The sequence below is a fragment of the Thalassoglobus sp. genome (assembly GCF_048270125.1).
Taxonomy (GTDB): Bacteria; Planctomycetota; Planctomycetia; order Planctomycetales; family Planctomycetaceae; genus Thalassoglobus.
Map to the genome: position 1 here is coordinate 1 of NZ_JBLWTN010000016.1, position 115,343 is coordinate 115,343.

The 115,343-nt window shown below is 49.8% G+C and carries 85 protein-coding genes and 1 tRNA gene (1 of these 86 running past the window's edge); 48 read left to right on the plus strand and 38 right to left on the minus strand.

Annotated elements, in window-relative coordinates; translation table 11 throughout:
* Nucleotides 1–134 precede the first annotated feature (134 nt).
* From ACN0YR_RS16480 to ACN0YR_RS16495, 4 genes are all read right to left on the minus strand, one after another.
* Nucleotides 135–2,486, minus strand: a complete 2,352-nt coding sequence (locus ACN0YR_RS16480) for a hypothetical protein (RefSeq protein WP_417850329.1) — start codon at nt 2,484–2,486, stop codon at nt 135–137.
* A gap of 72 nt (nt 2,487–2,558) precedes the next feature.
* Nucleotides 2,559–4,196 carry a hypothetical protein gene (locus ACN0YR_RS16485; protein WP_417850330.1) on the minus strand — a complete coding sequence of 546 codons (1,638 nt, stop codon included), beginning with the start codon at nt 4,194–4,196 and terminating at the stop codon, nt 2,559–2,561.
* Between the two features lie 83 nt (nt 4,197–4,279).
* Nucleotides 4,280–6,418, minus strand: coding sequence for a type IV pilus assembly protein PilM (gene pilM, locus ACN0YR_RS16490; RefSeq protein ID WP_417850331.1), 2,139 nt, complete (start codon nt 6,416–6,418; stop codon nt 4,280–4,282).
* 726 nt (nt 6,419–7,144) lie between these two features.
* Complete coding sequence (locus tag ACN0YR_RS16495; protein ID WP_417850332.1) at nt 7,145–7,597, minus strand: hypothetical protein; 453 nt, start codon at nt 7,595–7,597, stop codon at nt 7,145–7,147.
* Nucleotides 7,598–8,053: 456 nt separating this feature from the next.
* On the opposite strand from ACN0YR_RS16495, the gene glp reads away from it, so the two are divergent.
* The 7 genes from glp to ACN0YR_RS16530 all read left to right on the plus strand — a co-directional run bounded on the left by glp (nt 8,054) and on the right by ACN0YR_RS16530 (nt 24,445).
* Nucleotides 8,054–9,307 carry a gephyrin-like molybdotransferase Glp gene (glp, locus tag ACN0YR_RS16500; protein WP_417850333.1) on the plus strand — a complete coding sequence of 418 codons (1,254 nt, stop codon included), beginning with the start codon at nt 8,054–8,056 and terminating at the stop codon, nt 9,305–9,307.
* A 391-nt stretch (nt 9,308–9,698) separates the two neighbouring features.
* Nucleotides 9,699–10,445: a 30S ribosomal protein S2 gene (rpsB, locus tag ACN0YR_RS16505; RefSeq protein ID WP_417850334.1), complete on the plus strand. Its 747-nt coding sequence runs from the start codon at nt 9,699–9,701 to the stop codon at nt 10,443–10,445.
* Nucleotides 10,446–10,663: 218 nt separating this feature from the next.
* Entirely contained in the window at nt 10,664–13,915 is a 3,252-nt protein-coding gene (gene mfd / locus ACN0YR_RS16510) for a transcription-repair coupling factor (protein ID WP_417850335.1), read from the plus strand.
* Nucleotides 13,916–14,117: 202 nt separating this feature from the next.
* Entirely contained in the window at nt 14,118–15,245 is a 1,128-nt protein-coding gene (locus ACN0YR_RS16515; protein ID WP_417850336.1) for a peptidylprolyl isomerase, read from the plus strand.
* A gap of 576 nt (nt 15,246–15,821) precedes the next feature.
* Complete coding sequence (locus ACN0YR_RS16520; protein ID WP_417850337.1) at nt 15,822–20,390, plus strand: hypothetical protein; 4,569 nt, start codon at nt 15,822–15,824, stop codon at nt 20,388–20,390.
* A 471-nt stretch (nt 20,391–20,861) separates the two neighbouring features.
* Entirely contained in the window at nt 20,862–23,144 is a 2,283-nt protein-coding gene (locus ACN0YR_RS16525; protein WP_417850338.1) for a glutamine amidotransferase, read from the plus strand.
* A 272-nt stretch (nt 23,145–23,416) separates the two neighbouring features.
* Nucleotides 23,417–24,445 (plus strand): sugar phosphate isomerase/epimerase family protein, encoded by a 1,029-nt coding sequence (locus tag ACN0YR_RS16530; protein WP_417850339.1) that lies wholly within the window; start codon nt 23,417–23,419, stop codon nt 24,443–24,445.
* A 156-nt stretch (nt 24,446–24,601) separates the two neighbouring features.
* Here the strand turns inward: ACN0YR_RS16530 and ACN0YR_RS16535 are convergent, their stop codons facing one another.
* From ACN0YR_RS16535 to msrA, 4 genes are all read right to left on the minus strand, one after another.
* On the minus strand, nt 24,602–24,844 hold the full coding sequence (locus ACN0YR_RS16535; protein WP_417850340.1) for a DUF5989 family protein: 243 nt from the start codon (nt 24,842–24,844) through the stop codon (nt 24,602–24,604).
* Between the two features lie 129 nt (nt 24,845–24,973).
* A complete protein-coding gene (locus ACN0YR_RS16540; RefSeq protein ID WP_417850341.1) occupies nt 24,974–25,390 on the minus strand; it encodes an SxtJ family membrane protein in 417 nt (138 codons plus the stop codon).
* Nucleotides 25,374–27,167, minus strand: a complete 1,794-nt coding sequence (locus tag ACN0YR_RS16545) for a carbamoyltransferase (protein ID WP_417850342.1) — start codon at nt 27,165–27,167, stop codon at nt 25,374–25,376. Before ACN0YR_RS16545 ends, ACN0YR_RS16540 begins: the two co-directional genes overlap by 17 nt.
* Nucleotides 27,168–27,212: 45 nt before the next feature.
* The gene (msrA, locus tag ACN0YR_RS16550) at nt 27,213–27,737 is read right to left on the minus strand and encodes a peptide-methionine (S)-S-oxide reductase MsrA (RefSeq protein ID WP_417850343.1); all 525 of its coding nucleotides are present in this window, start codon (nt 27,735–27,737) and stop codon (nt 27,213–27,215) included.
* 157 nt (nt 27,738–27,894) lie between these two features.
* Between msrA and ACN0YR_RS16555 the strand changes: the two genes are divergently transcribed.
* Together ACN0YR_RS16555 and ACN0YR_RS16560 are read left to right on the plus strand one after the other, a co-directional pair.
* Entirely contained in the window at nt 27,895–29,436 is a 1,542-nt protein-coding gene (locus ACN0YR_RS16555; protein ID WP_417850344.1) for a GTPase, read from the plus strand.
* Between the two features lie 251 nt (nt 29,437–29,687).
* Nucleotides 29,688–31,778 carry a carboxy terminal-processing peptidase gene (locus ACN0YR_RS16560; protein ID WP_417850345.1) on the plus strand — a complete coding sequence of 697 codons (2,091 nt, stop codon included), beginning with the start codon at nt 29,688–29,690 and terminating at the stop codon, nt 31,776–31,778.
* 351 nt (nt 31,779–32,129) lie between these two features.
* On the opposite strand, the gene ACN0YR_RS16565 is transcribed toward ACN0YR_RS16560, so the two are convergent.
* Nucleotides 32,130–34,355, minus strand: a complete 2,226-nt coding sequence (locus ACN0YR_RS16565) for an alpha-amylase/4-alpha-glucanotransferase domain-containing protein (RefSeq protein WP_417850346.1) — start codon at nt 34,353–34,355, stop codon at nt 32,130–32,132.
* Between the two features lie 278 nt (nt 34,356–34,633).
* On the opposite strand from ACN0YR_RS16565, the gene ACN0YR_RS16570 reads away from it, so the two are divergent.
* Nucleotides 34,634–35,611, plus strand: coding sequence for a YqjF family protein (locus ACN0YR_RS16570; protein ID WP_417850347.1), 978 nt, complete (start codon nt 34,634–34,636; stop codon nt 35,609–35,611).
* A 30-nt stretch (nt 35,612–35,641) separates the two neighbouring features.
* Here the strand turns inward: ACN0YR_RS16570 and ACN0YR_RS16575 are convergent, their stop codons facing one another.
* The 4 genes from ACN0YR_RS16575 to ACN0YR_RS16590 form a co-directional block, all read right to left on the minus strand.
* Nucleotides 35,642–35,992 (minus strand): hypothetical protein, encoded by a 351-nt coding sequence (locus ACN0YR_RS16575; protein WP_417850348.1) that lies wholly within the window; start codon nt 35,990–35,992, stop codon nt 35,642–35,644.
* A 239-nt stretch (nt 35,993–36,231) separates the two neighbouring features.
* Nucleotides 36,232–36,612: an aspartate 1-decarboxylase gene (panD, locus tag ACN0YR_RS16580; RefSeq protein WP_417850349.1), complete on the minus strand. Its 381-nt coding sequence runs from the start codon at nt 36,610–36,612 to the stop codon at nt 36,232–36,234.
* Between the two features lie 271 nt (nt 36,613–36,883).
* A complete protein-coding gene (locus ACN0YR_RS16585) occupies nt 36,884–39,256 on the minus strand; it encodes a DNA gyrase/topoisomerase IV subunit A (RefSeq protein WP_417850350.1) in 2,373 nt (790 codons plus the stop codon).
* A 268-nt stretch (nt 39,257–39,524) separates the two neighbouring features.
* A complete protein-coding gene (locus tag ACN0YR_RS16590) occupies nt 39,525–40,268 on the minus strand; it encodes a hypothetical protein (RefSeq protein WP_417850351.1) in 744 nt (247 codons plus the stop codon).
* 126 nt (nt 40,269–40,394) lie between these two features.
* Here ACN0YR_RS16590 and ACN0YR_RS16595 point away from each other — a divergent pair, with 126 nt between their 5' ends.
* Nucleotides 40,395–40,988 carry a methylated-DNA--[protein]-cysteine S-methyltransferase gene (locus tag ACN0YR_RS16595; protein WP_417850352.1) on the plus strand — a complete coding sequence of 198 codons (594 nt, stop codon included), beginning with the start codon at nt 40,395–40,397 and terminating at the stop codon, nt 40,986–40,988.
* 12 nt (nt 40,989–41,000) lie between these two features.
* Here ACN0YR_RS16595 and ACN0YR_RS16600 read toward each other — a convergent pair whose 3' ends face one another.
* Nucleotides 41,001–41,354: a hypothetical protein gene (locus ACN0YR_RS16600; RefSeq protein WP_417850353.1), complete on the minus strand. Its 354-nt coding sequence runs from the start codon at nt 41,352–41,354 to the stop codon at nt 41,001–41,003.
* Entirely contained in the window at nt 41,351–41,527 is a 177-nt protein-coding gene (locus ACN0YR_RS16605; protein ID WP_417850354.1) for a hypothetical protein, read from the minus strand. Before ACN0YR_RS16605 ends, ACN0YR_RS16600 begins: the two co-directional genes overlap by 4 nt.
* Nucleotides 41,528–41,669: 142 nt before the next feature.
* Between ACN0YR_RS16605 and ACN0YR_RS16610 the strand changes: the two genes are divergently transcribed.
* The 3 genes from ACN0YR_RS16610 to ACN0YR_RS16620 all read left to right on the plus strand — a co-directional run bounded on the left by ACN0YR_RS16610 (nt 41,670) and on the right by ACN0YR_RS16620 (nt 46,200).
* Entirely contained in the window at nt 41,670–42,584 is a 915-nt protein-coding gene (locus ACN0YR_RS16610; RefSeq protein ID WP_417850355.1) for a tetratricopeptide repeat protein, read from the plus strand.
* Between the two features lie 709 nt (nt 42,585–43,293).
* A complete protein-coding gene (locus ACN0YR_RS16615; RefSeq protein ID WP_417850356.1) occupies nt 43,294–45,156 on the plus strand; it encodes a cation:proton antiporter in 1,863 nt (620 codons plus the stop codon).
* A gap of 144 nt (nt 45,157–45,300) precedes the next feature.
* A complete protein-coding gene (locus ACN0YR_RS16620) occupies nt 45,301–46,200 on the plus strand; it encodes a peptidylprolyl isomerase (protein ID WP_417850357.1) in 900 nt (299 codons plus the stop codon).
* 1 nt (nt 46,201) lies between these two features.
* Here the strand turns inward: ACN0YR_RS16620 and ACN0YR_RS16625 are convergent, their stop codons facing one another.
* The 7 genes from ACN0YR_RS16625 to ACN0YR_RS16655 all read right to left on the minus strand — a co-directional run bounded on the left by ACN0YR_RS16625 (nt 46,202) and on the right by ACN0YR_RS16655 (nt 54,938).
* A complete protein-coding gene (locus ACN0YR_RS16625; RefSeq protein WP_417850358.1) occupies nt 46,202–47,038 on the minus strand; it encodes a hypothetical protein in 837 nt (278 codons plus the stop codon).
* Between the two features lie 221 nt (nt 47,039–47,259).
* Entirely contained in the window at nt 47,260–50,937 is a 3,678-nt protein-coding gene (locus ACN0YR_RS16630; protein WP_417850359.1) for an FG-GAP-like repeat-containing protein, read from the minus strand.
* Nucleotides 50,938–51,009: 72 nt separating this feature from the next.
* Complete coding sequence (locus tag ACN0YR_RS16635; RefSeq protein WP_417850360.1) at nt 51,010–51,375, minus strand: hypothetical protein; 366 nt, start codon at nt 51,373–51,375, stop codon at nt 51,010–51,012.
* Entirely contained in the window at nt 51,372–52,829 is a 1,458-nt protein-coding gene (locus tag ACN0YR_RS16640) for a sulfatase (RefSeq protein ID WP_417850361.1), read from the minus strand. Before ACN0YR_RS16640 ends, ACN0YR_RS16635 begins: the two co-directional genes overlap by 4 nt.
* An 85-nt stretch (nt 52,830–52,914) precedes the next feature.
* The gene (locus ACN0YR_RS16645; RefSeq protein ID WP_417850362.1) at nt 52,915–53,595 is read right to left on the minus strand and encodes a metallophosphoesterase family protein; all 681 of its coding nucleotides are present in this window, start codon (nt 53,593–53,595) and stop codon (nt 52,915–52,917) included.
* An 18-nt stretch (nt 53,596–53,613) separates the two neighbouring features.
* Nucleotides 53,614–54,603, minus strand: a complete 990-nt coding sequence (locus ACN0YR_RS16650) for an adenosine kinase (protein ID WP_417850363.1) — start codon at nt 54,601–54,603, stop codon at nt 53,614–53,616.
* A gap of 65 nt (nt 54,604–54,668) precedes the next feature.
* On the minus strand, nt 54,669–54,938 hold the full coding sequence (locus tag ACN0YR_RS16655) for a hypothetical protein (protein WP_417850364.1): 270 nt from the start codon (nt 54,936–54,938) through the stop codon (nt 54,669–54,671).
* Between the two features lie 68 nt (nt 54,939–55,006).
* On the opposite strand from ACN0YR_RS16655, the gene ACN0YR_RS16660 reads away from it, so the two are divergent.
* A complete protein-coding gene (locus ACN0YR_RS16660; RefSeq protein ID WP_417850365.1) occupies nt 55,007–56,206 on the plus strand; it encodes an FHA domain-containing protein in 1,200 nt (399 codons plus the stop codon).
* A gap of 270 nt (nt 56,207–56,476) precedes the next feature.
* On the plus strand, nt 56,477–57,622 hold the full coding sequence (locus ACN0YR_RS16665; RefSeq protein ID WP_417850366.1) for a right-handed parallel beta-helix repeat-containing protein: 1,146 nt from the start codon (nt 56,477–56,479) through the stop codon (nt 57,620–57,622).
* A gap of 172 nt (nt 57,623–57,794) precedes the next feature.
* Here ACN0YR_RS16665 and ACN0YR_RS16670 read toward each other — a convergent pair whose 3' ends face one another.
* Genes ACN0YR_RS16670 through ACN0YR_RS16680 form a run of 3 tightly spaced genes read right to left on the minus strand, consistent with a single transcriptional unit; the run spans nt 57,795 to nt 60,942 of the window.
* Nucleotides 57,795–59,921, minus strand: a complete 2,127-nt coding sequence (locus tag ACN0YR_RS16670) for a pilus assembly protein TadG-related protein (RefSeq protein WP_417850367.1) — start codon at nt 59,919–59,921, stop codon at nt 57,795–57,797.
* Between the two features lie 38 nt (nt 59,922–59,959).
* Nucleotides 59,960–60,454 (minus strand): TadE family protein, encoded by a 495-nt coding sequence (locus ACN0YR_RS16675; protein WP_417850368.1) that lies wholly within the window; start codon nt 60,452–60,454, stop codon nt 59,960–59,962.
* Nucleotides 60,455–60,465: 11 nt separating this feature from the next.
* Complete coding sequence (locus tag ACN0YR_RS16680) at nt 60,466–60,942, minus strand: TadE/TadG family type IV pilus assembly protein (RefSeq protein WP_417850369.1); 477 nt, start codon at nt 60,940–60,942, stop codon at nt 60,466–60,468.
* 307 nt (nt 60,943–61,249) lie between these two features.
* On the opposite strand from ACN0YR_RS16680, the gene ACN0YR_RS16685 reads away from it, so the two are divergent.
* From ACN0YR_RS16685 to ACN0YR_RS16710, 6 genes are all read left to right on the plus strand, one after another.
* The gene (locus tag ACN0YR_RS16685; protein WP_417850370.1) at nt 61,250–61,912 is read left to right on the plus strand and encodes a MotA/TolQ/ExbB proton channel family protein; all 663 of its coding nucleotides are present in this window, start codon (nt 61,250–61,252) and stop codon (nt 61,910–61,912) included.
* On the plus strand, nt 61,909–62,658 hold the full coding sequence (locus ACN0YR_RS16690; RefSeq protein WP_417850371.1) for a hypothetical protein: 750 nt from the start codon (nt 61,909–61,911) through the stop codon (nt 62,656–62,658). The genes ACN0YR_RS16685 and ACN0YR_RS16690 overlap by 4 nt, the downstream gene beginning before the upstream one ends.
* 275 nt (nt 62,659–62,933) lie before the next feature.
* Entirely contained in the window at nt 62,934–63,440 is a 507-nt protein-coding gene (locus ACN0YR_RS16695) for a hypothetical protein (RefSeq protein ID WP_417850372.1), read from the plus strand.
* A gap of 386 nt (nt 63,441–63,826) precedes the next feature.
* A complete protein-coding gene (locus ACN0YR_RS16700) occupies nt 63,827–64,693 on the plus strand; it encodes a sensor histidine kinase (protein WP_417850373.1) in 867 nt (288 codons plus the stop codon).
* A gap of 40 nt (nt 64,694–64,733) precedes the next feature.
* Complete coding sequence (locus ACN0YR_RS16705; protein ID WP_417850374.1) at nt 64,734–66,020, plus strand: ArnT family glycosyltransferase; 1,287 nt, start codon at nt 64,734–64,736, stop codon at nt 66,018–66,020.
* Nucleotides 66,017–67,870, plus strand: coding sequence for an ExeA family protein (locus ACN0YR_RS16710; protein ID WP_417850375.1), 1,854 nt, complete (start codon nt 66,017–66,019; stop codon nt 67,868–67,870). Before ACN0YR_RS16705 ends, ACN0YR_RS16710 begins: the two co-directional genes overlap by 4 nt.
* Before the next feature lie 23 nt (nt 67,871–67,893).
* Here ACN0YR_RS16710 and ACN0YR_RS16715 read toward each other — a convergent pair whose 3' ends face one another.
* On the minus strand, nt 67,894–68,997 hold the full coding sequence (locus ACN0YR_RS16715) for a hypothetical protein (RefSeq protein ID WP_417850376.1): 1,104 nt from the start codon (nt 68,995–68,997) through the stop codon (nt 67,894–67,896).
* A gap of 328 nt (nt 68,998–69,325) precedes the next feature.
* On the opposite strand from ACN0YR_RS16715, the gene ACN0YR_RS16720 reads away from it, so the two are divergent.
* The gene (locus tag ACN0YR_RS16720; RefSeq protein WP_417850377.1) at nt 69,326–70,366 is read left to right on the plus strand and encodes a hypothetical protein; all 1,041 of its coding nucleotides are present in this window, start codon (nt 69,326–69,328) and stop codon (nt 70,364–70,366) included.
* A 276-nt stretch (nt 70,367–70,642) separates the two neighbouring features.
* Here the strand turns inward: ACN0YR_RS16720 and ACN0YR_RS16725 are convergent.
* Nucleotides 70,643–70,713: transfer RNA gene (locus tag ACN0YR_RS16725), tRNA-Gln, on the minus strand.
* Between the two features lie 641 nt (nt 70,714–71,354).
* Between ACN0YR_RS16725 and ACN0YR_RS16730 the strand changes: the two genes are divergently transcribed.
* Nucleotides 71,355–75,089: a family 16 glycoside hydrolase gene (locus tag ACN0YR_RS16730; RefSeq protein ID WP_417850378.1), complete on the plus strand. Its 3,735-nt coding sequence runs from the start codon at nt 71,355–71,357 to the stop codon at nt 75,087–75,089.
* A 413-nt stretch (nt 75,090–75,502) separates the two neighbouring features.
* Nucleotides 75,503–76,219: a zinc ribbon domain-containing protein gene (locus ACN0YR_RS16735; protein WP_417850379.1), complete on the plus strand. Its 717-nt coding sequence runs from the start codon at nt 75,503–75,505 to the stop codon at nt 76,217–76,219.
* Nucleotides 76,220–76,542: 323 nt separating this feature from the next.
* Here ACN0YR_RS16735 and ACN0YR_RS16740 read toward each other — a convergent pair whose 3' ends face one another.
* Nucleotides 76,543–77,325, minus strand: a complete 783-nt coding sequence (locus tag ACN0YR_RS16740; protein ID WP_417850380.1) for a hypothetical protein — start codon at nt 77,323–77,325, stop codon at nt 76,543–76,545.
* An 842-nt stretch (nt 77,326–78,167) separates the two neighbouring features.
* Here ACN0YR_RS16740 and ACN0YR_RS16745 point away from each other — a divergent pair.
* The 8 genes from ACN0YR_RS16745 to ACN0YR_RS16780 all read left to right on the plus strand — a co-directional run bounded on the left by ACN0YR_RS16745 (nt 78,168) and on the right by ACN0YR_RS16780 (nt 88,982).
* Complete coding sequence (locus tag ACN0YR_RS16745) at nt 78,168–79,667, plus strand: hypothetical protein (RefSeq protein ID WP_417850381.1); 1,500 nt, start codon at nt 78,168–78,170, stop codon at nt 79,665–79,667.
* Nucleotides 79,668–80,111: 444 nt separating this feature from the next.
* Complete coding sequence (locus tag ACN0YR_RS16750) at nt 80,112–80,471, plus strand: DNA polymerase ligase N-terminal domain-containing protein (RefSeq protein WP_417850382.1); 360 nt, start codon at nt 80,112–80,114, stop codon at nt 80,469–80,471.
* A gap of 290 nt (nt 80,472–80,761) precedes the next feature.
* Nucleotides 80,762–82,417 (plus strand): DUF1549 and DUF1553 domain-containing protein, encoded by a 1,656-nt coding sequence (locus ACN0YR_RS16755; RefSeq protein WP_417850383.1) that lies wholly within the window; start codon nt 80,762–80,764, stop codon nt 82,415–82,417.
* A 103-nt stretch (nt 82,418–82,520) separates the two neighbouring features.
* On the plus strand, nt 82,521–83,795 hold the full coding sequence (locus ACN0YR_RS16760) for a DUF1501 domain-containing protein (RefSeq protein WP_417850384.1): 1,275 nt from the start codon (nt 82,521–82,523) through the stop codon (nt 83,793–83,795).
* Nucleotides 83,796–84,067: 272 nt separating this feature from the next.
* Nucleotides 84,068–84,622 carry a sigma-70 family RNA polymerase sigma factor gene (locus ACN0YR_RS16765; RefSeq protein ID WP_417850385.1) on the plus strand — a complete coding sequence of 185 codons (555 nt, stop codon included), beginning with the start codon at nt 84,068–84,070 and terminating at the stop codon, nt 84,620–84,622.
* A 69-nt stretch (nt 84,623–84,691) separates the two neighbouring features.
* Nucleotides 84,692–86,815 (plus strand): DUF1549 domain-containing protein, encoded by a 2,124-nt coding sequence (locus ACN0YR_RS16770; protein ID WP_417850386.1) that lies wholly within the window; start codon nt 84,692–84,694, stop codon nt 86,813–86,815.
* A gap of 185 nt (nt 86,816–87,000) precedes the next feature.
* Nucleotides 87,001–87,645, plus strand: a complete 645-nt coding sequence (locus tag ACN0YR_RS16775; RefSeq protein WP_417850387.1) for a sigma-70 family RNA polymerase sigma factor — start codon at nt 87,001–87,003, stop codon at nt 87,643–87,645.
* An 83-nt stretch (nt 87,646–87,728) separates the two neighbouring features.
* Nucleotides 87,729–88,982 (plus strand): serine/threonine protein kinase, encoded by a 1,254-nt coding sequence (locus tag ACN0YR_RS16780; RefSeq protein WP_417850388.1) that lies wholly within the window; start codon nt 87,729–87,731, stop codon nt 88,980–88,982.
* Between the two features lie 151 nt (nt 88,983–89,133).
* On the opposite strand, the gene ACN0YR_RS16785 is transcribed toward ACN0YR_RS16780, so the two are convergent.
* Nucleotides 89,134–89,358: a hypothetical protein gene (locus ACN0YR_RS16785; protein WP_417850389.1), complete on the minus strand. Its 225-nt coding sequence runs from the start codon at nt 89,356–89,358 to the stop codon at nt 89,134–89,136.
* A 223-nt stretch (nt 89,359–89,581) separates the two neighbouring features.
* Nucleotides 89,582–90,079 (minus strand): hypothetical protein, encoded by a 498-nt coding sequence (locus ACN0YR_RS16790; protein WP_417850390.1) that lies wholly within the window; start codon nt 90,077–90,079, stop codon nt 89,582–89,584.
* A gap of 274 nt (nt 90,080–90,353) precedes the next feature.
* Between ACN0YR_RS16790 and ACN0YR_RS16795 the strand changes: the two genes are divergently transcribed.
* The 4 genes from ACN0YR_RS16795 (at nt 90,354) to ACN0YR_RS16810 (ending at nt 92,411) form a co-directional block, all read left to right on the plus strand.
* Entirely contained in the window at nt 90,354–90,938 is a 585-nt protein-coding gene (locus tag ACN0YR_RS16795) for a hypothetical protein (RefSeq protein WP_417850391.1), read from the plus strand.
* Nucleotides 90,935–91,330, plus strand: coding sequence for a holo-ACP synthase (gene acpS, locus ACN0YR_RS16800; protein WP_417850392.1), 396 nt, complete (start codon nt 90,935–90,937; stop codon nt 91,328–91,330). The genes ACN0YR_RS16795 and acpS overlap by 4 nt, the downstream gene beginning before the upstream one ends.
* Before the next feature lie 61 nt (nt 91,331–91,391).
* Nucleotides 91,392–91,859 (plus strand): universal stress protein, encoded by a 468-nt coding sequence (locus ACN0YR_RS16805; RefSeq protein ID WP_417850393.1) that lies wholly within the window; start codon nt 91,392–91,394, stop codon nt 91,857–91,859.
* 69 nt (nt 91,860–91,928) lie between these two features.
* Complete coding sequence (locus tag ACN0YR_RS16810) at nt 91,929–92,411, plus strand: hypothetical protein (protein WP_417850394.1); 483 nt, start codon at nt 91,929–91,931, stop codon at nt 92,409–92,411.
* 55 nt (nt 92,412–92,466) lie between these two features.
* On the opposite strand, the gene ilvC is transcribed toward ACN0YR_RS16810, so the two are convergent.
* Nucleotides 92,467–93,471, minus strand: a complete 1,005-nt coding sequence (gene ilvC / locus ACN0YR_RS16815) for a ketol-acid reductoisomerase (RefSeq protein WP_417850395.1) — start codon at nt 93,469–93,471, stop codon at nt 92,467–92,469.
* 166 nt (nt 93,472–93,637) lie between these two features.
* Nucleotides 93,638–94,183 (minus strand): acetolactate synthase small subunit, encoded by a 546-nt coding sequence (ilvN, locus tag ACN0YR_RS16820; protein WP_417850396.1) that lies wholly within the window; start codon nt 94,181–94,183, stop codon nt 93,638–93,640.
* Nucleotides 94,184–94,700: 517 nt separating this feature from the next.
* Here ilvN and recA point away from each other — a divergent pair.
* Both recA and glnA read left to right on the plus strand, forming a co-directional pair.
* Nucleotides 94,701–95,792 (plus strand): recombinase RecA, encoded by a 1,092-nt coding sequence (recA, locus tag ACN0YR_RS16825; RefSeq protein ID WP_417850397.1) that lies wholly within the window; start codon nt 94,701–94,703, stop codon nt 95,790–95,792.
* A gap of 243 nt (nt 95,793–96,035) precedes the next feature.
* The gene (gene glnA, locus ACN0YR_RS16830; RefSeq protein WP_417850398.1) at nt 96,036–97,448 is read left to right on the plus strand and encodes a type I glutamate--ammonia ligase; all 1,413 of its coding nucleotides are present in this window, start codon (nt 96,036–96,038) and stop codon (nt 97,446–97,448) included.
* Here glnA and ACN0YR_RS16835 read toward each other — a convergent pair.
* Together ACN0YR_RS16835 and ACN0YR_RS16840 are read right to left on the minus strand one after the other, a co-directional pair.
* Entirely contained in the window at nt 97,443–98,390 is a 948-nt protein-coding gene (locus ACN0YR_RS16835) for an acyl-CoA desaturase (RefSeq protein ID WP_417850399.1), read from the minus strand. The genes glnA and ACN0YR_RS16835 overlap by 6 nt on opposite strands.
* Before the next feature lie 264 nt (nt 98,391–98,654).
* Nucleotides 98,655–100,622, minus strand: coding sequence for a hypothetical protein (locus ACN0YR_RS16840; RefSeq protein ID WP_417850400.1), 1,968 nt, complete (start codon nt 100,620–100,622; stop codon nt 98,655–98,657).
* A gap of 361 nt (nt 100,623–100,983) precedes the next feature.
* Between ACN0YR_RS16840 and ACN0YR_RS16845 the strand changes: the two genes are divergently transcribed.
* Nucleotides 100,984–102,048, plus strand: a complete 1,065-nt coding sequence (locus ACN0YR_RS16845; RefSeq protein WP_417850401.1) for a tetratricopeptide repeat protein — start codon at nt 100,984–100,986, stop codon at nt 102,046–102,048.
* A gap of 97 nt (nt 102,049–102,145) precedes the next feature.
* Here ACN0YR_RS16845 and ACN0YR_RS16850 read toward each other — a convergent pair whose 3' ends face one another.
* From ACN0YR_RS16850 to ACN0YR_RS16860, 3 genes are all read right to left on the minus strand, one after another.
* Complete coding sequence (locus tag ACN0YR_RS16850; protein ID WP_417850402.1) at nt 102,146–102,835, minus strand: lysophospholipid acyltransferase family protein; 690 nt, start codon at nt 102,833–102,835, stop codon at nt 102,146–102,148.
* A complete protein-coding gene (locus ACN0YR_RS16855) occupies nt 102,832–103,605 on the minus strand; it encodes a hypothetical protein (RefSeq protein ID WP_417850403.1) in 774 nt (257 codons plus the stop codon). Before ACN0YR_RS16855 ends, ACN0YR_RS16850 begins: the two co-directional genes overlap by 4 nt.
* 202 nt (nt 103,606–103,807) lie before the next feature.
* Nucleotides 103,808–105,775 carry a prolyl oligopeptidase family serine peptidase gene (locus ACN0YR_RS16860; RefSeq protein WP_417850404.1) on the minus strand — a complete coding sequence of 656 codons (1,968 nt, stop codon included), beginning with the start codon at nt 105,773–105,775 and terminating at the stop codon, nt 103,808–103,810.
* Between the two features lie 434 nt (nt 105,776–106,209).
* Between ACN0YR_RS16860 and ACN0YR_RS16865 the strand changes: the two genes are divergently transcribed.
* The 8 genes from ACN0YR_RS16865 to ACN0YR_RS16900 all read left to right on the plus strand — a co-directional run bounded on the left by ACN0YR_RS16865 (nt 106,210) and on the right by ACN0YR_RS16900 (nt 114,837).
* A complete protein-coding gene (locus tag ACN0YR_RS16865; RefSeq protein WP_417850405.1) occupies nt 106,210–106,992 on the plus strand; it encodes an SDR family NAD(P)-dependent oxidoreductase in 783 nt (260 codons plus the stop codon).
* Nucleotides 106,993–107,124: 132 nt separating this feature from the next.
* The gene (locus ACN0YR_RS16870; protein WP_417850406.1) at nt 107,125–107,604 is read left to right on the plus strand and encodes a hypothetical protein; all 480 of its coding nucleotides are present in this window, start codon (nt 107,125–107,127) and stop codon (nt 107,602–107,604) included.
* Between the two features lie 605 nt (nt 107,605–108,209).
* Nucleotides 108,210–108,581, plus strand: coding sequence for a ribosome hibernation-promoting factor, HPF/YfiA family (gene hpf, locus ACN0YR_RS16875; protein WP_417850407.1), 372 nt, complete (start codon nt 108,210–108,212; stop codon nt 108,579–108,581).
* Nucleotides 108,582–108,761: 180 nt separating this feature from the next.
* Nucleotides 108,762–109,232, plus strand: a complete 471-nt coding sequence (locus ACN0YR_RS16880; protein WP_417850408.1) for a PTS sugar transporter subunit IIA — start codon at nt 108,762–108,764, stop codon at nt 109,230–109,232.
* A 440-nt stretch (nt 109,233–109,672) separates the two neighbouring features.
* Nucleotides 109,673–109,993 carry an HPr family phosphocarrier protein gene (locus tag ACN0YR_RS16885; protein ID WP_417850409.1) on the plus strand — a complete coding sequence of 107 codons (321 nt, stop codon included), beginning with the start codon at nt 109,673–109,675 and terminating at the stop codon, nt 109,991–109,993.
* A gap of 711 nt (nt 109,994–110,704) precedes the next feature.
* A complete protein-coding gene (gene ptsP, locus ACN0YR_RS16890) occupies nt 110,705–112,459 on the plus strand; it encodes a phosphoenolpyruvate--protein phosphotransferase (protein WP_417850410.1) in 1,755 nt (584 codons plus the stop codon).
* A 143-nt stretch (nt 112,460–112,602) separates the two neighbouring features.
* A complete protein-coding gene (locus tag ACN0YR_RS16895) occupies nt 112,603–114,204 on the plus strand; it encodes an inverse autotransporter beta domain-containing protein (protein ID WP_417850411.1) in 1,602 nt (533 codons plus the stop codon).
* A 192-nt stretch (nt 114,205–114,396) separates the two neighbouring features.
* Nucleotides 114,397–114,837, plus strand: coding sequence for a 3-hydroxyacyl-ACP dehydratase FabZ family protein (locus ACN0YR_RS16900; RefSeq protein ID WP_417850412.1), 441 nt, complete (start codon nt 114,397–114,399; stop codon nt 114,835–114,837).
* Nucleotides 114,838–114,864: 27 nt separating this feature from the next.
* On the opposite strand, the gene pheA is transcribed toward ACN0YR_RS16900, so the two are convergent.
* On the minus strand, nt 114,865–115,343 hold the 3' end of the coding sequence (pheA, locus tag ACN0YR_RS16905; RefSeq protein WP_417850413.1) for a prephenate dehydratase. It continues 670 nt past the right edge of the window; 479 of the gene's 1,149 nt are visible here — the last part of the coding sequence; its start codon lies off the right edge, out of view; it ends in the stop codon at nt 114,865–114,867.

Sequence of the window (115,343 nt, forward strand, 5' to 3'; positions counted from 1 at the left end):
GCAAACCGTAATTTGTGTTGTGTGAACGTCTAATCCAACGTAAAACATAGTCGTCTCCTGAGATCGGGGTGGTGAAAAATTACAGTTCCACAATACCCGATTGACGGAGACTTCCTACATAGTTTCAAACTGCTCTAGTAAGAGCCACCTCCACTACCAGATCCACCGGACCCACCACGACCTCGGCCAGTTGTTCTCTTACGGAGGGAGCTTCGTTTGCGACCTCCACCAGGAGCTCCCATCATCCCCATATCCATACCATCCGCTCCGCCGTATCCACTACCGGGCTCACCACCTAGTAAGTCTCCATATTCACCCATTCCCTGAGCATCGAAAGCAGCAGTTTTGGCTTTCAACAGTCTGTCATACTGTTCCTTCTGGAATTCGATGTACTTCTTACTTTGCTCGTGAGCACTGGCCATACTTGTTCCATCGTACTCGACCAACTCTTCTTCATCAGTTTTGATCAAGACCTGACTTTCATTCCGGAAGTGATCCCGGTGTCCCCGTACCAAGTCGAGCCTCAAGGAGGGGTCGATACGTTCATTGTTGTGGAACCCGCGATCGATACGGATGTCTTCGATGACATCAACGAGGAAGCTGTCTGAACTGAAGGTGTAATCCTCCTCTTTCACTTCCTGACCAGCTGCATCGATAACCTGAGTTGCCACCTTATCAGCGACCGCCTGTCCCATACGGACTTCAAACGCTTTGTTCACCATGGTTCCGTACTTGGAATCCCAGAAGTAAACATCCATTTGAGCGGAAGGCAGCAAGCGAGTGCTCCCTTTGGGCTCGTTCACACGCGTCAGGAAAAACTCCATGTCATCAACAACAGTCACAGGCTTGGTGATATTACTCCAGTCAGTTGTCCGTTCTTCTCCTGCGACAACATGAGCGAGTCCACCCGCGTCAGCAATACGTTTTCCAAAGTTTGGATTTTTGAGTGTAAAGCGGACTCGGTAGCGATACGTTTTTCCGGGCTCGACGCCAAAATCAAAATACCTGAACAGAAGCAACTCTCCGTCGACGGAAGCACGTTGCATGATCCATTCGCGAATAAGTTGTTCTTGCTCTTTTGGATTTTCAGCATTCTTTGCCAACCGTTCCACAAGCTGTTCAAGTGGACTGTTGGGGTTGGTTGCAGTTGTTCGTCGGCCGCCACGTCCTCCGCTGCCTCGACCGCCAGAAGCACCCGGTTCCATTCCATAACCGCCAGCAGCTCCGCCTGCCCCGCCGTAACTTCCGCCCCCGTACCCGCCAGCTCCTCCGTAAATGTTTTCGGTCCCCATCAAGTCACCCTGGACGCCTCGCGAATCAAACTGGACTTGATTGAATCCACCGAGAGTGGCCTGTGAACGACTCACAGACTTCTTGCTCTTAACGGCTTCGAGAAGCAGAGCGTTGTTCATTTCCATTTCGACGTTCACCTGCTCAGGTGTGAGAACGAAGTTCTTAATCCGTTCATGTGTCGCCTGATTACGCCACATCCCTGAGATCCGAGCGGGCAACGGCATCGTGATCACACTATTTGTCACAACGCTGTTGACGACATCTGCCTCAAAATCAGAGACAGAATTCAAAACGTCGAGAGCAACTTGAATATCGACTTTCTCCCAGCCTTCTTCTCCTTCTGGCCAGGGATTCGGGCCTTTTTGTGCCATTTGGCGTTGTAGCTCAAAGTCTTTGATTTCAAACAGTGCGGCAGCTTGATGGTACGACAAATTTGTCGCGTCAGCAATTTTTGAAATCTGATCACGTAGTGGGAAAACGGCTCTGATGGATGTGAAGAAATATCCCTGTCCGTTCAGACGAGGAGCAGCCACTCCTCCGATGCCTGCGCCTCCCTCACCAAATTCTCCCATTGCTCCACCTCCCGGAGCACCATAACTTCCAGAAGGATCCATGACGGCAACCGCCAAGTCTTCATAACCACCTTCAAGTTCGCCACCAACACTCCCTGGCCCCACCATGCCGCTGGTCGTTTGCCGCTGACGAAGTTCGTCCAACATGTTCTCGTTATCGTCTTCTTTTTTATCGTCCGTGGTCGCTGCGATTTCGGTCCCTTCAGATTCGACATCCTCAGCAGGGCCAGCGAGACTGAGAAAAGCACGACCGGAAGTCGCAATGGCATCTTCCGGAGTTTTCAGCACCAGTTCCGTGACAGGCTCGTTCCGTCCGCGCGGGTCGACGATAGGAGCGACAGAACCTTCCAGCGGACGCGGGTCAACGCGAGCGTAGAGCGCCTGGTCGACACGACGGTCCGTACTGACGACCGGATACAGCTCTTTCTCCTCTTCGGGCCACCCATGATTTTGCAGGTTCTTTTCACCTGCTGTGACCTTCTGATTGATTTCGCCAGGAGTCTTTTTGTACGGAGACCATTTCGCGCTCACGAGTCCTATGAGTACGACAAGAATTACAACTCCGAAAATCGCCTTTTCGACGTGTTTCACTGCTGCTTTTTTAATGTCCAACTTCGCCATAATTCACCTCAACCTGTCCGGTTGTTGTACTTGAATTTCTCGTTGAAATGATCGTTATCGCAATTGACGAAACTACAGTTTCTCAAGTTCCGAGGAATTGACGTTTTCGTCTGTTGTTGACTCGGCAGCTTCCGGAGTCGCGTCCGCTGCTGCGGAATCGCTGTCACCGGAAACTGGTTCTTCTGTCGCTGCCGGGGCCAATTCTTCTGACGCAGCAGGATTGCCACCTTGCTGGTCGAGACCTCCCGAACTTGCGGATGGGTTATCAATTGCGTCAATAATAATTTGTGGCTGCTTGTACATCGTAATCACACCACACAGATCCAACTGAACCAAATTTGGATTTTGCATCGCTGCGTCTGCAAATGGTGGAAGGTTTTGAATCAGGTTTCCGACACCAGGGATTCCGGTCTTTGCACCGACTCCACCGAGTGCTCTATCTCCACCCCCATAACCAGATCCGCCTCCAAAAGCATCTGAAGCTGCGGGCCCAAAAGTCATCTCTTCGCCACTTCCAAAGCCGGGAAGAAAGCCGCCAGTAGTTCGTTTTTCACTGTAGTGTGGGTTCTTTCCAACATTATATCGAACAACACGTATCGGCCATTCGGAATCGGCAAGAGCGACAAGGAAGTCCGGAATTTTATCTTGCATAATGATGACGCTCATGTAGAAGCCACGCTCCAGGAATGGAGCATCCTCAGATTCAGCGATGTAACGCAATCGTGTCTGATTCTGCGCTCCACCTCCTCCGCCACTTCCTGGCCCCCCATAGGCCATATCATCTGCCCCTCCTCCTCCGCCGCCGCCATCGCCGCTGGAGTCCAAATCAGATCCAAACTCCTGAGCTGGGCTGAAAGAAATCGGAGCGACTTTCGTCCCGCCGGTTTGAGCTCCTCCACCGTAGCCACCTCCTTGAGCACCCGGTTCAGGACCAGTCATTGCTTCACCGTATCCGCCGCTTCCATCGCCGCCACCACCTGAACTACCACCAGTCAGGACGGGCTCTCCATCTCCCCCAACAAGTTGCAGAGTGTCGATTCGACGAAGAATAGCTTCGGTCGCTGAGTCTTTGTCTTCATTCAAACGAGCAACAGAGTCGAAGAGCAGACGCAACAGCCAGATGTCAATTTGTGCATTCCAAATTTGTTCGGAAGTGGGTCGCATCCGCCCAAAGTGAGCTTGTGGAATCGAAGCTGCCAGAATGACTTTTTGTTGCCAGGGAACATCCGCGGGCTTTGGTTGGGCGCCACCTCCGATCATGGGGCCACCACCAAGTCCGCGTGAGCCTTCCATTGGCATGACCGGTTCGACTCGAGCCTGCAAATCCTTCATCAGTTGCGGATAGGCAGCCTGATACGCCACGACTCCCCGGTAATCAAAATCTCCCAGGAACTTCTTAGGGAGATGGTTTCGAACGACATTTGGCCACGTCATTCGTTCCTGTTGTTTGTTCCAGATCCCGACAATCGATTGATCAACATTTTTCGTGTACGCTTCATTGATCTTCTTCAGACCTTGTTCGTACTTTTCATTGGCATCGTTGGTTCCGCCTGGGATACCGGAGAGAACACCATCGAGCGCCGTCTCGCGAGATTCCGTCGCTGCTTTGAGCTTGGAATTGGCTGAGAAAAAACCATACATCGCCAGCGGCAGCAGAAGTCCGGCAAGAATCCAGAAACGATTCTTGATAATAGGTTGTAGCTTATCCATTTGATTTCCTCGTCCGCGTTGACGATTCCCTCGAGTGATCTATGAGTTCAATTTGAATTCGAAATCAGAGCTATTCCTCTGAGTTATTCGACTGTCACCGGTTGCACATCGGCTGTGGGCTGATCGCCACCTTCCTGTGGAGTTTCCGCTTCTGGAGTCTCCTCTTCAGGAATTTCTCGTTCTTCTCTCGGAGTCGGCTTCCAGACAAACTGAATGGTAAAGTCTGTCCGGTTCAATTTCTTAACCTTGCCGCCAGGAGTCCCCGTCATCGGGAGACCTGCACCTCCGGGCTCCGCTCCACTCGGCTCGGCTCCGTATCCCAGATTCGCACCGGGGCTCCCACCAAACTGCTGCCGAGGATTTGCTTTGTCCAACACTCTGGAAGCCTGGGCACTTGGAGCCCCTCCATCAATTTGGAAATCTTCGATGGTCTTGCTGAAGCTAATAATTGTTGGGTGAGTGATCCCCATCCTGCGAACGTGTCGCTCTGGGAAACCATCTCTTTGAATGGTCGGTTGCTTGAGGTTCTTCAGGAATGTGTGCACCACATACTGAATGTCCTGACCTTCAATGATGTCATTGGGGTCATGATGCCAGTGTTGCCCGACGAACGTAATCAAGTAGCCTTCGCCGGAAGGCCCGGACTCTTTGTCTTCGGCAGTCATGAACTCTTTTTGTTCAGAGTTGAGTCCTTCGTACCACGATGCCAAGTCGGCCATTTTGTCGCTGGTCAAAGCAGACATGGAAATTCGATTTCTCAGGTTGATTTCATCCTGAGAGAACTCTTTCCCATCCGGATCTCGTGGCAGACAATCGAGAACGGCATTGTACATTTCCGTCCAGGTGTGGACATCGCGGCGTTTATCAATCAGGCTTTCGAGCCGTTCGCCCGTGCCTTTATACGTGTTGACTTCGCTCTCGTAATTGCTCCTCAGCCCAGAAACTTTCTGGCCAAACCCTTCCGCTTTCTTCTGTGCTTCTTCGAATTCTTTTGTATGGACCGTGCTGTACGACATCGCGTTAAGCGCGGTTGCCATGGAAAAACCAAGCAGCATGGAAGCTGCCGTGGCAGCGACCCAAGGCTTCTTCTTCTTCACCATGCGAGCGGTAGAAATTTCCGGTGGCAACAGCGAAGTTTGAATTCGAGAAATGCCGAGTGTTTGCAATGCCAGCCCGTAAGGAACTGCAAAACTCAAAATGTTTTCGGCAAACATTGGTGAGTTCAAGACGGCATCGCCGGAGAGTTCATTAAAGGTGTCTGGACGCTCCACTTCATATTGCAAGTTCTGTTGCAGGAATTTCTGCAGACCGGCAAGCTTGAAGCCGTTCCCTAAGCCGATCACTTTCACGACTTTGGCGGAGCGATTCACACTGGAGAAATAGCCGATGGAACGCTGGATTTCCGAGACATAGTCATTAAAGACTGGACGCAGTGCCTGGAAAACGGCACGTGGATCGGGAGCTTTCGTGGCGTTGCACTTCAGGTGCTCTGCCTTGGCGAAGCTCAGCTTCATCTCTTTTGTCAGAGCCCGCGTAAAGTGGTTCCCGCCAATGGGGACGTTTCGAATCCAGACATTGTACCCATTGGTGACCATGAGTGTGGTGTTGTCGCACCCCATGTCCATGACAATGTAATGGTCTTCGCCCGCATCCCCTTCGGTCTCTTTGCGGATCTTCATTTCGTCAACGCTGACGACGTTGTACAACGCCAGCGGAGCAATCTGGATCAGCTCGACTTCAACCTTCGCGTTCGAATAAGGTCGCAACTGCTGATAGATCTGATCACGTTTCATCGCGAACAGGCCGACCTCTGCATCCAGCAGGAAACCACCTTCTTCAGCACCGGCACCAAGTGGCTGATAATCCCAAATCACGTCTTCCAGGGGAAATGGAATTTGCTGACGTGCTTCGTACTTCACAATTTCATGAAGTTTGCCAGCTTCGACAGGTGGAAGCTGAATAAAGCGGGCCAGGGCAGATTGTCCAGGAACGCTGATCGCCACCAAATCCCCTTTGAGATCATTCCGGGCCAGGAATGTTTCCATTGCCTGCGGAACAATTTCTTCCGGGATTGCATCCGGCTGCGAAAGGATTTTTGGAAAGGGGATATAATCGAAAGCTTCTGCGACAATTTGGTCGGCCGATTCTATGTACCGGACTTTCAGTGCTTTGAGCCCAGCCTGACCAATGTCAATTCCCCAGGCGGCTTTTGCTTCTGCCATCGATGAATTCTCCGACAAACAAACGAAATGATTGTATACGCTTCGCGAATCGCGAAACATGATCTAATGCATCAACAGAAAATTATTGCTGTACGAGTGAACAGAATCAACAAGGAAGATTCGGATGATGTGATGAAAATGTCTACTGGAACAATTGTTCTGAACCGAACTGAAGTGATTGTTTCTCTTTAATTTAGGGAAAACAAACAGAACTCGCAAAGGAGAATCCATCAAAATCGACAATTCTGAAGGGACCACCGAGACGAGTCTTCCATCATTCTCGGCTCGAAAATGACCAGAAAACGGATGCGCCTCTTAAATAGACGAGTTCAAACGAGAAAAGTTCCAGAGAATTCGCTCAAGATTGCTGATCGCTTTTCTACTTATAGTTCATGTAGACGGCAGAACTCGGCTGGAAGGCAGAGTTCATTCAACCGGCTTCGGGTTGTGCCGGTAAATCAGAGACAACCACCTGCCGCGGATGAAAAAGCATTCCTGACAGAAGAGGTAGCGGTGAAAGTGACACGGCCCGTACTCCTTCACAATCCGACGAATTTACATCCTGCCGAATCGAAGTTCTGGAGCTCGCTACGACTTGGCACCACAAAGAGATCCCGACTTGTGATCTGAAACCTCCAGCCCATTCAAGGAGATTTGTCGGAACTAATGATTGATTGCGAAACTGATTCGCCACGACGCAGAGCACAGACACCAGCCCGAAAAATGCTACAGCCCCTCGGCACTGGTTCCTTCATCAGCAGTTTCGGTTTGATCGACGCTTTGGCCGATCTCCTCCCCAGCTGCTCCATGAAATTCTGCCCACCGTTCCCAGGCGTAGGTCCATTCCATCCACATACGCATGACCGACCACAAACTTCGCATCTTCTCGAGTTGCTCTGCGTTGAGACGAGTTTGATTTACGACAGAATCTTGAGCTGCCGCCTGCAAGCCCCAACGTTGAGAGAGTGACTTACAAATTCCATCAGCGGAAATGTCCGGCTCAGCATCATCACCAACCAGCCCGGCTGCCTCAGCTTTCACGAACAATTGAAACAACTCGTTTCTTGCCGGGTCGATTTCCAACGGTTTGCGGTTTAATTCGCAATTGGCGATGATCGCATCGACCTGGTCGATGATCTGTTGACCAAGAGTGTTTGATTCGCTTTGAACTTCAGACATCAGTAGCTGTTCATTTGGAGTACATGTAAGAGGTATCACCCCCCTTTTACGCCGTTTTCTGTAGAAATCAAGCGCTCCTAGCGAAGCTGCGACGAAAAAAGGAAGACCGATTCGACACTGAATCAGCGGCGAGTCTCCTGGAGACCCTGAATTAAGCAACTCACCAACAACCCCGGAAGCTCTCGTACGGTGAATCCTCTTGCCACCAGCCCAGATTACCAGCCTTAAGTACAAACCGACTACGATATTGCTGGCCTGTTCTCATGAGGCAAAACCGATGCAAGACTTTTTCTCAACCTTATGAACCTGTGATTTTCCAGTCCCTGATTCTTTAAGAACTTCACAAAATCCCTTTGAAACGTGACTCAACATCAACACAATCCCATGAGTCATGGAGGCGAAATACCATCTCGCCTCCATAATCAGCGATCCAAAACCAGCTGAGAACGCAGCGATATGTCGCCACAAGATATTCGTATGTCCGGATTTGAGTCCAGGAGCACTGTCGATGAGGCACTCGCCTGGATTGATAGGGCAGTTCAGGAAATTCCGGAGCAGGTCGAAGAAGTCTCCCTCGAATTGTCTCACGGACGGACTCTTGCGGAGAGAGTCGTTTCGCAAATCGATGTTCCCGGATTTGATCGATCTGCCATGGACGGGTACGCAGTCATCGCGGACGAAACAACAGGGGCAAGCGACTACAACCCCATTCGATTACAAGTCGTTGGCGACTCAATGCCGGGCAATGGTTATTCAGGCGAAATTCGCTCGGGACAAGCTGTACGAACGATGACAGGAGCGCCAATTCCGAGTGGAGCCACCGCTGTGGTTCCGGCGGAGTACACGGAAGCCGTGGGCGACAACGTTCTTGTCTCGCTGACTGTCGGGCAGTTCAAACATATCGGAAGGACAGGCGAAGATATTCGAATCGGGGCAACAGTTGTTGATGCCGGTCGCATCCTCAGGCCTCAGGATGTCGCGGTGATTGCCTCAATTGGACAAGCCAAAGTCAGTGTTCGGAAACAACCATTGGTTCGGGTGATCATCACCGGAAACGAACTCGTCAGACCAGGTGAGCAGAAGCGACCTCATCAGATCTACGAAGCCAATTCCTCGCTGTTGAGCGGTACAATTCCTCGCGACGGCGGAATTCTGGAATCTGTCCGCTTCATCGAGGATAGCGAGAGTGCCATTCGAAATGCTTTACTCGAACCGGGTGCCGACGTGATTCTCGTTTCTGGCGGTTCCAGCGTTGGCGCAGAAGATTTTGCTCCCGGACTGGTTGCCCAACTCGGTGAACTTCCCATTCATGGCGTGGCGATGCGGCCTTCGAGCCCAACAGGTCTCGGACGTATCAGCAATGCGATGGTTGTTTTATTGCCCGGTAATCCGGTCTCATGCTTGTGTGCTTATGATTTTTTCGCAGGTCGAGCGATTCGACAACTGGCAGGCCGGTCAAAAAGCTGGCCTTTTCGCACTATTGTACTGCCATTAGGTAGAAAGATTGCATCAGCCATCGGCAGAACGGACTATTGCCGTGTCCGAGTCGAAGCCGGAAAAGCGATCCCGCTGGCGATCAGCGGAGCCTCAATTCTTTCATCGACTACCCGAGCGGATGGTTTTGTCATCGTTCCGGCAGACTCTGAGGGGTTGCCGGCGGAAACACCGGTTACGGTACTGCTTTATAGCGAATTGTTTATGGCAAATTGAGCGATCAAGATTCTCTTGAATTTCTCTCGACGAGCTTGTTTGACTCGGAACAGTTGAATCATTAGGATTCGCGATTCGTCTGTTGACCGGCTGCATGCATGTTTTGCATGTCGTTTTTATTGTGAGGTGAACAGTTTTGAAACCAGGTTGGTGAGAACACTTTTGTTCAACCCCTCCGCAGAAAACGTCCTTTCTTGAACTGACAGGTGATGTAACTTGTCTGACATTCAATCGTTTGGGTAAATGCCCAAGAACTGTCCGAAAGCAGACAATCAAAGTTTTCGGAGTAGTTTTCATGACTTATCTGGAAGCCGACTCATTGAAGAACTCTCTTATTCTGAGAGACTGAATGCGGTTTTGGATAAGTTCTCAATGTCTGGAGAACAAAAGCGTGGCTGAAATTATCGTTAAAGACATTCTTGATGCTGGTGTTCACTTTGGTCACAAGACCAGTAAGTGGAACCCGAAAATGCGTCCGTATATCTACGGAAAACGCAACAACATCCATATCATTGACCTCAAAGAGACCATTCGTGGACTCGTCCGAGCTCAAAAATACCTCTACAAAGTCTCAGCTCAGGGGAGTTTGATCCTCTTCGTGGGAACGAAACGACAAGCTGTCGATATCGTTCGCAACATCGCTGAACAGTGCGGAATGCCGTACTGTACAGAGCGATGGCTGGGTGGAACTCTCACCAACTTCCGTACAGTTCGCAGTCGCTTGAAAAGACTCGAAGAACTGGAAGTGCTGGAAAACAGTGGTGAACTGGCAACGTTCTCCAAAAAGCAACAGTCACGTTTGCGTCGCGAACTGAATAAAATTCAGCGCAACCTGGGCGGGATTCGTGACATGAATCGCTTGCCGGAAGCGATCGTGATTGTGGACCCGAACAAAGAACGCAACTGCATCCACGAATGCAAAATCCTCGGTATCAAGACAGTCGCTTTGATTGATACTGATTCCGATCCAGATACCGTCGACTTGCCGATTCCAGGTAACGACGACAGTATTCGCTCAATCCGAATCATCCTTGGCTACCTCGCAAACGCGATCAATCAAGGACGAGCGACACTCCCACAGAAGAAAGACCCACAAGCAAACTCAGATGATCCAAAGGCCGTTCCAAACGTCCATTAAAATGCTTGTTGAGAGTTCAAATCAAGCCCCGCAGTGTCAGCAGACACCGCGGGGCTTTTTGTTTTGGAGTGCCGTTCTTGATATGTCGATCACTCCCTATCTCTTTCATCATCGAGGACCGCTTTCCTCCACTGAAGCTATCAGGCGGCATTATCGAAACTGGTTCTTCTCCTCCGAAATAGACGCATCGTCGTTCCGTTGATACAGTTCTTCCCAATATGTCCGGGAAGACAAATGTCATCCGGGAATTACCGGAGTTGATCGAGACGCTGCGCGGCGTCGAGTCGTTTCAGGCAGTTATCGCTGCGATGCAGCGGGGAAACAGCGGAACAATTGATGGCGCGTGGGGATCATCTTGCGCGCTTGTGGCAGCCGCTATCTCTAAAGAAGCACCGGGGCCACTTCTGATCGTGCTGCCCAGAATCAGTGAGATTGAAGACTTCGCGGTTGATCTTGATTCGCTGATCGATGAACCACCTGTCATTTTCCCCGCCTGGGAAACGTTGCCGAAAGAACACTCTGTTTCAGACGCGATCTTCGGGGCCAGACTCAGAGTTTTGCAGCTCATGGAATCGGGAGCATGTCCCAAAATTCTGCTAACGACCCTTCCGGCATTGCTGCAGCCGGTCCCCACAAAAGAGGAACGAGAGTCAGGAACTCGACGCCTCAAGGTTGGTGAAGAAATTGACTCGGACGAGCTGCTCAACTGGCTCGTTTCACGCGGTTTTGAACGATCCCCGGCGATTGAAAGACCGGGTGAGTTTTCGGTTCACGGCGGAATCATTGACATCTATTCACCCGAAGCGCTCGACCCGATTCGGATGGAACTTTTCGGAGATGAAATCGATTCGCTCCGATTGTTCGATGTTGAAACGCAGAGAAAAGTCGAAGACCGCAAAGAAGTTGAACTTGTCGCCGTGGCGCCAAACAGTGAGGCTGCAAGCGCGCTCGGAAATGCTCACTTTCTTGATTCTCTTCCTCAAGCGAGTTGGGTCGCTCTTTCCGAGCTCTCTGATCTCGTCGACGAGGGAAAAAAGTATCTTCAGAGGCTCGAAAACCCCCGTGGCTTGTTCAGTGTGAATGCGACAATCGCGAAATGCACCGAGCATCCCAGTGTGAGCATCGCAGCTTTAGCAGAGGCGAGCTTCGAGACCACCTCGCATTTGCAAATTGAGTCGACAGAACGTTTTACCGGGCCGAAAAGCGAAGTGGTTCAAGAGTTAGGGACGATTGTCGGACAGGAAGAACAGGTTGTCATTGCTTGTCATAACGAAGGGGAAAGAGAACGGCTGACAGAGTTGATTCAAGAGGAAGACCCCGTCCTCGCAGAACGCATCACGCTTTGCATCGGAGCTGTCACACAAGGCTACCGTCTGGTCTTTGCGAATGTTGTCATCCTTTCTGACAACGAAATGTTTAACCGGGTGCATGTCCGGAAAGCCCCGAAATCGAAAGGCCGCCGGCTCGCGAGTCGAGCAATCGACAGCTTCCTCGAACTGAACGAAGGGGACCTTGTCGTTCATCTGTCGCATGGAATCGGCCGCTATCTGGGCATGGAGCTGATTGGGCCTGAAGATGAGCGTGAAGAGCACCTGATCATTGAGTTCCATGATGCAGTCAAAATCTATGTTCCAGTGACGTTAATTCATCTTGTACAGAAGTATGTCGGGGCAACAAAATCGAGTCCTCGACTGTCACGAATTGGCGGAAAAACCTGGGCCAAAAAGAAAGAACAAGTTGCCGAGGCCGTCGCGGATATGGCCTCTGACATGCTGAAATTGCAAGCGCAAAGAGCCATGCAGGTCGGGCTCTCCTGTCCACCCGATTCAAAGTGGCAAAAAGAATTTGGAGCCTCTTTCCCCTTTGTCGAAACTGACGACCAGTTGAGCGCCATCGAAGATGCAAAAGGCGACCTGATGGAGCAAAAACCGATGGACCGTCTGATTTGCGGCGATGTCGGGTTTGGAAAAACGGAAGTCGCCATGCGGGCAGCCTTCAAGGTGGTTGATGCCGGGCGGCAAGTCGCAGTGCTGGTTCCGACAACGGTGCTCGCTCAACAGCATTATCGCTCTTTCACTCAGCGAATGGCAGAATTTCCCATTCAAATCGAAGTGTTATCACGATTCAAAACCAAAGCCGAACAACGGAAAGTTCTCGAAAAACTTGAAGCTGGAACCGTTGATATTGCGATTGGGACGCATCGCATCGTGCAACAGGATGTGCGGTTTCGAAATTTGGGATTACTCATCGTTGATGAAGAACAGCGGTTCGGCGTCGCATCGAAAGAGATGCTCAAACAGCTGCGGTTGAACGTCGACGTGTTAACTCTCAGTGCAACGCCGATCCCGCGTACGCTGCACATGTCACTGCTGGGGATTCGTGATATCTCGAATCTTACGACACCTCCACAAGAGCGGTTGCCGGTCGAGACAAGAATCGCTCGCTGGGACGCAGACATGATTCGCTCAGCGGTGATGCGGGAGTTCAATCGTGGCGGGCAGGTTTACTTTGTTCACAATCGGGTCTTTGACATCAAGTCTGTGGCAGATCGATTGCAGCAGATTGTCCCGGAAGCGGAAATTGTGATCGCCCACGGGCAAATGACGCCGGAAGAACTCGAGGTGAACATGGGCAAATTCGTCAACGGGACCGCAGATATTCTCGTTGCGACAACCATCATCGAGAGTGGTCTCGACATCCCGACCGCAAATACGATGTTCATCGATCAGGCAGAAATCTACGGGCTCGCTGACCTGCATCAACTTCGAGGTCGGGTCGGGCGAGATAAGCATCGGGCGTATTGTTATTTGCTCGTCAGCGAGGGCAAAACCGTTTCGAGCGTGGCAGCCAAGCGGTTGAAAGCAATCGAAGAGTTCAGCGAACTTGGTGCAGGGTTCAAGATCTCAATGCGCGATCTTGAAATTCGCGGAGCGGGGAACATTTTGGGAACCGAGCAAAGTGGGCACATTTCGACGGTCGGTTATGAGTTGTATTGCCAATTGCTGGAAAATTCGGTGAGAAAGCTGAAAGAACTCCCCGAGAAAGTCAGTCCGCATGTAAACATGGACATCCCGGTTACCGCATACTTCCCAAACTCTTATATCCCCCCAGGTCGACACAAAATCGACGTCTACCGGAAACTTTCAGCGGTTGCGAATCTGAAAGGGTTGGAAGAAGTCGCCAACGAAATTCGCGATCGGTTCGGCCCCATTCCTGATCAGGCAACGCAATTCCTTTCTCTGAAAGAACTTGAGTTACTTGCTTTCCAGTGGAGCATCGAGAATATCCGGCTTGAGCAAGACCGTTTTGCGGTCCTGACTTACAGGGATGCTCAGCAAATTCAACGGCTGGCAAGTCGTTATGGGAAGAGGCTGAGAATCGTCGACCGGCAGAATGCGTACCTTGTCCTCCCTGAAAATGCCTCTGAAGGGGTGGAATTGGTCGAGTTTCTGAAATCCGTGTTGCGGTAATGCTGAAAATCGAGATATAAGCCAACTCCTCCCCTCTCCGCCCATCGGGATTTCCCGAGTTGACTGTCGATTCTCGAAACTCACACTGGCAGAAATACTGCCAGAGCGTGTGATCGAGATCGAACACGACGACCTTGTGCGCCTCGAGTGACAGCTTTATTCAAAGCCCACTCAATAGGCATATCAGAAATAAGTTTGATCCATGTCTCGAATCGTGATCCTCATGGCGGTTATTCTTTCCGTAGGATGCTCTCAGCATCGCTACGATATCGCTGATCCCGTCGTCGGCCCTCCTCCTCCTCGAAAGCAGGGAGGCCAGGCGGTTGCATACAATTCTGAAGCAGAGAGCGAGTTCCAACTCGCAAGCTATACGGAAGACGAAATCATCCCGATGACCGAAGTGGTCGCTCGTGTGAATGGAAACCCCATTCTCGCTGGGCAGGTTCTGGAACCGTACGCCGCCAAACTGGCCCAGGCACGCAAGCAAATGCCAGCCAGCGAAATCCGCAAAGCTCAAGAGATGCTGCTGAAGAAAAGCTTGCCCACACAAATCGAACAGACACTGATGGTCGATGCTGTCAAGTCGAAGATGACGACCGAACAATACACTCAAGTCGACGAACAGCTTGATGAGTTCTTCGCAGAGGAAGTTGTGCGATTGCAGGCTCAGTTTAATGTGGGCAACATCGCAGAACTCGAAACCTTGTTGCAGTCTCAAGGCATGTCACTGGCGACGATGCGAGACGCATTCGGAAATCGACAACTTGCTTCAGAATACGTCCGTGGCAAAATGGGCAGCGAAGCCCCGCTCACACGTCAAGACCTGCTGAAAGAATACAATCTTCGAAAAGAAGAGTTCGCTCATCCTGAGCAAATCAAATGGCAACAGATTCAGGTTTCAGTCACAAAACATGGTTCACGGAACAATGCAGCCCGTGAGATGAATAAAGCGATTGAAGAACTGCGTCAGGGAGCCGACTTCACTGACGTTGTCCAACGGTATTCCGACGGCCCTCTCAAAGATAAAGGGGGACATTGGGACTGGACGCAACCTTCGAGTATCGCCAACGCAGACGTTCGTACGGCCTTGTCTAAACTTCAAACCGGACAAATGAGCGAAGTGATCCAAAACGACAGCTCCCTGCATATCGTCAAGGTAACCGGCCGCAAAGCTGCGACCTACACTCCGTTCCCGGAAGTCCAGGAAAAGATTCGAACCGAACTCATCGCGAAACAGCGTGAAGCCAAAGCAGAAACAATTCTCGCCGAGTTAAGAAAGAACGCAGTCATTGAAACGATGTTCGATGACGGTGATTCGACCCTGAAATAGTACCAACAGTGCGAGACTGCCTCAGAACACCGCAGAACAGGTATCAGAGGCTCAGAGAGCCTGAGAAAGCTCGCCCCAATCAGATCAACAGCTTTCCCAGCGACTCAAAACAAACATCCTACGGTCTTGAAGATCGCGTCAAGAGAAACTTCAGACCTCCGAATTTCGCTGACTTCCCGGAAAATTGATTCAATGAATCACAGCGATCAATAAAACAAGAATGAGAAACGACAGACCTGTGCGATCGGCAACGTTCGCCGGTCAAAACCCTCAAAAAACCAATTCCCCCTCAGAAATACAAAATCCGCAAACTCCCCTATTGACCCTTCAAATCAACCTGCGGTATTAGCCTACTCCTCTCTTCTCTCAACGATCCCCTTTTCAAAATTGATTTCGTTTTCAACGTCCAAGAGTCCTGACACGGCTCATTGATCTTGCGGAAGGATCCGCTCGATTGGTGTATGCCACAGGATTTAAGGTCAGCTTCCAATCCTCAAAGTAGCGGCAAATAGAGTCATGGTGCGACATCGAAACAGGCAGGACGTCTTCTGTCAGAACTCCAAGGAGGGACCGACATTGTACAAGTTTATGGGACTACTGATTTGTGGTGGTTTACTGACTGCAAGCGCGTGGCTGAGCAGTCGTATTAACGCCCAAGACACATCTCAAGCGGTTCAAAATCCGTTTGAGAAGTACACACGTCCTGCCATCCAGGCTCCCCAGCCGAATGGACAGCAGGCGAGTGATTTGCCAGTCGTCACCGATGTCAATCGACGTCGCGTGAACGACCTCCTTCGCCAGGCTCAGCATCAGCTGCAGCAGGGACAACAGGCGGAAGCCCTCCGGTTGGCGGCGATGGCTTCTCGCACTGCAAGTGAATGGAATGTTTCGTTCACGCAGGGTGAGTTGACTCCCGACATGTTGATCTCGCAGATTCGTGGCAACGTCACGGCTCCTAAGAGCGATATTCAACTCACTGGATTCAACGGACAGCCGCAAGCGGCTCCGGCAACTCCAGAAGGTCGCAATCAACTTGCACAAAACCTGCTCTCCGCATCTCGTAAAGATATCGAGAACGGTGACTACCAGGCTGCACGTGACAAGGTTGTTCAAGCGAAGGATCTCAACGCAACATATACAGCGTTTGACATTCGTCCAGAACATATCCTTGTTGAACTTGCTCGCAAGCAACCGGCACTTCCCGGTGGACCTTCAGAAGTCTTCACAGCTGATGCCAACGACGTTGAAAGCTCTGCCAGAGCGTTTCAACAGGTCAATGGTCAAACCATGAAGGCTCATTCCAGCGACAACAACAAAGCCGCTGCCATTGAACTCCTGCACGATGCTCGTCAGGCCATTCTTAAAGGACACACCAAGGAAGCTCAAAGCCTGGCATTGAAAGCCAAGGAATTGAACGTCACCTGGGGACTGTTCGAAGAGACTCCAGAAATGGTTCTCGCAGACATTGGTCGGATTTCTGGTCAGGAGATTTTTGCCGCTTCTCCGCGCCAGCTCGATCAACCAGCTCAGCAGACCGCGAATCCTGAAGCTCGCATCGCTGCACTGAAACTTCTTGAGGAAGCTCGATCATTTATGCAAGCTGGACAGCTAGACGCTGCCCTGGCAAGTGCAAACAAAGCCGAACAACTCGATGCCAGCTATCAGATCTTTGATGATCGGCCTGACCTTGTTCAACAAGAAATCCGAGTCCTCAACGCTCAAAAGAGTGCCCCTGCTGCTCCGTCGGCTCCTGCATTCGCAAATGCACAACCGATCGGTGCCGCAGAGCAACAGAAACTCAAGCAGCAAGCGATGACACACTTGCAAGGTGCTCGAGAAGCCATGAAGAGCGGACAAATCGACGTCGCTCAAAAGCAAATCGAACAAGCTGAAAAATTCGATGTTGCCTTTGGACTCTTCGAAGATCGTCCTGAAGTTGCTCGCGAAGACCTCAATCGTTTGATTGCAGCTCGCGAAACCGAGAACAACGCTGCCAATATCGCAGCAACGACTCCTGCCGCACCTGCTGCAGCAATGCCACGAGCAAGCCAAAAGGATGAAGCTGTTAAACTGCTGGAAGAAGCACGCATGCTCCTTCAGGAAGGCAACTCGCAAGTCGCTTACCAGAAAGCTGTTCAAGCCAGCCAGTTTGATGTCACCTACGATTTGTTCGAAGACAGCCCAGAGCGAATCATGGCTGAAGTCCAACAAATGACTTCACCGAAACCAGGTGCGACTCCTGCTGGGAACGCACTCAACCTGACTGAAGCTCCAACTGCACGCGTTGCAAGTGCAGCCAAACCAAATTCTGGATTGGTTGTGACTGCTGATGCGTCAGCAATGGATCTGTACAACCAGGGTGTCGCTGCTCTTCGCCAGGGAGATCGTAACACTGCTTACGAAGCCTTCCTTCAAGCATACCACTCAGGTGAAGAACTCGACGCTTATCGTCAACAACAGTTGCAGGACAAACTGCGTGAACTCGCTCCTCGTCGAAACAACGGAGCAATCATGCAGGCCAGCAATGAAAGCTACAGCCCCGGAAGCGAAGACCAACTCGGTCGGACCGTTGCTGAACAGCAAGCAAAGTTTGATCGTCTGCGAAGCGATAGTTTGAACACAATCTTCAAAGCCGAAAAACTTCGTGACAAACAACCAGAACGAGCCGTTGAAGCGATCGATCAGCAAATCGCTGCCATCAACACTTCAGGTCTCAGCGAAGATCAAACTGGAGCACTGATTGCTTCACTGATGAACTCACGAAATGACATTGCGACATACATGAAGCAAAAAGCTCCGATCCTCGAGCTTGAGCGTCGCAACGGCGAGACCAAAGACCTGATTCAACGTGAAATCGATACGCGAGTTCGTGTTGAACAGGAACTGGCTGACATCGTCGACAAGTTCAACGATCTGATGGATCAACGACGGTATCCGGAAGCTTCCGCTTTGGCGAAACAAGCCAAGGAACTCGATCCTGAAAACCCTGTCACCGTGATGATGGACCTCAAGTCCACATTTGCCTGGCGAAACGATCGTAACCAGAAGTTGCGTTCAGACAAAGAAGTCAGTGTCTTCGAAACACTCGATGATGTTGAACGAAGTGCCGTGAACCCACTCGCAGATGGACGTCCGATCGCGTTCGGAAAAGATTGGGCAAGCATCAAAGCTCGCCGTCAACCAGGTCGTGCCGATGCACGATTCCACAGCGAACAGGAAATGCGAGTCTACAACAGCCTCAAAAACCCTGTTGCCCTCCACTTCGACAACACCCCACTCGCAGAAGTGATGCAGTTCATTGCGAACACTCAGGGCATCAACATTGTTGTTGATGATGCTGGACTCGCAGAAGAAGGTTTGGCTTCCAGTGCACCAGTGAGCATCGGAGTTGATGGAATTCAACTTCGCAGTGCACTGAACCTGCTGCTGGGACCACTCAACCTGGACTACACAATTGAAGACGAAGTGTTGAAAGTGACCAGCCGACTTCGCCAGCAAGGTGAAATGACTGTTGCCGTTTATCAGGTGGCAGACTTGATCGTGCCTGTCTCGATTCATCCTCCAACTTCACAGTTCCAGCCTGGAACAGGATTTGGTTCAGGACTGCAAAGCGTCCCTGCCTTCGGCGGATTGCCTGGCGGAAACGGACTGGCTCAAGTGCCGGCAAGTCCTATGGGTGGAGTGAATCCAACAGCTGGACTGGGTGGAAACCCACTCGCCAGCCAAGGCGGATTGAACGGACCGAGTGCGACGAACTTCGAATTTGATGCTCTCAGCCATCTCATCACCGCAACAATTGAACCACGCAGCTGGGACGAACTGGGTGGTGAAGGTGCTGTCACAAACCACGAAAGTACACTGAGCCTCGTCATTCGACAAACTCAATCAGTTCACCAGGAAATTGAAGGCTTGCTGGGTCAACTCCGACGTCTCCAGGACTTGCAAGTGACAATTGAAGTTCGCTTCATCACTGTCAGTGATCAGTTCTTCGAGCAAATCGGAATCGACTTCGACTTCAACATCCAAGACACCGTTGGCGGTCCATTCGTCACCGACGACTTCATTCCGATTCGACCATTCGGTTCAACTGATCCAGACAACGGAGCCACAGGTGGAACTCAGACTGGCGGCAACCAGGGTGGCAATCAGGGTGGCAATCAGGGTGGCCAACAAGGTCAGAACCAGAGTGGTGGCGGAGGAGGCTTGTTCTCACCATCACCAACACTCAACCTGACCAACGTCGACAACTGGGCTTCCAACACGATTGTTGGACTGAGTGCACAAGACTCATTCAGCGACAACCTGGACATCCCGTTCCGTCAAGGTTCATTCGACCTGGCTGCCCCATCATTCGGTGGATTTGATCCAACAGCTGGTCTCCAGTTCGGAATGGCCATTTTGAGCGACATTGAAGCCTTCATGTTTGTGCGAGCAGCACAGGGTGACCGACGATCGAACATCATGTTCGCTCCGAAACTGACACTGTTCAACGGACAGGTCGGTAACGTGACCAGTGCCTTGCAACGACCATTCGTGATTGCACTCCTCCCCGTGGCCAGTACATTCAACATCGGCTTCCAACCAATCATTCAGGTGATCCCCGATGGAACACAATTGACAGTTCGAGCCGTTGTCTCAGCTGACCGTCGATATGTTCGCCTGAGTGTGTTGCCGTTCTTCTCGAACGTGACTGACGTCTTCACCTTCTCCTTCCAATCAGGTGGTGGTGGCGGAGGTCAACAGGGTGGCCAAGGTGGCGGTAACTTTGGTGGCCAAGGTGGCCAAGGCGGCCAAGGTGGTCAAGGTGGCGGTAACTTCGGTGGTCAAGGTGGCCAGGGTGGTGGTGGTGGATTCGGTGGCGGTGCTGCCGGAAACGTGACTGTCCAGCAGCCTGTGGTCGATACCGTGACCGTCGACACTGTGGTCAGTGTTCCAGATGGTGGAACAGTCCTCCTCGGTGGAGTGAAAACTCTACGAGAAGGCCGAAACATGGCTGGCGTTCCGATCCTCAACAAAATCCCTTACATCAGTCGACTCTTCAAGAACACAGGTGTTGGTCGCGAGACTGAAAGCCTGATGCTGATGGTGACTCCTCGAATCATCATCCAGGAAGAAGAAGAAGAACTGTTGGGATTACCTAACTAAAGTCTGTCTGCTCTCCTCCGTCCCCCCCTTCGGAAGAGAGCAAACGTCTCAGGTAAAAGGCCGCTGAACTCGTTTCAGCGGCCTTTTTGTATTAACAGAAGCAAATTAACGACCGAATCAGAGAGACAGAGGTTCGAATGGAGAACTGACTCTTCAGTCGTTTTCTTTCCCTCTCTATTCCAGATCTATTCCCACCTCGTCAAAAGCAAGAATTTCCACCTGCAGCAACGAAACAGACTGAATTCTCTGTTCGCTCAACGAAGTCCGGTTTCTGGCGTAAATGAAGAGTTCTTGTCGGCACGGACAAAATCTGAAAACGGTTCCAATTGTTTCGTCTTTCCCGGCATAGTTGATGGCATAGTTGATATTGCCTAGTGAGACATCATACTGAAGCAACGAACATGCTCTACGACAGGGAAGAGAGGCAATTTTGAATTCAATACTTCAACACGAGAAGCATAGCTGTACGGAATGAGACTGGTAATTGAACCTGTTTGGAGTTGGCCGGTGATCGTTGTCACAGCTGTGACAATGATCGTCCTCGTATTATGGACGTACCCCAGTCGAGTCGAGCATCTCCCCCCATTCTCTCGGCGGCTGTTGATTTTTCTTCGCTGTTGCGCGGCAGCCATCCTGATTCTGACGATGCTCCGCCCATCGATTCAGGTCTCCGAAACCGACAAACAGATTCTACAACTCAACATTCTCACCGACCGCAGCAGAAGCATGTCTACTCCCGATGGCCCGGGAGACCTTTCTCGGCGCGAATACATTCTCAAAATTCTCTCTGACAATCAGGAGCAGTTTGAACTTCTGAAAAAAGATGTCGATGTGCAGTTCATCGATTTCGATTCTGAATTGAGCACTGCGAAAGAGCCCGAAAACCTCGCAGACGGAAAGACAACTGCAATCGGAAAGGTGATCGACAACATCCGCGAGGAAGCCGTTGGTGAACGATTGATCGGCATGATTATGATGAGCGACGGCGCTCAGCGAGCCGGTGGTGATGACGATATTGATCCCCTTTCCGCATCGCGAAGATTCGTCGAGCAACTCCGGGTTCCGATTCACACACTCGTTGTTGGAACTTCTGAAGTCTCAACCGCTGGAATCGATTTGGCTGTTGCTGATTTGCAACTCGATCAGTCTGTCACTTTCGAAAAGAAGACAGTCCCGGTTCGCTTTCAACTCAAGCTTGTCGGAGCAGCCGGGAAGAAAGTTCGTGTCCGTCTGCTGATCGAAGATCGAAACGGAAAACGTCAGGGTGAGTCGGGGGAGCTTGTCGAAATACCTCTATCGAGTGAATCGAGACCATTTCGCGATATCGAAACAAATAAGAACTCCGTCACAATCCCCGTCGAGCTCTCCTTTGTCGCGGAACAAGCGGGCGAATACAAAATTGCTGCTGAAGTGGTGCCCGATCCCGGTGAAGTGAAGCTGAACAATAATCGTCTGGAAACATTGATTACTGTTCGCAAAGGAGGATTGAAAGTCGCATATTTTGACGTCCCGCGACCTGAACAAAAATTCTTACGTCGACTCAACGAGACGGCCAAAATCCAGATCGACACCCAAGTCATCCTGCCCGGCAAATTTGCGAGCCAGTCGAAAATCGACCCTGATTTTTTCAAGAAAGACAAGTACGACGTCTACATTATTGGAGATGTCCCGGCATCCGTCTTCGAAAACTCCGGAGACGATCTCCTGCGTCAGCTCGCACTTCGCGTTCATGAGGGAGCCGGACTACTCATGACCGGCGGCCTGCACAACTTTGGAGCTGGAGGGTACGCATCAACTCCATTGGCGTTAATCCTCCCTGTCAAAATGAGCCCCGAAGATACGATCCCACTCGATCAAGATCGGCCGGAAGATCACATCAACACTCCAATCCAAATGGTTCCGACTGTCGATGGGGACCAGCGATATATCATGACTCTGGCAGCCTCGCAAAACATGGAACGATGGGAAGAGTTGCCGAAACTTGGTGGGGCAACTCGCATCTTGCCGAAATCCGGAGCGATTGAAATTCTCGCCGAAACGAAGAATGAAATGCCGCTCCTTCTCGCTTCTGAAACTGGACGGGGTCGCGTATTGGCCCTTGCTGTCGATGAAACCTGGAAATGGCATTTGCATGGATTCGAAGCGGAGCATCAACGTTTTTGGCAGCAGATGATTCTCTGGCTGGCCCATAAAGAATACGAATCGGATCAACCGTTGTGGGCTCGCGTTGAGCCGAGAAACTTCTCACCGCTCTCAAAAGTCCCCTTGGAATTTGGTGCTCAAACGGATAATGGTGTCCCGATTCCCGATGCGAATTTTCAAGTCGAAGTCCTCACACCGATTGGTGAGACTCTCAAAGTTCCACCTCAACGCTTTGGAGATCATGGCCTCGCCGACTTCACAGAGACATCTGAACCGGGAGACTATTGGGTCACAGTCAAAGGAACGCACGACGGAAAAACACTCGGCTTGCCCGCGTCAACTCGATTCGTCATCGATTCTCGCGACATCGAAATGGACAACCCGGCAGCCGATCCTGGCATGATGACCGAAATCGCTGAAACAACGAGTGGTCAGGTCATTCCTCCCGAAAAATTTGGAGAGTTTCTTGAGAGCTTACGCCAAGGGGGCATTCCTGAAGAACTCAAACGCTATCGCCGCATTAACCTTTGGGATGGCTGGCCTCCCTTACTGATTTTCATCGGATTGATGTCCCTTGAATGGACTATTCGCAAACTGCGGGGACTGGTCTAAGCATGATCAGCGATCCAGTGATCTTACGTACAACGAATTCATCAACGCACTCACCTCTCTCTGAACAACTTGTCCTCGGTCGACAAATCAAATTCAATTCGCCATGCTTTTGCTTCATCTTGAATCACCTCGAAAACATGAATTTGATCTCGCAATCATTGAGAAATCCTTCATCACAAACACCTCCAATGAGGGACAAAATCTCTCAGTGGGACCTTCGTTGAATTTTTTATTGATCTTTATTTTGACATCACTTAGCTGAGGAACTTTTCATGTCCCATGCATCCCCAAAGTTACATAACGCCATGTGGCCCGGACTGGTTGGAAAAGAAGATGGAACAGAAAACCCACCCATTTCGCTCGACCGGATGCTGGAACTGACCGCCGGAGCGGAAGTTAACGGAGTAAAGTTTGACGGGATCGATTACTTCCTGTTCCTGCCTCATACCGATCCGGAGGCGTCAGATGATGAACTCAAAGCGATTGCCGATAAAATCGCCAGCCACGGTTTTAGTGTCGGCTCGCTGGTCGCTCCAGTGTGGCCCGGGACTGTTGGGGATTCCTCAATGGGTGATGCCGAATCGCAGAAGAAGTTTTTGACCGCCGTCGAAAAAGCGTGCCGTATCGCGCGCATCTTCAATGAGCATGGTGTTCGAAACTACGGTGTCATCCGCATCGATTCTGCCGAATTCGGTGTCGAAAAATGGAAAGAAAACCCCATCGAAAACACAAAGAAAATCGCAGCCACGTTCAAAGAGGCTGCGAAGATCGCTGCCGATCATGGTGAACGACTGGCAGCTGAAGGCGAAATTTGCTGGGCTGGGATGCACTCCTGGCGAGACATGTTGAACCTGCTCGAAGAAGTCGGCATGCCCGAAACACTCGGCTTCCAGGCAGATCTTGCCCACACCTACTTATACCTGATGGGCTACAACGCTCCCGAGCATGCTCTCGTCCAAGAGGGTGACAGCGAAGAAAAATTCTACGCAGCTTACAAACAAATGACAGATGCCCTTCGGCCTTGGACAATCGATTTCCACGTCGCACAAAACGACGGAACAGTCCATGGATCAGGAAGCCACGACAAAACCGGAAAGCACTGTCCCGCCGATGATCCAAATGGCAAACTGGATATCGTAAAGTGTTCAGGCTACTGGCTGGAAGGGGCTCAGGACCGTGGCATTCAGCACATCTGCTGGGATGGTTGCATGTTCCCGAACTCAATGCTTGAAAAGCAGGAAACGTGGAACACAATCCTTGCCAAGATGATCGAAGTCCGCGACGCTCATGGCTGGGAATAATCGCTGGAGCTGACTTAGAATTGGCTTTCGCATTCTTCGTTATGGCGAGCAGTCTCTGAATTCATGATAGTGACTTTCACGGCAACGACATTTAGCCCCCGGTGAGTGATTCATCGGGGGCTAAATGGGTTACTGTAGACCTAAATGAAAGATGCTCTAAAAGAACGGGTAGACAAACGGGGCCAGAACTGATGTGCTGAAGTAGGCAGCAAGACAGATGACAGCTAACGAGAGCAAAATCGGAACGAGCCACCACGCTTTGTTTTCACGAAGAAACAGCACGAACTCCTGGATAAATCCGAGTTCCTTTTCTTCGGCAGCCTCCTCAAACGATTTCGGCTCATTTCCGGCTGAACTCGCTTGGTCATCGCTCTGCGGTGTTGTTTTCGATTCAGACATGATTCATTGCCTGGAGCAAGCTGCTCTCTAAAGCATCTTTCCAATTGGTTTGCAGGATCTGCCTCGTGGCGAACAGCATTTTTTCTAGAGAAATGCGTTCTTCACGGGCACACGGTAGAGCAATCTGCTCTAAAACTGCCGGAAGTAAGTTTCTGGCGCGGGGGCGGGTTTGCGTTTTTCCCAGTATGTCGATGCGTCGGGATTCAACTCTCTCTGTAAAGGATCTCCGGTTGAATGGACTCTCCATAACCCGATTGGCGTTATCACGAAATAGTAAACAAATGCCAGCAACAGGTGCGAGATCAGGAACCCGATCGGAAAGACGAGAAGCATCCAGAGTCGGTAGGCTGGTCTTATCGCAGTCGGTGCAACCAGTCCGAGACATCCCACAGCGAGCGAGCCGACGCAGATCGCAATCAACAGTTCCTTTGAGATTCCCCGCTGCCAGAGCACAAATGCGGCGACGACGAAAAAGAGAAATTGCACACAAGCAAAAGCCCGCAACTTCGGTCCAGTGGTGTGAAGACTCTCAGAGAATTTCTGCATGATGTTGCTGTTCCCTGAATAAAATGACGTTTCCCATCACAAGAATATCCATGCCCGTCGACAGAAAACAACGGTAAGCATCTTGAGGGGTGCAAACGATTGGTTCATCCCGCAAGTTGAAGCTGGTGTTCACCAGAACTGGGCAATTCGTTTGCTGATGAAATTCTGCGAGGAGTTTATGGAACAGCCGATTCTGTTCGGCAGAGACTGTCTGGATGCGCGCGGAGTGATCGACGTGAGTCACAGCTGGAATGACCGAACGGACTTGTTCCAACTTCTCCAGACCTGTCGCAGTGGAGTTGACTTCGATCCTTTTGGACTGTTGAACATTCGTGACGATGAGCATGTACGGACTCGATTGGCCCGGCTCCATTTCGAAATATTCATGCACATTCTCCAGACGAACAGCTGGAGCGAACGGTCTAAATGATTCTCGAAATTTAATTTTGAGATTTATTCGCTTTTGCATCTCCGGGTTCCGTGGGTCACCAAGAATGCTGCGATTCCCCAAAGCTCTGGGGCCGTACTCCATTCGACCCTGCATCCACCCAATGACTTTTCCTTCAGCGATGAACGCCGCGACTCGCCTGCAAAGTTCGTCTTCATCGTCTTCGATTTCGTAAACAGCCTGCTCCTGTTTAAGAAATTCAATGACCTCCGATTGCTGAGACTCCGGGCCAAATGCCGAGTTTTTTTGAGTTGAAATTGTTGGAGCTTCTCTCGTTTTTTTCAGCAACTGGTGCCAGATCAAAAGTGCGGTCCCCAAGGCTCCTCCGGCATCGCCCGCTGCCGGCTGAATCCAGATGTTTTCGAACGGACCTTCGCGATGAATTCGACCATTTGCCACGCAGTTCAGGGCCACTCCTCCCGCAAGGCAAAGGTTCCGCATCCCGGTGACTTGAGAGACATGCTCCACCATTCGCAGGATTAACTCTTCGGTGACGACTTGAATGGAAGCTGCGAGGTTCATCTCTCGCTGAGTCAATTCTGACTCCGGTCGACGCGGAGATCCGCCAAAAAGACGATGGAATTTCTTCGACGTCATTGTCAGCCCGTGACAGTATGCGAAGTAATCCATGTTCATTCGAAAAGAGCCGTCAGATTTCATGTCGAGCAAATTCGAACGAATCAAATCGGCATAGACCGGTTCTCCATATGGGGCCAAGCCCATCAATTTGTACTCTCCACCATTCACTTCAAATCCGCAGTAATAGGTCATTGCGGTATAAAGCAGCCCCAACGAATGCGGGAAACGGAGTTCATGAGTCAGTTCAATCCGATTCCCGTTTCCGGTCCCAAACGTGACAGTAGACCACTCGCCAACACCATCAATCGTAAGAATTGCTGCGGAGTCAAACGGTGAGGGAAAGAACGCACTCGCGGCATGGGATTCATGGTGCTCCGAGAAAACGAACCTCTTTCGATACTTCCCACCAAGCCCCTTGCGCAGTTCGCGGCGCAGGTGTGTTTTCTGTTTAAGCCATTGAGGGATTGTATGTGCAAAGGACCAGAAACCTCGCGGAGCAAACGCCAGATACGTTTGCAGCAATCGGTCGAACTTCAACAGTGGCTTGTCGTAAAAGCCAACATAGTCTAGTTCGTCGACAGAGATCCCAGCTTCGGAGAGGCAATATTCAATCGCCTTTTCAGGAAAGCTGGCGTCGTGTTTGTTTCTCGTGAACCGTTCCTCTTGTGCTGCGGCGACAATGTTCCCATCGACAATCAGCGCAGCCGCAGAATCATGATAGAATGCGGAAATACCAAGAATTGCTGTCATGTTGGGCGATGTCTCAATGACGAAACGGTCCGACTCAAAGCTCCGTCACTTCGGTGGTGCCTCTGCCAACTTTTCCAACTTGGGAGTAATAATGTTCGCACAATACGGATGACGTTTATTCCGTAAATAGAAATCCTGATGGTAATCTTCAGCTGGGTAGAACTCTGGGGCCGGTTCGATGTCTGTGACAATGGGACTTGAATACTTCCCGGCTGCCTCTAGCTCTGCCTTGACCTGCTCTGCGATCTCTTTTTGTTCGGGGGAGTGATAGTAAATCACCGATCGATATTGCGTTCCAACATCGTTTCCCTGGCGATTCAGTGTCGTTGGGTCGTGCGATTGAAAGAAGAGCTTCACAAGTTTTTCATAAGTAATTTTTGTCGAATCGAACTCAAGGCGAACGACCTCTGCGTGACCGGTGTTTCCTGTACAGATTTGGTCATACGTTGGGTTCGGAACATTCCCACCCGTGTAACCGGAAGTCACTTTCAGCACGCTCTCTTCGGTCTGATAGACAGCTTCGGAACACCAGAAGCATCCCGAACCAAACGTAGCAATCTCAACAGCCATCTTGATCCTTCCCTGTTTTCTTGTAAACAACATTCCTAGAGTTGACGTGCTCTAACGACACCTGATCATGATTTAGAAATCCGAGTCTCTCTAATCGTTTCAGAAGTAGCGTTAGCAGCTTTCAACAAATCATCTGAAGCTCAACATCATACGTCCAATGGTCTCAATCCGCTCAATTATCCTCGGAATTCTCTATATCTCACCCGTGTTTGTCTATGTGGGCTTTGGAGGCTACGCACTCTGGGAAACGGGCCTGTTTCGTTGGACGTGGTGGATTATTCCTGGTTGTTGGATTGTTGCATTCCTGACAGCCAAACTGTGGCCTGCCAGACCTCCCAGGCCGCTTCCGAATGAGATCCCAAAGCACTGGACACAAAAGGACGAACAAGCACTGCGTATTGTTGAAGAGTATCAAAATCGGGTTGACGAATGCACTCCTGAAGAACTGACAGACCTTCAGTTCTACCTGCATCAATCTCAAGACTTGGCACGGTCACTCGGGAAATATTATCACCCAAAAGGGAAAGAGCTGTACTCGTCACTGACTGTCGTCGAAGTTCTCGCTGCCATTCGACTGGCAGTTGAAGATCTGGAAATCTGGTTTCATGAATCGGTCCCCGGCAGCCATTTGATTACGATTCAACAATGGAAGTATCTCGGGAAAGCTCCGAAATGGGCGAAGCGTGTCAGTGAGGTCGGCTGGCTGGCAAGCCTGTTTTTGAATCCGCTGAACATCGCAAAATACCTCTCATCCAAAGCAACCTTGCAGCCAATCGCGGAAGAACTGCGGACCGAATTTCTGGCAGCTGTCTATTTGAGATTCACTCGACAGGTCGGTTTTTATCTCATCGAGATGAATAGCGGGAGATTACGTCGCGGGGCAGATCGTTACCGAGCGACATTTGGGACGCAAACTGTTGAGTCTCTGGCAAACCCATCTGCAATTGCACCTGATTCGGTGATTGTGGCTGTCGTTGGGCAAGTCAAGGCAGGCAAGTCGAGCGTGATCAATGCACTCATCGGCAAGCAGGAGGCCGTGGTCGACGTCCTTCCAAGTACGAAAGCTGTCAGCCGATACCGCCTGCCGATTCCTGACACCAAAGAATCACTGACTTTTCTCGATACGCCAGGCTACGCTGATGCAGGATTATCGAAGTCAGAGTTCAAAGAAATGGAACGGGCCATTCAAGAGGCTGATGTCATTCTGCTGGTTTCGGATGCCCATTCCCCGGGAAAAGCGGCTGATGTCGAACTTCTCCAGACGATCCAAAATCATGCAAAATCTCGACCTGAACTCAAGATTCCCCCTGTCGTCTTATGCTTAACACATATTGACTTATTAAGTCCGATGATGGAATGGAATCCGCCTTATGACTGGGAGAACCCGAATCGCCCCAAGGAAGAAAGCATTCATGCAGCGATCGAATCTGCTCAGGAACTCTTCGGGACTTTCGCCAGGGAAACAGTCGCTGTTTGCTCGGACGTCGCACGCAATCGGACGTTCCATATCGAAGGCCTGCTGGCGGCACTGTTGACCCAGCTAGACGCAGGAAAATCAGTCGCATTGCTGAAAGCCTATGAAAGGAATTTGGATCAGGATCGCCTTTCCGTCCTGTTCGATCAGCTGAAGACGTCGGGGAAAACTGTTGTACAAATGTGGGTTGAGGAACGCCTGAAGCGTCCTAAGCCGTTAGTTTGATCAAACTTCGTGAATCACCGAAACTCGCAAAAAGACCCGAATTCTCAATTCCTGAAAAACCGCGTCTTGCTGTGAATCGCCTGATGGGATAGCATTTCGATGATGTGATCTATGGACGGACCGCATAACTCGCAATGATATTATCGTACCCGCGGGTGAAATTCTCTCATTCTTTACAGGTTCTGCCGCGAGGCAGAATGAGATTTTTTTCACCCAAGGATGGTATAGTCGCAATTCTACAGGCGAATCTTATGTCTCTACTGAATCTCTCGCGGATCAGACGCTTCACCGCTGCCGGAATGTTAGTTCTTGGACTGACTACTTTTTTTGCTCAAAGGCTTTCGTCTGCGGACGCAGCTGATGGAGAAACGGCGGTTCTGGTTTCTAAAATCATTCCACAGTTTCACCTCTCTCGACGATCGATTGATGATGAAGTCTCGGGAGCACTCCTTGATGGCTTTATCAAAGACCTTGACCCACAGAAGCTCTACTTTCTGGATTCAGATATTCAGGAATTCCAGAAATACCGAACTCAACTCGACGATGAACTCAAAGAGGGAAATGTCGCGTTTGCGTACAAATTGTTCGAGGTCTACAAAGAACGTCTGACTCGCCAAATGGGAGTCGCCAATGAGTGGGTTGAGAAAGAGCACGATTTCACCATTGACGAGAAACTGGAAACCGACCCAAAGAAGATTTCCTGGGCGAAGTCAACTGAGGAGCTCGATGACCGTTGGCGCCGTCGAGTCAAACATGATCTCCTTCTGTTTAAGTTGAACGCAGAAGAGGCTGCTAAAGATCCAGATGCAGAAAAAGACGAAGCCGACGATATCGATCCAAGAGTACGACTTCACAAACGCTATCGAAACACGCTTCTGACAGTTAGCCAGTACGGAACCGGCGAACAGTTGGAAATGTATTTAACGGCACTGGCAAGTGTGTTTGATCCACACTCGTCATACATGTCTCCACAAAGCTGGGAAGACTTCGAGATTCAAATGCGTCTGAGTCTCGACGGAATTGGAGCGGCTCTCCGAGGAGATGACGGCTACACAGTTGTGGCTTCCATCGTTCCCGGTGGTGCGGCTTCCGACGATGGTCGACTGAAAGTGAAAGACAAAATCATCGGTGTCGGACAAGCTGAAGGAGAAATTGTAGACATCTACGAGATGAAACTCAGTGAAGTCGTTCGGATGATCCGCGGACCTCGCGGAACGATTGTTCGCTTGCAAGTGAAGTCGGATGAAGATGGCAAAATCAAAATCATCCAGCTGACTCGCAAGAAAATTGAACTCAAAGAATCAGAAGTCAAAGGCGAAATCATCGAAGCAGCTGACCGAGTCGGTCGCCCCGGTCGAGTTGGTGTCATTAGCCTGCCATCCTTCTACCGTGATTTCGCAGGTGCTTCTGGTGGGGTTGCGAACTTCAAGAGTGCAGGAGCTGACGTTGCGAAAGTCCTCGGACAATTCGCTCGCGAGCAAGTCGATGTTGTGATCATTGATTTGCGAAACAACGGTGGTGGAGCACTGACCGAAGCCGTTGAAATTTCTGGTCAATTTATTGACCGTGGACCTGTTGTCCAAGTGAAAGAGCCGAGTGGATACGTACGGATTCTGGATGATGAAGAATCGGGCGTGATGTACAACGGACCTCTCGTGGTCATTTGTAATCGCCTGTCTGCTTCAGCCTCTGAAATTTTCGCTGGTGTGATCAAAGATTACCGTCGCGGAATCATCATCGGTGATACAACCACGCACGGAAAAGGGACCGTTCAGAATCTTATGGATGTCTCTCCACGTCAGCCTTTCCGACTCATTACACCAAGTGATCGCGGAAAACTGAAATTGACGATCCAGCAGTTCTACCGGGTCCAAGGTGATAGTACACAAAATCGCGGAGTTCGCTCGGACATCGTCTTGCCTTCCCTGATTGACCATTGGGACTTGGGAGAGTCTTTCCTCGACAACGCCTTGCCATTCGACAAAATTCGTTCGGCGAAGTACTCACAAGTTTCGAGCGTCAATCCTCAAGTGGTTTCAGCCTTGCAAAAGAATAGTGAAACACGAGTGAGTCAGGACAAAGATTTCCAACGTGTTGAACGAGCGGTCTCTCGCTACCTGGAACGCAAGACTCGCACAAAGATTTCTCTGAACGCCGATACTGTTCGAAAAGAACGAGAGGAAGATGAGAAAGCCAACAAAGAAGACAAGATTGATGAAGAAGAAAAAGATCCCGATGCGGATGATCCAATCTTCCCTGAAAACTTCTATAATAATGAAGCACTGAACATCGCTCTCGACTATGTCGCAGCCTTAAACGGAAATTTGACGGTCTCAAATTAGTCGAGACCGAATGATTCCAGTGAAGTCAACGACTTCCGAAGCTGGGTCCAGTGCACTCAAAAACAAAAACGCCACACATGAATTTGTGTGGCGTTTTTTTATGCGCTGACAGGTTTCATGCCCTGGCTGCTTTCGAAATACTTTCGCGAATCTCAGGTCCGTGAGACGTGCTTTCGGGCTCCCTGTCGCCCTCGGTGACTCACCGGAATCTGAACAGGAAACTGTGAGGACCTAAATGAAACATGCTTCTAGAGCAGTTTGCTCTACCGTGTGCCGGTGAAGAACGCATTTCTTTAGTGAAAATGCTGTTCGCCACGAGGCAGATCCTGCAAACCAATTCGAAGGATGCTTCTAATGCATCGACAGGGTCGACAAGGAACGGGCATAGGCGGCGGAGGTATCAACATTCAGCAGAAGGGTGCTTGACCAGGCTTGCGAGTTGTCGACGACAAATTTCCAGAATGGGACGACCGTGCTGCTCTGGTGAACAAGTTCAAAGCCACCTTCGCTTTGGCTGACGGTCTGAATCGGAAAAGTCCAGACTTCAGCTGGGGTCGAAAATTCAAGAGCGACATCGATTCCGAGCCACTCATCTGCCAATCCGATACGATCACCGGAAGAGAGTTCCAGTATCGACTCCAGCGGGCCTACCTGTTGCCCTCGGGAATCGTAGAAGTATCGATCCGGCTGACCGGCAGCCATTCCTGCGAAGTTGAACTCCACAGCAAAGTGAATCTCTTCTCCGACAGGTAACCCAGACAGTTCATATTGAATTTCAATTTGGCTCGAATTGTTCGTGTCGAGACTAATTGTCTTTCGGAGTTCTGCAACATGCTCTCCAATCCGCCCTTTGCGAGACATGATGACTTCGACACGTTTTGCAGACTTGCGAGTGCGAGTTTCATAAACTCCTAAAAGGAAGTCGCCGATTTCTCCGTTTCCGTGTTGGAATTCTTCAAATGTCGTTCCTGGACGCAGGAAGTGATCGACTAAACTTTTTCTCGGCCAGCGATCATAGGCGATCTGTTTGTCCAGATCCGCTTGTTTGAATCGGTGACCATCGTGCGTGTTGAATTCAATATCGTCGACTTCATCATGGATTCCGGCTGAGTCAATAATGGTTTGATGATACGGTTCAGGACGCCGGTTCAGGGTGCTGAGCAGGTTTGTTTTCGTCTCACGAATATCAAATTCGTAAAGATGCCCCCCCCGGGCCGGAGCGAAATAGGCAATGAAACGATCGCCTGCCAACCGAATTTCTTTGCGGCCATCGAGATTATAATCCTGAACAGCGACATCTACCCAGCGGCCACTTCGCCCTTGAAGCGTTTCAACCATAGAGTCTGCTGCGATCAAATGTTTGTAGATCGCGTTTCGCAGGTGAGGCAAATACAACCCTCCAAACGCTCCGTGCCAATACGGACAATTGCACTGACCGCGATACAATTCCATGCGGGCAGCCTGCAGAGCCTTGTTTGAATCCGAATCTTTCAGCTCTTCAGAAAGTTTCTGTAAACGATCGCTGACTTCCAGCGACCGGCAATACATCTCGTTACTTTCCGGGTACTTCACCAGAAAGTTCCGCCACAGTCCCGCTCGAAAAAAAGGTTTCGTCTGTTCCCAGTTCTCTCCCTGTTGCAGAGACTTCAGGGCCTCTTGATAGATCGGCTGTTGCTCAGTCGGCAATGCCCATTCTGTCATTTCGCGGTAACTGGCGTTTGGAAGATAGACTTTCCCCAGCGGAGCGACCGAGTCAACGGCTTGTCCCATCGTGACCACCTGCAGCCACTCTGAGTTTTCCTGAAGAGTCGAAAAGAAACGTCGTAACCAATCCTTCTCACCATAAACGTGAGAGTGCGTCCCCGGCCAGGAACCGAATTTTTCTCCATCATCTCCAAAGGAAGCGATCGTCCCGGGAAATCGCTCGGCGAGATTTTTCAGATACTCAATCGTCTCGTCTGGATCAGACCATGGGATAGTGTATCGCAATGTTTCGTCGTCGGGAAAGACGCTCAGTAAGCGACCTTCGTTTTCGGTCAGGTAGTACCCGTGCAGTTTGTCATCCGAAAACCCTGCCCAGCGAAAGTGTGAATCGTCAAGGATCGTATACTCGACTCCTGCGTCAACAATGTCGCTGGTGAAGGATGGCTCCCAGACTCGCTCAGGAACCCACATTCCGCGAACGGTCGTATCGAAGAACTGTTCAAGGTGCTGAACGTAAGCTCGAATCTGTCCAACCCGGTCTCGGCTCGGAATGGATGCTAAAATCGGCTCGAAATACGGACCACCTAGGATTTCCAACTGTCCCAGACGAACAAATTCTTTGATCCGATCCAGATATTCAGTGCGATTGACCTGGAGCCATTCGAGCAGGCTTCCCGAGATGTGCATTGTTATCGGGATATCAGGAAACTCGTCCATGACATTCAAAAACGGCTCGTAAGCTTCCCGACACGCTTGTTCAAAAACACCATCAAAATTGCCAACCGGCTGATGATTATGGACCGCGAAGATGAGCCGTAACGAAGGAGACATCACAATTCCAATATGACTCGAGAAGAAAAGCCATTCAGCCACGGCAGGTTCCGTTCCGAATGACTCGACACAAACGTCGTGGTGTTCGTGATAACACTTTTTGAAATCGGGTTGAATGGTCAGCGTCGCTGGAGGTCTGATTTCCTTAAAACCGATCTGATTGACTCGTTAAAGTTGCTGAGGCTTCTCAAAGAAATGGTAAGCTGCGTAGGGTTGGCAGATTACAACGACCACAAATAAATGGTTCCCACATTCCGTTTGAATCAGCCAGAGCGAGAATCTCCGGGGAAAGAATTTTTGACGAGTAGCCCGAAATCCCTGTGAACTCGGAACCTGAATCCCGGTTAGCGAACTATCATTGTTCTCAAGCATTTTTGAAACCGAAAATCCGAGAACAGCCTCGTGTCGACGATTCCATCGACAAATTGATTTCCGACGAAAAACCGGTAACGAAAACGGCAGTGAAGGCGAGAGAAAGTTTCTCACTGTCACAAACAACAGACCTCACCTGTTCCACTGGTGACGACAAAGCACATTCAGTTATGACAGTCGTACAACCGAGCTTTGAAAAACGGAAGCAGTTGCAACGAAGACCAGATGAGAAGGCGGTCATGTTTCAGACATGGCAGAAGTTACTGTTTCTCCATTGGCGTTTTGATCCCATCCAAATTCAGAAACTGCTTCCTCCCGGCTTGACGGTCGACACTCATCAGGGCTCTGCCTGGGTCGGTGTTGTCCCGTTTTATATGAGAAGCATTCGACCAGTTTGGTCTCCGGTTGTTCCGTATGTTTCGAACTTCCTGGAGCTGAACGTCCGAACTTATGCTTACGATGAAAATGGTCTCCCCGGCGTTTGGTTTCTTTCACTCGATGCGAACCGCTGGCTCGCTGCTCAATTCGGGAAAACTTTTTTCAGACTTCCTTACTTCTGGGGAAAGCTGACCGCCAGAGAAGATTCGGCGAACTGGATTAAATATTCCTGCCGCCGCTTCAGTGATCCGAAAAAGCAAACTCACAATTTTCGATACAGGGGAACCGGGGCAGCCTCGACGGCTGTCGAGGGAACTCTCGATTTCTTTCTCGTCGAGCGATACATACTGTTCACCGAACTCAAGATGGGACAACTCGCAACCGGGCAGGTTCATCACACGCCGTATGAAATCCAAACGGCTGAATATTCGGAATACAGCGAGGAGATTCTAGGACTTCACCCGCTAGAACTTCCTGGCCGCAAGCCTGACCATGCTGTCTATTCCGAAGGGGTCGATGTAGAAGTTTTTGGATTGAATCGCATTTAACTCAAATCAGCGGCTGGATTTCCCACAGCTTCAATCTTCGCTGCTGATGACGCGATCTGTCGTTTCCCAACGAGCTTTTCCAGTCTGGCGATCGATCGTAACAAGCAGCTTTTCAGTCCGCTGTACAACCTCCCCGCCACATTGCCCGGAACAATCAAGCGCAGCACCATCATTGAACAGAATTGTAATTTCCACGTTCACTTCACCCTGCTCACCAATGACAGCTTGCTCGAAAGATTGGAGTTCGGGATCAGAAGCATGACCACCGCAACGAGTGAGACGTCGCACATCCATGACCGCAACGAAGGTCCGCAACTCTTCTTCGAGAGCCTTGCTCAGAGTGGGCTCATCTGTGACAGCGAGTGTTTTTCTGAATGCCATTTGAAGAGTCACCAATTGTCTCGAACATGTTCGTGTTTCTGTTACCGTGAAGAACGTCTCTTACCACGGGATCAATTGTAGACCACGAGAGAGAACCCGTACATCATTTTCAAAAAGGCTCTAACCTGTAACCCGAGAATACGCTCTCAAACACACATGAAAAGAGCCCATCCTACAAGCATCCGGGCTGGTTATAAAATTTCTCAATTCTCCTGGGCTCTGCCAGAAAAGAAAAGTACTCAGGCGTCGTCGGCAACTTGGCCGGAAAATCGGTCGATGATGTTGTTTTGTTCGTCGAGAATCGCCACCTGCGGTTCGAATGACTCCACTTCTTCAGGCTCTAGAGACGCGAACGTCATCAGGATGACGCGATCATGTACGCTGGCAAGGTGGGCCAGTGCCCCGTTCATCTTGATCACCTTTGACCCACGTGCTCCGGGGATAATGTAGCTTTCTGCACGAATCCCGGACTCGCAATTGGAGATCATCACTTTTTCGTACGGCAGAAAACCGACCTCATCCATAAGATCGCGGTCAATCGTCACGCTGCCATGGTAATGCAGTTCCGTCTCAGTGACGGCTGCCATATGAAGTTTCGCTTTGAGAATTTGCAGCAACATGAACTTAGAAACTAGGAGTTGAGGATCAGGATTCAGAAAAATTAGAAAGCAAAGTGTAAAGTGGCGTTGGAGTGAGTACCAGTCGAGGAATCGAATTGTCTTTTTCAGGACAGAGAGAGTTTCTGTGTCGGTACTATAGAGCAGTATTCGTGTATTTTATTCGCTACCTGCCGTGTGAACAGGCGATTTCTCATTTACAAAACCCGTTGTCCTCGGGCTAACGGGAGAGCAACTTGCATCAGCCTCAAGAGATATGAAATCTTCAAGCTTCTTAATTGTCGTCGATCTCTGACCAGTCGACGAGTTCGATTTCTGGTCGAACGACTTCTTGAATTCCAGTTCGTTGACTGGTTTTCACACCTTTCCCGCCGCGGCCGGTCACGGTGTATTTCAGTTGACCGAAGCTGAGTTCTTTTCCGTTCTCATTGATTACTTTGAGAACATCTCCCGGACGAGTTAATCGCTTCGCAGCTAAAACTATGTCATCTGGATCAGAAAGTTTTAAGCCACGAACACCTTTTCCAGCACCATTGAGAATCGGAACATCTGCGACCGAAAAATGGATTAACCGAGCAGCTTTAGAAATCAGGAAAACGGTATCCTCTTCGCCCATGATTTCAACATGAATCACGCGATCTCCTTTGGCGAGACGACAATACTTCCGCCCATTTTTCGTCGAGGCTGTTCTGAATGAAGAGAGCGACAACCGCATCACTTGTCCTTGCGCAGTGGCAATAAAGAGATACGGCTCAGGGGGATAGTCTTCGTACTCGATGTCTTCAGGAGTAAATCTGGGGTCGGTCGAAAGTGCTGTGATGATCGCCGATCCATCGCTCTGCTTGATGTGCTTGGCCAGTGGTTCTCCGTAACCGGTCGAGGGGGGAATCTGGTCCGCTGGCAATGTGTACGCAGTTCCATCGCTGGAAAAAAGAATCATGTGCTCCAAGGTCGAGGTCGGATAGATCCCGATCACTTCGTCCCCTTCACGCACTCGCAATTTTTTAATGCTCGAGATTTTCCCAAGTCGCCGGATCCAACCTTCAGCGGTGAGGACAATGTTGGTGTTTTCTCGCACGATGTACGCCTGCGGATCGAATTCGCCGATTTCTTCAGACGAGCCAATTGCGGTTCGGCGTTTGTTCCCGAAGTTCTTTTCGATTTCGTTCAGTTCGTTCTGAACTTCTTTCCAGAGCCGTTTGTTTGATCCAAGGATTTTACGAATTCGATTTGCTTCGGTTTCTTTCTCTTCGAGTTCTTCTCGGATGCGGCCAATCTCGAGAGAGGAAATACGATACAACTGGAGTTCGAGAATCGCAGTCGCCTGCTCTTCGTCAAGCGGAAACTCTTTGATCAGTTTCTGGCAAGCGTCCTGCTTTCCGGAACTCTTACGGATGATTTTGAGCGCTCTTTCCAGTCCATCGAAAACGATGACAAACCCGTTGAGGATATGAATTCGTTTTTCCAGTTGAGCGAGCAAATACTCGAAACGTTTGCGAACCGTGTCGAAGCGGAAATCGAGAAAATGCTGCAGCAATTCCAACAGGGAGCAGCGTTGAGGCAGCAGCGCGCCATGCTCATCCGGGACGAGACACGTTGCGTTGTACGCAAAGTTTTCTTCCAACCGGGTATGCTTATAGAGATAGGACATCACGGTTTCGGGATCGGTCCCGTTCTTAATATGCAGAACGATTCGCAAACCATGTTCGCCATCTGATTCATCGGCAACTTCGACAAGTTGAGGAAGTTTTCGGGAGTCACGAATATCGCCCAGCGAGTTGACGAGACCGCCCGTTTCAACACCATAAGGAATCGAGTAAATCACCAGTCGATTCTGGATCTCTTTGCGTTTCTCTTTGTCGAACCTCCATTCCGCACGGACTTTGATACTTCCGCGACCTTCGCTGTAAATCTCTTTGAGTTCTTTTGCATCGGTCACAATTCGCCCACCAAGTGGGAAATCGGGACCTTTGATATACCTTCGAAGTTGGGCAACCGTCGCGTCAGGATGGTCGATTAAATACGTCGCTGCTTTGATCACTTCGCTCAGGTTGTGAGTCGGAATGTTTGTCGCCATTCCGACAGCGATTCCCTGAGTGCCGTTCACCAACAGGTTTGGATACTGCGACGGCAACACGACCGGTTCAGTACGGGAGGCATCGTATGTCGGACGCATTTCGACGGTGTCGTATCGCAATTCCGACATCAACCGTTCAGCGATAGGCATTAGTTTCGCTTCGGTGTATCGAGATGCCGCCGCGGGCAACCCCATCACGTTTCCGAAGTTTCCTTGCCCATGTACTAGAGTTTCCCGGTAGGTGAAATCCTGAGCGAGTCTCACCAACGCATCGTAAATCGCCTGATCACCATGAGGGTGAAATTTTCCGATGGTATCCCCGACAATTCGCGAGCTTTTGACGAACTTAGCATCCGGAGTCAGTCGCAGTTCGTTGTACATCACGTACAGAATCCGTCTCTGTACCGGCTTGAGACCGTCGCGCACATCGGGTAGCGCGCGCGACATGATGACCGACATCGCGTAGTTCAGATATCGACGACGCGTTTCATCACTGATGGATACAAACTGTAATTGATCAGCATCGCCGTCTCCGTTTGATTCGGCGGTGGCTCCATTCCTTGCGGCCACTCTCTTCTCCTTCTTTCCGTTAGCTGCTCGCGATGCGATTCAAAAAATGAGTGTCATGATTTCAATGAAAATTCGTACGCAACGCCGAAATGGTCATAGAACTGTTGCGAACGCAATTATGTGTTCATATCGGTGTGCACGGTCTCGCGTACGACTGCGATTTCCGAAATTTCGGAGCAAATCCGGCAAGTTGCTGTGATAGCGAATCTGGTGGGGAACAGCAACAAAGAGATGCCTGAGATGCGACTGCTCATCACCGAAAGTCGCATCACTTTTGCGAAATTGCGAGGTGCAACGGACGGAGGACTTGTTCGATGACATGCTTTTCGAGAAGCCGTTCACAGTCATGGCGAAGTTCATCGAGTGTTTCGACAAAGCTTCCATTGTGCGGCAAACTCCCGTATTGGCGAATCGTAAAATAAACGCTGATCGGTTCTTCTGTGTAGTCCTCACGGCGGACCTGATAGGCGTTCGTCCGAGTCTCGATCATCAGCCGAGCCTGTCGGCGACAATCGTCCGTCAGCGCCATGGTGATCGATGGCTCAAAATTGAGTGGACGTGCCCCTTCGATGCCGAGAACTCCATCGAACGCCGGTCCCATTCCAAGTGCTTCTGCGACCAACTCGTCATGATTGCCTCGGTAAAGGAAATCGAACCCGATGAGAAAGTCGAGAGCTTCGCAATCCAGTGGACTCACAGACAACATATATGGAGCAAGCTCGAGTGCTAACGCGTGCTGTGGAACGGCATCTTCAATCGTGGTCGGATTCACGCAGCTACTACAGATTCGCCGTTCTTCGATGTTGACCCAACGGTAACTCGGCTGATCCTTGTCTTCTTCCAGCACGAACGCTCCGTTGTCGCGGGTGTAGAAGTTTCTCATCGAGGGATACGACTTTTGAAAACGTCCGAAGAATTCGAGAACAGTTTCTCGTTGAGAGGGGAGAGGCATTTCAGTGTAGAGATTCATATTGACGAAATAATCGTCGGAAAGTGAATCATAAATGTTCATGAATTCTCCCGTCGCTCACCAAGAGACGATGTGAACTTGGTGGTTGCAGGTTGTGTGAATGGCATAGATCGTGGGGAACACGGTATTCTATCGTGAGACAAGGCAACAATCAAAAGAGGCGAAATCATGGCAACTTTGACACGACAAGCGACTCCTACCGATCAGCAGCGTTCGATCCAATGTCAATCAATGGTGACGTTTCCGTCTGAGTTGGGTTGGTTTGGTGTTGTCATGAACCCTGAAGGAATTGAACGCCTCCACTTTGGACACCCTGCAGAAGAAGAGGTTCTGGAACTGATCTCCGAACAGTATGAACTATCCAACAGTACACCCCCGAAATGGTGGAAAAACTCGCAAAAATTGCTGATCGCTTTTGCATCTGGAGAATCTGTCGATCTTTCGAAAATCCCAACTTCGCTGGGGAGACGAACACCATTTCAGCAAAAAGTGATTCGGGCACTTTTGAAAGTCGGATATGGACAAACTGTGACTTATGCTGAACTCGCTGCACGTGCAGGTTCAGCGGGGGCAGCCCGCGCAGTTGGAAACCAAATGGCGAAAAACTGCGTGCCGCTCATCATCCCATGCCATCGCGTTGTCGGCTCTGGCGGGAAGTTGGGAGGATTCTCCGCTCCACAAGGTCTGACGATGAAGCGACGTTTGCTCAAACTGGAAGACGATCAAGCTCAGCTGTCACTGGACTTCGGAAAGACTTCGTAAGTCCATTTGTGCTCATCGCTTACGAGGTGTTCCCAGCAGTTTCGGAACGATGAAACTTAAGACGAAAAGGGCCACTCCAAAGGGGATTAAAATGCGTGGCCGTCGAACGATGAGCAGTAACAACGCTGCAACTCCCACGATCGTCCAGGGAGAAACGTCCGCCCAGGCTGCTGCTCTTCCTTTTGTTGGAGCTGCGTACCAGAACGCCGCCATCAGCAATCCAACTCGAACAAAGCTCCCTCCCCAGAAGCTCTCTTCGGGGTAATTCAACGAAATGATCGCCCCTGCAATGAGGCAAAACACGGCAATGATCCCAACTAAAAGTCGGTTCACTTGAGGTCGATTTTGGTCAGAAGCAGTGTTCATTTGGCGTTCATATTGGTGAAATCTTTACGAATTCGCATCATTAAACAGATTGCAACGACCGGAAATCGTCCGATATAAGCCGTACTACTGGCACTCGAAAATGCTCGGAGATTCATCACTTTTTCCTCATATGAAATATCTCCGAAGAAGACGACACCGTAATCCGTCTGCACGTTTCGATCTCATTTTTATTCTGAAACTGGCATTAACCGAATGCGTTCGGCAATTTTTTGCATCTTACTCTGTTCCTTCACAGGCTGCGCTCATACCGCGGTTGTGACCTGCTTGGAACCTGCTGAAATTGACGTTGCCGGAATGAATCGGATTGCCGTCGCTGACTTCTCCGGTGAACAGGGGGAAGCCATCGCAGCTGTCCTTTCTAACCGGCTTTGGGAAAATCGATTCTACACGGTTGTCGACCGATCTGAACTCACTTCAGAAATTCAAACAGCAAGTTACTCTGAAGGGAGTTCACTTCAGGGAGTTCTCGCTGCTGCCCATCAAGCTAACGTCGACGGTGTCATAGTAGGCAACATCATCGAATATCGATGTGATGATCTCATCCTCGGTGCCACAGACATCGACGTGGACATTTTCAACCAAGCCGATTCCGAGAACAATTCGCCTCAAGCGAACAGTACAATCGACATTGACTTTAATCAGGTCGTGAGAAGAGAGGGGAGCGTGACCATCGCATTCCGCCTCGTCGATGTTGAAACGGGCGAGATTCGAGCAGCCAAACAGGTTTCAAAAAATTATCAGGGTGAGCAGGTGAACGACCAGGGCAATCTTCCGACGCAAGGGGAAGTCCTCCAGATGCTCACAGGTCAGTGCCTGGACGAAGTCGTGAAAATGCTGGCTCCTCACGAAACGGCTTGTGAAATGAAATTCGCAAGTTGCGACTTCTGGACAAAAGGGTCCGCGTCTGTGAGGAAAGGTTTGAAGGCAGTAGAAAAAGGGGACTGGAACGGGGCAGAGAATCACTGGACTCAAGCCATTCAACAGAACCCAAAAAATCATGCTGCAATGTTTAACCTCTCCATTGCAGCTGCCCGCAGGCAGGAATATGACATCGCCGAGCAATACGTGCTCGATGCTTTGAAGTTGGAACACAAAACGTGTTACACAACCGGGCTGGAAAAAATCCGCGAACGTCGGACCGCCTGGACCCGAGCGATAGATCAGCGTGACGCTCGCGTCGTGACTGCCGCGGAATCTCTCTGGCAATAAGTCTTCCTGGAAGTTGAGCACTTGCTATTGCCGACTCGGTTCGACAGCTCCGTCTCCTTCGAGAAACCTCTCTTTCTAACAACCGAACGAAATCGATTGTGAGAAATATGCATCATCGATTTTCCGATAAAAAATCACGTATCCTGTTTTGTGAGTATGAGTGATTCAACAGAAGAAAAGCACTCTTAGAGCAGTTTGCTCTACCGTTTGCCCATGAAGAACGCATTTCTCCGGTAAAAATGCTGATCGCCACGAGGCAGAGCCTGCAAACCAATGCGAAAGAGGCTCTAGCGAGCACACGACCCCGAAAGTGTTCGAACTTGTGAGCGAAGATTTCGAACAGTTGCCAGGTGATTACTGAAATCGAAGAAAAACAACTCCAAAACCGAGACAAAAATCGTCATTTACAATGCGTCAGTTACCAGCTCCAAGTTTTCGAGTTTCGAAAACAAGAGGGCGATATTCATGCGAAATCATTAAAATCCCGAGGTCTCTCTCTGTTTATCAATGCTGGTAAACCCTTTTTTTGGAATACTTTACGTGCCCTTGTCAGTTCCAAAAAGAGAGGGGCCAGTTTAGGCTTCCTGCTAAACAAATCCTTTAGAATTCAGTACCCTACGAATCATTGAGTTCCTGATTTCAATAGCAGGCGAAGATGAATCGTAGAGAATTACACAGCCAAATTTGAACAGAACCGAATAGAACGAACGTGCTTGAACATATTTTCGAAAAACATGCTGCACTCATTGCACTGACCAGTATCTTCGTCTTCGGAACGGGAGCGCAATGGCTCTCATGGCGGATTCGACTTCCATCGATTTTGTTGTTGTTGGGAGCAGGTTTCCTGGCTGGGCCAGTCTTTCATTTGGTGAATCCCGACAAGCTTCTGGGAGAGACTCTCTTCCCATTTGTCTCGATGAGCGTCGCCATCATTCTGTTTGAGGGGAGTCTCTCACTCAAGCTTTCTGACCTGAAGGAAATTGGTTCTGTCCTCAGCTACTTACTGACAATCGGCGTGCTGGTGACCTGGATACTCGGCGCATTGGGCGCCTACATCATCCTTGGATTTACAGGTCCGAATTCTGTTTTGCTTGGTGCGATACTTGTCGTGACAGGTCCAACAGTGATTGGTCCCATCCTGCGTCAAATCCGACCGACCGGGCAGGTCGGAGCCATCGCACGTTGGGAAGGGATTGTCATCGATCCAATCGGCGCTGTACTCGCGGTTCTGGTATTCGAAGCACACCGTGCGTTTCTTGATACCGGAGTCAACGAAGGAACAATGATCGCTTTGGAGAATTTGTTCTGGACGATTCTTTACGGCGGCGGCTCCGGAGCACTGGCAGCGTTGTTGTTGATCTTCTTCCTGAAACGACATGCAATTCCGGATCACCTGGAAGCATTGGTCGCGATGTTGTTCGTCCTGCTTTCGTTTGCCGTTTCAAACATTTTACAAGAAGAATCGGGGCTTGTCGCCGTCACGCTGATGGGAGTGATGGTGGCCAACTCGGGGGTGACTCTTAAACATATCATCGAGTTCAAGGAGAGCTTGAGCCTATTGCTGATTTCCGGGTTGTTCATTTTACTCGCAGCGCGTGTTCCGATTAGTTCCTTTGCGGAACTCGGTTGGCGAGGGCCAGCTTTTGTCGTGTTTATGATCATTCTTGTGCGGCCTGCTTCGATTTTCATTTCGACATGGAAATCGAACCTGACGAACAAAGAGAAGCTGTTTTTAAGTTGGCTCGCACCACGTGGAATCGTCGCTGCAGCCGTTGCCTCGGTTTTCGCCATTCATCTTGGCCCCGATGGAAAAGGGCTCGTCCCAGCCACATTTTTATTGATCGTCGGAACCGTCGTCGTCTATGGGCTCACTGCGTTTCCATTGGCGCGTTACCTCGGCTTGGCGTCCTCTGATCCACAAGGAGTGCTGATTCTGGGAGCAAATGAACTCGCAAGAGCGATTGGTCATGCAATCAAAGAAGCGAATTACCCAGTCATGTTAGTCGACACGAATCGCTGGAACATTTCGACAGCCAGGATGGAGGGCTTGCGAACTTCCAGCAAAGATATCCTCAATGAAAACGCGGTCAACGAACTCGATCTCGGCGGGATTGGGCGACTCATCGCATTGACTCAGAACGATGAAGTCAATTCGATGGGGGCAATGCAATTTTCAGGACTCTTTGGGCGAGCAAATGTCTTTCAGCTGACCCCTTGGCGGCGTGCTGAAAAGCAGGAAAACTCAACCTCTTACCTGCGTGCGAGATTTCTTTTTGGTGACGAATTCAGCTATCAAAGACTGAGTGACCGAATCGATTCCGGAGCGGTCATCAAGGTGACGAAGCTGACCCCTGAGTTCACATTTGAAAACTTTCAGGAAGCTTACGGTGGAACAGCAGTCCCACTCTTCATCTCACAGAATCGAAAGTTGACCGTTCTTGATACAGAACAACACTCTCCGAAGGCAGGTCAAACAGTCATCGCACTTGTTGACGAACCCGAAGGTCACCTTCAGGACCAGCCCAACGGAGCAAATGAGACAACGTCCGCCCCAGTCGAAGGTTCAATTTAGAGCCTTTTTGAAACTGCTATAAAAATACTTGACCAGACTGATGTTGATTCGGTCCCTGAAAACCGCCTTTCATCAGGGAAAACGCTGTACACACGAGACAGAACGCGTACATGATTTCCCAAAATGCTCTAGCACGAGGCAGCAATGCGTATCTGGATATCTTGTTTGTTTCTCAGCCTACTCACCGCGAGTGCCGACGCTGCTGAACCTAAGAATCTTGCAGACGAAATCGTCGCAACTGTGAACTCTCGCAAGATCACGGGAAAAGATTTGCAGATTGAGTTTTTTCAAAAACAATTAGCTGCGACTCCAACGCCTCAGACTCAAGATCAATTGATTGAACAACTGATTGACCGCGAACTCATCAAGCAATTCTTGAAGAAACGAAACGTGACTGCGGAACAGGTCTTGATTGATGAACGGATGAACGCGATTCGGAAACTCGTTGAAAGCAAAGGCGACGACCTCGAAAAAGTGCTTGGCTCACTCGGGCTTCAGGAAGACTCACTCGTCGACATGATTGCTCTGCAACTCGCCTGGAACACTCATGTCACGCGAACTCTCACGGAATCACGGATTCAAGAATTTTGGAAGGCGAACAAGAGTCAATTTGATGGGACGGAAATCAAGGCGTCGCAAATTTTCAAGCGGACTCCAACCGGCACAAGTGATGAGGAAACCCTCAAACAACTTAAAACACTCCGTGAAGAAATAGTGGCTCAAAAGATGACTTTTGCAGATGCCGCAAAGATGCATTCCGACAGCCCCTCTGGCTCCAAAGGGGGAGACTTGGGGACTTTTGAGTATTATGGTCGTGTTGCAGAGCCGATTGCTGCAGCGGCGTTTGAAACTCAACCAGGAAAAATCAGTGAACCATTTCGAAGTCCCTATGGGCTTCATATCGTGATGGTTCATGAACGCAATGACGGAGACCACAGTCTCGAAGATGCCCGTGCACAGGTTGTGAAAGCTCTCTCCAAAACGCTTTGGGATGAGCAGGTTGCACGTGAACGAAAGAACGCACGAATCCAAATTTCCAATTGAATCACTGCGATTCAGTCTGGGAGAGAAGTGGCGAAACTTTGCCTTCTTTGTCGATCACGAAGATCTGCCTGGCATGCGGATCGGCAACAAGAAAACCCTCTTTGTATTGGCATAACCCAACAGGTTTTTGCATCGGTGCCCCGGAGACATATGCCTCCGGTTTGGCTCCCGGAGAGAGTTCTGCTTTCCAGATTGTGTTCGCATAATTGTCAGCGATGTAAATATTTTTCCCTACGATGACACAGTGATGTGTCATTTGAAACGGGCGACCGGGAATCAGTTTTTCAATCTCGCCCTGCTTGCTGATCTTTCGAACCGGATCTTGAAGAGTGGTCACACAAATAAGTTCTCCACTTTCACTTTTCGCCAACCCTCGCACTGCAGCAATGACTGCGACTTCTTCAGGCTTCCCGCCAACTTTGGGAAATGTCCAGATGCGTTGAGTTTCCAAATCGGAAACGATGAGGTTATCACCATCAATCAGCAGGTCTGCTGCAATTCCGATGTGTCCCTGCGTGAGAGGGAGCGGCTTTCGATCTTCTGAAAATGAATAAACCTCGCGCGTGGCCGAATCGCCTGCATACACGATTCCATCATCATCAACCACCACACAGCGAATCGCGTTGAGCGGCGTCCGAAAAGTTTTCGTTCCCTGGAAAAAAATTTCTAACTTTCCATCAACGACTTTCCAAATCCCCGGCAGCTTGCGGTCAGCGATGTAGATAGAGTCCTCCGGACCGACTGCCACATCGAGCGGGTACACCAACTGATCTTGCGCGATGCCAACTGAAGTGATGCTGGCAACAAACATGAACGCAAAAAAGTTTCGAGAGAACATTAAGTACTCACTAGATAGAAAACGTGATGTCTTGAACGACCGCATCGATGCGAAAGCCTCTGAGATAACGGATTTCCACATTATTACAAGAGGCCAATTTACAATTGCCGGATCAGATTCGAAAACCGCAGGCACAGACTTGTGTCATTATCATTGTTGCCGCGTCGATCCAGACGAAGCAATGGTCCCGTGGGACATTTCACTGAGTTCTTGCCGGTCGCTTAGTTTGATCGAATCGGTTCGGACGATTTTAGCTCATCAAGTGAAGATCGGCGAAGGACCGACCAAAAATCTTCGGTTGGCAATTCGCGGGTTTGGTAGGTTTCCAGATAATCTTGAGGATGCGGGGCCAACTGAACGTGATCGTACGGGTAGGACTCCATCCCGACAAATGGGAGAGGTCCTACTGTTTCGCCCGTGACCGTATGCAAGTTTGCATCCTTATCCCAGCCGACATTGTGAAGGATGAAATCTCGTTTCCACCCCGGTCGAAGTGGTTCCTCTGGAAGATCGAATTCCATGATCATTTCATCTCCTGCACCGATGACAAGAAGCTTGTGGTCCGACTCTTCGATCAATTCACGAACGTCGCCGTAACGGGTCAGCTTTCCGTCGATTGCAGCCCAGGGGGTCACTTGAATCGTCTCATTGTACAGAAACTTTTCGGGTGCGTTGTTGGGGCCAAATGCGATTCCGGAAACTCCGCGATAGTGTAATTCTGCGGAAGTACAGGTGAGTTTTTGGCTGACATACTCGTCAGTCAACGATTCAGTCGAAAAGAAAATTCTGTCCCAGTAAAGTTCCATACTGGTCGCAAGACGAATTCGATAATCGTCTGTGAGAAACGCCTCGGTCAGATCGATGGCAATTGTCTTTGTCTTTCCGCCGGGAAATCCACAATAAGGAATCGTTTCAACAAACTCACCACTTTCATTCGGGGCAAGGATTGAAGGCGGAGCCGGACCTCGTAACTGCGAGTTTTCATGAATCGCAACATTCAATCCGGTGTCAGTTGGACGTACCCAACCGGTAAGGAAAAGCGTCAGTTGCTCCGGTTTCTCGGTCAGCCCAAAATCGATTTCGATGAACGAGTCATCGGTGTAGCCCTGCATCAATCTCTTCTCGAATGGTTTAGCATAGTGGTCATCTTGCTGACGAATCTCAGCGATCAGGTCTCTGCCAACGTGGTTGACGACAGAAGCAGGGAGACGTTCATTCCGAACCTGATGCAGTTTGTATTCAGAGATTGATCCCGGTCCGACTTTTTCGTTCGAATAGATATTGATCTCTTCGGGATGATCAATTGCGATCAGTCTGACCTGATCAAAATAGGCGATTTCCCAAAGCTCTTCGGTGATTCGGATTTTGTATTTCCCGTCTTGCTCGGCGAGCATCTCTCCGGGAATTTTCAGGTATTCCCATGGCCGTGCAGGAACAAGTTCGCCAGCAGGATTCTGTAACCCAATCGGAGAGGCCCATAATAAATCCGTAACAAAAACAAATTCGTTTCCGTTCCATGTATACAGATATGGACATGACCCGGAGAGCTTTTGAACTTCCGAGACCAGTTGATTCGCGGAGGGCTGAATCACGTTTTGCGGAATTCCGTTGGTCCATAAAATACGAACGGCATCTGCTTGGGGATGTGAGCCAATTCCGAACTTCGTTTGAGGCGATCGCACAAGTTGCTTTTGAAATTGTGCTTTAACTCGAAGTTCCAGTGTGCTTCCAATTCCAAAGTGATTGATTCGCTGACTACTCGAACCGCTTTCGTTCTCCACGTGAGCAGCGAGTAGTGAAACATCAATCCAGTTATTTTTATTCCCGCCGTTGTTGGTGAAGAGACGAATTTCGCCATCAGAGAGCATGGCGAGATCCTCATCTCCATCCTGGTCAAGGTCTCCTTTGCGGATTTGATGTAACGATTCCGGCATTGCGGTAAGCACATTGTTGGCGTTCAAATACTTCATGGCTGCAGTGCCTCGCAGTAATTCCATCCCTTCCGATGAGACAGAAATGAGATCTCTGAACCCGTCATTGTCGAAATCGAGATCGAGCAGAGATACCGCGGCCTTCTCCGAAAGCGTTTCTGATTTCGTGAACTGAACGTTGCCGGTCTTCGGAACACGCGTGTAGAAGATTTCGATCCCCTCTGTTCCACCGACAAGAATATCCCAGGACCCGTTCCGGTCGGCATCGACAAGCTCTAAAGACTTCCCTTGTCCAAGGCTGAATTTTTGCCCGAACGGCTTCCAGTGAAAGGTTCCGTGTCTGAAGTTTTCCAGAATTCCCAAAGAGCCGTCACTAAGTAAGACGAGAATGTCCGTGTCGACATCGCGGTCCCAGTCGACCGCCAGAGAGTCCACAACCTCGATCTCTCTGGCATTTTCGTCCAGTTGAATCTTCTTGAATTCAAAATTCCCCTGATTGTTCCAGCACGACAATTTTCCATTCGCGACGACTGCCAAATCAAGATCTCCATCATTATTGAGATCGGCCGCGACAACGCGAGTCACATCCTTCAACTCGTTCAATTCCGTTGACGCGGGCATTGCCTCAAGTTTGATCTCCCGGGTATCAGGATTGAGAGACGTCTTGAACAGCTGAATTCCGTCGGCACCGAAGAAGATGACATCTTGCAGCGAACCCTGGCTCGCTGCACTGGTTTCACCTTCAGCCTTTGCTGTCTCGATTAACTCATAATCAAGGTCCGCCACAATGAACTGAGACGGCTTTGTGTTGAGAGTGACCGAGAACTGTTCAACCCAAGATTCGCTCGGAGATGCGTTTCCAAATCCACGAAAAGTTGTCCCGCTGAGAGTCAGAATCTCCAGCCGACCATTCAGGTTCAGGTCGACGATTTGCAAGTCTTGAACGGCATCGCTGATGTCGACCTGTTCAGTTGCGGGTTCATATTTCACTTCAATGTGGTCGTGAGTCGCCTTCTGCAAAACTTCTGTAAGCAGCTCTTCGACCACCTTCGTGAAGTCAATTTGAATGAACTCAAGAGCGTTTTCTTCGAGTTCATTCAAGCCATTCTTTGAAACGGCGTCCGCTGTCACAATATTTTTAATCGGCATTAAGCTCGATTTCGCAGCTGCGGAATTTCCGGACTCTAAACTTGTTTTCGCTTTCTCAAGAAAGGTCAGCACATTGTACCGCGACCGTTTTTCGATTCCCGGCGCAAGTGGAGTCAACAATGTTTCGAGTTCAGTGATCAGTTCCGCCAATGGGGGATCATCACTTTGAGCTGTTGTAATGACCCACTGCATCGTCGCAAAAACATTTTCGGGAACGAGTTCATGCAAGCGATTCAGTGCCTCTCGACCAGATTCCTGCACAGCGCCATCACGGCTGGATTGAGAGACTCGATAAATTTCGTACCAGATCGTTGGATCATCGGGCGTCTGTTTTGCAGCGATCGATAGCAGTTCAATCGCTTTCACTGGTTGAAGCTGCTTTTCAAAGACTCGCGCTTCCAGGCGATAGCTGACAGGGTCATCGGGGTGCAGTTTGCGCAACTGTTGAATCGACTCCATCGCACGCTTTTGAGACGCCTCTGTCGTTTCCTTTCCCGCACTCGCATCGAGGCCGATGAAGAACGACGTCTCTGCAATTGCGAGGTTTTGAATCGCTAATGCGCTCTCAGGAAACGTTTTCAGAATTATGCGAAACCGCTCTGCGCTCTCTAACCATTGGTGGTTTTCGAGTTCCGCGATGCCAAGATTTCGCGATTCTGCTAATGCGAGCAGCTCTTCTTCAGTCAACTTGGAAAGGTCGGTTACCTCTGGTGAGTCATTTCCAGGAGGAACATTATTGATCGGAGCAAGGAACCAAAAGCCGAGTAAGCCGATGACAATCAGCAATAGAACGGCAATGAGAATCGAATAAAACTTCACAGCGACCTCGAAGAAAAACTCAAGTGATAAATCAATACGAGATGCAAATCAGCATCCTGCAAAATGGTGTACTTACTTGTCCCTGGCAATCATTTTTTTGATGGTCTGTGCAATTTGATTTGCGTTTGTCCCAACCGGAATGACAGATGTCACGCCGACCTCGCGGAGTAGACACTCGAAGTCAAAATCTCCTTTGGGGCAGGTCACCATCAGTTGTAACTGACAAGAGAAATTTGCCAGCTGAGTGAGAGATTGCGAATCAATTTGGCTGAAATCGACAATGGCGATTTCATAAGGATGCAGCCTGAGGTGACTCAGCAAATCGTCGACATACGGAAACCACCGAAATGTGATTTCTCGATCGGCCGCGAACTCTCGTTCGAGACTCGCTGTGAGAAACGATTTCTTTTCGCAGACTGCGATCGGTCGAACGCTCACTTCTTCTTGTTCTTTTGTTGCTGTTCTTGCTGCCTGGTTCTGAGGTACTTCATCGTCGGAATGTTTTCGAGAGAGTATTCTCCGCCAAGTTGTTCACGAAGTTCATCACACCGGTCCTGCATGATCTTTAATGTTTTCGCATACTGAGGATCGCTCGCCAAGTTCTTCAGCTGAAGCGGGTCTGTTTCAAGATCGTGCAGAAATTCTCCTTCGGGGAGATTTTCAAAATACCGGGCATAAACATATCGACTTCCGCGAACTCCTTCATACTTCGGAATATCGAAGCGATCCATCAGATGTTCGCAGAAGAAATCGTTCCGCCAGCCATCGAAGGTCGTCCCTTCCACGATTCCTGAAAGGTCACTCCCCTGATAACTGAGTGGCGTGTTTGCCTTTGCGTAATGCGTGATGGTTGCGGGAACGTCGACGTTTAAGACCATCTCATCACGAACCTGACCTCTCGCACGAGCAGGAGCGCGAGGGTCATGAATAACCAACGGAACCCGCAGAGATTCTTCGTAGTGGCTCCACTTACCTGCGAATCCTCGCGAACCTTTGTAATACCCGTTATCCCCCATGAAGATCACAACGGTATTCTTTCGGAAGCCCTGTTTCTCGACGACCTCCAGAACCCGACCGATGTTCCTGTCCAAACCTGTGATCATACGATAGTAGGCTTTGACATTGTGCTGATACTTCTCAGGCGTGTCCCATCTCCAGAACCAGCGATCCCGATGCATCGATGTATGGAAGAATGACGGAAGCTGTTTCCAGAAGTTGATATCGACCTTCGGATCTGGAATGGTGACATCTTCATAAAGGCCATCTTCTTCGGGTGGCCATGGATAATGATCTTTCTTGTCGCTGTCTTCAGCATGAGCTGCGTTGAAGCTGACGGACAAGCAGAACGGTTGCTCTGCATCACAACTGCGAATGAATTCAATCGCCTTGTCGCCGGTGATGTTCGTCAAATGACGTTTCGTTCCGTCGGGCTGTTCTTTGAAGTAGGGATTACGGTTCAGTGGAACAAATGAGTCGAACATTTCTTCGGTCATGCCCTTCGCAACGCCCACACCAAACTTGCCAACAAACCCAGTGCGATATCCTGCCTGCTTCAAGACAACCGGATAAGTTTTGCGAGCGATCTCATCAGCGATCGGGGGTGTTCCGAATGTATACTTGTGCGAGCGTTCCCAGAGACCGGTCAAGATTGTTGCTCGACTGGCTGCGCAAATGGATGTTGTCACGAAAGCATTTTCGAAACGGGTCCCTTGAGCTGCAAGTTGATCAATGTTAGGCGTTTTGACGATCGGATTTCCAGCACAGCCCAGGAAGTCGGCGCGTTGATCATCAGAGAGAAAGAAGATGATATTCGGTCGCTCGGCAGTTTCGGCGAAGAGACAGGTCACCTGAGCAAGTGAAACTAGAACGAAAGAGACAATTTTCAAATTCATTGACGTAGTTCCTCGTTGTTCGCTCACGTGAGCGATTCACAATCCTGTTTATTTGGGCCTGTTTATTTGGGGTGTGCACTCTGCCCTATAATTCCAGCCAGTTCGATCGATGCTTCCGCTTTTGATTCGCCTGCCAATACTGACCTGATTCTACATCCAGACAGGTCAGCCAGCCATCTCCATAGACCCAGGTGTCGATACAAACAGCATGTTGCCGGTTTGCCGGTAGACCACTTCTTTGTGCAGTATGACCACAGATGACGACTTTTCCCGATTTGTGCGGTCTGATTAAATCGAAGCGTTCCCAGTAGAGCGTAAGCTCATCCTGATCTTCGAGGGCTGCATCTTCGTAGACGTAAGCATGCACAAAGATGTGGGTATCCGTCTCGTAATAAGGCCTCAGATCGTACTTGATGAAATTGAGATGTTGAGGCGAAATGTCTTCAATGTTGGGGATTCGTCGTTGGCTTGTCTGCTGATACGACGTCAGCGTTTCTTTTCCGCCACAAGCTAACCAGTGTTGGGGGTTCATTTGTCCTTCAGATGCCGCAAGCATCATCAGTTCATGGTTCCCACGCAGGGCGATAAATCGTTCGTTTGCAGTTTGATCCATCACCCAATCGAGAACGCGTGCGGATTCTGGACCACGATCAACATAATCCCCCAAAGTGATGATGAGATCGTCTTCCTGAATGGGAACCTGCTCCAGCAAAGTTTCCAGTGCATTCCAGCAACCGTGAATATCACCAATGGCAAACGTCGCCATACCTGGGGGCCCCTTCGATTATGCTTCAGCGATGATTTTTTGTAATTCCTCTGCTGAGAACGATTCGCTGAATCTTGCACCTAATTGAGAAACAATCCGGCCAGCAGCATGCGAGGCAAGATGCCCCGACTGCTTCCAGGTCAGTCCATTTGTGATGCCATAGAGAATCCCGGCAGCGTACATGTCACCGGCTCCTGTAGTATCTCTCGCAGCAACGGTGACACCTTCAATCGCAATGGTCTCACCGTTGTGCATGAGCAATGAGCCATTCGGTCCGAGCGTCAACGCGACGTTTTCGGCGTGTTGATGCATCACATGTGCGCAATCGATCGAATCGTGCTTGCCTGTCAGGGCGCGGGCTTCTTCAAGATTACAGAAAACCAGATCAACTGAATTTTTGATGAGCTCCCAGAATTCGTCTTTGTGATATTGAATCAGGAACGGGTCGCTCACAGTGAATGCAACTTTGACGTTGTTCTTCTTAGCCAGTTCAATTGCACGCAGCGCCGCTGAGCGTGTTGGCTCTTGTGTGAAGAGATATCCTTCGATGTAAACGTACTGCGATTGGCGAATCATTTCCTCTTCGATATCATCCGGACCGAGCGATGTTGAAGCACCCAGACAGGTGAGCATCGTCCGCTCTGCATCATCGGTGATCAAGATGACACACGTTCCAGTTTGACCGCTGGCAGATTCAACATTGATCGCAACGCCACGCTCACGGAGATCGCTCAAATAGAAGTCTCCGATTGAGTCGTGGGCGACCTTGCAACTGTATGCAGCCTGGCCTCCAAAGTCGGCAACACCCATCATTGTATTGGCAGCCGAGCCTCCAGCACACTGGGAGACGTTGCTTTCCGAAATCGCGGAGAGAACTTCGGTTTGGACATCCTCATCGACGAGAGTCATGATCCCTTTTTGAAAATTCAGCTTCTTCAGTGTTTCATCAGAGACATTGACCTGAATATCAACGAGCGCGTTTCCAACGCCATAAACATCGTACTTCACTATGGTACCTGCAGCTTCCTGTTGAGAATCGATTTCTAACGTCTTGGGGTGGCAGTGTAGTTGGTTCACGTTCGCAGCGAAAAGGGACACGTCGCAATGATCGGTGAGTTCACTTGAAAGAACCGATTTCCGGGAGTGCAATCGATTCTGATTGTGAACTCATAGCCGAATGCTCGCCACAATTGCCGTGAGCAGCTTTCCACTCTGAGTTCTGCGACTTCTGCGACTTGCCTGAGAGGAACTGAGTTGAATCTCCAAGACGCCAAATTCGTCAAATCCCCCATTTCCCGCTGATTCAGAGCGTCAACGTTGACGACAAAAAATAAACTTGCCATGATAGATCCTCACATCAGTTAATCGCATTCCCTTATTCCAGTTCATTCGAAGCGGGCAAGAATCCCGGATGAATCACGGCTACCCTGCGGTAATGGACGAACAATTCATCAACATGTTGCATTACGCAGCTGCTGTGCCAGCTCCATTGCGTATTGAAGTCACCAGGTTGGGCAAAGAAACTGGTTCAAGCGAGGCGGGGCCAACGGCAAAAGGGCCTGACGAGAAAAGCACCGAGACGATTGAACTGGCAAAGCCATTCGTGGTGATCGGAAGACATCCCAATAGCGATATTGTGATTAACGATCCTGCCGTCTCGTCTCGACATGTGTATCTTCAAGCGATTGGGCCACGAATCGCAGCACTCGATTTATGTAGCCGTTCCGGGACTGAATTTCAGGGGGCTGAGTTTTCAGGATGGCTGTCTCATGAGCATACGATCAAAATTCCTGGTGTTGAACTCAAACTTTCCGATCCGTTTTGGGTGAACGACACTTCATTAAAGCCGCCGACAGAATTTCGCCCCAGGGATGAACAACGAGATGAATACGGCACGCTTCCTAAAGTTGAACTCGAACTGCTGAACACATCTTCGAAAGGAAAGCGTTGGCCGATCAATCGTGTCGTCACATTGATTGGTCGAGACGAACGTTGTCGAATTGCGGTGATCGATTCAAAGATCTCTCGCGTTCATTGTTCGTTACTCCTCTTGCCTTCAGGGTTGTGGGTCATCGACCTCACAGGGAAAGAAGGGGTCTCCGTAAATGGGCAACATTGCAATTGTGCGTTGTTGGCCGAAGGTACCGAATTTCAGCTTGGTCCGTACCAACTTGCTGCAAGGTATCCCGAAATTCCAGCTCAAGCTCCCCCCCCAGCTGACTATGAGGAACGAGCAGAAAACGATTTTCTGACGCAGCACAACCGAATTTTCCAGACTCAGATTTTCGGGGATACGATAGTCGTACTGCCACTTGGTGATTCGCAGGCGTTCTTCTATCAAGACATTCGCCTTGAGACGAATCGCGTGGTCGATGTGATCAACAAACGCCATGTTAAAAACATCGTGATCGACTTCAGTAAAGCGGCAACAGTGGGCCACATTCTTGTGGAATCGCTTTACTCGTTCTGTCGAGCGGTCCCAGGCAAGGCCGCTGTGTGCGCTTGTACTGTCGCCACCTACGAAATGCTTCAGGCCTCGAAATTCTTTCATATTTGGCCACACTACCAAACCCGACAGGATGCTCTGCAAGCTGTCTCAATCCCCGATTGAATCAATTTAGAGCATCTTTCGAATTGGTTTGCAGGTTCTGCCTCGTGGCGAACAGCATTTTTACTTGAGAAAATTCGTTCTACACGGGCAAACGGTAGAGCAAACTGCTCTAGAACTGGTCCTGATCAGTTCTGCGGTCCTGACGAAGACGACATGAAAGCCCCGTTCGATGAGTCCGGGGCTTTTTTTGTCAATTTGGTGTATCATTTTTTCCGTTCGTGCTGCTTCGCACGTGAATACTCCCGAGGCCCCCTTTCAGGATCTTATTACATGACACCGCTCTTCAAGCACGCCGTTTGCCTGCTCACCATCCTCTTTGTCGCAACGACAACATCAGCTGCCGATTCCGACCCGACGAAGCAAGTCATCAACGCAGCAAAATTTGATTCTCTACAAGCTGCCCTGGATGCGATCCCTAAAGAGGGTGGAGTTGTTTTGCTCCCACCAGGTAAGTTCGAAATCACGGAGCCACTCCGCTTAGGGGTTGGTGATGTCTCCTTACGAGGTTCCGGAACCGCCACGCACATCATCAACAAAAATGAAGCGGGCGAGCCAGCATTGCTCATTGCACACCCAGAGTGCAAGAACGCCAAGACAGACCGCAAATTCAACTTATGGAGAGTACACGTCACCGATTTGCGAATCACCGGCAACGAAAAAAGCGGTGCCGGGATCGAAGCTCGACAGGTAAATGAAATTTATATCGAAGGAATTACGCTCAGCGAAAATGGTGGAGACGGAGTTTTCCTGAACTACTGTTATGAAGATCCGCGTATCGTGGATTCACTGTTTACTTACAACAAGAAAAACGGTGTTCATCTGGCTGGCTGTCATGATATCGTCGTGAATGCTAATCACTTTGAAGAAAATCAGGACGCCTTACTCTGCACTGATGGGTTCAACCTGTGTATGAATGGGAACAATCTCGATGACCACCTTGGTCATGGTGTGATTATTGAAAACACCTATGGCAGCGTTTTGTCAGGAAATATGATTGAAGAGTGTGCCGGGACTGGAGTCATTCTGGACCGCGATTGCTACGGCATCACTCTCAGTGCCAACGTGATTGCTCATAACGGAGCGGGGATCGACCTGCGTGATGCCCATGGCTGTGCGGTCTCGGCAAACACCTTCACGATTCTGAAAACGAATGCGCTACGCATTGGCCCCGATAGTGGACGCATCACCGTAACCGGGAACAATTTTTCGAACAGCTACATCGGAGAGAAATCGATCAAACGAAAAGTGGATGATGCTGCTGCTGGAGGCATGTTGATCGACAACGCAGCCAACATCAGCATTACCGGTAACGTCTTCTCAGGATTGACCGAAAAAGCAGTCACCCTGAAAGGCGAGCGGAAGAATATCGTCTTCGCCAGCAATGTCCTGGTCGATGTTGAAAGCGATCTCGAGTAGCAGACGAAGAATCCTTCACCCGTTGACACACATAGAAAAACGCCCGGTTCGACAATTCGAACCGGGCGTTTAATTCTGAACTGATCCTGAAACCTGATTTCGCTCTCTCGATCAGTGAGGAAAGCGAGTACTCCAGAAATTTCCGGACTGGTTGCAATAAGGGACTCGCCTGTTACTCCTGGTTCATCAGCTTAGCTGGAGGAACGAACGAGGCGATTCGGTGGAAGGCTTGTTCGACTTCGCTTTCCATATCGGCAACACTGGCTCCTCCGGGAACATCAATAAAGTGTCCGCCAGCAAGGTGAGCGATTGCTCGCATCAGGTCACGATCGGCGTCGATACCCACACTCATTGTGTGAACCGTAATTCCATTCTGAACGGCGTTGTAGGCAGCGGCCAACACGTATCGACGTTGCGAACTGTTGGTGTAGTAATCGTTGTTTCCATCGCCATCGTAGTCAAACAGTTCATCCCAATCCCATCCCAACGGAAGGGAACTTATTGCCCCCGCGTCCATGGTGTTGGTGTTTCCATCGGTCATTAGCAGAATTGTTCTTCGTGCTCCTGCCCGGGAGTTGTCGAGAATCATTTGGATTCCATCCTCTAGACCACCCCCCATGTTTGTCGCATACGAGTAATGAGCAGCCTGTTTGTACTGCATCAGATCTCGAATCGCCTGATAGTTATCGGTGATCGGCTCGGAGGAGATGTTGACCGATGGGATAATTGGATTAGAGTCATACATCGTTTTTTCTTGGCGATGGGAGGTGTCGTAACTGACCATTCCCAAGTGATCGTCAAACCCAAGGTCTTCGAGGAAGTCGCAAAGCAACAGGTGTCCTTCCTTGATCGCATGGAAAGGGAAGTGACGTGTTTTCCAGAGGTCTGGAGTTTCCCAGTGACCGGGATAATCCCGCAGGATGTAATTCATCAGGGTCAGTCCACCGTATGTCTCGCGGAAACCTCGGCTGGAGAACTCGGAGTAGTTCCGAGCATGATTGATAAACCCGTCCCAACTTCCCCGAGGGTAAGGGTAATTGCCCGTCAACCCGAAGGCCTGTCTGACTTCCCAGTTGCTATCGTCGAACTGAAGTGTGACCTCATTGCCTCCGTTAGGAGCGTTGAAGTAGTACCAGTACGATCTCCCGTCTGATACCTCGAGATACATATAGTCGATCTCCTTCCACGAACTATACGACGTATTATATGGACCACTGCTCCCATAGGAACGATAGTCCGTGGAGTTGTCGGTGAAGCCAACGTAAAGCTCGCGAATTCGCTGCGGTGAGGACATCGTTGCCGATTTTCGATTCGCAGCATACGTGACTGAAATTCCACTATTGGTGATTGTCACCGCTTCATTTTCCGATGGACCACGAGCAGTGACCCAGGCGGTTTCAATATCTTTCGAACCATTAATACTGACGCTACTGCCGCTTAAGCCATTGAAGGTCTGATAACTGTTATCAGTGTACTTCACCTGAACTTTTCCGATCTCTCCAGCGCTTGTCACTTCGAGATCATCATATTTAAACGTGACGGTCGCAGTGACTCCGTAATCCGATTTAGTAGTTGTGAGATACTTAGGAGTAAATATCAGCGAGCCCGTATTTGGCATCTGAAGGTCGTTCCACACCAGTTCCAGATTCTGTTCAATTTGCGAATCGGAAAGTCGTGCGGATGATTCATTATTGAAGTAACTGTCAAAATTCATCGATCGTGAAAAGTCGTGAACGACGACGATATCTCGCGACTCCACATACGCAACTGCTTGCGCAACGACGGTCGAGTAGCGGTCTCCCGTCACTCCTGCAAAGAAGAGTTTCAACTTCCCATCCTGAGCGGAGGTATCATTGTTGTCTCGACGAGCGATGACTTTTACAACGTTTGAAGGGGAAGCATTCCAGGTGACGTCGAACTTCTGAGTCGACTCATTATAGGAACGACGACCAAAAATGACGTCGATCTGCTTATCAATGAAAACATCATTCAGGGATGCAACATCTTTGGCGGCGATGCGAGCCTGATCTCGTGAATATTGAGTGACATCCGCTGTTCCAACAGGTGCGGTGTTGACGGCGTTTGTGATTTCCTGTGCGGCAGCCAATGCAGCAGCATCGACGGCATTTTGCATCCGCGTCTTCACCAGATTGATATATCCGATGTCGACTGCCAGGGACACGAACGTTAAACACCCGACCAGACAAATTGCTGAGAGGACGATAAACGCCCCTTTCCGGGTTGTTGATTCATCCTCCTTCAACAAATGAAGTTGACTAGTAAACTGTTGGATTTTCATGGTGGATTCTCTTCAGGTGTAGTGTTGCCCACTATCTTCTAGCTTGAAAGATCCGAGCGACCCAGGCGAAAGACAATTTTTGACGTCAGCGTTTGCCCACTCATAATTTTGATAGGAAACGTACTGACATCCTCATAAGCGACAGTAGCGGTGAGCTGAAAGTTTTTCAGGTAGTTACTCGGGTCATCCAGGTCAAAGTCCTGTCCAGCTTTGGGGCCATCTGCATGTGTGAGTGTCAACGTCACTTCGTCCCCAGGGACACCGTTGGCTTTCAACACATTTCGAATGTCGAGCAAAACTTTTTCCTCTGTCGTCATTCCAGGTGGAACGACACCGTTGTAGTGCATTGATGCCAGTCGTCCTCCTTCCCGGAGGGCCGAAGTCATGTTCGTTGAAATGTCCAGAGCGCGGCCCATTTCAGCAACACCAAAGATCAGTGAGACGAAAATCGGAGCAACGATCGCGAACTCCACTGCAGCAGCACCTGTTCGTTGAGCTCGAGTTGAAATTTTAGATTGGGTGGATATTTTCATTTCACGAGTCCTTATTCGTGTCGCATGACAGATTGACCGGAGAGCGTCAGTCCATCGAGCCAGATTGGGGGAATCAGGGCCACTTGGTCGTAAGGGACAGTCACGCGGACAACGAACAGGTCGCGTGTTTCGAGATCGCTTAGTTCAACAGCTGTCAGCGTTGACGAATCGAATGTGTCTGCGTTGTAACTGGGAGAATCAAAGATCGATCCATCCAAAACCGAAACCGTAGCAGCTGCCGGGCTCAGGGATGCCGTAAGGTACGAATTCGCTTTTTCAATCGCCTGAGCCGAAGTGACTCCTTCCACGACACCAAACCGGGCGGCACGTTTCGCGGATGCATTCAGTGTGTTAATCACCAGATAAACGTGCGAAACTTCCAGAATCATTGCCAGGAAGATGACAAACAACGACGAGACGAGTGCAAACTCAACGAGGACTGCACCAGACCGTGCTTTCTCAGACTTTCGAGTGGTTAAAATTCTCATTGAACCGACTTGTCTAGGGGAGAAGACTATATAACTTCCTAATAGTTAGCTTGCGGTTTTCTACGAGGTCTCATGAATTCCAAAATGCCGTAATTTTTTTAAAAAAAAACTGAATTTTAGCAAAACCGCTTCTGAACAATTCGTTTCATTCATTCACCAAACATAACCCCAATGATGCAGAAAGGCGTCGCGTCGATACAATCCGACGCATGAATCGCCAACTTACGATTGACGTAGCGTCTCTTGCTCGCAATCGTTAATCCGTGTACGAAAAAGACTGATCATCGCCAACGGCTGACCAACTGTTATGAATGAACTGCTCCAATATCTCTCGACGCTGTCCTCACTCATTATTGGGATGGTCTTTTGCGTGCACCTGTTTCTGTTTTTCGTGCTGTGGCTATGGTCACGTCGAGACCTGAAGAAGATTGCCTCGGCGCTCTTTGATTTCACACGAGGGCTGAAGAACCAAAGTCTCCTCGATTCGACCGCTCATTTGTCTGACCAAATTGACGCATTTCTTTCAGACGTCAACGATGTTCTGGACGAAGCCGACCGTCAAGCGGATCGCCGGGCCCTCCTCGAACGGATGCGAGTTCTGGATGAAAAACGTCGCTATTTGAACTCAATGTTCTTTGAGACGTGCTACAACATGGGCCGCACGATGATCGAGGCCTACCCACTGGCCGGAGTACTCGGGACGATTCTGGCAATCGGAGTCGCACTGCAAACAAGTGCGGCAACACAATCGACAGCGACCGTCGGTATTATTCTCGGACGGTTCGGAGACGCAATCTGGTCCACGGCAGCTGGCTTGCTCGCTGCGATGATTTTGATGTTTTTGAATAGTTGCCTCGAACCGGCATTTAATCGGCTTTCGGAAAACCGTCAGCATGTGAGAGAAACAGTTTCACGCGTTAAACGGGAATTGGCGTTTGTGCCGCCGGCCATCGAGGAGGATGAAGAATGATCGTCCCTCGAAAGATGACGCTGCAATTGACGCCACTTTTGGACTTGTTGTTGATCGTCATTTTTGCGCAGTATCTCGAAGTCCAGGAGACGCAGGTCGCGGTTGAAAAAAACGCCGCTGCCGCTCTGGTTGAACGCGATGAAGCAATTGCAGCCGTGTCCAAGATGGAAGAGCAACTTCAATTCGCCCAAGTCAATCTCGAAGAAACTCTCGAACGGGAGCGGATCGTCGCAAAGTTGCTGTCTGAACTCTTCGAAATTCCAGACCAGGACATTGAAAAGCTTCTCAGCCGACAGCTCGCTTCTGGAGTTTTGGCAGATGTCGACTTGGAGAATCTCAAGGAGCGAATCCGAAAACTTTCTGATGAGAAGTCAAATCAGATCGTTTCCCACCTACTCGCTTACGAGGAAATCCGGAAACGTTGTGACGTGTGGAACATTCATGTGACCCCGCAAAACTATCTCACACTCACGAGCGATAAGACGACCCTGCGAATGCAATTCCCTCGAGATCTTTCGACGGATTTTGCTCAGCAGGACTTTATCAACCGCTTCATCGAACTCGCTCATACGTTGCCGGAACCCAAAAGTCTGGTCATCCTCATGCTGACTTACGAGAGCGAATCAACTGAAGGCGATCTCGAACCAGTGCAGGAGGCACTCCCGCAAATCACAGTCCGCCTCAATTTCGAAAGTGCAGGTCGATCACGATACGATTACGCAGATCTTGGCATGCGGATTGAATAATTCACGATTCGATTTTCCGATTCAGTACTTGTCCATTCCTGTAAACGTGGCAGTCTCAGCAACGTTCTATAGAAGCAGCTTGCTCTCCCGTGTGCCCGTGAAGAACACGTTTCGTCAATAAAATTGCAGTTCGCCACAAGGGAGCACACGAACGCCAATTCGAAAATGCTATCATTCGTCTTGATTTAGGTATTCGACAAGACACCTTGATGTTCATATCATTTGTATTCAAAGTGTTGTTTCTCTTTGATTAAAATTTGCTTCTGGATGAAATCATGCAAGTACGAAAGCGATACGTTGGAGGCGCTGCCGTGATCGTTGGGCTGGCGATTTACTTAAGCCAGTTCTTTGCAGGGATGGGGACTGGAACAGGAAACGATCAAGGTGATCAACCGTCGAAGAGTGTTGCCACAAGTGATGCAGCGAGCGATGACGGCAAAGCCCCCGACTTGAATAATGTCTCTGCGACCGGAAATCTCGACACCACGATGATGTCGTCGCCCTCTGAGGACCCGGTGGTTAAAAAGATGATCACGATCACAATCCATGAAGATCGTTACCGCTTAACAACAGACCTCGATCCGATGACCGGGGTCGACATCTCCCAAAGCGAAGTCGTCCAGCAAACCCAGAAAGCGACCGGGGGAGAACAGGGTGTAAAAATTCGAGTCCTTCGTCAAAAAAATGCACAAGTTGGAGCGAAACTCGGACTGTACGAAGCACTGAACAACGCTGGCGTAAAACGCGAAGAGATTCAGGAAGTCTCCGGCTTTATCGACTAGAGCATCTTTCGAACTGGTGTACATGACCTGCTTCGTGGCAAACAGCAATTTCATTGATGAAACGCGTTCTTCACGGGTACACGGTAGAGCAAGCTGCTCCTGGAGCAAGTTTCTTTTGGGTCTTCAGTCTCCCGTTTAGAGCATCTTTCGAATCGGCTTGCAGGTTCTGCCTCGTGGCGAACTGCATTTTTGCTAGAGAAATGCGTTCTTCACGAGCACACGGGAGAGCAAACTGCTCTAAACAGCTTTCCTATCTTGCCAATCTTGGGCAACTCAAAGGTTCTGCTCATTGATGGGCCTCTGGGGAGGAACCGAATGAAGTCTGGCGAGAAGTGTGCCGATTCTGCCAATAGCGAGTCCTCATACCCTCTGACCCCAGTGAGAACATGTCGACACATCAGGAACTCGATTCCTCGAATACCGAACCTCTTCAACTAGAACAACTTCAGCAGCGGCTCGAAGAGCTGCAGGAGCAGCTTTTGCAGTCCCAGAAGCTGGGATCGCTCGGAGAGCTGAGTTCGTCGATCGCTCATGAATTCAACAATATCCTGACGACGATCATCAATTATGCCAAGCTCGGCCTGCGCCAAAAGGATGCCGATGCCCGGACCAAAGCATTCGATAAAATCTTGAGTGCCAGTCAGCGAGCTGCCAAAATTACGACCGGGATGCTTTCTTACGCTCGATCCAGTTCCGATCGGCGAGAGTCTCATAATTTGGCGTCGCTGTTGAATGATGTCTTAATCCTGGTTGAGAAAGACTTCAAAGTTCACCGAATCGGACTCGACATCAACATTTCGGCTGACCCGTATGCTTCAGTGAACGCAGGACAAATCCAACAAGTGTTGCTGAACTTGATTGTCAACGCCCGACAGGCGATGGAACCGGGACGCACCTTGACGATTACCGTTTCGGAAAACAAAGAAGACAAGATGGCGGAAATCTGTATCAAGGATCAAGGAACGGGTATTCCGGCCGATGTCCTTCCGCACATCTTCGAGAAGTTCTTTACCACGAAGAAAGCAGACAAAAACGGGCAGGGAGGCACTGGACTTGGCCTGTCAATGTGCAAAGATGTGATGGAATCTCACAATGGTCGCATTCGTGTTGAAAGCGCCGTTGGACATGGGACAAAATTTACTCTTCGCTTTCCTTGTAGTTCTCAGCCAGCCTTTGGTTTGAAATCCAGCGAAAAACCCAACCACAATCCTCAGCCGGAACCGTCTCCTGCCACTGAAACGACCTTCGTCTGATGTCTGGATTCTGCTCAGCATTCTGATTTGCTGTGCAGGCTTGCGTCTTTGCTTTATTGCAATTCGATACGATGAGCTGAATGAAGATCCCGATTCCTACCTTGGTATCGCACGGAATCTCATTTCCTGGCGAGGCTACTCGACTCCGGGAACAGAAACACCAACTGCGTTTCGTCCGCCTCTCTACCCGATATTGATTGCACCGATCTCTGCCGAAAACGCAGCCTGGGCTCGTGGAACGCTCAATATTCTGGCTGTCGTGTGTGCATCGATTTTCATCTGGAAATCGGCAATTTCACTCGGGTTATCTCGTTCGGCACAGATTCTGGCAATCCTGGTCTATGGGTTTGACCCACTTCTTGTACGGTATTCATCTCTCTCGATGACAGAGTCGGTCTGTTCATTGATGTCTGCAATGCTGCTATGGAGACTCGTGCAACAGGAGCCACCGGATCAATCGCGGAACTTGAAAACGTCCTGCTGGAAAACGCCCTTGCTCACGGGGATTGTCTTCGGATTGTGTGTTCTCACCCGACCAACATTCTGGGCATTTGGCGGGCTCTTTTTTCTATGGAGCCTCTTCTATTTGAAGTTTCAGAAAGGGGCAACTACCTCGCAATTACTTCGCCGGTTCGCTCTCGCTGGTCTGGGGGTGAGCATTGTCGTTGGACCATGGCTGGTGCGGAATTGCATTGTGTTTCACTCCCCCATTCTGATGACGTCTCACGGGGGGTATACCGTTTTGCTGGGAAACAATGAAGCGTTTTATGCTGAAGTTGTCGAGCAACCCTGGGGGACGGTCTGGGATGGTTCAAAAGGTCCGGGGCAAGGAGTATGGGCTCACAAAGTTAATCAAAAGCTGGATCAACTTGAGCTGTTCTCTGAAGTCGAACGTGACCGCTGGATGGCAAATCAGGCCAGAGAAACGATCCGCAACAACCCGACGCTCTTCCTGAAAGCCTGCTGGCTGCGATTCATTCGATTCTGGAACATCGCTCCCAGTGGACCCGCAGCGGAGAACATTCCAGTCGCACTTCTTCGACTGGTGAGCCTGTATTACATCGTACTCTGGGGATTTGTTGCGGTCGGAATGGCTCGCATTGTTCGATTTAATTTCGCACAACGAATGCGGTGGATCCCAGTCATATTGTTAGTGATCGCATTTACATCTGTGCATTTGATCTATTGGAGCAACGTACGGATGCGAGCCCCTATTGTTCCCGCACTCTCTCTGATCGCAGCCGCTGCCATCTCTCGGAATCGAGCAACGCATCAGCAACAGTTGAACGATAAAATCGATATAATCGGAACGAACGACACTCCGTGAAATCGATTACATCGGTTGTTCCAGGAGTCCCTGATTTACTGAACGGAACGGTCCCTCCGGTTCGATCTCTCTCTACAGGGTCCGCCAACAGATTCTGGTTGGCAACTAGTCACGTCGGCTCATTTCTCAACGGAAGAGGTGTCTCTGTGTACGAAGGATTTTTTGGTCTTTCGAAACGTCCTTTCTCAGCTGTGCCGAACCCCGATTCATTCGTCGGATTCGAACCTGCTCGAGAGGCGCTCGATGCACTGCTGACGTGTATCACGCAAGCACGCGGAATTGCCGTAATGACTTCCGCTGCGGGATTAGGCAAAACTCTACTCTGCAAGCGACTCGCAGAAGATGCTGAAACGCAATTTCAGTCCATCTACCTGAGCACATCCGCATTCAGCACGCGACGTGCGCTGTTGCAAGCGATTCTGTATGAGTTCGGCGTCGAATACGAAGGGCTGACGGAGCAGGAAGCACGCCTGAAGATTCTCGAAGCATCGCGTGCCATCGCTGCCGATGGGCGATTGTTGTTAATTCTTGTTGACGAAGCTCACCTGTTGAACAATCGTCTTTTTGAAGAACTCCGCGGTCTTACAGATTATGCTCCGGACGGAGAAGCATTGATCCGTTTAGTTTTGAGCGGGCAATTTGAGCTCGAAGAGAAACTGACCGACCCGGCGCTCTCGGCGGTCAATCAACGGATCGGTTGCCAGATCTGCCTGGAGCCTCTTTCATTCGAACAGTCAGCGGAACTTCTCGTTAAGAAACTCGAATGGGCGGGAGCGGAAGAAATCGAGTCAATCTTAACGGAATCGGCTCTTGAAGCGATTTGCCGCGCCAGCGACGGGAACCCTCGCTGCCTATGCCAATTGGCCGATCACAGCTTCCTGCTGGCATTTGCTGAAGAGGAAAAACCGGTATCCAGAAACTCTGTCGTTGCAGCCCTTGATGACCTCAAAGAGCTCCCGCTGCACTGGAACGACCTTCCCGATGACGGAATGACTGCCTCTTCGATGCCATTGGAGTCTGCGGAAATCGTTACAGAAAGCTCCAAGGAATCGGATGAATTTGAGACTGAAGAGTTCGAGATCCCAGACTTTCTGAAAGATGCCGACGAGACTCGACACGAACACATTTCTGACTTAGTCGATGAAGATGATCTCGAACAGACGCAACACTTTGATCCCTCTGAAGAGAACGAAATTGAGTATGCCGTCATTGAAGTGGGAGCAGAATTGAAACCGTTCGAGCCCGCTCCCGACAACTCTCCCGACAACTCTCCCGCCAGCGAACAGGGAAGTCGCGAAGAGTCAGGCGATGAATCAGAATCGCATTTCCTCACTCTTCCCATCGAACAGCCATTGGAAATGCAGGAAGAAATTGTTGTTGATAAATTCGCCGAGCTAGACCGAGCAGTTGAACTCAACCATCAACCAGCCGCTGAACTCGATACACCTGACCAAGTCTTCCCTGAGTGGAAAGAGGAGTCGAGAGAAGGTGTTCAAGTGGTCGATGAAAAGGAGCTTCTCGAAACCGTCGAAAGTTTGCGGCGAGAAATTGGATCTGCCGTTGACGAGTCAAAAGAGCGCTTCCACTCCCGCCAGAAGGATCGCGATCTTGATGACTGGCAGAAGCACGATGTCATCCAACCAGAACCACGAACAGAAATCGAATTTCAGGAATGCACCTCTGAAACTGCCGAGGTTGCTGAAGTCGTTGAACCAGTTGAAAAATCTGAGGAACCTCACGCGGAAGATGCCGAGTCGACCGAAGCCGAACCTTCGCACAGGTTTGCCCAACTCTTCACCCGACTCAGCCAACGACGCCGCCAGATTTTACAGCAACGAAACGCCAAATAGCGCGACGCTGTCTCTGCGTCCTATCAGTCCACCGCCGGTCCCAGATAAACAGTTGCAGGGATCGGCGTGTCGATGTGGCCGTGCTTTTCAAATTGATCTGTGATTCGCCATTTTTCAAGGACTCGCTGAAATGCCGCGTCACCTTTCTGGCGTGTGCAAATTTCTTTGACCGACGCAAGTTGCTCATCGTAGTCCCCGTTCGCCATCTCAGGGCTGAGCTCTTCGATATCGAACTTGTAGAGATGTTCCAGAATCTGCGATGCGTTTGTCAGTTCATGAACGAAGACCAAGCGGTCACAGATCGCTTCCCACTGAACAGCTGAGAGCCCGCAACTTTCCAGGTAGTTCTTCTCCATTTCTTCATCGTAGAGGTAAGCAGCCTGGTTGGCCCACGCTTCCTGAATCGATGAGACCATCTGCGGAGTGACATCAGTCCCGTCCTGCTGGGCAATCTTCCGGATTTCTTCCTCAGTTGGTCCGCCACGATTGACTCGCCAATCCATCTCTTCAGCGTAGGCTTTTTCAAATCGCGGAACGAAGTCGCTCTTAGACGCTCGGGACCAGGTTCGCTGAGGGCGTTCTTTAAGAAATTTCTGATAGGCTTTTGCCGGAGTTGTCAGTGGCGTGATACGAGTCAAGGGGTGCTCTTCTCGGCGATCCATTTGATTTTTCTGGTCAGTCGAAATCGTAAACGACGCGCTCCCGTCGTCTGTCAACGAGACAAGATCAAACCAGTTGCCGACCATCGGGTGCTCGTAGAAGACTGCATAGGTGTCGGTCTCTTCATGCAGAAGGGCACGAAGCTCCATCATCGCTGGGATTACGTCGAAGTCGCCGATGACCTGAAATCCCTGCTCCTGCAAGTTGCTGGTCCACTCCTCGATTTGTTGTGCATTCGACCACTCATGCCCCTCAACTCGCAACAATTGAATTCGCAAGGGTGGTACGCCCCCAGCGTGCAATCCGCCAGCGATCCCTGCAATTGCATCCGAAAATTTCTCGGAGAGAGAATCCGAAAGACTCGACAACTTCCAGCGCAGCCAAAAGTACCCTCCGACCACAAGGACGACCAGTGCGAAGATGATGGCCAGAACGATCGCTCCGACCAATTGCAGAAACTCAGCCATCCGTATTCCCTCATTAATTCGAGTGTCTATTCTCTACGACGCTTCTGCATCATAAGCAGGCGAAAATTTTCTCGCCAGAATAGAGGCCAACGCCTGAAGAAAGAAACTATTTTGAATGAATGCTTTCAATGGCTGGAAAATTACGAGAGAATGTATGTTGACGAAATGAGTGGCCTGTGTGAGCCACAATAACATACTCGCTGACCAAACCGAAAAGAGAGAACGATAGCCAAAAGATTGAAGGGCAAGCGTGTAAACTCTGTCTGATCCTAAATCCTGAATCTCCGTCCTCTTTTCCCGTTTCAAACAATCAAACAAACAACCAGCCGTGCGATTCCAAAAAGACACAACTCCGCCCCCCTATCTGAACCGCAGAGACCAGTACCGCATGCTCGGTCTATTCGGGATGCTGATGTTGATTGTGGTTTCTATCGACTTCACACGGAAACCTGAAAACTGGCACTGGTTCTTCTCAATAGGTGAAGAACCGGTTGAAGTCGAACTCAAAGAGTTGTCGCTTGATGAACTCGATTTTCAGGTCTTAGACGAAGATCGAGGAACGCTCCCTCCCGACACATTTGTCGCCGTCGCAGATGAACCGACAATTCAGCTCGATGAACTCGGCTTCAACATCAAACAGATCCCGTCTGAACTTTTGGAGAGTGTCCAAGACAAACGAGTCGGTTTGCTTCGAAGCGAACAAGATGCAATGGACCGCGTCTTAAAACGTGTTCGCGCGTTGAACCAGGATGAGCTACTGGATGCAGCCGATTCCGAAATTGGCTTTCGTGTTGTCTTCACCGATTCAGAAAAATACCGAGGCCGGTTAATCGAAGTCGAGGGAACACTCTGGAGATTGCAGCCATATCCATTCGGCGATCCTGACTCAACCGAAGACGACCTTTGGCAGGCTTGGTTCTTCAGTTCTGATTCCGGAAAAAATCCATGGGTTGTTTTTTTTGCAGAGAAACCTGACGAGGTTGAAGCCGGTGAAGGAATTAACCGTCAAATTCAGACTGCCGGTTATTTCTTCAAGAACTATGGGTACGCGACAGAGCAGGGACTGCATATTGCTCCAATGCTCATTGCAAAAACACTCGTCGTAAAACCGCTTCCCCCTGCCACCGATGCCACAACAGAAAACCTCAATCTGTATGTCTTCATTTTTATGATCACAATCGGCGTATTATTCGGCCTGATGATCTGGTGGTTCGTCCGCAGTGACCGCAAGTTCGACAAAAGCCACCTCGCCGAAATCGCTGAATCTCGCCACGATGCCTCCCCTGAATTCATCACCAGCCTCAGCGAACAAGCCCCGAACGATCCAAACCAACTCGTGCTCCCCAAAGGAACCGAAGAGGAAAAATAAGCTGCGCTCATTTTGGGAACCAGCCCGAAAGCTTGTGGAATGCCTCATTTACAGGCAGCTGGACGCGCAAACTGCTCAAGAGCAACCGACAATTTTCATGAAGCTGGGCCGCGATGACATTTATCGAAGCACTGAGTGAGAAAAATCTCTCGAGAAGAATACATTCAGAGAATGATGTGCTTTCAATTTGAGTGAATGCGTAAACAATTCGAGCCAGGAATCGTGACGGAATTCAGAGCCAACCCGCAAAGAGGCAAGTTGTTGAAGAGAAAGAAGTTACCCGGCCAAGATTTGAACTTGGACTAACAGTACCAAAAACTGTGGTGCTACCGTTACACTACCGGGTAAGCTTGGACGAAAGATAGTTGGTTGAGAGAATTTTGCAAGACGGGTTTTCGGATTCCTGGACTACTTTTTCAAGAGACTTCTCAGCAGTCTAAAGTTCGCGAAAAAATTCCCCTTATGGGAACTGCGGACAAATCGCCAGAGTTTGATATGTCGCCAAGGTCTTGAGTCAGTTCTAACAGGTCTCGTCGTCCAGAGCATCTTTCGAATTGGTTTGCAGGGTCTGCTTCATGGCGAACAGTAATTTCGCTAGTGAAACGCGTTCTTCATGGGCAGATCGTAGAGCAATCTGCTTGAGAGATGACTTTGGCTTGATACATTTCCGATGTGTGATTTTCTTTCGTTTCTGAAAAGTCCCCCGAAAGCCTCTCTGGACAGGCAAGACACAGCGATTCACTTGCTCGTGAAGACCACGATCCTTCGAGATAAAACGCTGAGCTCCACGCGGCTGCTCGCGAATAGACTCTCCGAAAAGGCTCTCCCTTCTCGAATCATGGGGAGCCTGGAATTCGCTGCCGTGGGCGCGTTACTGGTGTTGAAATCTGGATTTGCTAGGATCAATGCACGTTTAAGCGTTGGGTGAGTCTCTCTCAGCGAGTTTGCGGTGTCAGTAGGAACATCATATTTCTCGGAGCTGTTGATAATGAAACTGTTTGTGTCTTTATTTTTGGTGTTAGGGCTGGCAATTCCCTCTTTTGCAGAGGATGGGTATGAGTCACTTTTCAACGGGAAAGATTTGTCCGGTTGGGACGGGAATCCCGAATTGTGGTCGGTCGAAGATGGTGTCATCACCGGAAAAACCAATGGACCGGATCATCTCAAGTACAATCAATTTCTGATCTGGAAAGGTGGAAAAGTTGGCGACTTCGAACTGAAACTCGACTTTCGTGTCGAAGGAAACAACAACTCCGGCGTCCAATATCGATCGAAGGAACTGCCTAACGTCGACAAATGGTCGGTGGGCGGATACCAGGCTGATATTCATGGCAAACCAGAATACACAGGAATGCTATACGACGAACAAGGCCGGGGCATTGTTGCTCAGCGTGGGCAAAAAGTCGTCGTCGATAACAATGGCAAGAAAAACGCGACGAAGCTCGATGTTCCTGTCACCCCCATCGACATCACCAAATGGCATGAATTGACAATTCGCTGCGAAGGGAATCGTCTCACACACAAAATCGATGGTGTGACAACCGTTGAGATCATTGACGATCACGAAGCCGAGCGGGAAATGGAAGGAATCATTGCCTTTCAGGTCCACCGTGGCCCTAAGATGAAAGCTCAGTTCCGCAACATTCGTCTAAAGAAGTTGGGGGAAACCGCAAAAAAAGTGAGTGCGAAACCGACTCCGAAAAAGTCGAAAACGAGACCTGAGCATGCCAAGCCGAAATGGATCTGGCAAAACGAAGGTGAACAACCCGCCAAGCAGGTTTTCTTTCGCAAAGAGTTCGAAGTGAAAGGACCTGTGGCTGCCGCTCGTCTCTATGCGACCTGTGATGACCAGATGACGATTTTTCTGGACGGAACCAAAGTCGCCGAAGGTGGAGCCTGGAACAGACCGGTTTTCGCTGATGTCACCAAGCTGATTGAAAAGAAAACTCCAGGTGGAAAGCATGTCCTGACTGTCGAGGGAAAGAATGGAACCTCCTCCGCTGGACTCGTTGCGGCTCTCAATTTTGAATCGGGCTGGCGGGATGCCTGGTCGATCGTCACTGATGAATCATGGCAGACGGCAACGAAGCCCGCGAAAGGTTGGCGGGATTTGGACTTCAAAACTCCAAAGCATTGGAAAAACGCCGATGTCGTTGGTCAGATCGGTGGAGCACCATGGAATATCACGCTTGAAACTCTGCTTGCAGCCGCTCCACTGAGAGAGCCGGAAGCGACCCCCGAGAACCAGCTCATTGTGGCGAAGGGTTTCAAAACCGAGCTCTTGTATTCCGTCCCGAAAGATCAGGAAGGCTCATGGGTCAGTATGTGTACTGATCCCAAAGGTCGCTTGATTGTGTGTGATCAATACGGCGGACTGTTTCGCGTGACACCGCCGGGAATCAATGATGCCACCGAGGTGGTGATCGAGCCGATTAACGTCGATATTGGAGAGGCTCAAGGCTTGCTGTGGGCGTTCGACAGTCTTTATGTCGTGGTCAACAAAGGGAAAAAATATGAGAGTGGCGTCTACCGCGTAAAAGACACAAACAACGACGATCAACTCGACTCGCTGGAAACACTTCGCCAATGGGAAGGTGGCAGCGGCGAACATGGACCTCACGCAGTCCTGCTGACTCCTGATAAGAAGGGGCTGTATATTGTTGTCGGAAATAAGACGGCTTTGACCGAGTTTGCTTCGTCGCGCGTTCCCGAGATCTGGGATGAAGACAACATGCTCCCTCGTGCGTACGGCAAGGGGTTCATGAAAGGGACTCCTGCTCCGGGTGGTTACATCAGCCGGATTGACCCTGAAGGGAAAGAGTGGGAGCTCGTGACTGCAGGCTTCCGAAATGAATACGATGCCGCATTGAATGCCGATGGTGAACTCTTCACGTACGATGCAGACATGGAATGGGACTTGAACACCCCCTGGTATCGTCCCACCCGAATTTGTCATGTACTGAGCGGTGTTGATTACGGCTGGCGAAACGGTGGCGGAAAGTTTCCGGAACACTTCGCGGATACGCTTCCACCTGTTGTGAACATCGGCCCGGGTTCGCCCACCGGAGTGACATTCGGTTATGGAGCAAAATTCCCTGCGAAGTACCAGAAAGCGTTGTTCATCTGTGACTGGAGCTACGGGAAAATGTACGCCGTACACATCACCCCTGATGGCTCAACTTACACCGCCGGCATCGAAGAATTCATCACCGGGACACCACTTCCGCTGACGGACCTCGTTATCAATCCAGTAGATGGAGCAATGTACTTTGCAATTGGCGGACGGCGAGTGCAGTCCGGACTGTACAAGGTGACCTATACCGGCGAAGAATCGACAGCTCCTGTCGATGCATCAAACAAGGCCGGCAAAGAGCTGCGAGCAACTCGAAAGAAACTGGAAGATCTTCATGTCGGTGATCATCCCGATGCCGTAGAGAAAGCATGGCCGTACCTGTCCCATGAGGACCGGGTGATTCGCTACGCAGCTCGGACTGCGATTGAACATCGTCCGGTGAGTGAGTGGAAAGAGAAAGCACTCAACGAAACGAATAACGTTGCGCTTCTTGAAGCTCTCCTCGCATTGGCTCGTACACATGAACGAGCGACGAAGAATCCTGTCGAAGCTTTCGACACACCTGTTCCCAACTGGAACGATCCTGCCCCCGTCACTGACAAAGAAGCCGCAGCGACGCAGGTCCGGGCCTTCGAAGCATTGGGACGAATCGATGCCGATGAATTGACGTCTCAGCAAAAACTCCACGCACTTCGAGTGGTTCAACTGCTGCTGCTTCGTTTTGGGCCTCCTGAGCTCGAATTGCGAGATGCTCTTGTCAAAGAACTTTCGCCAATCTTGCCATCTGAAGGGCAAGAATTCAACGCAATGCTGTTGGACATTTTAATCTACCTGCAAGACCCGGCAGCCGCCAAGAAAGGTATCGCCCTGCTTGAAGCCGCTCCGTCTCAAGAAGAGCAAATCACTTATGCAAAGTCGCTTCGCCATTTACAGGCTGGCTGGACTCCGGAGCTTCGAGAGACGTACTTCAACTGGTTTGTGAGAGCATCTGGCTATCGAGGGGGGGCAAGTTTTGCGCTGTTCGTCAGTAACATCAAAGAAGAAGCTCTTACTCACTTGTCGGAAGAAGAGGTTGCACGATTAAAGCCAATTCTCGACAAGAAACCGGAAGGTCAAGTCAATCCATTTGCTGCAGCGCCACGTCCACATGTGCAAGACTGGACGCTTGACGAACTTCTCTCTACCGTTGAAAACGATTTAACGGGTCGTAACTTTGACCATGGTCGTAAAATGTTCGGAGCAGCAAACTGCTTTGCCTGCCATCGATTTGCGGGTGAAGGAGGAGCCCTTGGTCCAGATTTAACCGGACTGGCTGGACGGTTTGACCGAAAGTATATTCTCGAATCGATCATCGATCCGAACAAGGTCATCAGCGACCAATACGCAGCTGTTCAAATCCTGACGGTTGATGGAAAGGTGATCCACGGCCGAATCGTGAATCTGGCGGGCGACGCGTTTCGCATTAACACAAACATGCTCGACCCGGACGCTCAAGTCAGCGTTGATCGAAAACAGATCGAAGAGATGGTTCCTTCAAAAACATCCATGATGCCCAAAGGATCCATCAACACTCTGACCAAAGAGGAGATCCTCGACCTGATGGCCTTCCTGCTCTCACGAGGAGACCGGGAGAGTCCCTACTTCAAATAAGATCTACGGAATTATCAATGTATGCCATTTTTAATGTATGTCGTGTCAGTGGAGAGTGCTTCGGATATTGAGAACCGCACTGATCCACGAGAATAATCGCGTACATCATTTCAAAAGGCTATTAAATCTTTAATGAAGCGATTGAAGCTGCAAGACTTCCGCTGGTCACTTACTAAGAATGGCAGGCTGCGGACTCAACAAGAAACGTCGATGACGTATCGCACTTCATCCTTGGTTGATCTCAACCGCTACGGTTCAAATGTGAAACCGTAGCGGTTTTTTGTATCATCGATTTGAGTCTTCTTGAGATTCCTCCCCTGTAGATATTGCATGGATCGTCGAATTTGCGAGACTGTAATAGTCGGCAGGTCCGACATTTGCTCTTTTCTTTATGAATTTGATGGAGTTCGCGCATGCCCCCCGCTGGCACTGAATTTTTACGCCTGCATCAATCGCTACAGGAACTCAAGAAAGTCCAAGACCAACTCGCTCGTGGACCTCGCCAAATTCAAGTCCGCAAAAAGAGAATCGAGACCTCTCAACTCGAACTTGCTGAACAGGAGGAGGCCCTGAAGTTCACCCGGGCCGAGGCGGACAAAAAGAATCTGGACTTGAAGTCCAAAGAGGCAAACATTCTGGAGTTGCAACGCAAACTCAATGGAGCCGCTTCCAATCGTGAGTATCAAATCATCTCCGGTCAGATCGAGGCCGACACTGCTGCAAAAGCAGTTCTGGAAGATGAAGCGATTGAGTATCTGGACCGTGTCGACGTTCTTCAGAAACAAATCGAAGAATGCAAATCTCGAATCGATGAAGCGATCACCGACGCTGAGTTGTTCGCCACGTCGTTCGAGGAAAAAGCAGAAGGGCTCCGAGCGAAAGAGGCGACCTTAAAGACGCAGATCACAGAGTCACGGTCGATCATCCCCAAAGAAGTTCGCGAGCAATTTCAACGACTGGTCGAAGCTTATGGCCCTGATGCAATGGCAGAGAGTTCAGGCGGAGTTTGCAATAACTGCTACGTCTCTCTCACACCACAGGCGAAGGTCATGCTCAACAGCGGAAGGACTCTCTTCTGCGGTTCCTGCGGCCGTTTTCTGTACCAGGTCGATCAATTCATAGAGGGTTAATCCTCAGTGACCCAACGACACAATACGGTAACCAAAGCTCAGCAAAGCAAGCGTACCCCGTCACCTCAATTTGCGAGCTGCGCTAAACAGCCCCCGACGAAGCCGCTCGGGATCACTATCTCGTGACTTGGCAGAGTGACCCTGTTCCCTGGTCCGATGCAGACACATCTGATCTATCGACGGAAAGTCTGCACAACTCGCTAGAGCATCTTTCGGATTGGTTTGCAGGTTCTGTCTCGTGGCGAACAGCATTTTTCCTGGAGAAATGCGTTCTACACGGGCAAACGGTAGAGCAAACTGCCCTAAGGAGATCACTGCGACGATTACTTTTGAATCGGTGGTGCGTACAGGATTTGTTCAACCGGAGGGATAGAGACTTGTTGAGTTGGAGGCTGCGGCATGGTACTCGGTGAGTAATATTCGTGCGCAGGAGCCCGGAAGGCACTCGATTCCGGTGGGGCAGGAGCTACTGTGGCTGGCGTCGGTTCAGTTGGCGGAACACGAGGAGGTGCTGCCTGTGGTGCAGATGAAGGCGCGGAGTGTTCATACACCGGGGGATAACTTTCAGAAGGGTAACTCTGTGTAGGATAGCCTTCAGATGGGTAGCTGTTGTGATGAGAGTTCTGACAGTCTGGGCAGTATCCACCTGAGTGTGCTCCATCATAGATGGCTCCGTCAATGACCTGACCATCATAATAGTTGTCACCCATCGTCATGCCGTCGTAGTAAGCAGTTCCTCCGCCATCCCATTCATCATAGCCCCACTGGTCGCCAACCCATTCATCATGGTAGCCGGTGTCAAATCCTGCTCCATGTCGACTGCGGTTTTTTCGTTGACAGTGAGGACAAGAGCTTGCATGCCCCGATCCTGAACCTCCCTCTAATTCGCGGTACCAACGCTTCATATCGCGTTGTTGCTTTCGCTCGGCAAGAGTTGGGCGATGACGCATTCCCTGTCCACCCAAGGGGACAGGAGGAGCGATGCTGCTGTTTCCGATGCACGATCCATACGGATTACGGGACATACCCGGCCCGTAGCTGGGACATGAGGAACAACCGGCACTCACAAGGAGCATCAACATGGGGAAAATGCTGCGAAAACGCATTTCATTGCCTTTGGACATCAACTTGGCGCGTTTGAAGGAAGATTCGCACTGGTGAGGGTGCGCTGTCGTTCGTATCGACCTGCCGGGGAGTTAAACTTTAGCGATTAAACAGAATTTAACGATTTTGATAGTCGTGTCTGCTCGGCAATAACGGCAATTCCTGCTGATTCTATTACATGAATTGTTCGCGTACTGGGGCTCACACCTCAGCAGTCTTCGACGACTGGCAACATCAGCGGGATGACGTATTGCATGTTGATTTTGTAGAAGTAAAAATGAGGTCATGCTTTGAAGCGGTCACATTCGAATCGACTCTCGGTGCGAGCAATCGAAATGAGTGTTCTCAAACCGGATGAACCAGGATTCATAGGGAATTTGAGAATTGGGAGTTGATGTTCGCCTGACTGTGCCACACAATAGAAAAAGAAGTGAACCGCAGAATAAGCAGAGATGGCATGACGATCATCTCAGTTTTTAGCTTTGATAAAACTTGAGCATGTGATCGAATTTTCAGTCGATCACGACAACCTCAACATATTGTTAAGGCTGATCAGGCTTCCAGTTGGGAAACTCTCCCCATGGTTGCCACAATAGAGACAAGATTTCGATGCTGGATCGACAATGAAGTCGTTCTCAGCGGTATTGGCAGAAAATCCAATACAATAGTTATTGATACACTTTTCAAACAATGTCTGGCCACATGCGCTCTAGCATGACGAATCAGACGATTGTTGTGGATTGTTTCGTTCGACTACCCCACGTGTCATGGAGGATTAAGTGGAATCTACTGAGCGATTCTTCCATTGTCCTCGACAAATGACACGATCCGGAGTCGGCCTACGATGTCGAAAAAGTATTTAAGCCTCGAAGAAGCAGCTAGCCTCCTCAATATTCCAACCTTGGAATTGATGCGCATGAGGGAACTCGGAGAGATCCGTGGGTTCGCTGATCGTGGAAACTGGAAGTTCAAAGTCGATGATGTTGAGGCGCTTGCTCGCACTCGCATGGTCGATTCGAATCCAGAAGTCCCGCTCCTGGCTGACGACGATCTGGGTGACGACGTTGGCGAACAGCCGACCATCATCAGCAAAGGGGTCGAGGAGAGCGATAGCGTTCTTGATGACACCGACGATCAGCTCGACTTCGCTGACAGTGATAGCGATGTTCGCTTAGTCGGTGGTGCCGACCTGAGTCTGAATGACAGCGACAGCGATGTCAAACTCGTCGGTCTCGACAGTTCTTCCGATTTGCCCACCGATCAAGCGGCAACATCTCCGGAATTCGATGCAGCGAAAAGTGATAGTGACGTTCGCCTGGCAGCTGACAGCGATAGTGATGTTCGCTTGACGAGTGGTGATAGCGATAGTGACGTGAGCCTGATGGACAGCGAAACAATCACTGCTTTCGGGAAAGGTGATCTTCTCGATGACAGCGGAAGCGACAGCGATGTCCAACTCGTCAGCGCCGACGATGACGCCAGCGATGTCACCCTGATGAGCGGCGATGCTCAACAGGCTGTGCCAATCGATTTGAGTGACGATGACCAATCCGTTTTGAACGATGAGTCTGGAATTTCACTCGCGGGTGACAGCTCTCTCATGCTGGGTGGCGAAAGCGGAATCTCGCTTGAAGGCCCGACCGATAGCGGAATCGAACTCTCCTCTGACGACGATGATGAAGGGATCACGCTCGACCTGGGAGACGACGACAGCGGAATTTCACTGGAAATGGACGAAAGTGGGATTTCACTCGAAGCGGACGACGACCAATCTGGGATTTCACTCGAAAACGATGATGAGTACTCGGGAACGATCCCGATGATGGATGCCGTTTCCGACGACAGCGTTCCGGAAACACAATTCGAAATCCCACCTCTGGGAGATGATGAAAGCGACGTGTTCAGTATCGCAGGTACCGATGAAACCGGCGTTCTCGACATGTCCGATCTCGAAGACTCCAGCGTTGGCGATGCCGTCTTCGATCTCGATGAAGACGAAGTCGATGAATTCGCAGCTTCGGATGTTTTTGATGATGACGACATGGACATCGAAGACGATGCCTTCGACGACGATGATGATCTAGATGTCTTCGACGCGGATGACGACGTTTTCGACGATGACGAAGTCGACCCTGCCTACAGCGGACGTATGGGCGGCGGAATGGCGATGGCAGATGCCGACTGGGGAACCGGAACATTTGTCGGCTTGGCACTCTCCAGTGTTCTGCTACTGGTTTGTGGAGCCGTGATGTTTGACCTGATCGGGAACATGACGACGGCATCCTCACCGAATCCACTTTCAAGTGCCATCTTGAATGCTCTCGGTGGCCTCTACGGCGGCTAAAATTCTGCATCTTCAGGATGCGGACAGGGTACGGAGAGTCAGAACGCAAAGACCAATTCGAGGAATGCGATAAACAGAGGCGCATCTCAGGTTTCCTGCAAACCTGTCGACTTGGGCAGAAACGCGACTGAAAGAGGCAAAACAGCTTCAAGAACCACAATTCTTCGCTGAATCACGTACAAACACCGTCTGGACCTTCACTGATCCAGACGGTGTTTTTTTATTCACGCCGCATTTCTCTTTCGAAAGCATTTTCAATGCTTGTTGTACCCGTGAAAGGTGGCTTTCTTGACTTCACGGACTGCTCACCATTGAGCAAAAGGCGAATACCAATTCGAAAAATGCTATCATTGACTGGTTCGCTGCGAGATTGACGCGAAATTCGAGCGAACGACGTCTGATTTCTTTACTGAATCGTTCTTGCAGAAGGTCTCTGACGAAACCATGCTTCGATACGTCATCCTGACACATACCTGGCCGACGTTCCATTGGGACTTCATGCTCGAATGGGAAGGGAAGCTGCTTTCCTGGCGAATTCTCAAAGAGCCAACGCTCGACACGCCCCTTACGGTTCTCCGGACACCTGATCACCGGATTGAGTACCTTAAAATCACCGGACCGGTCAGTGGCGGTCGTGGCGAAGTTCAGCAATGGGATCACGGTCTTTTGAAGATTCAGTCTCTTAGGGAGGACGAAGTGTGCGGTTTGCTGGAATCTTCCAAACACAATGGTCTCATCAGCTTCGAGATAAAAAATGACATTTTGAAGTTCTCGAAAGAATCCGCCAAGACATATTCGTCGTAATCCACTTACTGAAATGGACTTACAAAACAGGCAAAGCATCAACAGAGAGTTGTTTTTTCGTTTGAAACCCCGAAAAGACAACGAACATTATCCATCCGAATGTGGTTATTAGAGTAGAAGAACGATCAAAGATGCTGCACAATAGAGAGACGACCAATACAGGGATTCCGTTGACAGCAATGAATTCGTTTGCAATTTCATCTAAGTGCAAATTGATTTGATACTGGATGGCGTCGCATTCTGGTCATTTGGAGTCCACCTTGTTTGAAATAGAGATGCGGAGATTTTGAATGTTGCGAACCAGCAGCCCAATCCGATTCGCTGCCGTTGCACTGACAGTGTTCACGACACTGGCATCATTACATGGAGCAGCACAAGCTGACGACGGGTTTACAACCGGTTCGGCCGACCCGCTGATTCAGTTTATCAATCAGCAGATTCGACAGACCTGGGAAGACAATGAAGTCAAACCGAGTCCGGTCGCAGACGACGCGGAATGGATTCGCCGCGTATACCTCGACATCGTTGGTCGAATTCCAAGTGCGGACGAAGTAAACACGTTTCTGGATGATGAAGATAAGGCGAAACGCTCCAAGAAAGTCGATGAGCTGCTCGCTCACCCAGATTATGTTCGCAACTATACCGAAGTCTGGACCAATCTTCTCATCGGTCGAAATACTCCTGACCGAACCAGTCGATCAGGAATGCGGAAGTTCCTGAGAGAAAACTTTGCCCGGAACCGCCCGTGGAATGAGATCGTCTACGAGCTTGCCACCGCGGAAGGACACTTCGAAGAGAATGGAGCTGTCAACTTCATCCTTGCTCAACTGCAAGGCAATGTGAACAGTGAAGACTACCACGTTGAAGCGACAGCCAAGTTCACTCGCATCCTGCTTGGAATGCAGGTGCAATGTACACAATGCCATAACCACCCATTCAACAAGTGGAAACAGAATCAGTTTTGGGAGTTCAACAGCTTCTTCCGTCAGGTCCGCAGAATGGATCATGACAGGTACGACCCTGAAACCGGGGAAGATGTTGACGACTATTCAGAACTTGTTTACCGCCCGTTTGATGGTCCGGTTTATTACGAAATGCGAAACGGTCTGGTTCAGGTCGCTTATCCAAAATACTTCGATGTTGAAGTCGAGCCGAATGCACCAAACCGTCGTGAAGAACTTGCCAAAGCAATGGCGTATGACGACCCGACTCAAACAGTCGCCCGTGCAATGGTCAACCGAACTTGGTCGCACTTTATGGGATACGGGTTTACTCGTCCCGTTGACGACATGGGACCACACAACCAGCCCAGCCACCCGGAACTTCTCGATCGGCTGAGTGATGAGTTCGTAAAAAGTGGTTACGACATCAAGCAACTCGTTAAATGGATCTGCAACACTGAAGCCTACAACCTGACCAGCAGTTTCAACAAAGATAACGATTTCGACAATCCTTCAGCTGGGGAAGTTCCGCTCTTCAGCCACATGTATGTCAAAACGATGAACGCGGAGCAGTTGTACGATTCGCTACTGATTGCCACTAATGCTCACAAAAGCGGAGCCGGAAGCTTCCAGCAAGCTGATCAACAGCGCGAACGCTGGTTGCGGGATTTCCTGCGAATTTTCGGCGGGAACGATGAGGATGAGCCGACGCTCTTCAGCGGAAGCATTCCACAGGCTCTGCTAATGATGAATGGTCCGTTAGTAGAAAAAGCGATCAGTGCTGAAAAAGGGAGCTATCTGAATTCAGTTCTTTCAGATCCTCAATACCGATCAGACAACCAACGCATTCAAGCCCTGTTTGTCTCGTCATTAGGACGCTTGCCAACCAGGCATGAGTTGTCACAACTTTCAACGGGATTACGGAAGTACCGCAATAAGCTCACTGGATATCAAGACTTGTATTGGGCATTGCTCAATTCGAATGAATTTATCCTGAACCACTAATACCAATCCACTTGTGAGGCCATCTACGGAGCGGCTCACAAGGCACGTTTTTACGACAAGAATTCATTTCACACAACTCAAAACTTTTTCTAGGGGACTCGCTATGAATACTTCAATACCTGCTGGCATGTCGCGTCGGCACTTCATGAATCACATGGCCTTGGGCGGAGCAACCGCGCTTGGAGCCACTCAGTTCTTGTCCAGCCTGGAAGCCAATGCAGCTCAGGTTGCCAGTGCTCAAAAGGCTTGTATCCTCGTCTGGCTGGGTGGTGGAGCACCAACAATCGATATGTGGGACCTGAAACCAGGTTCAAGAAACGGTGGTGAGTTCAAACCAATCAGCACCAAGGGAGATCTCCAGATTTGTGAGCATCTTCCTAAAATTGCCATGGAAATGGATAATTTGTCGGTCGTTCGCTCGCTGAGCACCCGTGAAGCAGATCACATGCGTGGTAGCTACTACATGCACACTGCTTATGTTCCGAACCCAACCGTTGTACACCCAACTTTCGGTTCGGTCGTAAGCTATGAACTGGGAGCGAAACGTAAAGAACTGGAAATTCCGTCATTCGTCTCCATCGGTGGCGGTGGCATGGGGCCAGGCTTCCTGGGAATGAGCCACGCACCATTTGTTGTCGATGCCCGTGGACAAATCCAGAACGCGAATACGAACGATATGAACAAAGATCGTCTTCGCCAACGCCTCGACATGCTCAGCACGATTGAAGATGGCTTTATCAAATCAAATCGTGGTGATGTCGGACAAGCTCATAAGGATGTCTACAAAAAAGCTGTCAACCTGATGACCTCGGAGCAAATGCGTGCATTCCGAGCTGAAGAAGAACCGGCTCCTGTTCGCGAAATGTACGGTAACACTCCTTTTGGTAACACTTTAATCATGGCTCGCCGCCTGGTTCAAACAGGAGTTCCGTTTATTGAAGTCCAATTCCCCGGAGGCTGGGATCTTCACCAAAACGTCTTCTCAACTCTCAAAGACCAACGTTTACCATTGCTCGACTCCGGAATCTCCGGTCTCGTAAGAGACCTCAAGCAACGTGGAATGTTCGAACATACAACCATCGTTGTGATGGGCGAGTTCGGTCGTACTCCACGAATCAACCAGAACGTCGGACGTGATCACTGGGCAACCAGTTGGTCAGCTCTGATCGGTGGTGGTGGTCTTCAAGGTGGACGTGCTATCGGAGAGACTGATGCGGACGGACTTCGAATTGTGAGCGAAAGCTATCTCCCAGGTGATCTGTGGGCGACAGTCTCGCACGCTCTTCGCATTCCTCTTAACACTGTCCACACATCAAAACGTGGACGTCCAATGAAACTGGCCAATGGCGGCCAACCAATCCAAGGCCTCATCGGTTAAGGCAGATTCGAAACGTTTCGCAAACCAGATCTTACTCGTAGAGATGTCAGTGAGCGAAACGTTGAGGATTGTCTTCCAAGGAGGCTTGGGAAAGAGCGATGAGTTCGAACAGACCTCACAGACTTTGGGAATCGTTTTCATTCACGGCAATGAGACGCCCATGCTCAAGGTTTCGTGAAAGCTCACCAGACTTGCGTCAGTCTCCTCGCAGATGTACTTGCAAATGAACTCACAGGGGACCTTAAAGGTCCCCTGTTTTTTTGAACAACAGCATGAGCGAAACGAAGACCAGTTCATCCCCCCGTGGATCACTACCGAGCGATGAGTTCATACAACTTTTCACTCAGGTTCAACGACAATTGTACCTGTTCATCTTATCGCAAGTCGGACGCGTTGAAGCAGCGGAAGAAATTTTACAAGAGACAAATCTTGTGATTTGGTCGAAGTTTACTCAGTTCGAACCAGGCTCGAACTTTTCTGCCTGGAGTCGGCAAATTGCGGTTTACGAAGTACTGAAATGGCGACAGAAAAAGAGTCGGGACAAGCTGACTTTTTCCGATGAATTTGTTCAAAACATCGCTGACAGTTTCGACTACCAACCAGAAGAAGTGGAACGGCGACAGTTAGCGTTGGAAAGTTGTCTCGACAAACTGAATCAGCAAGATAAAGAACTGATCGAAAAACGATATCAACCCGGTGTGTCTGGAAAGGGGTTGGCCAAACGACTTGGTCGCCCACCAAATTCAGTCTACCAGTCATTGGGAAGAATCCGAAAGACATTACTGGAGTGTGTTCAACGCACACTCGCTGTTAATCCAGAACTGTAGAAATTTTCCCAACACGAAAACAAACTCAATCCACCACAACACCCGCTTTATGGCAGGTTCTCACCGAGAATGAACACGAAATCGCGACAAGAACTTCTGAACTTACTAGAGGGATACCTGGAAGGGAATATCTCGCAGGAGGAACTTACGCGCATCGAAACGTTAGTTCTCAGTAGTCCCGAAGGGCGTCGCCTGTACATGGACTTTATGCAGCTCCATGGAAATCTTTATTGGGATGCAGCGGGATGTGGCGCGGATTCTGATGTCAGAACGATTCAGTCTTCCAGAAAATTTTCCAGTCATGTGAAACCGATCGAGAAACTCCGTCATCGAAAGGTTGTCGGAGTTCTGACTGCAGCAGCCATACTGATTTGTGTCGGATTAATGCTTCGAACTTCAGGGTCGTTGCCGTTCAATCAACAGACTGCATCAAACGACAACAACATTCCAGCAAACACAAATCCAGCTTCACCATCCGTCGACGTCTCTCCTGATCATCAAGGAATGACACCAGAGATTGTTCGTGTTCAACTGCCATCGAAGGACAACTCTGATCTCCCCGGAACAGAACAACCGGTCATCGAAAAAGTTTCACCCGACTTAAAAGCATTACCGTTTGACCCAAGTTCTGATCTTGAAGTTGTTTCATTCATCAACCAGGAACTCCGTAAGACTCTGGACGACCACGACGTTCGCCCATCTCCTCGGTCTGAAGAAACGGAATGGATTCGGCGAGTCCACCTGGACCTCGCTGGCAGAATCCCGACCAGCCTGGAGGTTGAGACCTTCTTAAATCAAACAGATCCGAACAAGCGGGCTCTCTTACTGGATTCACTTTTGGAGAGCCGCGACTTCGCGAGCCACTTTGCCACAATCTGGACAACTTTGCTTGTGGGACGTTCGACTGATCGGGTCATCAACCGCAAGGCGCTGTATACCTATCTGGAAAACCAGTTTGGGAATAATCAGCCCTGGTCCGAAACAGTCACAGATTTGATTACAGCCGAGGGGCCTGCGCATCAATCTGGTCCCACAAACTTCCTGCTCGCGCATTTGAACAACGAAGCTGTCCCGGCGACGGCGATGACGGCTCGGATATTTTTGTGCCAGCAAATCCAATGTACTCAATGCCATCGTCATCCCACCGCCAAGGATTGGGGACAGGAAAAGTTTTGGGAGTTCAACGCCTTCTTTCAGAAGACTTCTGTCAAACAACAGATGTTCGTCGATGAAAAAACAGGGCAGACAAAACAGACACTAGAACTCGTCGAGGCAGATTCTTCTCAGCTGGAACCTTCATATTACCTCGACTTACGAGGCGTCATGAAAGTTGCTTACCCTCGTTTTGATGAAGTGGAAATCCATCCTGAGGAAAACTTAACTCTTCGAGATCAACTTGCACAATTGCTGACATCCGAAGACGACTCACAATTAGCCAAGGCATTTGTGAATCGCAGTTGGTTGCACTTTTTCGGACATGCGTTTACTCGTCAGGTTGACGATATGGGACCGCATCACCAGACAAGTCATCCAGAGTTGCTAGACGGAGTCTCAAAAGCCTTTGCTTCAAATCAGTACGATGTTCGGCGATTGATTCGCTGGATTTGTCTGTCCGACGCTTATCACTATACATCCACTCCGATTGCAGAGAACAAAATTGACGATCCGGACGCAGGAGAGACTCCTTTGTTCTCCCGGATGTATCTCAAGCCGCTTTCTCCTGAACAGATCTTTAATTCACTCATGGTCGCATCTGGTGTTTCCCCTGATGAAAGACGTCACCGTGGATCAACATTTGCTCAAAGGGAAGAGTGGATGCAGCAGTTTTTCAGCGCTTTGGAAAACGAGGAGAACGGAGAGTTGAGCACTTTTGATGGTTCGCTTTCGCAAACACTCATGATGATGAATGGGGAACTCATTCAAAAAGCGATCGATCCACAAACGGGGCATGTTCTCCGGGAAATTCTTTCGGATCGCAATAAATCCGAAACGGATCGTATTCAGGATCTTTGCCTGGCTGCGTTGTCGCGTTATCCAACGAAGCAGGAACTGGAATCTATCCGAAAAATGCTGCGGAACAATTTACGTCAACGGACGTCTCGCAATGTCCCCTCTCATGTGGCTTACACTGAAGCCTTCCGGGATGTTTACTGGGCATATCTCAATTCAAGCGAATTTTCTGTTAACCATTAAGTAGAACCATTTCGAAAACTTGCGGAATGGTCACTTTTTCAGTGCTTATGAGTGCAAACTCAGGTTGCAGGTCACCGAGAGTGGCTGTGGTTGCAGAGGGGACGTTCAGGAAGTCTGGATTGCATAATCTGGGAAAACTGTGACAATAGGTGTCGCCCTCTCCAACCTAGGAAATCTCTGAGCTTATGTCTTCACCGCTTTCTCCAGAAGAAATTGACTCGCTTGTCGACCAAGTGATTCACGGAGATCACGAAGCGCTGGGCATTCTGTTTGAAAGTCATCGTCAACGCTTGTGGCGAATTATCAATTTTCGCTTGGACCAAAGGTTGTTGGGGCGGGTTGATGCCGATGATATTCTGCAAGAATCCTATCTCGCCGCTGGAAAGCGAATCGAACACTTTTTGCACGATTCGCCAGAGAGTTTTTTCATTTGGCTGCGTTTGATTGTAAACCAGACAATGATTGATGTTCACCGTCGGCATTTGGGAACTCAAGCTCGTGATGCCAGCCGAGAACGACGAGTGGGCGGGGGGTGGACTCCTGAATCGACCTCATTTTCGCTCTCGCACCATCTTCTGGGACATATGACCTCCCCAACGCAAGCAGCATTGCGGGCGGAACTGTCTCAGCAATTGAACATTGCCCTGGAGAGCATGGGGGATCTAGACCGTGAGGTTCTGGCACTTCGGCACTTCGAAGAACTCACAAACAGTGAAACAGCCAAAGCTCTTGATATTTCTGAACAGGCAGCGAGTTTAAGGTATGTTCGAGCTCTAGGACGATTGCGTAAAATACTCGAGGCGATCCCCGGATTCATGGATCGCTCGTAAATAAATTTTCATTGTTGATTGGCAAAACCCAAACACGTTTTCTGTTGTCCAAACGATTGCTGTCGCTGTTCTAAGAGCGAGTGATGTCCGAATCACAGGAAAGTTCTGATGAAGGAACGGAAGCCGAACTCGTCGGCTTGCCGCAACGAACGAGTTCCGGTGCGCGCGATCCGCTCGAAGAGGCAGCCAGTCTTTATCTCGAACGTCTCCGGGCTGGTGAGACAGTTGATCTCGACGACTTCGTACAGGATTTCCCAAAGCTGGAAGCTGAACTCAAAGACTTTCTTCCATTGGTTGCCGCCATGGAAGACTGGAAATCGGAAAAGGAACTCGAAGTTGTCAAAACCCCGATGCCCGAGCAATTTGATATTGAGCGGCTGGGAGAATTTCGAATTATCCGTGAGATCGCCCGTGGAGGAATGGGCGTAGTCTTTGAAGCCGAGCAGGAATCGATCGGTCGCCACGTCGCTGTGAAACTCTTGCCCTGGAAGTTTGGTGCTCAATCAAAATGGAGCAAGCAATTTCGTCGTGAAGCGCGTATTGCTGCTCGCTTGCAACATCCAAACATTGTTCCAGTTTTCAGCTTTGGAGAACAAGACGAGCGTTTTTATTACGTCATGCCGATCATCGAAGGCGTTGGTTTTGATCATTTGATTTCTCGTTTGAAGACCGGAGAATCAGCTGTTGAAATCGAAGACCTTCTGACTGAAATTCGTGGTCCGGACTTTGGACGTGCAGCCGTTTTTCACCGGGAGACCCCAAAGCAAAAGCGGTATTTTCGACGGAATAATTGGGTGCAAATTGCGAAGCTGGCGACACAAATCTCAGGAGCTTTGCGTTTTGCTCACAAGCAGGGGACTTTGCATCGAGATATTAAGCCCGCAAACTTATTGATCGACAGATCGGGAAAAGGGTGGGTGGCTGACTTTGGCCTGGCCTTGGGGCGTGAGCGTGCGATGTCTGAGCAACGTGGGCCGATGGCGGGCACTTTGCGGTACATGGCGCCCGAGCAGTTTGAAGGCATCGTCAACGAGCGGACCGATCTCTACTCATTCGGAGCGACATTGTTTGAATTGTGCACTCTCCAGCCAGCTTTTGATGGACAGTCCCGCACGGAACTCGCAGCCCACGTTCAGCGGGCAAAAATCGTTTCTCCAAGATTCTTGAACCCAGAAATTCCGCACGATTTAGAAGCCATCATTTTGAAGCTCATGAAACGCAACCCCGATAAGCGGTACCAAAACGCTGACGAAGTTTACCGCGACCTGCTGAGATTCATCAATAAATACTCAGCATCGAATCGAGGTTTGTGGAGTCGATTCAAAGACTGGTTTTAAAGCATTTTCAATGCTTGTTGTGCCCGTAAAGGTCTCCTTCCCGACTTCACTGATTACTCACCACGAGGCAGCACGAAAACACATTGGGACTTGCATCAAACTGGCCAGCGGTTCTTCTGGGTTTCAGTCAACGTTCAATCATTGGCGAATCTCACTCATCGAGTGCACGTTTTGCAGACATGAGCATGGCAGACATCTGATTGATGGCGGGCATCACAGCGGCGACTTCTTCAAGAACCGGGGCGAGTGTTTTTTCCTCGAACTGCTTTGCCTTGATATCGACCCAGGATTCGCTGACGGCGTGCCAGGCGAGGGTCAATTTTTGGGTGGCATCTTTAAGTTGCCCCGCACCGGACTGCAGATTTCCGATCGGCATGTTATCTCCTATTCTTCGGGTTGAATGTAGTTTTCACTGTGGTTATCACTGTGACTTGCATGGATGAGAGTCGCGGGAAAAGTTCACCAGCAGGAAACGGAGGTGTCGAAGGTTAACTTAAAAGACGGTGCTCTCTTTCGCTCTCTGTGAGAAATCATTTAGTCGAGGATTCTCATTGCTCAGTTGTCGTCGTTCAATGTTATTAACGAGACCTGAGAGTTCGTTACTCTTCAAAATCTTGTGGGCGTGCTGTCTCCGAGTATGATTCCAGAATCGAGATCGCGTTCTCCAATGTCGCGACAGCTTTCGGAAGGTCTCCTTCAAGCAGGGCCTGAAGAGTTGCCATTCGTCCGCGAAATTCATCCGCTTCGTGGCGAACTTTATTGGCCCACTGCTTCACAGCTTTGATTTGATCCTGGCAGTGTTGCAGGCGTTGCTTTGCCCGCGCGTAAGCTTGCTTCTCTTCCATACAAGAAGGTCGATGCCCCGCGACAATCCTCATGCGGCAAGATTCCAATGCGGCTCGAGTTTGCGAGACCTGATCGAATCCGCGGCGGACCTGAGCATTCCAGTAGTAAGGTCGTTCATGCTCGATCCACTCGTACGACTTGTGGAGCTCCATCGTCATCGTCTGTAAGGCCAACGATGCATCTTCGATGAATACAATCAAGGCTGCGCGGAACTCGACCAACGCCTCGATGCTACGAATATTGGCTGACATCTCATCTTCCCAACGAACTATGAACAGACTTGAGTTTAGCACATCGCCGCGAGCGACTGGTAAACCTGACTGGTGGCAAGTAGTCCATGAAGTCATAAAACTGATCATCACGGGCACGAGAAGCATTCAAAGTGCTTTCATAAGATTCAAAACGTATTTTACTTGTTGGATTCAACAATTTTGGGAGCATTGTGCGTGCAAAGTTTGCATCGCAGGTTCAAGGGGAATAGTCTGTGGCTTGGATCACTTACCCCTCATAGCTTGAAAACTTCCATTGAACTCTTCGACGCGCTCACTTCTGATCTGGCTCGCTGGCAGCTGCCTGTTGGTGTTTGGCTTGTCACTCATTTTTGCACATGCGCCCATTCCATTTCGACGTTTGGGAATTTTTTATGCAGCCTTTGGGTTCGCATGTGGAGTTGGTTTGAAATGGTTAATGCGTGAACTCTCCCTGAAACGGACACCAATACTCACGGTGCTGGCAGTGTTGATTGTTTTCACAGGAGGTGGACACCTTGGTTGGGTCTCTTATCAGAATCTGAAAACTGTTCGAACCGAAATGCGTCAGCAGTATTCCGAACAGCTGGCGATGCTGAACTTCGTAGAGGGGGCCGCTGATGAGGAAACGAAAAAGGAATTCGATAAACTACGCAGAGAATTCAATCCCGCATTTGGTGACTATCTGGCGTTCAGAGTCTCCCTCCTCGGATCTTGGAAAGCTCCCTGGCCCTTGCTGCTCTGGTTGGGAGAACTGACAATCGCATCCGCGATTGCAGCCTGGATCTTGAATTGGGCCCCTTCCGCCCAGAATCGAATCCCGAATGAACAAGTAAAACAGAATGAGAAAGTCGATCCATGATTGTTGGTCTGGGAACAGATATCGTTGAAATCGTCCGCATCGGAGAGATGATCGAACGGCACGGAGAACTTTTTCTACAACGAGTGTACTCCGAACTCGAAATCAAATATTGCCAACGTCACAAGGAGGCGATTCAACACTTCGCTGGACGCTGGGCTGCTAAGGAAGCGGTCATGAAAACACTCGGAACCGGGTTCACCAAAGGGGTGGGTTGGACAGATATCCAGATTCTCAATCGTCAATCAGGGCAGCCGTATATCGAACTGAGCGGAGGGGCAGAGCGTGTGTCCAAGATGAAAGGAATCGACGAAGTGTTAATCACAATTTCGCATTGCAAAGCGTATGCAACTGCGACAGCTGTTGCGTTGCAGCATCGCCCTGCGGAGAATTGATTGGCGCATCGTGTTGGTTGATTGAGTATACTGAACTAAAACCGGAATCGAGGAAAGACTCATGATTCAGCTGAAACGTATTCTTGTTCCAACCGACTTCAGTGACTTCAGCAAGCGATCAATTCGGTATGGATGTGAGTTTGCAAAGCGGTTTTCCGCTGAACTCCACCTTATGAATGTTGTCGAGGACATCTACCCCATCGTCCCTGAGCCAGGAATCCCAACGCCGATTACCTCCGAATACCTGATTGGATTGAAGGAAAGCTCGGAGCGACTTATTGAGACACTCCCTGATCCTAATCTGGCGGAAGGGCTGAGCATCACACGTTCTGTTGTCTCAGGGACTCCGTTTCTTGAGATCATTCGATACGCACGAGAAAATAAAATTGACATGATCGTCATTGGTACACACGGACGATCCGGCTTGATTCACGCACTCATGGGGAGCGTCGCAGAGAAGGTTGTCCGTAAGGCCAACTGCCCTGTTCTCACGGTTCGCCCTGAAGGCCATGATTTCGTGATGCCGTAAGCACTGGCAAAAACATATTTGAAGAGCAAGCGATCCGCAGCACATTGAATAGTGAAAGATGAGAACGTCGTGAATAGTATTGCGTACCTGGGTATTGGTCTTGCCGTTCTGATATTCATCTTCATGGCGTTAGCGCCCATGATTGTGAAGAGACAATCTCGTCGAGATTTGGAACGGGCATTTCAGGAGTTTAAACTTCGTCGAGAAGCACTCGAAGCGAAATTCTTTCAGCTAGCCGCCTCAATCGGAAAGCCACGTGGACTTCGCTGGACGGTTTGTGATTGGAAAGAGCCAGTTCGCTTTGTTCGAGACCGTTCAACCGGATTGCTGACCGCTCTCGCCTCGGTCGAGATCCATTTCGAAGCCATCGAGGGGGGAGATATGGAAGATGTCGCTGCAGTGGGTGATGTTCGAGATGCTTCGGCCCTGTTCCACTACGAAAATGGCCGTTGGGGAACCGGTGGAAAAGCGTTATTTAACATGAATCCAGAAACGGCGGTCGAGAAACTTGAGCATCAGTTTGAAGCAGTTGAGACTTCTGAACAGACATAAAAAAAGCAGCACACTCTGAAAGCGTGCTGCTCTTATTTATGAGTTCGACTCAGACTCAGACTTCTTTAGAATCGATCCAGCTCATCATGCTGCGGAGTTCACGGCCAACTTTTTCGACCTGATGCTCACGTTCACGACGACGGGTTGCATGAAATCCTGGGCAGTTGGCTTTGTTTTCCAAGAGCCAGTTGCGAGCGAAGGTTCCGTTCTGGATCTCTTCGAGGATTTTCTTCATCTCTTTTCTGGTCTCATCAGTCACAATACGAGGACCACTACTGTAGTCGCCGTACTCAGCTGTGTTTGAAACACTGTATCGCATGTAGTTGAGTCCACCTTCGTAGAAGAGGTCGACGATCAACTTGAGTTCGTGCATACATTCAAAGTACGCCATCTCAGGTTGGTAGCCAGCTTCGACGAGAGTTTCGAATCCTGCTTTAACCAGTTCGCTGACTCCACCGCAAAGAACAACCTGTTCACCAAACAAGTCTGTTTCGGTCTCCTCGGCGATTGTTGTTTCAATCACACCACCACGAGTTCCTCCGATTCCCTTTGCGTAGGCAAGTGCCAATCCTCGGGAAGCCTCTGAAGCTCCTGGGTACATGGCGATCAAAGAAGGAACGCCGCCACCTTTTTCATATTCGCTTCGTACAAGGTGACCGGGACCTTTGGGAGCGACGAGACCAGCATCAACACCTTCTGGCGGAATGACCTGACCGAAGTGAATGTTGAATCCGTGTGAACAAAGCAAAAGGTTGCCTGGCTCAAGTTGATCTTTGATTTCGTTGCGGAAGATGTCTCCCTGAACTTCGTCTGGAAGAAGGATATTGATCAGGTCGCCAGCCTTTGAAGCATCCTGAATAGACATTGGCTCAAAGCCATGACTCACGGCGAGATCGTAGTTGGCACTTCCTTTACGCTGCCCGATGACAACATTGCAACCGCTGTCCTTGAGGTTTTGAGCCTGCGCATGTCCCTGACTTCCATAGCCAAGAATCGCGATGGTTTTGCCTTTGAGAAGTGAGAGATCCGCGTCGTCGTCGTAATAAACCTTTGCAGCCATGACAGCTCCCTAATTGTTAGTCCGTGAGAATTGAATCAAAAAAATCGAGGTTTTCGTGTGTATGGGTCAGCCCGGTTGCTGATGAGTAACACTTTGAGGTGACCGCTTCAGCCGAGTGATGTCGTTCAAATTCGACTTGCCACCATTCAAGTTTGGATCAAAATTGTTAAGCAGATTGTTCAACGTCTTTTGTTGAGTGAGTTGGGTCGCCCACTTCACTCTCGGCCGACATTGCATTCACGCGAGAGAGCGCAATCCGACCGGTACGAACCATCTCGATAATTCCGAATGGCTTCACGGCTGCGATAAACGCTTCAATTTTTCGTTCCTGGCCAGAGATCTCGATCATGACATGCCCGGCACTCACATCAACGATGCTACCGCGGAAGATATCGACGAGTTCTTTGACTTCACTGCGTTGGCTGGCAGATTCTGTACGGACCTTGATCAGCATGAGATCTCGTTCAACATGCTCTTCATCGAGGTAATCGACCACTTTGACGATGGTGACGATTTTCTCCAGTTGCTTGCGAACCTGAGCCAACGATTGAGCACTCCCGCCGACGACAAAGGTCATTCGGGAATACAGTTCGTTTTCAGTCGGACCGACAGCCAAACTATCGATGTTAAAAGCGCGCGAAGCCATCATTCCGGAGATGTGAGCAAGCACACCCGGTTGATTCATCACCAGTGCTGAGAGAATATGCCGCATGTCTGTTATCCAGTTGAAACGGAAGGACGAGCCCGCAGGACTTGACCGAAAAATATTGAAAATGTGATTGTCTCGATCATCGAGAGACAAAAATCAAATTGTCGGCTCAGTTCTAAAACGCTCGCCTCAAGAGAAAGTTGCTCGATGTGAACTCGACACGAGAAGACACATCACACCGTTGCAAACCACAGGAGATGTTTAGAACTCATCTGGATCTCTGAAGCTGACCTCTCAAAAATTGAGAGAGACAGACATTGCATCGGTTTCCGGATAGATTCTTAATCTCGTAGAAGGTTCGGGTCATTCATAGTGTGCCGACCACTTTCCCGGTAGTGGGCGGCGAGTTTATCCAACGTCGGGAGTCATAACAACTCTCCACTTTGGAGATTCGAAAAGCGAGAGAGCAAGCAGTCCGAAAAAATGGAACTTCTAAAGAAATGTCTGGTTCAAGAGATTGATTCTTTTAGACGATATGATACCATTGTGTTCGCATGTTCACTACCCGTGGAGAAAAAGAATGGCCAAAACTAAATCCGCCAAAAAATCCGAAGCAAGTTCCAAAGATAGCTCTAATGGCGTATTGAAGAACGCTTTAGGTCAAATCCATAAAGCCTTTGGCGATGGTGCGATCATGCGTCTCTCCGATTCACCTGATGCATCGGTGGACGGAATTTCGACCGGATCACTTTCACTCGATCTCGGACTCGGAGGAAGTGGGTTTCCTCGTGGTCGGATCATCGAACTTTTTGGCCCGGAATCGAGCGGTAAGACAACATTAGCTTTGCACTCAGTCGCCAGTGCTCAAAAAAATGGTGGGATTGCAGCATTTATTGACGCTGAACATGCACTCGACCCAGCTTGGGCAAGAAAACTGGGAGTCAATCTCGAAGAACTTCTGGTCAGCCAGCCAACCTTCGGCGAGGAAGGGCTCCAGATTGCTGAAATGCTCATTAAATCGAACGCCGTTGATATCATTGTCGTCGATTCCGTTGCAGCTTTGGTCCCGAAAGCGGAACTTGATGGCGAAATCGGAGACAAACATGTTGGTCTCCAGGCTCGAATGATGAGTCAGGCAATGCGAAAATTGACCGGAGCGATCGCAAAATCGAAAACGACCGTCATCTTCATTAACCAGATTCGAGAGAAAATCGGCGTGATGTTTGGATCACCGGAAACAACTCCTGGTGGTCGAGCATTGAAATTCTACTCATCAGTGCGAGTCGATGTCCGTCGAATTGCGACTCTCAAAGATGGTGATGATGCGATCGGAATCCGAATGAGAGCAAAAGTTGTCAAAAACAAAGTTGCCCCTCCTTTCCGGATTGCTGAATTCGACATGCTGGGTGAATCAGGAATTAGCATGACAGCTGATATTCTGGATATGGCAACTGACGCAAAGATTGTCCAGAAAAGTGGTTCGTGGTTTGCTTACGGGGATGTCAAGTTGGGGCAGGGACGTGACAAAGCGAGGATTTCTCTCGAAGAAAGCCCAGAACTGTTGCAGGAAATCCGGGGTAAGGTCCTGGCCTCGAAAGGGTTCAGCGACACAGGTGAGATACTCAAGCCAATTCTCGTCGATGAAGAAGCCGAGAAGGTCGAAAGCGAATAATTTGTTCCTGTTTTACGCAAACCGCTTGGTAGACTTCATTTTCAGCAAACGACTTGCGACGATATGAGTTCCAACAGCATGAGACAAGTAACATCTTTTCCAAGTGCTCCGAGTCTCGCTCGCTGCCTGTTTATCTCATAGATACCCACTGCCAATTCCGGGAGCTGTTTTGACCTCGTCACCTTCGAGGCCGAACAATCCCTGGACATTGAATGCGACGAAAATTTTCTCAGGACTGTGGTCATGACACCGCGTGAAGTATTGGCATTATGCCGACAGAAAGAAGTTCAGGCTGTCGACCTGCGTTTCATGGATTTTCCTGGAACCCAAAAACATTTCACGATCCCAGTCAATGCTTTGACTGAAGAGAGCTTTGAAGATGGGCTGACCTTCGATGGGTCGTCAATTCGCGGTTGGCAGTCGATCAACGAGAGCGACATGCTGGTGCTTCCGCAAGCGGAAACTGCAATGGTCGACCCATTCATGAAGTCGACGCTGGCAATGACTTGCAACATCCAGGACCCCATCACTCGATCCGATTACAATCGAGACCCTCGCAATGTTGCGCGGAAGGCAGAAGCTTATATGGCTTCGACCGGAATTGCTGACACAGCGTTATTCGGCATGCAGCCTGAGTTCTTCATCTTTGACAATGTTCGCTTCGACCAAAATGTTCACGAAGGTTACTTCCATATCGACAGCATCGAAGGGGAGTGGAACCGAGGTCGATTCTTAGACTCAAAGAACAGCGGACAACAGATTCGGCGTCGCGAAGGTTACTTCCCGATGCCACCAGCAGACACGCTCCAAGACCTCAGAACTGAGATCATGTTGACCGCCCAGGAGTGCGGGATCGGCATCACCGGACAACACCACGAGGTAGCAACAGGCGGACAATGCGAAGTTGATCTGGAACATGTCCCTCTTCTTCAAGCGGCAGACAACTTATTACGATTCAAATACATTGTCAAAAATGTGGCAGCGAAGCACGGCAAAGTCGCGACGTTCATGCCCAAGCCACTCTGGAATGACAATGGTTCCGGCTTGCACATGTCACTTTCGTTCTGGAAAAATAACGAAACCCTCTTTGCTGGCTCGGGCTATGGCTCAATGAGCGAACTGGCGATGAACGCCGTCGGTGGAATCCTTAAGCATGCTCCCGCTTTGCTCGCATTCTGCTGTCCCACGACGAATAGCTATAAGCGGACGGTGCCAGGCTTTGATGCTCCTGTGAATTTGACTTACAGCTTTCGTAACCGCTCAGCTGCAATTCGAATTCCAGTTCACACTTCATCGTCGTCCACGAAAAGATTTGAATTCCGCTGTCCCGACCCAAGTTGTAACCCCTACCTGGCAAGTGCCGCCGTGACGATGGCTGCCCTGGATGGAATTCAGAACAAGATCGACCCAGGACTGCCGCTAGACAAAGATGTGTACGATCTCCCCAGCGAGGAACTCACCGCATACCCAAAAGTTCCCGACTCTCTTGAAAAATCGCTGCAAGCACTTCGCGAAGATCACAGCTTCTTGTTACGCGGAGACGTCTTTACTGAAGACGTCATCGACACCTGGATCTGGTACAAGACAACCCATGAAGTCCAAGCAATCCGCGAACGCCCACACCCTTGGGAATTCGCAATGTACTTCGACTCATAGTATTACTCGCGATACTGATGAATAATCGTCCGCGGAAACTTCGCTAGAACCAATCAGCATTCTTTCAGGTCTCTCCGGAAGGGTTTCGGGGTGTTGTATGTTCCAGGCGAGGCCGACTGTCTGGAGGAGTTGGATCAGCCACCAGCCGGCATCCATTTGACCTTTGCGGAGGCCAAATTTCGCTGACTCCGGGAAGGCATGATGGTTGTTGTGCCACGCCTCACCCATGGTGATGAGCCCCAGTCCGGGGAGGTTATAACCCTGGACTGCTGCATTTTCGATTTGCCAAACCTGAACTCCATGATTATGGGCGAAATATCCGATCAGCCAATGACCGGTCAGTGAAACTGCAACCCTCACGCAAGCTCCCCAGATCACCCAAGGAATTCCTCCGATTGCAAACAGTACGCCTGCCAAGGGCAATTGAAGGAGCATCCAATTGCGGTCAAGGAAGCCGTAATATCTGGAATTGGCAACCCAAGGTTCTACTTGAAACTCTGGTGGATTCTGTAGTTTGATTTCACAGTGCAGGTTCCAGAACCAGTCTTTCCAGATGGGACTTTTATGAATGAAGAAGTCGTGGCACTTAGAGTGTCGTTGTGACCAGTCTCGGATGTCATGCATATAGAGCATTTTCCGAGGGCCGCCCATTCCAACGAGAACACCCATTGTGACCAGGATGCGTTCGAGCCATAGAGGGCATTCAAAACTTCGATGAATGAGAAGCCGATGCAAACCCACGGAGTGCCCGCAGCAGAGTGTGACAGAAGTCAGCACAGAGAAGAGAATCAGGCTCTCTAAACTGAATGTCAGGCTTCCTCCCACGACGGCAACCAGCAGCATCAAGGAATACCAGAGCGACTTCACCGGAGACCAGTATATAGTTCCCTGCTCGGGATTTGTCAGTTCAGTTCTTGCACGCATTCGTTGTACACGACTCATCGGAATTGCCCCTGGCGAATAACTCGGAAGACAAGGAATCTCTTTCCTCTCTCCAATCAATCCGCAGGCAAATGCGTTGCTTCACTGAATTTCTTGCTATCGCACAAAAAAAGCCCCCCACGTGAGTGGAGGGCTTCCTAGAGCTTGCTCTAACTTGTGTCCGTGAAGAACGCATTTCTCTAATGGAAATGCTGTTCGCCACGAGGCAGAACATGAACACCTATCCGAAAGATGCTCTAGTTCAGAGAACTTCAGTTCGTGCGATTAGTTGCAAGTATTGCAAGCTGGAGCACATGGGTTGCATGCAGGAACTTGAACCTGAACGGTTTTCTCAACCATTCTGCAAACCTGAACTTGAACTTCTTTTTCGACCTGAACAGGAACGCAAACTGTGTAAGTTTGTGTTCGTTCTTCAGCGACTGTGTCACAGACAGTCACTTGGTACTCTTCTTCACGTTCTTTGCGAACGCATTCTGTGTAGTTGACGTCGCGAGTTTTCTCGACAGCAACTTGCTTGCAAGTTGTGACGGTACGAACGCGAGTTTCTGGTTTGAGAACACATTTTTCGACTGTGTATTCTTCTTCACGAGGAACGCGTTTGCAAACCTGGATCGTACGAGTACGTTCTTCTGGTTTACAGACAGTCACGTTGTAAGTGTACTCTTCGTCACGGCAAACAGGCTTACGAACAGTGTAAGTACGAGTTCGCTCTTCTGGTTTGCAAACAGTCACGTTGTACTTGTACTCAACAGTTTTGCAAACAGGTTTGCAAACAGTGATGGTACGAGTCCGTTGTTCTGGCTTACAAACAGTGACGTTGTAAGTGTACTCTTCGTCACGGCAAACAGGCTTGCGAACAGTGTAAGTACGAGTTCGCTCTTCTGGTTTGCAGACGGTCACGTTGTAGGTGTACTCAACATCTTTGCAAACGGGTTTGCAAACAGTGATGGTGCGAGTCCGTTGTTCTGGCTTACAAACTGTGACGTTGTAAGTGTACTCTTCGTCACGGCAAACAGGCTTGCGAACGGTGACGGTTCGTGTGCGTTGCTCTGGCTTACAAACTGTGACGTTGTAAGTGTAAGGCTCTTGGCGGCAAACGCGTTTGCAAACAGTGTAAGGAACTTCCTCACAGGTCACTTGTGGAACCCATTTACGCACGCATCGAGTGCAAGCAGGATTGCAAGGATCAGCGACTTGCTCAGTCACCCATGATCCGCAAACTTTCTGAACCTGGCGAGTGTGAGTTTCCTGAACTGTGTCCCAGACACTGCGAGTTGCTGTTCGCTCTTCGGTGTGTGGAACCATGACTGTGTAAGTCTGCTCGACTTGCTCTTCAACCCAGTCGGTCACTTTGCGAACAGCAGTACGTTGTTCGGTGTGTGGGACCATGACGGTGTAAGTCTGCTCGACCTGCTCTTGAACAGTCTCGGTCACTTGTCGAACGCCTGTGCGTTCTTCGGTGTGAGGAACCATGACGGTGTAAGTCTGAGTCTTTTCTTCTTCAACCCAGTCGGTCACTTTGCGAACAGCAGTACGTTGCTCGGTGTGAGGGACCATGACTGTGTAAGTCTGCTCGACCTGCTCTTCAGCAGTTTCAGTCACTTGTCGAGTGCCTGTGCGTTCTTCGGTGTGAGGAACCATGACGGTGTAAGTCTGAGTCTTATCTTCTTCGACCCAGTCGGTCACTTTGCGAACGCCTGTGCGTTGCTCGGTGTGTGGAACCATGACGGTGTAAGTTTGCTCAACGTTTTCGTTGACGTTGTCGTACACAGTGCGAGTCAAGGTTTCTTGTACCGTGTGAGGAACGTTGACTGTGTATTCAACTTCCTTTTGCTCTTCTGCAGTCTCGTAAACGGTGTAAGTCTCTTGGCGAGTTTTTGGAACTTGCTCGTAGTAGACTACTGTTCGGGTGCGAGTCTCTTGACGAGGTACTTGCTTTTGAACAGTGTATGTTCGCTCACGTTGTTCCTGTTTGTACTCTGTGACTGTAACAGTTCGTGTTTCGGTGGTTGTTTCCGGGACCATGATAGTCCGTTCAACAGTTTGGCATGCCGGTGCTGTCGCAACAGCTGGTGCACAGCTATTGTTGTTTGCAACTTGCTGAGTTCCACAAGGTGTGGCGCATGGTGCTGGACGACAGCGACGCCGATGTCGACCGCAATCCCCTGCATCAGCGTCTGTTACGACAAGCGTCATTGCCACGACGGGCAACAACATCATCAGATTCTTCATTCGATTCCTCCCCTTCCATTTTGTGGTATAACCAAAATCGCGGAACCCCTCCGCAATGCCATAAACTTTAAGCTGTCCGAGTGTTTTGAAATTTAAAACGAGAACCCGATTGGCTCACCATGGCAACTGGTAACTATTAGGTAAGATACGCAATGTAGGGCCGTTTGCAAGAACGACCTTGACATTCTTTGAAAGGTTTCTGATCAGTATGACTATTCCGATTCACAGAACGAAAGAATTTGCAACGGTTTTAACACTATTGACATCGTTTTTATCGTGCATATCCGCCTATTCGCAAGATAGTGTCGTCAAGCTGGATACAGTGGAGCAGTACATTGTGCAGTCAGAGAAGTCTCCTGTGATGAATGGGACGACCAGAATCGCTGACGCTTCTTTAGGTGCTTTGCTAGATGTCACCCACCACCGAGGCCCATGGAGATATTCCGCGACTGTCAAAGGATGGATTCACCAAAAAAATCTTGTCCTCATCGGCGATTCAGTCGAAATTTTTTCCGCTCAGATCGCAAAAGACCCAACTCCAAGGGCGTATCACCTCCGGGGGATCAGCTACATGGCTCAGCGGAATTGGGGACGAGCAGTGAACGATCTGGAGGAAGCTTACGAACTTGGAGACAGCTCGATCACGCTGCACATTAACCTGGGAACCTGCTTCCAGCAGTTGAAGCTTTACGACAAGGCTGAGGCCGAATACAACGTCATCCTGAAGACTTACCCGAACGAAGTGGGAGCCTATCAGGCTCGGGGAGATCTCTTTCTGGATACCGGAAAACTCGACGCAGCCCTCAAAGACTTCACAAAAGCGATCGAACTGGCTCCGGAATCCCCCGAGGCCCACAATTCTCTCGGCGTAACTTTACGGCTGGTGGGGAGATACCCCCTATCGATTCAGGCATATACCAATTGCATTGAAGCCGATCCAAAATTTTTGCCGGCCTACATCAACAGAGGCTTCGCCTACAAGAACCTCAAGAAATTCCAGCTGGCTGTAGACGACTACGAAGAGGCACTAAAGCTTTCGCCCGGTTCACCTTCAGCACAAAACGACCTCGCCTGGTTACTGGCAACGTGTGAAGACAAGTCCTTCCGAGACGGTCAACGAGCGGTTGACCTGGCAGTCGCTGCGTCCCGTTCTGTCGAATACCGTAACCCTGAATATCTTGACACACTTGCAGCGGCGTATGCCGAAATTGGCAACTTCGAAAAAGCGATTGAGACCGTTCAAACGGCAATCGAAATTTTTGGGGATGGCGACATGAAAGATGCCAGTGTCGAACGACTCGAACTTTATCGGCAAAAAAAATCGTTCACAGACGTGATTGAGGTCCCAAAGCCTGAACCTGACGACGCCCCCAAATCTGATTCCAAATCTGATTCCAATAAAGAAGACGCTTCAAAAACGGAATGACCCGAGTTATCAGTTGCCACTTTCCGATTCAAACAAAATGATGGTACCGGACATTCCGTCCAACGGACTACCATTTTGAAAGTGACGTGAGAGCGAACTAAGATTTCGTGGCAGGTGCAACTTTGCCAGTTCGCCATTCCTCTGCTTCTTGATGACAATCTATAAGCCGCTGGTGGACGAGTTCCAGAAATTCGTCCCGGCGGCCTTTTTCTGAGAGCTCTTGAATCGTCTCGACCGAGATCGGCTCACCGAAGACGACACGGACTTTCACGGGCCAAATCCAGAGTGATTTTCTGGGCATTGCTTCGAATGCCCCAGCGATTCCGATGGGAACAATCGGCACCTTCGCTCGGCGGGTCAGGGCAACAAAGCCGGGTTTGAGTTCCCCGATCAATCCATCCGGACTTCGCGTTCCTTCGGGAAACATACCGACATAAAATCCGTGCTCCAGCCGCGCGATCGATTTGCGAAGACTTTCCGTTCCAGCTGATTCACGTCGTATCGACATCACATACGTTTTTTTCAGTATCCAGCCAATCACTGGAAGCCGAAAGAGTGAATCGCGTGCGAGATAGCTGACAGGGCGCTGCAGATGCACACCGATCAGGAGCGGGTCCAGGAAACTTTGATGATTCGCAAGAAACAAAGCACCTTCCTTGGGGAGATGCTCTTTTCCGCGAACGCGTAATCTCAACCAGATCGCACAGAAGATTTGAAAAAGGATCTGAATGAATCTCCAAACGCAATTTCGACGGTTTGGATCTGGAAGCGTTTCGGTATCCGTCATCGAGTCACTGGGCCGCCCATCATGCTGACTTCTGGATGATGCCCGGGGGTTTCGGTGATTGAAATCATGTGGACAGGTTTCGACTGGTCATGATCATCCGAAGCAACCAGAAACTGACAGAAGCGACTTCCATCGGGAAGGGCACGAACCATTGAAAGGTGTTCACTGGAAACAGGTACGTTCAAACCGTATTCCGTTTGCACTGCCTGAGCAGCCAGACTCGCAATTTCGTCGGCCTGTGCACTTCCTCCAACTGTTGCCACTGCCCGCACATTCTCTAAACGGCGTTGAGCTGCTGCCATCGAAAGGACTGACTTGATCTCCGGAAAACGGACAGCCAATACACCGACTGCTCGACAGCGAAGTTCACGCGTTTCGGTCGCTGTTTGAATTCGAAAGACTGTTTCACCAGCCCCTTCGATGTGACTTCTGAGACCAGATTGAACTGTCGCCTGTTGAATCTCTTTGTTCATTGAATGAGTCTCGACGTTACAGAGACCATCAACAGTCCAAAGCTGTTTCACGAGCGCTTCCACTTGAGCGACAGGCAGCTGGGACCTTTGTGGCCCCTCTGGAGACATGATTTGCATGCGACCGTCCGCGAGGATGATGACCTCCGGATAGGAGGGTGTGTACCCATTGAGGTACCACATCTCAACCACGGGGGTGCTTCCTTTTTCGGGCAGCAACGACATTTCCGCTCCCCAGACCGGTGAGGAAAGACAGGCGATTGCGATCAGTGCAAAGTTCTGTACGCGGCGAGACATCATTTCTCGTCCTGATTTTGATGGAAAGTGATCTGACTGGTCCGAAACCTTCAATCGAGTCTCTCGAAACAATGAGAAACTCTTAAGATATCGGCTTCCGGGTAGTTCCTGGGTGATCTATACATCGACTCTCATCGAGACGGGAGGTTACCCTAAGTTCGCTGGTCATCACAATCCGTATTTTCGCATCAAGCAGCGATACTGATCAGTTGTTCCAGTGTGAGTCGAAAATTCCGGCCTGAATCACTTGCTCATTGAACTGACCATCTTTCCCACGGGAGAACTGAATCACTGCATGGTCTCCTAACTTAGGAAACAACCATGCGTTAGAGGCTTTGAAGTCTTTTTCATGTGTGGTCATCCCCGAGTTGATCACGAGATACTTTCGTGGATTCAGGGGGTTTGGAAAAAGAAGGACAACTGCGTGGTCTCGAGTTGAGTAAGTTTGTCCCTGAAAGGTGATGGAATCCTTTTCCCACTTCAGGGGAAGTTCCTCGACAACCCGCTTGATGAGGCTGTTGGAACCGGGATCGCCGAACAGGATCAGGTTTTTGCTCCGAATCATCTTTTCATCGACGGCAGAATCTTTCACAACCAGTGGGTGAGCTCGCATCCATTTATCAAATTCTGTTTGAAATCGGTTGAGCGACCAGTCGGAATACTCCTGTAATTCAGGTGACCAGGGTTGCCCTGTCCCCTGAACGCAAACAAACGGCTCCATAAATGCATCATCAATCGGCCCTTGAAGATTATGACGCTTCTTGCGATTCGGGTTCTCCTCAAAGTCGAGTGAGTCGTCGTACGAGAGCACTGACCACCCACCCGCATCTTTCACGAGATAGACATCGATCAAATTGGCGTCTGCTGCCAGATTGAGATCGAACGATTCTGAGCCATCAACACTGACACGATTCACTGCTGTCCGAAGAATCGATAGCGCGGAGACGTTCTCCGTTTCGACATTCAGCACATTGTCATCACCAAGCGTGGAGGTAACGGTCGTCTTCTCGTACGGGACCGACTGTTCATGAATCGTCAGCCATTCGCACTTGTTGTATTTGAGTGTGTAAGTGACAAACTCGAATTCACGCAATCCGGGAACTCGCTTTCGGCCTTTCGTATTATGCTCTGCCAGAAATTCCATAAAGGTCGCTTTACTGGCATCGTCAAACTTGTGCCCCATGTTGGGACCAACGATCAACTTCAATGGCACCTCCAGCTTCTCGGCTTCCTCTTGAACATGCAGACTGGCTGCCAGCTGTGCATCTTTCTCACCACCATATGTGATAAATGGGACGACGTTTAAGTTGAGTGCATAGTCTTTTGCATCATAAATTCGCAAAGCACGATGTTGATATTCTGGAAGTTGTTCAGTCTGTTTTTGGTATCGATAGAAATCCACAAAGCCAGCTCCGGCTCCCACAGATGCCCATCGCGATGGATGATGCAAACCAAGATGCCATGCACCTGCCCCACCCATTGAGAAGCCCCAGAGCGTGACTCGACTTTCATCGACTCGATACCGCTTCGAAACATCAGCGATTGCTTCAAAGACATCAGTTTCGCCAGCCCAGCGATACGCATTGTTGGTCCGTCCGAAAACATCGAGTTGTATCCAGGTCTGCCCCTTTGGTGCAGGTTTTCCATTCGCTGAGGCAATGAAGTGGGCTTCCGTCAGTCGAGAGTTTCGACCGTGCAAGACAACATACAGCGGCCACCGCTTTGCTCCTTTCATCTCGAACCCTTCTGGAAGTGTCACGAGATACGGCTGCACCGAATCATCAACGTGCGAACGGTATCCAAGTGCGTGAACACCGGGACGAGTTCCCCAATCGGCTTTCCCTTCGGCGATTTGCTTTGCACGTTCACCCCCCAAGTCAATCGCTTTCTGCGCGGACTGGACGTAGTTCGGGCGATAAAATTCATTGTGGCGGATAATCCAGTCGACCCCTTTGGCACAGATCTCGGCATCGACACGTCGATTCTTATCAAGCCCATCGATCTGTGCTTCAAGCTTTTGAAGTCCCTGACGGAGCGTCTCGACCTCTGCTTCAGACTGAGCAAAGAGATTTGCTGCCAGGAGCCCCATGATGAACAGTGGCGTTGTATATCGAATCAACATCGTTGCCTGCTTCCGCCGTAAGGTTTTTTGTGAAGTGATATTTTGCAACACGTTCGTGTTCCTTGCGTCCGTGAAGAGCAGATCATGGAATGAATCACTCATCTTCACGAGACAGGTCACGGACATCTTTTCCGAAATTGCTCGGTACGTATCTCAACTCTCTTTGAATATGACTTGTGAGAGAGAATTTCACAATTCGAACTGGTGATTCGGTTCTACCTCGTCTCCCCCATCAAGCTTGCGAGCGATACGCCCTCTAAACGAACACTCGGGTGAGCAGACCGCTCGCTTCACGTCCAATTCATAGACTACTCATTGTCTGCTTATTGACTGCCGAATTTAAGGTCTTATTTGAATTCGATCTCGGATGGCGAGAGTACTTCCAACAAACGGTCTCTGCTCACTCGATTGGGAGAACCATTTCAGTTTGTTATTCTCTGCAATGATTCAAGTCATGAGACACTACACTGTTGATGAGTAAGAAAATGGACCTCTCAAATCAGAAAATTCTCGTCACTGGCGGTTCGCAAGGAATCGGTCGTGGAGCAGCATTAGAGCTTGCGAAAGCGGGAGCCAACGTCGCAGTCAATTACCGGTCGAACTCTGAAGCTGCGGATAGCATCGCAGATGAAATCCGTGCTCTTGGTTGCCAGGCACTGGTTCTGCAGGGGGACGTTTCGGTCCAGGCGGAGGTCGAGCAGATGGTCTCGACCGTTGTCCAAGAATGGGGCGAAATCACCGGTCTTGTTTCAAATGCCGCATACAGCGATCGTGAACTCATGATCAAGGCAGACATGGAGGGATTCAAACGTACGGTTGACGTCAGTATGTGGGGAGCCTTCTTCGCAGTCCGGGCGGTTTCACAACAACTCGTGAAACAAGAGAACGGAGGATCAATCATCGTGGTCAGTTCTCCACATGCGAAAATTCCTTTCCCCACTGCGATGGCCTACAACATGTCCAAGGCAGCTATCGATCACATGGCAAGAACGGCAGCCATTGAACTCGCAAGGCATCGCATCCGCGTCAATGTCGTACACCCCGGTTGGATTGATACTCCGGGAGAACGAAAATTCTTTAGCGAAGAACAACTCGAAGAAGGTGCAAAGAACATTCCCTGGGGCCGTTTGGGACAACCTGAAGAAATTGGCCGGTTAATCACATTCATGATGAGCAGCGATTGCGACTACATGACCGGCAACACTGCCTTGATGGATGGCGGCATAAGTTTGCCATGGTGGTCCAACCGTGAAGAAGGAAAGCAGTGACTTTGAAAGAGTCCCAGAACTTGTATGATTACAAAATAACTTTTCGAACCAAGCAGAACAGCTTAAGCGATTACAATTCAAAAGGAGTGAAGGATGAGCAGGAATCAAGTTTTTTTTGCAGCAGCACTATGCATGACCCTGATCGTATCGGGTTGCCCCAAAGGGAGTGACACAAGAGAACTTGGTGAAGGGGATGATGTCACCAACACCGCTCCGCCAGAGCACCACCATCATGATGAAGGCCCTCACGGCGGGCACATTCTCGAATTTGGTGAATACCACGGTGAAATTACTCATAAAGACGGAATTGTGACAGTTTATATTTTAGGTGGCGATGCAAAAACATCTGTTCCTCTGGAGGGAGCGACCGCTGTCTTGAACCTGAAATCTGGCGACAAGTCTGGCGACAAGACTGTTGAAATCGCCTTGGCAGCGAGCCCGGAAGAGGGAGAAGCTGAAGGTTCTTCTTCAAAATACGCTTCTGCAGCAGGCGCCCTTCCAGAAGGTGTTAAAGATCTCGAAGCGATCGAAGGTTCTGTCGTGATCACAATGGGAGAAAAAACACTGACTGCAAAAGTTGAACACGACCACGATCACGGTCATGCTCACTAGAACAGAAGACTCGACTGGGTGCCTGTGAAGAACGCGTTTCACCAGTCAAATTGCTGGTCAGGACCAGGTAGAATCTGACCACGGATTCAAAAATGTTCGAGAGCATTTCCTGAAATCGTGTCGGCGATTCACTTCGTGAATTTCAGTCTCCTTGCTGAGAGCACCGTGATGACACAGGAACTAAGAACACGAAAACGCTCGAAGCGAAAAAAAGTCCTGAGAAACGCGAATAAAATTGCTGGAGGCAGTGTCATTCCACTGGAATGACGGTCTCCGGATAAGCCTGCAGGCGACTGCGAGATCCATTCAGCCCCTCCCTGGACTGATCAACAGTCCGGGGAGGGAGCACTGAATATTTCCGAATGACAAGGCAGATCAACACATGATATCTTGTGAATATTGCCTCGAATAACGCTTTCAGCCTGCATTTTTTTCGCGAGCTTGAATAACTTTCTTGTCGGATTTGGTTTCGAGAATTGACGGACGCCCAGCGTCAACTAGAATCGAAACCACTTGAGCAATTGAAAATCACCAGCATTCAAGTCACCATAGGCTTGTATGAAGATGCTGAGTTTTGTTGAATTTATCCTGAGGAGAAGTTCCAGGTGCAGGTCGCAATCACGTGTCGACACGGCGAAATCAGTGGTGATTTTCGCGATTACATGTCAAGAAAATCAGAGAAACTTCTGCACTACTTCGAGAGAGTTCAGTCAGCTCAGGTCACTCTCGATTTCGAGGGAGACCGGGTTCGAGTCGAAATGCTTGTCGACGCTGAGCACAAGCACGATTTCGTAACTCATCATGAGATGAGTGCAGATGATGTTGGTCCATGTTTCGACCAGGTCCTTGCGAAAATGGAACAGCAAATTCGTAAGTACAAAGAGAAACTGACCGATCATCGCCGAGACAAACCTCTCAGTAAAGTTATTGGAGACGGTTTAGACTCTGATGTCGAGGAATCAGAAAACTCCGAGTAGAACTTTGTTCTCAAGGAGTATTTCGAAATTGCCCTAGCCACTACTTGGAAACTCTATGATCTCGGTTTATCTCGCTGTTTGAGATAGCAGGTCCAGGTTTCCATGTAAGTCCCAAACACATCAAATCGACGATGCAGTCGATCTTAGATTCGTTTTAATTTTCCAGCAGGACTACGACAGATGAAACTCACAGAGTTCGTCGTTTCAGATGCAATTCTTCCAGAACTCGTCGCTGATTCAAAAGAATCCGCTATTCGTCAGATGGTTGCCAGCCTAAAGCAATGCGGAAAGATTAAAGAATCTGATGAAGAAGCGATTGTTTCTGCCATCTCGAAGCGTGAAGAACTCGGTTCGACCGGCATTGGTCGTGGAGTCGCTGTTCCTCACACGAAGCATCCATCTGTCGAATCAATTATCTCGACTGTCGCACTTTGCCACGATGGGCTCGATTTCGATAGCCTTGACGGCGAAGACGTCTACATCCTGTTCCTGCTGATCTCACCACCTGATCGTCCTGGTGATCACTTACGTGGACTCGAAACAATCACTCGTTACCTGAAAAAAGACGACTTTTGCAGCTTCTTGAAACAAGCTCGCACAAAAGCGCAAGTCATGGACCTGCTTCAGGAAGCGGATGACAACCTCGTTTAGACCTGAACCGAAAACCTGGAGCTGACTTCCTGAGACTTCGAAGATTTCAAATCGCTAGAGCATCTTTCGAATTGGTTTGCAGGTTCTGCCTCGTGGCGAAAAGCATTTTTACTAGGGAAATGCGTTCTTCACGGGCAAACGGTAGAGCAAACTGCTCTAAAACGAAGCATTGGGAATGTCAAATGGTGAAAAAATCTTCATCACAACGGTTTTCGCTACGGCAATTCCCACAGTTTGTGAAATATTCTGTGTCACAACATCACAATTTTTATTAAGCTGAGTCTGAGACGCTGTGAAAGAGACTTGGGAAATTTCACAAAGATTGGTGTTCACACCTGATCTTTGAGAACCCGTTCTCCATTGTCACTGTCCTATCATTGTCGATGACTCCATAGTGGACCATCAAAAGGTCGTCTCCCAAAAAACAATCATCGTTCGTAATGAGTGAACTTAACGTCGGTCGCTTTGATCCTATCATGTCGGAACCCGATTCCATCCGCCGAAACGTGCGGCTGAAACTCGCACAAGGTCTTCACATTCGTGCTTGCTCGAATGTGATTGCCATTGTTAGCGGTTTTGCGGGTAAAGTCTTGATTCATGTTGGCGACAGAAGTGCGGACGCATCTTCCATGTTCGACCTTTTACTTCTCACCGCTTTGCCAGACTCTGATTTAGTCATTGAAGCCTCAGGTGATGGAGCTGAAAGCATCGTCGAAAAACTGGAAGACCTCTTCTCAAAACAGACCGATCCGGTTGAGTGACCCCGCTTGCTTCCTGAACTCAATCCCTAAGTCGACCTCCCATATTGTTCTTCATGAATTCCTGAACACGGGGATGCAGCTAAGAACCAGAGAGAGACTTCAAAGAAGAGGCGACCGCTCGTACTCCGGCTTTCCGAAACCGATGATTCACTCGCTCTGAATTCTTCAGCCCAACCGCCATTTGCCCACAATTCACTCGTGGGAATCAGTCCCGCCAAGGCAGAGCATTTCGGCGACCAACAATAACCGAATGCTCCTGGCGGCAACCGAATGCTCCTGGCGGCGACTCACTGGCCTCTCCAGTCGATTCAGATTGCCGATTCTACTTTGTGGCATTCTTCAGATTCTCTCAGACTCAAGAACGTCTCTCACATCGAGATTTGCCGATATCGACATTGGACACGCATCTTTTCACTCGTTTGCTACAATAGTGCTTTGCTATGATACAGAGGTCTCGCCAATCATTTCGATTGACTGTTTTCCACTCACCGTGAATTGTTTGAAATGGACCTTCACCCGCAAGCTCGCGGAAGGGGGACGGGTTTCATCAAACGCAAACACCGGTGAACAGGGAAACAGAATAAAGTGACGTCCAGTCTCTAAGTTTTTTAACGAGTTTTGTCCTGCGGCCTGCACACTCAGAAAGCCTGGGCATTCAGAAAGTCCAGAAAAGTCCCACCGCGGACGTGGTCATAAATTTTTTGAGGTCCGATGCAAGTTAGAAATGGAATAGCTGTTTCACCGGGCGTGGCGATGGGTCCAGCCTTTGTGCTGGGTGTTGAGGATTTTCGAATCCCGGACGACACCCTGAGCGTTACCGCTGTGGAATCAGAGATCACACGATTGCGCTGTGCCTTGGAGAATGTCGCAAAAGAAATTTCCGCGAATGAAGCACTCGCCGAGCAACATCTAGGGAAAGAGTACGCTGCGATCTTCGGTGCGCATCTTCAATTTGTCCGCGACCCCAAACTGCTTGAACGGATCGAGTCTTTAATCCGCGAACAGCACCAAACCCCGGAGTACGCAGCAACCCAGGTTCTGCGAAAATTCGCCAGAGAACTGCAACATCTGGGAGACAAATATCTCGCTGAACGGGCCGCCGACATTTTTGATTTAGAGCGCAGCTTGCTACGGCATCTACTTGGTGAACAGCGTGAAGAACTCTCGCACCTGACTGCTCCTGTCGTCGTGTTAGCTCACAACTTAACTCCCAGCGAGACAGCCGGTTTGAACTCAAAGTTCGTCAAGGCTTTTGTCACAGAGACCGGAGGAAGCACAAGTCACACAGCAATTTTAGCAGGGGCTTTAGAGATCCCGGCGATTGTTGGAGTCGGTGAATTTATATCGGATATTTCTGGCGGTGAGATGATCATCGTCGATGGGAATGAAGGTCGACTGATCATTGCTCCCGATGCGGAAACTCAAGCTCGATACCTGACAGAACAAGAACGTTTCCGCACACAAAGTCTTGCTCTGCAAAGACTGAAACTCGGTCGTGTCCAAACGAAAGATCACGTCGACATCGAAGTGTGCGGGAACATCGAATTTCCGGAAGAAGCGAAAACGTGCAAGAAGCGAGGTGCAGACGGAGTTGGTTTATATCGGACCGAATTTCTTTACCTCGGATCAATGCGAGAACGGACCGAAGAAGATCACTACAACGCTTACACCAAGGTCCTCAAAAAATTCCCGGAGCTTCCCGTCACAATTCGGACATTGGATGTCGGCGCGGACAAGATTCCGGACTCGATGAGGCCGATATACCGCGACCACTCCAACCCAGAACTCGGGCTACGGAGCATCCGTGTCAGTCTGGAACATACCGACCTCTTCAAGACACAACTGAGGGCAATTCTCCGCGCGGCAGTTCACGGAAATGTCCGCGTGATGTTTCCACTTGTCTCATCAATCGGAGAATTCCGGCAGGCGAAAATGGTCTTGCGAGACGTTTGTGAAGATCTCGAAGAACAGAAGATCGAACACAATCCAGACATTCCAGTTGGGATGATGGTGGAAGTCCCATCTGCGGCAATCATGGCTGATGAATTCGCTCGCGAAGTCGACTTCTTCTCAATCGGGACCAACGATCTGATTCAATACACGCTTGCAGCTGACCGCTCGGACCCGTCGGTGGCAAAGTATTACAACGCCTCGGACCCTTCGGTGCTCTTTCTGGTCCGCCGGGTTCTCTTTGCTGCACGAGATGCAAACCTGCCGGTCTCGGTCTGCGGTCAAATGTCTTCGGACCCCAAGTTCATCCCGTTGCTCCTGGGCATGGGGTTGCGTCAGCTGAGCGTCACACCGCAAAAGATCCCGTTGATCAAACAATTGATCTGCAATATCTCCATCGAGGATTGCCAGAAACATGCGAAAAAGGTTTATCAGCTTGACCTTGCGCGCGATATTGAAAACTTTTTGCGTGGCGAATTGAAACGATTTCTGCCCGATTCCGAGGGCAATCGCTAACTTTTGATGCGATTTCTCAATCGGCGAAACTTGCTGTTCAATGCCGCTCTGCAGGCCAATCAACGGTCCTCCGTTGACCTGAATCGGCCTTGCAACATAGTAAATCAGGACTGTTCGTATCCCTGATTTTTAAGGTTGAGTTCATGCGCATCAAGATTGCGCTCACACTCATAGTTATGTTGCAAGTTGCTTCGCTCTCATATGCACAGAGCGACGCCCCGCCCCCTTCGCGCTTCATTCGTCGCTATGAAATTGAAGCTCCACCTCCTTCTGGTCCCATACGAAGTATCGAGCGAAAATCGGAGGCTCAACTAGAGACGATTGAACGGGTCCAGTTCGCAGAACCTGTACCTGCTCCCCCTGCAGAACTCCCTGGACGAGCACTGGAAATGCAGTCGGAACAGACGACCAGTCTAAAAAAACTGGCGGCCCCCCCTATACTCGCTCCTCTGCTTCCAAAGAATCCTACGCTCGCGAAACCAGTCGATCAAAATGAGACACTGACTGTTGAATCGCATACTCCGCCCCCTGCGGCGCCGAATTTATTCAAACCGACACCAGCTGAAAAACAAGTTCCCGTAGGCCAACGAGGAACCTGGGTTCCAGTGAGGCAGGAATCTAAAAAGCCGATTCAGACCACCGTAATCGAACAGACGGGATCTCATCCCACACCTGCTCCCACGACAGTGCAGAGTGAGTTGAGGGACTTCCCATTGGCACCTCCTCCTCCTCCAGAGGAACCTTTGAGTTTCATTCAGGCGGAGACACACAGACCTGTCCCGCCGACCGACCCCGTTGTACCTGTTGCCCCAGTTGACTCACCACCTTGGGGAATCAACGACTATGGCTTGGCACCTGACACTGAAGAAAATTTTGTCGACCAGCCATTTGCCAGCCCGCCAACGCAGTTCTACAACGACCCAATTTACAGTGGAGACTGTTGGTATCAGGGGGACGAATTTCAATCAGGATGTGACTCGATCGAATACGATCAAATTTCCCCTCTTGTGAATTTGGGACTCAAGGGTGGCAATGATCGTTCACTACTAAATGTTCAGACACTCCTTCCGCTTTGGCAAAACGATATCGATTTCGTGTTTGCCGACATTCGTGGGCGCTTTGACGACAAAGAAAGCAGCCAAGGTGAGTTTGGTTTAGGATACCGAACGTTCATCTCACCTGAGTGGATTTTCGGAATCTATGGTTACTATGACTTACTCAAAACCAATCAACGAAATCGGTTCAATCAGTTTACGACTGGATTCGAGTTTCTCTCTGAAGACTGGGACATTCGCCTGAATGGATACTTCCCGAATGAGGGTGGCAAACCATCGAAGTCTGCCAGCGGGATCTCCAACGGAACGATCATCAGCAACGCTTATCAAGAACGTGCAGCCACTGGATTCAATACAGAAGTTGGTAAACGCATTATCCACTGGGGCCGATACGACTCAAACGAACTTCGCTGGTTCGTGGGATACTATCACCTTGAAAACTCTGCTCCGGGATTCAAAAAGATGAGCGGCCCGAGCACGCGGCTTGAGTATCGCAGTTACGATTTACCATGGTTGGGAGAACAGTCTCGTCTGACCGCCGGTGTCGAATACACAACCGACAAAGTCCGCGACGACCAGTACTGGGGATTTGTGAATGTTCAAATTCCATTTTCTCCGAAATGGAGTCGCAAGAAGCTCGATCCACTTCGCCGCCGCTTCGTCGACTCACCGGTACGAGACATCGACTAAGGATCTGTCATGAAACAGTTTCCCAACATCTGCGGCAGGACGGTTTCACACATTTCGAATTGGTATTCGGGTTTTGACTCGTGGTGAACTGCAACCTCACGTGTAAAACGTGTTCCCCACGTGCACACCAGAGAGCAAAAAGCTCTAACTCTGAATACAACATTCCACTTTATTCTGACGACGGACGTGATCGTGAAAAGTTTAACCCAAGAACAAATCAAAGAACATATTCCGCATCGAGACCCGTTTTTGTGGTTGGATGAAGTGGTTGAGATGAGCGAAACCAGCATCCACGCAAGGAAACTCATCACCGACGACCTGGATGTCTTTCGCGGACATTATCCGAACTTCCCGATTCTTCCGGGCGTTCTGCAATGCGAAGCGGCATTCCAGGCAGGCGCAGTCCTGATCGCCCAGATACTGGAAACGGGAACAGGTGAGGTTCCGGTCGTCACTCGATTGAATAACGTCCAATTTAGAAAAATGGTTCGTCCCGGCGACACGCTCGACATCGAGGTTGAGCTGACTGAACAACTCTCAAATGCCTTCTTCCTGAAAGGCAAAGTTTCCGTCGCAGGCAAAGTGACGGTCCGACTCGAATTTGCATGTTCCGCTGCCAACCCAAGTGCGTGAGGACTGGCAGCGAAGCGAAGCAAAATATTATTCCGCTATATCAGTTCGCGGATAAGATCCAAGAACTTCTAAACGAACAGCTTTCTTTTCGAGAGTCGTCAAAGCTTTTTTGATCTTGGGGTCTTTCGAATGGCCTTCGAAATCAAGGAAGAACAAGTATCCGGTTTCAGGTCCCCGTAGCGGGAATGATTCGATCCAGGTGAGATTGATCTTGTTCGTTTTGAACGCATTCAAGGCGTCCGTCAGCGAACCGGGGCTGTGCGGAATTTGCAGCAGCAAGGCGGTGCGGTCTCTCTTCGTTGGCTTCGTATCTTGATCACCGATGATCGCAAATCGGGTCACGTTGTACGCATTGTCTTCAATCGAGTCCGCTACGATATCTAATCCGTATTGGACAGCTGCCTGTCGACTGGCAATTGCAGCGGCGCCAGGTTTACTTTGAGCGAGGGCTGCTGCGGTCGATGTGCTGGTAACATCGTGCAACTGAGCATTTGGCATGTTCCGTG

Coding starts and splice junctions, on each gene's coding strand:
- ACN0YR_RS16480 (WP_417850329.1), bottom strand. CDS start 2,486: ATGGCGAAGTTGGACATTAAAAAAGCAGCAGTGAAACACGTCGAAAAG.
- ACN0YR_RS16485 (WP_417850330.1), bottom strand. CDS start 4,196: ATGGATAAGCTACAACCTATTATCAAGAATCGTTTCTGGATTCTTGCC.
- pilM (WP_417850331.1), bottom strand. CDS start 6,418: ATGGCAGAAGCAAAAGCCGCCTGGGGAATTGACATTGGTCAGGCTGGG.
- ACN0YR_RS16495 (WP_417850332.1), bottom strand. CDS start 7,597: ATGTCTGAAGTTCAAAGCGAATCAAACACTCTTGGTCAACAGATCATC.
- glp (WP_417850333.1), top strand. CDS start 8,054: ATGTCGCCACAAGATATTCGTATGTCCGGATTTGAGTCCAGGAGCACT.
- mfd (WP_417850335.1), top strand. CDS start 10,664: ATGTCCGGGAAGACAAATGTCATCCGGGAATTACCGGAGTTGATCGAG.
- ACN0YR_RS16515 (WP_417850336.1), top strand. CDS start 14,118: ATGTCTCGAATCGTGATCCTCATGGCGGTTATTCTTTCCGTAGGATGC.
- ACN0YR_RS16525 (WP_417850338.1), top strand. CDS start 20,862: ATGAGACTGGTAATTGAACCTGTTTGGAGTTGGCCGGTGATCGTTGTC.
- ACN0YR_RS16530 (WP_417850339.1), top strand. CDS start 23,417: ATGTCCCATGCATCCCCAAAGTTACATAACGCCATGTGGCCCGGACTG.
- ACN0YR_RS16535 (WP_417850340.1), bottom strand. CDS start 24,844: ATGTCTGAATCGAAAACAACACCGCAGAGCGATGACCAAGCGAGTTCA.
- ACN0YR_RS16540 (WP_417850341.1), bottom strand. CDS start 25,390: ATGCAGAAATTCTCTGAGAGTCTTCACACCACTGGACCGAAGTTGCGG.
- ACN0YR_RS16545 (WP_417850342.1), bottom strand. CDS start 27,167: ATGACAGCAATTCTTGGTATTTCCGCATTCTATCATGATTCTGCGGCT.
- msrA (WP_417850343.1), bottom strand. CDS start 27,737: ATGGCTGTTGAGATTGCTACGTTTGGTTCGGGATGCTTCTGGTGTTCC.
- ACN0YR_RS16555 (WP_417850344.1), top strand. CDS start 27,895: ATGGTCTCAATCCGCTCAATTATCCTCGGAATTCTCTATATCTCACCC.
- ACN0YR_RS16560 (WP_417850345.1), top strand. CDS start 29,688: ATGTCTCTACTGAATCTCTCGCGGATCAGACGCTTCACCGCTGCCGGA.
- ACN0YR_RS16575 (WP_417850348.1), bottom strand. CDS start 35,992: ATGGCATTCAGAAAAACACTCGCTGTCACAGATGAGCCCACTCTGAGC.
- panD (WP_417850349.1), bottom strand. CDS start 36,612: ATGTTGCTGCAAATTCTCAAAGCGAAACTTCATATGGCAGCCGTCACT.
- ACN0YR_RS16590 (WP_417850351.1), bottom strand. CDS start 40,268: ATGAACATTTATGATTCACTTTCCGACGATTATTTCGTCAATATGAAT.
- ACN0YR_RS16595 (WP_417850352.1), top strand. CDS start 40,395: ATGGCAACTTTGACACGACAAGCGACTCCTACCGATCAGCAGCGTTCG.
- ACN0YR_RS16600 (WP_417850353.1), bottom strand. CDS start 41,354: ATGAACACTGCTTCTGACCAAAATCGACCTCAAGTGAACCGACTTTTA.
- ACN0YR_RS16610 (WP_417850355.1), top strand. CDS start 41,670: ATGAATCGGATTGCCGTCGCTGACTTCTCCGGTGAACAGGGGGAAGCC.
- ACN0YR_RS16620 (WP_417850357.1), top strand. CDS start 45,301: ATGCGTATCTGGATATCTTGTTTGTTTCTCAGCCTACTCACCGCGAGT.
- ACN0YR_RS16625 (WP_417850358.1), bottom strand. CDS start 47,038: ATGTTCTCTCGAAACTTTTTTGCGTTCATGTTTGTTGCCAGCATCACT.
- ACN0YR_RS16640 (WP_417850361.1), bottom strand. CDS start 52,829: ATGAATTTGAAAATTGTCTCTTTCGTTCTAGTTTCACTTGCTCAGGTG.
- ACN0YR_RS16645 (WP_417850362.1), bottom strand. CDS start 53,595: ATGGCGACGTTTGCCATTGGTGATATTCACGGTTGCTGGAATGCACTG.
- ACN0YR_RS16655 (WP_417850364.1), bottom strand. CDS start 54,938: ATGGCAAGTTTATTTTTTGTCGTCAACGTTGACGCTCTGAATCAGCGG.
- ACN0YR_RS16660 (WP_417850365.1), top strand. CDS start 55,007: ATGAATCACGGCTACCCTGCGGTAATGGACGAACAATTCATCAACATG.
- ACN0YR_RS16665 (WP_417850366.1), top strand. CDS start 56,477: ATGACACCGCTCTTCAAGCACGCCGTTTGCCTGCTCACCATCCTCTTT.
- ACN0YR_RS16670 (WP_417850367.1), bottom strand. CDS start 59,921: ATGAAAATCCAACAGTTTACTAGTCAACTTCATTTGTTGAAGGAGGAT.
- ACN0YR_RS16675 (WP_417850368.1), bottom strand. CDS start 60,454: ATGAAAATATCCACCCAATCTAAAATTTCAACTCGAGCTCAACGAACA.
- ACN0YR_RS16680 (WP_417850369.1), bottom strand. CDS start 60,942: ATGAGAATTTTAACCACTCGAAAGTCTGAGAAAGCACGGTCTGGTGCA.
- ACN0YR_RS16685 (WP_417850370.1), top strand. CDS start 61,250: ATGAATGAACTGCTCCAATATCTCTCGACGCTGTCCTCACTCATTATT.
- ACN0YR_RS16690 (WP_417850371.1), top strand. CDS start 61,909: ATGATCGTCCCTCGAAAGATGACGCTGCAATTGACGCCACTTTTGGAC.
- ACN0YR_RS16695 (WP_417850372.1), top strand. CDS start 62,934: ATGCAAGTACGAAAGCGATACGTTGGAGGCGCTGCCGTGATCGTTGGG.
- ACN0YR_RS16700 (WP_417850373.1), top strand. CDS start 63,827: ATGTCGACACATCAGGAACTCGATTCCTCGAATACCGAACCTCTTCAA.
- ACN0YR_RS16715 (WP_417850376.1), bottom strand. CDS start 68,997: ATGGCTGAGTTTCTGCAATTGGTCGGAGCGATCGTTCTGGCCATCATC.
- ACN0YR_RS16730 (WP_417850378.1), top strand. CDS start 71,355: ATGAAACTGTTTGTGTCTTTATTTTTGGTGTTAGGGCTGGCAATTCCC.
- ACN0YR_RS16735 (WP_417850379.1), top strand. CDS start 75,503: ATGCCCCCCGCTGGCACTGAATTTTTACGCCTGCATCAATCGCTACAG.
- ACN0YR_RS16740 (WP_417850380.1), bottom strand. CDS start 77,325: ATGCGTTTTCGCAGCATTTTCCCCATGTTGATGCTCCTTGTGAGTGCC.
- ACN0YR_RS16745 (WP_417850381.1), top strand. CDS start 78,168: ATGTCGAAAAAGTATTTAAGCCTCGAAGAAGCAGCTAGCCTCCTCAAT.
- ACN0YR_RS16750 (WP_417850382.1), top strand. CDS start 80,112: ATGCTTCGATACGTCATCCTGACACATACCTGGCCGACGTTCCATTGG.
- ACN0YR_RS16755 (WP_417850383.1), top strand. CDS start 80,762: ATGTTGCGAACCAGCAGCCCAATCCGATTCGCTGCCGTTGCACTGACA.
- ACN0YR_RS16760 (WP_417850384.1), top strand. CDS start 82,521: ATGAATACTTCAATACCTGCTGGCATGTCGCGTCGGCACTTCATGAAT.
- ACN0YR_RS16765 (WP_417850385.1), top strand. CDS start 84,068: ATGAGCGAAACGAAGACCAGTTCATCCCCCCGTGGATCACTACCGAGC.
- ACN0YR_RS16770 (WP_417850386.1), top strand. CDS start 84,692: ATGAACACGAAATCGCGACAAGAACTTCTGAACTTACTAGAGGGATAC.
- ACN0YR_RS16775 (WP_417850387.1), top strand. CDS start 87,001: ATGTCTTCACCGCTTTCTCCAGAAGAAATTGACTCGCTTGTCGACCAA.
- ACN0YR_RS16780 (WP_417850388.1), top strand. CDS start 87,729: ATGTCCGAATCACAGGAAAGTTCTGATGAAGGAACGGAAGCCGAACTC.
- ACN0YR_RS16785 (WP_417850389.1), bottom strand. CDS start 89,358: ATGCCGATCGGAAATCTGCAGTCCGGTGCGGGGCAACTTAAAGATGCC.
- ACN0YR_RS16790 (WP_417850390.1), bottom strand. CDS start 90,079: ATGTCAGCCAATATTCGTAGCATCGAGGCGTTGGTCGAGTTCCGCGCA.
- acpS (WP_417850392.1), top strand. CDS start 90,935: ATGATTGTTGGTCTGGGAACAGATATCGTTGAAATCGTCCGCATCGGA.
- ACN0YR_RS16805 (WP_417850393.1), top strand. CDS start 91,392: ATGATTCAGCTGAAACGTATTCTTGTTCCAACCGACTTCAGTGACTTC.
- ilvC (WP_417850395.1), bottom strand. CDS start 93,471: ATGGCTGCAAAGGTTTATTACGACGACGACGCGGATCTCTCACTTCTC.
- ilvN (WP_417850396.1), bottom strand. CDS start 94,183: ATGCGGCATATTCTCTCAGCACTGGTGATGAATCAACCGGGTGTGCTT.
- recA (WP_417850397.1), top strand. CDS start 94,701: ATGGCCAAAACTAAATCCGCCAAAAAATCCGAAGCAAGTTCCAAAGAT.
- glnA (WP_417850398.1), top strand. CDS start 96,036: ATGACACCGCGTGAAGTATTGGCATTATGCCGACAGAAAGAAGTTCAG.
- ACN0YR_RS16835 (WP_417850399.1), bottom strand. CDS start 98,390: ATGAGTCGTGTACAACGAATGCGTGCAAGAACTGAACTGACAAATCCC.
- ACN0YR_RS16840 (WP_417850400.1), bottom strand. CDS start 100,622: ATGAAGAATCTGATGATGTTGTTGCCCGTCGTGGCAATGACGCTTGTC.
- ACN0YR_RS16845 (WP_417850401.1), top strand. CDS start 100,984: ATGAATGGGACGACCAGAATCGCTGACGCTTCTTTAGGTGCTTTGCTA.
- ACN0YR_RS16850 (WP_417850402.1), bottom strand. CDS start 102,835: ATGACGGATACCGAAACGCTTCCAGATCCAAACCGTCGAAATTGCGTT.
- ACN0YR_RS16855 (WP_417850403.1), bottom strand. CDS start 103,605: ATGATGTCTCGCCGCGTACAGAACTTTGCACTGATCGCAATCGCCTGT.
- ACN0YR_RS16865 (WP_417850405.1), top strand. CDS start 106,210: ATGGACCTCTCAAATCAGAAAATTCTCGTCACTGGCGGTTCGCAAGGA.
- ACN0YR_RS16870 (WP_417850406.1), top strand. CDS start 107,125: ATGACCCTGATCGTATCGGGTTGCCCCAAAGGGAGTGACACAAGAGAA.
- ACN0YR_RS16880 (WP_417850408.1), top strand. CDS start 108,762: ATGAAACTCACAGAGTTCGTCGTTTCAGATGCAATTCTTCCAGAACTC.
- ACN0YR_RS16885 (WP_417850409.1), top strand. CDS start 109,673: ATGAGTGAACTTAACGTCGGTCGCTTTGATCCTATCATGTCGGAACCC.
- ptsP (WP_417850410.1), top strand. CDS start 110,705: ATGCAAGTTAGAAATGGAATAGCTGTTTCACCGGGCGTGGCGATGGGT.
- ACN0YR_RS16895 (WP_417850411.1), top strand. CDS start 112,603: ATGCGCATCAAGATTGCGCTCACACTCATAGTTATGTTGCAAGTTGCT.